Consider the following 113,213-nt stretch of genomic DNA (forward strand, 5'->3'; position numbering starts at 1 on the left):
CTTCGCCCAACACAGCGTCACCCCGGAACGCTACCGCCCGGCGCCTGAAAAAATCCTCGGCGGCGACCCCGAACAGACACTGTTCAACCACTACCAGAGCCCCTGCGGACAGATGAACGCGGGGGTCTGGGAAGGCCAGGTGGGGCAATGGACGGTCAACTACACCGAGCACGAATATTGCGAAATCGTGCAGGGCGTTTCCGTGCTGCGTGACGACCAGGGCAACGGCAAGACCTTACGCGCCGGCGACCGCTTCGTGATCCCTGCAGGTTTCACTGGCACCTGGGAGGTGCTGGAGGCGTGCCGCAAGATCTACGTGGTGTTCGAATCCAAATAAGCACCGCGCCCCATGCCTAGATCCAGGAGCTACAACCGTTGATGACACGACGTTATTTCGCTATCGGCTCCGCCCTGCTGGCTACCGGTGCGGCTTTCTATCGTTTCGCCCAGGCTGACGAAAAACGCCCCACGACCGGCGGCAACTACACGCCCCAGGTGCATTACGCACCGCCCACAGGCTTCATGAACGACCCCAATGGCCTGGTGTTTTTCGACGGCGAATATCACCTTTACTATCAACACAACCCGTCGGCGACGACGATGGGCAACGTGCACTGGGGACACGCCGTCAGCCCTGATCTTCTCAATTGGCAGACCTTGCCCACCGCCTTGTTCAACACCCCGGCCGGTCAGGCGTTCAGCGGCAGCGCGGTGGTTGACCAGCACAACCTGAGCGGACTGTTCCAGGCACAACCAGACGCTGGGGAACGAGCGGGCGGCATCGTCGCCATCTATACGCGCGCTTCGGCAACCCTGCAGACCCAGGAAATCGCCGCCAGCAGCGACCGCGGGCGCAGCTTTGTCGAGTACGCTCACAACCCGGTGCTGGACATCGGTTCCAGCCAGTTCCGCGACCCCAAGGTCTTCTGGCACGCGCCGGAACAGTGCTGGATCATGGTGGTGGTCGAGGCACGCTCGCATCGGGTGCTGTTCTACGGCTCGGTCGATCTGAAATCCTGGGACAAGCGCGGTGAATTCGCAGACAGCGGCCTGCTGGGCATCGACTACGAGTGCCCGGACCTGATCCGTGTACCCGTCGAAAACGGCGGCGAGCGTTGGGTGCTGATCCTTTCGATCAACCCCGGCGGCCCCCTGGGCGGCAGTACGGTGCAGTATTTCATCGGCGACTTCGACGGCCGGCAGTTCACCGCCGAGGACCGCGTCACGCGGCTGATGGACTTCGGCAAGGACTTCTACGCCTTTCAAAGCTTCTCCAACCACTCCGGGGCACCGGTGGGCCTGGCCTGGCTCAGCAACTGGCAGTACGCCAACGAGGTGCCTGCCTCACCATCCAGAGGCATGATGACACTGCCGCGGACCCTGGGATTGCGGCGCGTGGGCAAGGACTGGCGGCTGGTGCAGCAGTTCGTCGACCTCGCTCCCTTGGCGGGCAAGGTCCTGATCGACGACACCCGGCCATGGGGCAGCGCAACGCTGGCCAGTGCCGCATTGCCCGCTGGCGAGGCGATCGAGGTGCGTCTGGAAGTTGAATTGCAGCCAGGTGCCGTGGTGACGGTCCGTCTGTCCAATCAGGCTGGAGAAACCCTTGAGGCCGGATTCGACGCGGGCCCTTTCGGCGGCTTGTTCATCGACCGACACGGTGCGTCAGGCTTTGAGCAGCGCTATTTCGTCGACCGGTTTTCGTATGCCTTCCAACCTGATACCCGCACCATGGACATGCACCTGGTGATCGATCGTTCCTGCCTGGAACTGCTCGGTGCCGCAGGCAGCGCGGCAGGGACTGCGCTGTACTACACGAAATCGCCATTGGAGCGCATCAGCGTTGTTGCACAAGGAGGAAACGCGCGCCTGAGCAAGGTTTTCGTCACCACCCTGAACCCCATTACCAGCGCCCAAGCCCAGCATCGCTAGATCGAAAGCCTGGGCCTGCGCAAAACCGGGCACAAAAAAAGGCCCGCATCTTTCGATGCGGGCCTTTTTCTGGTCGCCAAAATCAATTACTTGATTTTGCCTTCCTTGTACATCACGTGCTTGCGAACAACCGGATCAAATTTCTTGATCTCGATCTTGTCCGGGGTAGTACGCTTGTTCTTGTCGGTAGTGTAGAAGTGACCAGTACCGGCGCTCGAGATCAAACGAATCAATTCACGCATGATAAAGCTCCCTTAGATCTTGCCAGCTTTGCGAATTTCGGCCAGCACGACAGTGATGCCGCGCTTGTCGATGATACGCATGCCCTTGGCGGATACGCGCAGGCGAACAAAACGTTTCTCTTCTTCAACCCAGAAGCGGTGATGCTGCAGGTTCGGCAGGAAACGACGACGGGTTTTGTTGTTTGCGTGGGAAATGTTATTCCCAGTCACCGGACCCTTACCGGTAACTTGACAGACTCTCGACATGCCTCAGCCCTCTAAAACCACATGCCCAACCCGGCATGGGTTGGCCGCTTATCTTTCAGTCATTTGGCGCACGGCGCCGCGTTTCTTCAGGGTCTTACCCGCCTCACCGTGAAGGCAGAGGAACAGGGCCCTAGAAAAGAGCGCTGCTTTATACCAGAAACCCTGCAGTGCAACAACTCCAGATGCACAATCGATGCGCCCAGCTGCGCCGGCATCGGCGCAGGCACAGCACCGGCGGGCGTGCTGCGACATGACCACTCGTCGCGCAAAAAAACGATTTAGGGATAGTCAACGCTGCTCGACATCTCTAGGGTAGGACTTTTCTCCAGACTGCATAGGCAGATGGGCCCTCGACACGCCAAGGAAACACACCATGCGTCTTGCGACTTTGCCGTTCTTGCTTGCTCCCCTGTTTGCCTCTGCGCTGGTGCATGCTGCGCCTTTGACGGTCTGTACCGAAGCCAGCCCCGAAGGCTTCGACGTGGTGCAGTACAACTCCCTGACCACCACCAACGCGTCGGCCGACGTGTTGATGAACCGCCTGGTGGAGTTCGACGCCAAGGCCGGCAAGGTCATCCCCAGCCTGGCGGACAGCTGGACCGTGTCGGCCGATGGCCTGACCTACACGTTCAAGCTGCACCCAGGGGTCAAGTTCCACGACACCGCCTACTTCAAGCCAGACCGCGAGCTGAACGCGCAGGACGTGCTGTTCAGTTTCCAACGCATGCTCGACCCGGCCAACCCTTGGCACAAGGTGGCGCAAAGCGGCTTTCCGCACGCCCAGTCGATGCAACTGCCTGGCCTGATCAAGAAAATCGAGGCGCCTGATCCACTGACCGTACGGTTCACCCTGGATCATCCCGATGCTACGTTCCTGGCGACCCTGAGCATGGGCTTCGCCTCGATCTATTCGGCGCAATACGCCGGCCAACTGATGCAAGCCGGCACTCCGGAAAAGCTCAACAGCCAGCCGATCGGCAGCGGGCCCTTCGTATTCGTGCGCTTCGAAAAGGACGCCGTGGTGCGCTACAAGGCCAACCCTGATTACTTTGCCGGCAAGCCTGCCGTCGACCCTTTGCTGTTCGCCATCACCCCGGACGCCAACGTGCGCCTGCAGAAGCTGCGCCGCAACGAATGCCAGCTGACCCTGTCGCCCAAGCCCCTGGACATCGCTGCGGCCGCCGACGACAAGAGCCTGAAGGTGATCAAGACCGAGGCTTTCATGACCGCGTTCGTGGCCATCAACAGCCAGCACCCGCCTTTGGACAAGCCTGAAGTGCGCCAGGCCATCAACCTGGCCTTCGACAAGGACAGCTACCTCAAGGCCGTCTTCGAAGGCACCGCCGAGGCTGCCAACGGCCCCTACCCGCCCAATACCTGGAGCTATGCACGGGACTTGCCCGGCTACAAGCAGGATGCGGCCAAGGCGCGCGAGTTGCTCGCCAAGGCGGGCTTGAAGGACGGCTTCAACACCACGATCTGGACCCGCCCTTCGGGCAGCCTGCTCAACCCCAACCCCAGCCTGGGCGCGCAGCTGTTGCAGGCCGATCTGGCCAAGGTCGGCATCAAGGCCGAGATCCGCGTAATCGAATGGGGCGAGTTGATTCGCCGTGCCAAGGCCGGCGAGCATGACCTGCTGTTCATGGGCTGGGCCGGCGACAACGGCGATCCGGACAACTTCCTCACCCCGCAGTTTTCCTGCGCAGCCGTGCAGTCGGGCACCAACTTCGCTCGCTATTGCGACAAGGGCCTGGACAAGCTGATCAGCGACGGCAAGGCAGTGACCGATCAGGCCCAGCGCAGCAAGCTGTACCAGCAGGCCCAGGCGCAGATCCAGAAGCAGGCGCTGTGGCTACCGCTGGCCCACCCCACCGCCGCCGTACTGGCTCGCGAAGGGGTCGAGGGCTACACCGTCAGCCCATTCGGTCGGCAGGATTTCTCCAGGGTTTCAGTGGAGAAATAGGCTGCCACTACCGGCCTCTTCGCGGGTAGAACCCGCTCCCACAGTGGATTTTCGTATCACCACGGATCCCTGCAGGAGCGGCCGGTGCATGTACAGCCGAATCTCGCCCCTTACATCCACCCGTGCTCGACCATCGACAACGGCTCGCCCTCGCCGATGATGATGTGGTCGAGCACCCGCACATCCACCAGCGCCAATGATTCCTTGAGGCGCTGGGTCAGCGAGCGATCGGCCTGGCTCGGGGTTGGATTCCCGGAAGGATGGTTGTGCGCCAGGATCAACGCCGCGGCGTTCAGGGCGATAGCCCGTTTGACCACTTCGCGCGGGTAAACCGCCGCGCTGTCGATGGTGCCGCGAAACAGTACTTCGAACCCCAACGGCTGATGCTTGGTGTCGAGGAACAGGCAACCGAACACTTCCTGGCGCTCGTGGCGCAGCTTGGCCTTGAGGTAGCGGCGCACCGACTCCGGATCTTCCATGGCCGGCCCGCGGTTCAACCGCTCGGCCATGTAGCGACGGTTCATCTCGATGGAGGCCTGCAACTGGGCGTACTTGGCAGGGCCCATGCCGAAGTGCTGGCTGAAGGTTTTCTGGTCGGCTTCGAGCAAGGCGCGCAGACCGCCGAAGCGGATCAGCAGGTTGCGCGCGACGTCGACGGCGCTGTGCCCGGCCACGCCGGTGCGCAGGAATATCGCCAGCAGCTCGCCATCGGAAAGACTGCCCGGACCATGCGCCAGCAGGCGCTCACGAGGGCGCTCGGCCTCGGGCCAATCGCGAATACTCATCCCCACTCCCTGTCTGTGTGCCTCGCTGTTCCATAGCGAGCGCTGTGCTATCTTAGCGCAACTTTTTGCACGGCGATCCGGCCCCGGAAGGCGGTTTCACCGTGGTGTTATTACCAGATATAAAGGCAGGCCTATGCAGCGGCTGTATCGAAAACGCATCATTCTGGGCGTCGGCGGCGGCATTGCCGCCTACAAAAGCGCCGAGCTGGTACGTAGGCTTCTGGAGCAGGGCGCCGAAGTGCGCGTGGTAATGACCAAGGGCGGCAGCGAGTTCATCACGCCCCTGACCCTGCAGGCGCTGTCCGGCCACCCGGTGCATCTGGACCTGCTCGACCCGGCGGCCGAAGCTGCCATGGGCCACATCGATCTGGCCAAATGGGCCGACCTGGTCCTCATCGCCCCGGCCACCGCCGACCTGATGGCACGCCTGGCCCAGGGCCTGGCCAACGACCTGCTGACCACCCTGGTACTGGCCACCGACGCCACCGTGGCCATCGCCCCGGCCATGAACCAGGCCATGTGGCGCGACCCGGCCACACAGGACAACCTGCACCTGCTGCGCAGCCGCGGCCTCAAGGTCTTCGGCCCGGCCGCTGGCAGCCAGGCCTGCGGCGACATCGGCCTGGGCCGCATGCTTGAAGCCACCGAACTGGCGCTGTGCGCGGCCGAATGTTTCGAGCACCTGGCACTGACCGGCAAGCACGTGTTGATCACTGCCGGGCCGACCCAGGAAAACATCGACCCGGTGCGCTACATCACCAACCACAGCTCCGGCAAGATGGGCTTTGCCCTGGCCGAAGCGGCCGTCGAAGCCGGCGCCCGCGTCACCTTGATCTGCGGCCCGGTACACTTGTCCACGCCCGACCGCGTCACCCGCATCGACGTGGTCAGCGCGCGCGACATGCTCGCCGCCTGCGAGGCGGGCATGCCCTGCGACGTGTTCATCGCGTCTGCTGCCGTGGCCGACTATCGTCCCGAAGTGGTGGCTGCGCAGAAGCTCAAGAAAGACCCCAGCAGCGGTGACGGCCTGCTGTTGCAGATGGTCCGCAACCCGGACATCCTGGCGACCATCGCCGGTCGCGCCGATCGTCCATTCAGCGTCGGCTTCGCCGCCGAGACCGAGCACCTGCTCGACTACGCCGCGCGCAAGCTCAAGGACAAGAACCTGGACTTGATCGTGGCCAACGACGTCGCCAACCCCAGCATCGGCTTCAACAGTGAAGAAAACGCCTGCAGCGTGATCGACCGCCAGTTGCAGACCACTGCTTTCGCCCAGACCAGCAAGGGCAAGATCGCCCGCCAGCTGGTTTCCTTCATCGCCAAGCGCCTCGATCAGGTTTAACGACATCCATGCACACCCTACAAGCCAAGATCCTTGACCCACGTCTGGCCCGGGACTTCCCGCTGCCACACTACGCCACACCCGGCTCCGCAGGCCTGGACCTGCGCGCCATGCTGCAGCAAGACACCCTGCTGGCGCCTGGACAGACCCTGCTGATCCCTACCGGCCTTTCGATCTATATCGGTGATCCGGGCCTGGCAGCGATGATCCTGCCGCGCTCGGGCCTGGGCCACAAGCACGGTATCGTGCTCGGCAACCTGGTCGGCCTGATCGACTCCGATTACCAGGGCGAACTGATGGTCTCGTGCTGGAACCGTGGCGACAGCGAGTTCACCCTGACGGTGGGCGAGCGCATCGCTCAACTGGTGCTGGTTCCTGTGGTGCAGGCTCACTTCGAACTGGTCGAAAGCTTCGACGAAAGCCAGCGCGGGACCGGCGGTTTCGGTCACTCCGGCACGCAGTAAACGGCCATGCAGACCCAGCGGCCGTGGCGATGCCCGTCCGCCTCAAAGCGTTCAATGCGGAGATGACAGGTGAAAGGATTTCCTCGCAATGCCAAGACGGCCGAGCACGGCCAGGCTTCGAACGCGCGGACCACCGCCGGTAACCAGGCACTGCTGATCGCCGTCGTCGGCGTGCTCGTCGCCTTGCTGCTGATCTGGTTTCTGGTCGTCGCGCCGCTCGCCGGCCGTGCCTTCCAGAACGCCGAGGCGACCGCCGCCGCGCCTTTCACCGCAGGTCTGGACACCGTGATCGCGCGCCAAGCCGGCGTAACCGCTACCTTGGCTCACTCACCGGCACTGACGGCTGCGCTGGCCAGCCAGGACCCTTCGCTCATCGCTCAGGCCGTTGACGCCGTGCCCTTGATCGATGGCCTGCAGGGCGTGCGCCTGAATCTGCCGAGGCAGACCAAGGTCGATCAGCAGGGTGCTGCGCCGATCAATTTTGCCGTACTGGACATGATCAGCCGCGCCGAACGCGGTACTGCCACTGCGCCCGAGGCCTACAAGGTCAACGGGCGCTGGTGGATCTACAACGTCGCCACCGTCCAGCAAAGCTCGACATCCCCAGTGCTGGGTACGCTGGTACTGGCCTTCGAGATGCAGCCCCTGACTCAGGCCCTGGCACTGCCCGACGCCGAATTCGGCCAACTGCGCCTGCAGCAGAGCGTGCTGGGCAGCCCGCCGCAAGTGCTGGTCGAACAAGGCAGCAATGCGTCGGCCATGCGCTACCCGTATCTGACCGCCAACCCCAACTGGCGCCTGGAATTCAGTCCCGGGCCACTGTTCAAGCCACCGTTTGCCTGGAGTGCACTGGGCCTGATGATGCTTGCCGCGGCGATCGCCATCGGCTGCGCCGCGCTGGCGGTACGTCTGGCCCAACGCCAACTGTATGCACGCATCGAGGCCGACGCGCGGCAGCTTGAGCAGTTGCTCGAGGAGTTGTCCGGCGGCAAGGCGGTCAAGGCGTTCGGCTTGAGCCTGGCGCCCCTCAACGGCCTGGCACAGGGTCTGGCGCGCCTGTCCCTGCGCGAGGGCGCCGCGCGTCCGGCCGACAGCAGCACAGCCGCGCCTGCGCCCGTGCCGGTCGTGGACGACTGGACCAATCCGATCTTCCAGGACATCGACATGCTCGAGCTCGACGCCACCGAGCCTGTCGTCGAAGCGAGCGACGTGCCGCCAGCGCTGCCCCACGGCATCTTTCGCGCCTATGACATTCGCGGCATCGTCGGCAGCACCTTGAATGCCGACACCGCCTATTGGGTGGGACGTGCCGTCGGCGCGCAAAGCCTGGCCATGGGCGAGGCCAACGTCAACGTCGGCCGCGACGGGCGCCTGTCCGGTCCCGAGCTGGTGCAGCCGTTGATCCAGGGCCTGGTTGACGCCGGTTGCCACGTCAGCGACGTGGGCCTGGTGCCGACACCTGCGCTGTACTATGCCAACCACGTGCTCAGCGGCCGCTCCGGTGTGATGCTGACCGGCAGCCACAACCCGCCGGACTACAACGGCTTCAAGGTAGTGATCGCCGGCGACACGCTGGCCAACGAACAGATCCTGGCCCTGCACCAGCGCCTGCTGCACAACGACCTCAGCCAAGGCCAGGGCAGCGTCGAGAAGGTCGAGATCCTGGAGCGCTATGTGGCGCAGATCCGCGATGACATCGTTCTCACCCGCCGACTCAAGGTCGTGGTCGACTGCGGCAACGGCGCCGGTGCCGTGGTAGCGCCGCAGCTGATAGCGACTCTGGGATGCGAAGTCATCCCGTTGTTCTGCGAGGTCGACGGGCATTTCCCCAACCATCATCCGGACCCGAGCAAGGCCGCCAATCTGCAGGCGTTGATCGCCAAGGTCAGCGAAACGGGCGCCGACCTGGGCCTGGCCTTCGATGGCGACGCGGACCGTGTGGGCGTAGTCACCAACACCGGCCGCATCATCCATCCCGATCGCCTGCTGATGCTGTTCGCGCGCGACGTGCTGTCGCGCAACCCCGGCGCCGACGTGATCTACGACGTCAAATGCACGCGTCGCCTGGGCCCGCTGATCAAGGAACACGGCGGCCGCCCGGTGATGTGGAAGACCGGGCATTCCCTGATCAAGAAAGAAATGAAGCGCACCGGCGCGCTGGTGGCCGGGGAAATGAGCGGGCACATCTTCTTCAAGGAACGCTGGTTCGGCTTCGACGACGGCATCTACAGCGCTGCGCGACTGCTGGAAATCCTCAGCCGTGAACACCTCAGTGCCGAAGACGTCTTCGCCGCATTCGCCGACGACGTGTCGACGCCCGAGCTCAACATTGCGGTGACCGAAGACAGCAAATTCGGCATCATCGACGCCCTGCACCACGGCGCTCAGTGGGGGGATGCCCAGCTCACCCTTATCGACGGCGTGCGCGTGGACTACCCTAGAGGCTGGGGCCTGGTCCGCGCCTCCAACACCACCCCCGTGCTGGTGACGCGTTTCGAGGCAGAAGACGCCGAGGAACTCGAACGAATCCAGGGCGTCTTCCGTACCCAGTTGTTGAAAGTCGCACCCGATCTGCACCTACCGTTCTGACCACTTGTTTCACTGGAGCCCCGCATGACCCTCGAACGTGATGCCGCCACCAACGTCGCCAAGGTATTGTCCGAAGCGCTGCCCTATATCCGCCGCTTCGTCGGCAAGACCCTGGTGATCAAGTACGGCGGCAACGCGATGGAGAGCGAGGAGCTCAAGACCGGTTTCGCCCGCGATATCGTGCTGATGAAGGCTGTCGGCATCAACCCGGTGGTAGTGCACGGCGGCGGGCCGCAGATCGGCGACCTGCTCAAGCGCCTGTCCATCGAGAGCCATTTCGTCGACGGCATGCGCGTCACTGACGCCCAGACCATGGACGTCGTGGAGATGGTGCTCGGTGGCCAGGTGAACAAGGACATCGTCAACCTGATCAATCGCCACGGCGGCAGCGCCATCGGCCTGACCGGCAAGGACGCCGAGCTGATCCGCGCACGCAAGCTGACGGTGACCCGTCAGACCCCTGAAATGACCAAGCCGGAGATCATCGACATCGGCCACGTCGGGGAAGTCAGCGGGGTCAATACCGATCTGTTGAACATGCTGGTCAATGGTGACTTCATCCCGGTGATCGCGCCCATCGGTGTCGGTCCGGATGGCGAGTCCTACAACATCAACGCCGACCTGGTGGCCGGCAAGGTGGCCGAGGCACTCAAGGCCGAGAAGCTGATGCTGCTGACCAACATCGCGGGTTTGATGGACAAGGAAGGCAACGTGCTGACCGGCCTGACCACCGAGCAGGTATCGGGCCTGATCGCCGACGGCACCATCTACGGCGGCATGCTGCCCAAGATCCGTTGCGCGCTGGAAGCGGTCCAGGGTGGCGTGACCACCTCGCACATCATCGACGGCCGCGTCCCCAATGCCGTGCTTCTGGAAATCTTCACCGACAGCGGTGTCGGGACCCTGATCAGCAACAAGAAGATCGGTTGACCTGACCGCGCGGGGTGCATCAGAAGCACCGCGACGACCGCCGAAGCGGTTACCGCGGGGATTCGAGGAGTTTGACCAACCGGGTTCGCTGCTGGGCGAACCCGGCGTCCGCTTCGCTGCGTGTCTGCTGCAGTTTGGCGATTCGCGCTTTGGCGTCAATGATCTGAGCCTGCACATCACGCAACTGGTCGAGCATCGATGTCGACACTTCCTGACCCGCCCGCTCCTGCGCCGCTGCCTGCCCCTGCAGCGCTGTCTGCTGACCCTGCAAGGTCTGCACGTTCGCCGTGGCCACGGCAATCAGGGCATCGATCTCCGCCCTGCGACGAGCACTGGCCTTGTCCAGCTCCTCCAGCGATGGATAGCGGTCGAGCAACTGCACATCGGCTTGCGACTGCACTTGGGCTTGTTGCTTGAGGCGTATTTCTTCGGCCGTCGGCGCAGGCGGCACGGTCTGTACCACCCGACCGCTCTGGTTGAGTACCTGATAACCCTTGCCCACGTACTCCGGCGGTACGCCCTGGCGATCCAGCACCGTCACGCCGCGGCTATCGACATAGCGATAGAGCAGCATGACCGGTGCCTGCGCGGCCACGGCCAAGACCGGCAGCAGGCCGAACGCTGCGACCACCACCGCACGCCATCGCACGTGACTAGATACCGTACTGCGCACGATAGGCTTCGACCGCCGGCAGATGCTGCTTGAGCTGCGCGTCGTCGGTGAGGAATTCCAGCACTTGATTCAGCGAAACGATGCTGACCACGGGCACGCCGAAGTCACGTTCCACTTCCTGAATGGCCGAAAGCTCGCCATTGCCACGCTCCTGGCGATTGAGGGCAATCATTACCCCTGCCGCGGTCGCGTTCTGCTGCTGGATGATCTGCATGACTTCACGGATGGCCGTACCGGCAGTGATCACGTCGTCGATGATCAGCACGTTGCCGGCCAGGGGCGAACCGACCAGGCTGCCACCTTCGCCATGCGCCTTGGCTTCCTTGCGGTTGAAGCACCAGGGCACGTCCAGCTGATGCCTTTCGGCCAGTTGCACCGAAGTGGCAGCGGCCAGGGGAATACCCTTGTAGGCGGGCCCGAACAGGACGTCGAAAGCGATGCCGCTGTCGACGATGGCTGCGGCATAATAGCGCGCCAGTTCGGCCAGCGCGGCACCGGTGTTGAACAGGCCGGCATTGAAGAAATAAGGACTGGTACGCCCTGATTTCAGGGTGAATTCGCCGAAACGCAGAACGCCTCGATCAATTGCAAAACGAATGAAGTCGCGCTGATAGGCCTGCATCGAAAAAGTCCCGGATACCACGGATTTAGCTAATTAGGTAGAGCTCGGGTATCATACACGCACAAGATTTTTGGGGCCATGTATGCGGATCATCAGTGTGAACGTCAATGGTATTCAGGCGGCAGTCGAGCGCGGGTTGCTCAGTTGGCTGCAGGCCCAGAATGCCGACGTCATCTGCTTGCAGGACACCCGTGCTTCCGCCTTTGAACTGGACGACGCCGCCTTCCAACTGGACGGCTACTTCCTTTATGCGTGCGATGCAGAAGTTCCAGCCCAGGGCGGTGTGGCGCTTTACTCGCGGTTGCAACCCAAGGCGGTCATCAGTGGGCTGGGCTTCGAGACAGCCGACCGCTACGGGCGTTATCTGCAGGCAGATTTCGATAAACTCAGTATTGCCACCTTGCTGCTGCCTTCGGGCATGAACGGCGATGAAGACCTGAACCAGAAGTTCAAGCTCATGGACGACTTCGGCAAGTACCTGGACAAGCAACGGCGCAAGCGTCGCGAATACATCTACTGTGGTTCGCTGTATGTTGCACAGCAGAAACTCGACATCAAGAACTGGCGCGACAGCCAGCAGTCGCCCGGCTTCCTGGCACCCGAGCGGGCCTGGATGGACGAAATCGTCGGCAACATGGGCTATGTCGATGCGCTGCGCGAAGTCAGTCGCGAAGGCGACCAGTACAGCTGGTGGCCCGACAACGAACAGGCCGAGATGCTCAACCTGGGCTGGCGCTTCGACTACCAGCTGCTGACCCCAGGCCTGCGACGCTTCGTGCGCAGCGCGCGCCTGCCACGCCAGCCCCGCTTTTCCCAGCACGCGCCACTCATCGTGGACTACGACTGGACCCTGACGATCTGATCGCCAGGCACAAAAAAGCCGACCTTGCGAGGTCGGCTTTTTTGTGGGCTTCTTGCAGAGTTTGGACACTGTGGGAGCGGGGCGGGCGGCGAGCCTCTGCCCGCGGAGGCCGCGCTGCGGTGAATCAGACAGACCACATGCGCCGCTACAAAGGCAGCGCAATCTCTGTGGGAGCGGGCTCTGCCCGCGAATGCAGGCCCTGCGGTCCGTCTGACGCACCGCAGTGCCTGCATTCGCGGGCAGAGCCCGCTCCCACACAGAGCCTGCCTTCACAGAAAGCCAACCCTATGGCCAGCCTTATAGGAGGCTAGCCCTAATAGGAGGCCAGCCTTATGTAGAGCCCGCATCCACAAAGGGCTTTCGTCACTCGGCCAAGGCAGCTTTCTGCAGGGCGAAGATCTCTTCCATGCCCTGCTGGGCCAGTGCCAGCATGGCGTTGAGGTCGGCCGGCTGGAACGGCGCGCCTTCGGCGGTGCCCTGCACTTCGATGAAGCCACCGGTACTGGTCATCACCACGTTGAGGTCGGTCTCGGCAGCGGAGTCCTCCAGATAGTCGAGGTCCAGGACCGGTTCGCCTTGGTACATGCCCACCGACACGGCAGCAATCATCTGCTTGAGCGGATCGCCGCCCTTCAGGCCGCCGCGCTTCTTGACCATCTTCAAGGCATCGACCAACGCCACCATGGCACCGGTGATGGACGCGGTCCGCGTGCCACCGTCGGCCTGGATGACATCGCAGTCGACGTACAGCGTGATGTCGCCCAGCTTGCTCATGTCCAGCGCCGCACGCAGCGAGCGGCCGATCAGGCGCTGGATTTCCAGGGTACGGCCGCCTTGTTTGCCACGGCTGGCTTCACGCTGGTTACGGTCGCCGGTGGCGCGCGGCAGCATGCCGTATTCGGCGGTCAACCAACCCTGGCCCTGCCCCTTGAGGAAGCGCGGCACGCCGTTTTCGACGCTGACGGTGCAGATCACCTTGGTGTCGCCGAACTCTACCAAGACAGACCCTTCGGCGTGCTTGGTGTAGTTGCGAGTGATGCGGATCGAGCGGAGCTGATCGGCGGCGCGACCACTTGGACGTTTCATCGGGATACCTGTACTGGACTCAAATCTGGCGGGCATTATAGGGCGTTCGACCATGAATTGCCCGTCCCGCCCCCGCAGATCGCGCCAGCATTGGGAGCCGGCGCCAGGTTGCGCTACAATCCCGCGCCTCGATTCATCGTCCATCGTCTGCGAGGTTTCTCCCCCATGGTGCACAGCATGACCGCCTTCGCGCGTTGCGAACGAGCCGCGGCCCAAGGCACCCTGAGCTGGGAGCTGCGCTCGGTCAACCATCGCTATCTGGAACCGCATCTGCGCCTGCCCGAGGCCCTGCGCGACCTCGAAGGTTCGGTGCGCGAAGCACTGCGCCAGGGCCTGTCGCGCGGCAAGGTCGAATGCACCCTGCGCTACACCGAGGACACCAGCGGCCAGCCCTTGCAGGTCGATCGCGAACGCGCCACGCAATTGATTGCCGCCGCCGAGACCGTTGCCGCTCTGATCAAGCAGCCTGCTGCGCTCAACCCACTGGAAGTACTGGCCTGGCCCGGCGTGCTGGTGGCCGACGCCAGCGATCCTCAAGCCCTGAGCACGGCGGCCAACGAATTGTTCGCACAGGCATTGGCCGAGCTCAAGGCCGGCCGCGTACGCGAAGGCGCCGAACTGGCCCGGCTGATCAATGACCGGCTCGATGCCATGAGCAGCGAGGTCGCCACCTTGCGCAGCCTGGTGCCGCAGATGCTCAGCGCGCAACGGCAGAAGATCCTCGACCGCTGCGCCGACCTGCAGGCCGAACTCGACCCGCAGCGCCTGGAGCAGGAAATGGTCCTGCTGGCACAGAAAAGCGATGTGGCCGAAGAACTCGACCGCCTGACCACCCACGTCACCGAAGTGCGGCGCGTGCTCAAGGCCGGCGGCGCCGCCGGCCGACGCCTGGATTTCCTCATGCAGGAACTCAACCGCGAAGCCAACACCCTGGGCTCCAAAGCCTTCGACCCACGCAGTACGCAGGCTGCCGTCAACCTCAAGGTGTTGATCGAGCAGATGCGTGAACAAGTGCAGAACATTGAGTAAGGCCACCCTTTCATGACCCACAGCACCGGCACCCTTTACATCGTTTCGGCTCCCTCGGGCGCGGGCAAGACCAGCCTGGTCAAGGCCCTGATCGACGCCCAGCCATCCATTCGCGTCTCGGTCTCGCACACCACCCGCGCCATGCGTCCGGGCGAGGTCTGTGGCGTGAACTATCATTTCGTCGACCGCGAAACCTTCATCGACATGATCGGCCACGGCGACTTCCTGGAGCAGGCCGAAGTGTTCGGCAACCTCTACGGCACGTCCCAGAGCCATCTGCAGCAGACCCTCGACGAAGGTCACGACCTGATCCTGGAAATCGACTGGCAGGGCGCCGAGCAAGTGCGTCGGCTGATGCCATCGGCACGCTCGATCTTCATTCTGCCGCCTTCGCAACTGGCGCTGCGCCAGCGTCTGACCAACCGCGGTACCGACAGCGACGAGATCATCGAGACGCGCATGCGCGAAGCGGTCAGCGAGATGAGCCACTATGTCGAATACGACTACCTGATCATCAACGACGACTTTGCCTCGGCCCTGGAAGACCTCAAAGCGGTGTTTCGCGCCAACCGCCTGCAGCAGCAGGCACAGCAGCAAAAGCACGGCGCTTTGCTGGCCGAACTGCTCGCCTGAAAACAAAGCTTCCCTAAACGCTGGTGATTTTTTAAACTATCGAGTCCGCTCGCCCATCCGGGCCGCGCGCATAATCGCATTTGCTACGAGGAAGACCATGGCCCGCGTAACCGTTGAAGACTGCCTAGAACACGTGGATAACCGTTTCGAGCTGGTCATGCTCTCCACCAAACGCGCTCGCCAGCTGGCGACCGGCGGCAAAGAGCCGAAAGTGGCGTGGGAAAATGACAAGCCTACCGTGGTAGCCCTGCGTGAAATCGCCGAAGGCCTGATCGACTATGCTGCTATCGCTGAAGCTGAAATCGTTGAAGACGAACCCCTCTTCGCAGCATTCGAAGACGAGGCCAACGAGGCCGTCTAAGTCCATGCCTGGTCGACGCTGTACGGCGCGAGGTTCTATCCCACATCGGCAGGAGGTCTCCCCTTGCCGAGCATAGACGCCCTCGCCGATCGCTTGTCGACCTACCTCGGCAAGGAACAGGTCAACCTGGTCCGCCGAGCGTACTTCTACGCCGAACAAGCCCACGACGGCCAACGCCGTCGCAGCGGCGAAGCCTACGTCACGCACCCGCTGGCGGTGGCAGGCATTCTCGCCGACATGCACATGGACCATCAGAGCCTGATGGCGGCCATGCTGCACGACGTGATCGAAGACACCGGTATCGCCAAGGAAGCACTCAGTGCCCAGTTCGGCGAAACCGTGGCCGATCTGGTCGACGGGGTCAGCAAGCTGACTCAGATGAACTTCGAGACCAAGGCCGAGGCTCAGGCGGAAAACTTCCAGAAGATGGCCATGGCCATGGCCCGGGACATCCGTGTGATCCTGGTCAAGCTGGCCGACCGCCTGCACAACATGCGCACCCTCGAAGTGCTGTCCGGCGAGAAGCGTCGGCGCATCGCCAAGGAAACCCTGGAAATCTACGCGCCCATCGCCAACCGGCTGGGCATGCACAACGTGCGCGTCGAATTCGAGGACCTGGGCTTCAAGGCCATGTACCCGATGCGCTCGGCGCGCATCTACCAGGCGGTCAAGCGCGCCCGCGGCAACCGCAAGGAACTGGTCAACAAGATCGAAAATTCCCTGGCCCATTGCCTCTCGGTGGATGGCATCGAAGGCGATGTCAGCGGTCGCCAGAAACACATCTATGGCATCTACAAGAAGATGCGCGGCAAGCGCCGTGCCTTCAACGAGATCATGGACGTGTACGCCTTCCGCATCGTGGTCGACAAGGTCGACACCTGCTACCGCGTGCTGGGCGCCGTGCACAACCTGTACAAGCCCCTGCCAGGCCGCTTCAAGGACTACATCGCGATTCCCAAGGCCAACGGCTACCAGTCGCTGCACACCACCTTGTTCGGCATGCACGGCGTACCGATCGAAATCCAGATCCGCACCCGTGAAATGGAAGAGATGGCCAACAACGGCATCGCCGCCCATTGGCTGTACAAGTCCAGCGACGACGAGCAACCCAAGGGCACCCACGCCCGTGCCCGTCAGTGGGTCAAGGGTGTGCTGGAAATGCAGCAACGTGCCGGCAACTCCCTGGAATTCATCGAGAGCGTGAAGATCGACCTGTTTCCGGACGAGGTCTACGTGTTCACGCCCAAGGGCCGCATCATGGAGCTGCCCAAGGGTTCCACGGCGGTGGACTTTGCCTATGCGGTGCATACCGACGTGGGCAACAGCTGCATCGCCTGCCGCATCAACCGACGCCTGGCGCCGCTGTCCGAGCCGCTGCAGAGCGGTTCGACGGTGGAAATCGTCAGTGCACCCGGCGCACGCCCCAACCCGGCCTGGCTCAACTTCGTGGTCACCGGCAAGGCCCGCACCCATATTCGCCATGCCCTGAAGCTGCAACGCCGCTCGGAATCGGTGAACCTGGGCGAACGTCTGCTGAACAAGGTGCTCAACGGTTTCGACAGTGCGCTGGACAAGATTCCTGCCGAGCGCGTTCAAGCCATGCTGGCCGAGTACCGCCTGGAGCTGATCGAAGACCTGCTCGAAGACATCGGCCTGGGCAACCGCATGGCCTATGTCGTGGCACGACGCCTGCTGGCGACCGATGGCGGCGAGCAGTTGCCCAGCCCCGAAGGGCCGCTGGCCATTCGCGGTACCGAGGGCCTGGTGCTCAGCTATGCCAAATGCTGCACGCCCATCCCCGGCGATCCGATCGTGGGTCACCTGTCGGCGGGCAAGGGCATGGTGGTTCACCTGGAAAACTGCCGCAACATCAGCGAAATCCGCCACAACCCGGAAAAATGCATCCAATTGGGCTGGGCCAAGGACGTCACCGGCGAGTTCAACGTCGAGTTGCGCGTGGAACTCGAGCACCAGCGCGGCCTGATCGCGTTGCTGGCCAGCAGCGTCAACGCCGCCGACGGCAACATCGAGAAGATCAGCATGGACGAACGCGATGGCCGCATCAGCGTGGTCCAGCTGGTGGTCAGCGTGCACGATCGCGTCCACTTGGCCCGCGTCATCAAGAAACTGCGCGCCCTGGCTGGCGTCACCCGCCTCACGCGCGTGCGTGCCTGAGGCGCGGAACCTTCATTTCAAGGAGCTGTTCATGACCAAGACCGTAATCACCAGCGACAAGGCACCTGCCGCCATCGGTACCTACTCCCAGGCCATCAAGGCTGGCAATACCGTCTACATGTCCGGCCAGATTCCACTGGACCCTGCCACCATGGAGCTGGTCGAAGGCTTCGAGGCTCAGACCGTGCAGGTGTTCGAGAACCTCAAGTCAGTGGCAGAGGCTGCTGGTGGTTCGTTCAAGGACATCGTCAAGCTCAACATCTTCCTGACCGATCTGAGCCATTTCGCCACCGTCAACGAAGTGATGGGCCGCTACTTCCAGCAGCCTTACCCTGCCCGCGCCGCCATTGGCGTTGCCGCCCTGCCCAAGGGCGCGCAGGTTGAAATGGACGCTATCCTGGTCATCGAATAAGCCGCCCCGCGCGCTGCGGCAATCGTCTGCAGCGCCATTCGCCAGCAAGGACTTCCTTCATGCGTCACGCGCTCGCCCTATCTCTGGCCGCCCTGCTTCTGGGCGGCTGCGCCAGCCACGAAAACGTCGACCCCAACGGCGTCTGGATCAATCAGAAAGCCATCGATGCCGCCGCCAAGGGCGCAAGCCTGCGCCAGGCGCTGTTGGCCAACGGCCCGACACTGGAATGGTCGATCGACACCGTGGCCGGTCAGGCTCGTTTCAGCAATGGCTTCGAAGAGGGCGAAGGCAAGCTGGTGCCCCAGGCCGATGGCCAATTCAAGGTGGACTTCTACGGCAACGGTGAAGACACCCTGAAAATCGACGGCGCTACCCTGCAACAAGCAGCGAGCGATAACACCCCGGTGCAAACGTTCAGCAAGTCGGCCACCCCGGCGCGTGCGGACACGCCGGTGGGCGCGACCTTCGAGCAGGCGCTGTACACCGCCTACATGGGCGGCGACTGGAAAGTCGTCGAGGGCCCAGGCCAGGGCGGCGTGGCTCATTTCCTGCCCGACGGACGCATCGATGGCCTGGCGGGCCTGGATCGATACGCGTTGTGCCTGGCGGGTGACTGCGCGGCCATGAGCGGCGAGTTCGACAGCATGTGGCTGGAACAGCAACAGCGCGGCAATGCCTTCATCTTCCGTCGCAACGGCAATCAGCTGGAAATCCTGCAGGCGCTCAACCAGGCCCAGGACGATGAAATGCCCAACCTGGTCCCCGGCACCCGGCGCTGGTTGCTCAGCAAGTAGCACCGGGACGAGGCGAGGCTACCGGCTCAGCAAGGCCGCATACCCTTCCCGATAGGTGGGGTACTGCGGCGTCCAGCCCAGGGCACGTGCACGCGCATTGCTGCAGCGCTTTGAACCGGTGCGGCGGATGCTCTGGGTCTGCGAGCGCTGGGTGACGTCCAGATACGTGCGCAGCCAATCCACCACCTCGTGCAACGGGGCCGGGGCATCGTCGACGCCTATGTAGCAGTCATCCAGCCCGACGCCCCGAGCATCCGCTTCCAGCAGAAACGTCAAAAGCCCAGCGGCATCGTCGGCATGAATGCGGTTGCCGTACAGCGGCGGCTGCGACGCGACCTGATAACCCTCGCGTACCTGCCCGGCCAGACGCTCGCGACCGGGCCCATAGATGCCGGTCAGGCGCACGACGGTCGCCGGTTCAGGCGCACTCAATGCCAGTTGCTCGGCTTCGAGCATCAGGCGCCCGGAAAACCCGCTGGGCGTTACCGGCGAGGTTTCATCAACCCATTCCCCTTCGCTCTGTCCATACACGCTACTGCTGGAGACGAAGAACAGGCGTCTGGGCGTCTGCCGGTGCTCTGCCAGCCAGCTCAATACATGGCGCAAGCCGTCGACATAGGCGGCTTGATAGCCCGGCTCGTCGTGTTGCGTGGCGGCCACGCAATACAGCAGGTAATCCACGGGCTCGCGTGGCCAGGCCTCAGGGCACTGCGCCTGGTGCAGGTCGGCAGCGACGCCGAGTACACCGTCAGGCAACTGCTCGATGTGCCGACGCAGACCGTGCACGCGCCAGTTCGATGCCAACAGGCGGCGGGCGACGCGACTGCCGATATCGCCGCAACCGGCGATCAATACAGTGGGTGAAGTCATGCGCAAGGTTCCTGAAAGTCAGGCTCCGAGCCTACCCTTACCCGAGGTTTTGCGGCCAGCGGTATTAAATAAGTTACATTATTACTTTTGCTAACAAGAATTACTTGCAATAATACCGCCCCAATCTGTTCTCGGTCTTTCGCGAGGCCTTGAAGAACATGCACCCCTTTTCTTTCTCTTCTCAGGTCCGGCCAGCATGATTCGCAAACACCCTTCCGCTTCGCCAAGCCAGCCACGCGCGTGGAGTGCCATTGCAGCGTTGCTGCTGGGCCTGGCCATCGCTCCGCTGACATTCGCCGACGCCACTGCGCCGAGCAATGCACCTGCCAGTAACGCGACTGCAGCGCCTGCGCAAGCCGCACCGGCATCGCAGCCCGCCGCCACACCTGCGGCGAGCGCCGAGCAACCCGCGCCGGCCGAGCAGGCGCTGGTCGAAGACACCACCCTGGGCATGGGTCACGACCTGTCGCCGTGGGGCATGTACCAGAACGCGGACATCGTGGTGAAGGCCGTGATGATCGGTCTGGCCATCGCCTCGATCATCACCTGGACCATCTGGATCGCCAAGGGCTTCGAGCTGCTGGGCGCCAAGCGTCGCCTCAAGGGTGAAATCGCCGCGCTGAAGAAAGCCGCCACCCTCAAGCAGGCGAGCGAAACCGCTTCGCGCAAAGGCACCCTGGCCAACCTGCTGGTCCACGATGCCCTCGAAGAGATGCACCTGTCGGCCAACGCGCGCGAACGTGAAGGCATCAAGGAGCGGGTCAGCTTCCGTCTCGAGCGTCTGGTCGCCGCCTGCGGTCGCAACATGAGCATGGGCACCGGCGTGCTGGCCACCATCGGTTCCACGGCGCCCTTCGTTGGCCTGTTCGGCACCGTGTGGGGCATCATGAACAGCTTCATCGGCATCGCCAAGACCCAGACCACCAACCTCGCCGTGGTCGCACCCGGCATCGCCGAAGCCCTGCTCGCCACCGCACTGGGCCTGGTCGCGGCCATCCCGGCAGTGGTCATCTACAACGTCTTCGCCCGCTCCATCGCCGGCTACAAGGCGCAGGTCTCGGACGCTTCGGCACAGGTGCTGCTGCTGGTCAGCCGTGACCTCGATCACCAGCCAGGCGAGCGCGCAGCTCAGCCGCAGATGGTCAAGGTGGGCTGACCTATGGGCCTGCACCTGAACGAAGGCGGCGATGATCTCGCCGAGAACCATGAAATCAACGTGACGCCGTTCATCGACGTCATGCTGGTGCTGCTGATCATCTTCATGGTCGCAGCCCCCCTGGCGACGGTGGACATCAAGGTCGACCTGCCCGCCTCGACCGCCAAGCCGGCGCCGCGGCCTGAAAAGCCGGTGTTCCTCAGCGTCAAGGCCGACCAGAACCTGTACGTGGGTGACGACAAGGTCGAGCGTACGCAGCTGGGCCAGATCCTCGATGCCAAGACTCACGGCAACAAGGACACGACCATCTTCTTCCAGGCCGACAAGGGCGTGGATTACGGCGACCTGATGGAAGTGATGAACACCCTGCGCGGCGCGGGCTACCTGAAGGTAGGCCTGGTCGGCCTCGAGACGGCAGCCAAGCAATGATCACCACGCGCCAGAAAACGACGCGTTATGTTGCCAGCCTGGCGGTCGTCCTCGGCGTGCACGCTGCGGCCATCGTGGTTGCCCTGAACTGGCCCGCGCCGCAGCCCATCGAGCTGCCGCCGCAGGCCATGATGGTGGAGATGGCGCCGCTGCCCGAACCTGCGCCCCCTCCGCCGCCGCAGGTCGTCACGCCGCCGCCACCGCCTGAGCCGGTGGTCGAGGATCCATTGCCCAAGCTGGCGGAAGCGCCCAAGCCGACGATCTCGGTGCCCAAGCCGACGCCGCCCAAGCCCAAGCCCAAACCGCAGCCGCCCAAGGTCGAGAAGAAGCCCGAGCCGCCCAAGGAGCAACCACCGGCCGAGCAGACCGTGGACAGCCGTCCGGCGCCGCCACAACCGGCCAAGCCGGCAGCGCCCGCCCCCAGCGTGCCGTCCAACAGCAACGCACTGCCCAGCTGGCAAGGCGATCTGCTGCGCCACTTGGCCAAGTACAAGAAGTACCCCGAAGACGCGCGCCGTCGTGGCATGACCGGGGTCAACCGCTTGCGCTTCGTGGTCGACGCCGAAGGCCGGGTACTGTCGTACTCCCTGGCTGGAGGTTCAGGCAGCGCGGCACTGGACCGCGCGACCATGGAGATGATCCGTCGAGCGCAACCGTTGCCCAAGCCACCGGCCGAGATTCTGGTCAATGGCAGTCTGGAAGTGGTCGCGCCCTTCGTTTACTCGCTGGACAAGCGCTGATTCGCATAATTTGATGCGTTTCAGCGCCGTTGATAACGTGCGTCTATCGGTTGCAGCCGCTATGCTGGGCTTGCAACTTCATGGACGCACGTTATGACCCTCACAGAATTACGCTACATCGTTACCCTGGCTCAGGAGCAACACTTCGGCCACGCGGCTGAGCGCTGCCATGTCAGCCAGCCCACTCTCTCGGTCGGCGTCAAGAAGCTCGAGGACGAGCTCGGCGTGCTGATCTTCGAGCGCAGCAAGAGCGCCGTGCGCCTGACCCCGGTCGGCGAAGGCATCGTGGCTCAGGCACAGAAGGTGCTCGAACAGGCCCAGGGTATCCGCGAACTGGCTCAGGCCGGCAAGAACCAGCTCACCGCCCCGCTCAAGGTCGGCGCCATCTATACCGTCGGCCCGTACCTGTTCCCACACCTCATCCCGCAACTGCACCGCGTGGCGCCGCAGATGCCGCTGTACATCGAGGAAAACTTCACTCACATCCTGCGCGACAAGCTGCGCAATGGTGAGCTGGACGCGGTGATCATCGCCCTGCCGTTCAACGAAGCCGATGTACTGACCCTGCCGCTCTATGACGAGCCGTTCTACGTGCTGATGCCGGCGGACCACCCCTGGACGCGCAAGGAAACCATCGACTCGGGCCTGCTCAACGACAAGAGCCTGCTGCTGCTGGGTGAAGGCCACTGTTTCCGAGATCAGGTTCTGGAAGCCTGCCCGACCCTGACCAAGGGCTCGGAAGGCGCCAAGCACACCACCGTCGAATCCAGCTCGCTGGAAACCATTCGGCACATGGTCGCGTCCGGCCTGGGTGTTTCGATCCTGCCGTTGTCGGCCGTCGACAGCCATCACTACGCGCCTGGCGTCATCGAAGTGCGGCCACTGACCCCACCGACGCCGTTCCGTACCGTAGCGATCGCCTGGCGCGCCAGCTTTCCTCGGCCCAAGGCCATCGAGATCCTCGCCGATTCGATCCGTCTGTGCTCGGTGGCCAAGCCGGTGGGCCGCGACGCGCCATGACCGAGCTGGCTCAGGTATCGGTCACTGCGCTCAAGGGCGTGGGCGAGGCGATGGCGGAAAAACTCGCCAAGGTGGGTCTCGAAAACCTCCAGGATGTGTTGTTCCACCTGCCCCTGCGCTATCAGGACCGCACCCGGGTAGTCCCGATCGGGGCGTTGCGCCCTGGCCAGGATGCGGTCATCGAGGGGGTGGTCAGCGGTGCCGACGTGTCCATGGGCAAGCGCCGCAGCCTGTTGGTGCGCCTGGGCGATGGCAGTGGCTCGCTGAGCCTGCGCTTCTATCATTTCAGCAATGCCCAGAAGGAAGCGCTCAAGCGCGGCACACATGTGCGCTGCTATGGCGAAGCACGGCCCGGCGCCTCGGGACTTGAGATCTACCACCCCGAATACCGCGTCCTGACCGGGGAGCAGGACATCCCGGTCGAGCAGAACCTGACGCCGATCTACCCGACCACCGAAGGCCTGACCCAACAGCGTTTGCGCCAGCTGTCGCAGCAGGCCCTCGACCTGCTAGGGCCGCGCAGCCTGCCCGACTGGTTGCCGCTGGAGCTGGCGCGCGAGCACCAACTGGCCCCTCTGGATGAAGCGATCCGCTACCTGCACCGCCCGCCGCCGGATGCCGACCTCGAAGAGCTTGCGGTGGGTCATCACTGGGCTCAGCACCGGCTGGCTTTCGAAGAGCTGCTGACCCATCAGCTGTCCCAGCAGCGCCTGCGTGAAAGCCTGCGCGCCCAACGCGCGCCTGCCCTGCCGCTGGCCCGGGACCTGCCGGTGCGCTACCTGGACAACCTGGGGTTTGCACCCACCGGAGCACAGCGTCGGGTGGGTGCGGAAATCGCCTACGACCTGAGCCAGCCCGAGCCGATGCTGCGCCTGGTGCAAGGCGACGTCGGTGCCGGCAAGACCGTGGTGGCGGCCCTGGCCGCCTTGCAGGCACTGGAGGCGGGTTATCAAGTGGCGCTGATGGCGCCGACCGAGATCCTCGCCGAGCAGCACTTCATCACCTTCCAGCGCTGGCTCGAACCGCTGGGTATCGAAGTGGCCTGGCTGGCCGGCAAGCTCAAGGGCAAGGCACGGGTCGGTGCACTCGAGCGTATCGCCGGTGGCGCGCCGATGGTGGTGGGTACCCACGCCCTGTTTCAGGCCGAGGTGCAGTTCGCCCGGTTGGCCCTGGTGATCATCGATGAGCAACACCGCTTCGGCGTCCAGCAACGCCTGGCGTTACGGCAGAAAGGTGTGGGCGGAACGATGTGTCCGCACCAGCTGATCATGACCGCTACGCCGATCCCGCGGACGTTGGCGATGAGTGCCTACGCCGACCTCGACACCTCCGTACTCGACGAACTACCGCCCGGGCGTACGCCGGTCAACACCGTGCTGGTGGCCGACAGCCGCCGCCCCGAGGTGGTGGAGCGGGTACGCGCCGCCTGCGCCGAAGGTCGCCAGGCCTATTGGGTCTGCACCTTGATCGAGGAGTCCGAAGAGCTCACCTGCCAGGCCGCGCAAAGTACTTTCGAAGAGCTTACCCTGGCCTTGGGTGAGCTGCGGGTCGGGTTGATCCACGGGCGCATGAAGCCTGCCGAAAAGGCCGAGGTCATGGCCTGGTTCAAGGCCGGCGATCTGCAACTGCTGGTGGCCACCACCGTGATCGAAGTCGGGGTGGATGTGCCCAATTCCAGCCTGATGATCATCGAGAACCCGGAACGCCTGGGGCTCGCCCAGCTCCATCAGCTGCGTGGACGCGTCGGTCGTGGCAGCGCCGCCAGCCACTGCGTATTGCTCTACCACCCGCCCCTGTCGCAGATCGGTCGGGAACGGCTGGGTATCATGCGCGAAACCAACGACGGCTTCGTGATTGCCGAAAAGGACCTGCAGCTGCGCGGTCCCGGCGAGATGCTGGGCACCCGGCAAACGGGCCTGCTGCAGTTCAAGGTCGCCGACCTGATGCGCGACGCCGACTTGCTGCCGGCGGTACGCGAAGCGGCCCAGGTGCTCATCGAACGCTGGCCCGGCCATGTCACGCCGCTGCTCGAGCGCTGGCTGCGGCATGGGCAGCAATACGGTCAGGTCTGAAGCGCCCCAGAAACTTGTGTGATACAGGTCTCGGTTTCCTGGGCAAGCTGAGTATACTGAGGCGAATGTAGGACAATGGATGCAGACCATGAATGAACTTGCGCTGGAAGCCGTCACTTCGCCCGTCCCCTCCGTGATCCAGAAGATGCTCAACGATTCGGGCATCGCCTGGACCGCGGTGGATGCGCGACGGGTGACCGCCGCCGATGCCGGCCGCACGATCCAGGCGGTTCTGCTGGCCGATGAGGTCGGGGCACTCATGGTGCTGTTTCCCCAGAGTCAGTTGCTGGACCTGAATCGCTTGACCGAGCTGACCGGGCGCAAGCTCACGGCCGTGTCCGAGGAACGCCTGACCGCTATGCTGGGCAAGCACCAGCTGGCCTTGCTGCCGGGCCTGCCGATCCTGACCAGTTCGCCGTGCCTGTACGACGAGCGCTTGATGCTCGAACCCACGTTGCTGGTCAGCTCCGGCGAACCCGGCGGGTGGTTCGAACTGAGCGGCGATGATTTCCGCAAGATGCTGACCAAAGCCAGTTCCGGCTCTTTTGGCCAACCCTTGGCCAATGTCCGTCCCAACCTGGATCGTCCCGATGACGACGGCAAGGAAATCACCCGCGCGGTGCAGAATTTCACCGCACGGCGTATCCAACAGCGTCTGGAATCGACCATCGAGATTCCTCCCCTGGCAACCACGGCACAGAAGATCATCAAGCTGCGCGTCGATCCCAATGCCACCATCGACGACATCACCGGCGTGGTCGAAACCGATCCGGCGCTGGCTGCGCAGGTGGTCAGCTGGGCCGCGTCACCTTATTACGCCTCACCGGGCAAGATCCGTTCGGTGGAGGACGCCATCGTTCGCGTGCTGGGTTTCGATCTGGTAATCAATCTGGCGCTGGGTCTGGCCTTGGGCAAGACCTTGAACATGCCCAAAGATCATCCGCGTCAGGCCACGCCACACTGGCATCAGTCCATTTATGTGGCTGCAGTGATCGAAGGCCTGACCCGTGCCATGCCTCGGGCCAGCCGCCCGGAAGCAGGCCTCACCTACCTGGCCGGCTTGCTGCACAACTTCGGCTATCTGCTACTCGCTCACCTGTTTCCGCCGCATTTCCAGCTGATCTGTCGTCATCTCGAGGTCAATCCGCACCTGCAGCATGATTTCATCGAACAGCATCTGCTGGGCGTGACGCGAGAGCAGATGGGCGCCTGGCTGATGCGCTACTGGGAAATGCCGGAAGAACTGAGCACCGCGCTACGGTTCCAGCACGACCCCAGCTACACCGGCGAGCACGCCGCCTACGCCAATCTGGTGTGCCTGGCCATTCGCCTGTTGCGCAGCCGCGGCATCGGCAGCGGCGATCAGCACATTCCGGATGCCTTGTTCGAGCGCCTGGAACTGAGCCGAGACAAGGCCGAAGCGGTAGTCAGTAAAGTGCTGGAAGCCGAAGCACTGCTGCGCGAGCTGGCCCACCAGTTCGACTGACAGGTGCGCGGTGACCTCAGCGCTTTCTGGGCTTGAGGTATTTCATCGCGCCCTGGAACCACACGACCAGCGCCGGATTGCCCTTGATCTGGATGTGCTTGTCCTGAATGCCCTGCATGAACGCCAGTTGCTTGTTGCTGGCCTGCAGGGTGTCGTAGCCGTACTTGGCGTCTTTGAAGGCAATCGCGAAGGCCGGCTGTTCCACGCTGCCGCTGCGGCTGCTCACCCGTTGATCGCGGACGATGAAGTGCCGCGCGATCTTGCCGTCCAGTGTCTGCAACTGAAATACCAGGTCCTTGTCCTTGAGCTGCTGGGCGAAGGCTGGGTTGTTGCGGCTGGCGCGGGCCATCATCAGGCCCATGGCCCAGAGCAGGAAGCGGAATTTCATGGCGAAGTCTCGGCGCGGGAAAGTGGCGGCGAGTGTACCGGCAATGGCCCGGTCAAGGCAGCCCGGCTAAGGCGGGGCAGGCTATCTGGCCGTTATGGCGGCAGGTATGTCGCAGGCACCCGGCGGACCGGGTGCCATGGCGGGCGGCGCTGAGCAGCGCGGTGCCAGGTGGATCAGTTCACACTGTCCTTGAGAAACTTCCCAGGCTTGAAGGCAACGGTATTGCTGGCCTTGATCTTCACCGGCTCGCCGGTCTGCGGATTCTTGCCGGTGCGGGCGCCGCGGTGGCGCTGAATGAAGGTGCCGAAACCTACCAGAGTGACACTGTCCTTGCGGTGCAATGCGCCAGTGATTTCTTCGAGTACGGCATTCAAGACGCGGTTGGCCTGTTCCTTGGTCAGGTCCGCTTTTTCAGCAATGGCATCTACGAGCTCTGGTTTACGCATGGTGAAGCCTCTTATGGCGGTTTTTGTTTTTATTGGCGACTGCCTGGTGGACGGCAACGCCCAACTCGCCGCAGGCTCTACGCTGCGGCAGACGGAGTGAGAATGGCACGCTGCACGAGGGCGCGCCAGTGTCTGCCACGGGTTTGTTACGGCAAAGTGCGGGTTATTCCGACAGAACGGCGCCTATCGGCAATGCGGCACCCGAATGCGGGTCACCATCAACCGATTTCGATCATTTCGAAATCCATCTTGCCCACGCCGCAGTCGGGGCACAGCCAGTCTTCGGGCACGTCTTGCCAAAGGGTGCCGGCAGCGATGCCATCCTCGGGCCAGCCGTCGGCTTCGTTATAGATCAAGCCACAGACGATACATTGCCACTTCTTCATCATTTCCCCTCGGTATTCAGGCGATCTGGCGGGCGCTCGATGGTTAAGACGTTGTCGCCCGGCTCTCGCGGTTTGTACTGATCAACGCCGCGCGATGCAAGCTTCATCAGGCGGGAACGGCCAATCGGCACCGGCAAACATGATAAAGTCGACGTCTTTCCAGCCGACCCGATTCACTACCGTGCCCCATTCAGGATTCCCCTCCCCCGATTGGCAATGCCTGGCCGACGCCGACCCGCTGGTACGCGACTGGCTGTTCGACCCAGGTTCCCTGACCCGCCGTTTGATTCAGCTCAGCGATGACCATTTCGGCGTCCACGTGCTGCTGCAGGACTGGCAACCGCTGCGTGATGAAGAATGCCTGGCGTTGGATGTGCCGTCAGGCAGCCAGGGTTGGGTACGCGAGGTCTGTCTGCTCGGCCATGGCGAGCCCTGGGTGTTCGCCCGCAGCGTGGCGGCGCGCAGCAGCCTGCAGGCCAGCGACCTGGACCTGCAGGCGTTGGGCAACCGTTCGCTGGGCGAGCTGCTGTTCTGCGACCCGGCCTTCGTTCGTGGTCCCATTCAGACCTGCCGCTACCCGGCCCGGTGGCTGCCCGCCCAGCAGGCCTGCGAGGGGCTGTGGGCCAGACGCTCGCGTTTCGACCGGGGGTCGCTGGCGGTGCTGGTCGCCGAAGTCTTCCTGCCGCCTGTGTGGCAAGCCGTTCGAAACCCAGTGGAGCACCGTTGATGTACCAGAGCATGCTCAAGTCGCTGAACAGGCTGAACCCGCGCGCCTGGGATTTCATTCAGCTCACGCGCATGGACAAGCCCATCGGCGTCTACCTGTTGCTGTGGCCGACCCTGTGGGCGCTGTGGATCGCCGGGGAAGGCAGGCCTTCGCTGGCCAATCTGGTCATCTTCGTCGCCGGTGTGGTGCTGATGCGCGCGGCTGGTTGCGTGATCAACGACTTCGCCGACCGCAAGGTCGATGGCCACGTCAAGCGGACCGAAGCGCGGCCCTTGGTCAGCGGCAAGATCAGCAGCAAGGAAGCGCTGGTGTTCTTCGCCGTGCTGGTCGGCATCAGTTTCGTGCTGGTGCTGTGTACCAATGCCCAGACCATCGGCCTGTCGGTAGGCGGCTTGATATTGGCGGCAAGCTATCCGTTCATGAAACGCTACACCTACTACCCGCAGGTGGTGCTGGGCATGGCGTTCTCGTGGGGCATGCCGATGGCATTCACCGCCGAAACCGGCGAGTTGCCAGCGGCCGCCTGGCTGCTGTGGATCGCCAATCTGCTGTGGACAGTGGCCTATGACACCTACTACGCCATGACCGACCGCGATGACGACCTGCGCATCGGGGTGAAGTCCACCGCCATCCTGTTCGGCGCCGCCGATCGCCTGATCATTGTCATCCTGCAGGGGCTGGCCCTGGCCTGCCTGCTGCTGGCCGGCGCACGGTTCGGCCTCGGCGGCTGGTTCCACGCGGGCCTGGCGGTGGCCGCGCTATGTTTCGCCTGGCAGTGGTGGCATACCCGCGAGCGCGAGCGCATGGCCTGCTTCAGGGCGTTCCTGCACAACCATTGGGTAGGGTTGGCGATCTTCCTGGGCATCGTGCTCGACTACGCCCTGCGCTGACGCCCTCCCTGGCCGTCGCGCCGGATCGAGGTGTGCAGTTCAGTCTTCGACGGGACGGGCGACCTGCCAGGCGTTGTCTTTCTTGCCGTCACCGCTGGTGTCGCCAGGCTTCTTGTCAGCCTTGTAGGTGTACAGCGGGCTGCCCATGTAGGCCCACTGCAGGCTGCCGTCGTCGCGGCTGATCACGGTCCAGTCGCCGTCGTCGGCGGCACCCTTGTCGGCCATCAGCGGCGGCCAGTTCTTCGCGCAGTCGGCGTTGCACGTCGACTTGCCGTCTTCGTCTTCGGCATAGGTGTAGAGCGTCATGCCGCGGCTGTCGACGAACGCCTTGCCCGGCTCCAGGCGCGGGTGGTCGGCGGCCATGGCCAAGCCGGACAGCGTCAGCGCCAGGGCGCCACACAGGGCCGTCCAGGCCGAAGTCGTACGAGTCTTCATGGGTGCCTCTCGTCATCAATGAACAGGGATTTACAGCTTAGTACAGTCTGAATAACTTGATACGCTCGAGCAGCTGTCACACGACTGCAATAATTGCGTTATCTAATGCGGCGCATGACAGGGTAATGACAAGAGGTTTGCACAATGGCTGGCAGGAGCATTCTCATCGTCGACGATGAGGCACCGATCCGCGAAATGATCGCCGTAGCCCTGGAAATGGCAGGCTACGACAGCTTCGAGGCGGAAAACGCGCAGCAGGCCCATGCGATCATCGTCGACCGCAAACCCGATCTCATCCTGCTCGATTGGATGCTGCCCGGCACCTCGGGCATCGAACTGGCGCGCCGGCTCAAGCGCGACGAGCTGACCGGCGATATCCCGATCATCATGCTCACCGCCAAGGGCGAGGAAGACAACAAGATCCAGGGGCTGGAAGTCGGTGCCGACGACTACATCACCAAGCCGTTCTCGCCACGCGAACTGGTGGCCCGGCTCAAGGCCGTACTGCGTCGCGCCGGCCCCAGCGATGGCGAATCGCCGATAGAGGTCGGTGGTCTGTTGCTGGATCCGATCAGCCATCGCGTCACCATCGACGGCAAGCCCGCCGAGATGGGGCCTACCGAATACCGTCTGTTGCAGTTCTTCATGACCCACCAGGAGCGTGCCTACACTCGCGGGCAGTTGCTCGACCAGGTCTGGGGCGGCAATGTCTACGTCGAGGAGCGCACCGTGGACGTTCACATCCGTCGGCTGCGCAAGGCCTTGGGCGACGCCTACGAAAATCTGGTACAAACCGTGCGCGGCACCGGTTACCGCTTTTCCACCAAGAGCTGAACCGGCAGGTTTTCACAGCATAGGATGCGCGATACGTGAAACAAGACTGGTATGCCACCCTCGTGCGTCACATGCTGTTGCTGGTCGCGGGATGCCTGCTGGTCGGGCTGATCACCGGCCATTACGGTTGGTGTCTGGCGCTGGGTCTGGCGGTGTACCTGGCCTGGACGCTCAAACAACTGCTGCGTCTGCACCGCTGGCTGCGCGAGCACCAGCCGGATCAACCGCCGCCCGACGGCTATGGCCTGTGGGGTGAGGTGTTCGACAGCATTTATCACATGCAGCGCCGCGATCAGCGCGCGCGCGGGCGTCTGCAGGCCGTGATCGATCGCGTGCAGGAATCCACTGCGGCTCTGCGCGATGCCGTGATCATGCTCGATGCCGACGGCAACCTGGAATGGTGGAACCGCGCGGCCGAGACCCTGCTGGGCCTCAAGACCCCACAGGACAGTGGTCAGCCGGTGACCAACCTGATCCGCCATCCGCGCTTCAAGGAATACTTCGCCCAGGAGCAGTACGCCGAGCCGCTGGAGATTCCCTCGCCGGTCAATGACCGTCTGCGTGTGCAATTTCTGATCACCCGCTATGGCAACAACGAACACCTGATGCTGGTGCGCGACGTGACCCGCATCCATCAGCTGGAACAGATGCGCAAGGATTTCGTGGCCAATGTGTCCCACGAGCTGCGCACGCCGCTGACCGTGATCACCGGCTACCTGGAGACCCTGCTGGACAACGTCGAGGACGTGAACCCGCGCTGGACCCGGGCCCTGCAACAGATGGAGCAGCAAGGCGTGCGCATGCAGACCCTGCTCAACGACCTGCTGTTGCTGGCCAAGCTGGAAGCCACCGATTACCCCTCGGACAACCTGCCGGTAGCGGTCACGGCTCTGCTGCACAGTATCGTCAGCGACGCCCGGGCACTGTCCGGGCCGCGCAACCAGACGATCAGCCTGGACATCGAAAACGAGGTGCTGCTCAAGGGCAGCGAGGCCGAACTGCGCAGCGCGTTTTCCAACCTGATTTTCAACGCGGTGAAATACACGCCGGAACAGGGGACCATCCGCGTACGCTCCTGGACCGACGCCCAGGGCGCCCATCTGCGGGTACAGGATTCGGGGATCGGCATCGATGCCAAGCACCTGCCCCGCCTGACCGAGCGCTTCTATCGCGTGGACTCCAGCCGGGCCTCCAACACCGGTGGCACCGGGCTGGGGCTGGCCATCGTCAAGCACGTGCTGCTTCGCCATCGGGCCACGCTGGAGATCAGCAGCGTGCCGGGCCATGGCAGTATCTTCACGTGTCACTTCTCGTTGGTACAGGTGGTGGTTCGGTAACCGCGCAGGGCGCGATCCTGTCGGGGGGGCGGTCATCGGCCGCGAAGCAGACGCTGCGGTGTGTTGGGAGAACGCTGCATATGGCTGCCTTATCAGCACACCCCCTAGGCAAGGGCCCGTCCAGCCGTTACATTGCCAAACACATTACCCACCCTGGGTATCGCCTCACTCCTCTCCAGCACACGGACACCGTAAAACGCCACCATGGACCCTTCCACAGGCATCTCCCTTTCGTCACTGTTCGCCGACTTCGGCATGATTCTTTTCGCTCTGTTCCTGGTCTTGCTCAACGGCTTCTTCGTAGCCGCCGAGTTCGCCATGGTCAAGCTGCGCTCGACCCGGGTAGAGGCCATCGCCAAGAAGCATGGATGGCGTGGCAGCATTCTGCGCACGGTCCACAGCCAGCTCGATGCCTACCTTTCCGCCTGCCAGCTGGGTATCACCCTGGCCTCGCTGGGCCTGGGCTGGGTCGGTGAACCGGCGTTCGCACACATCCTCGAACCGTTGCTGGGCGCCGTCGGCGTGCAGTCGCCGGAAGTCATCAAGGGCGTGTCGTTCTTCAGCGCCTTCTTCGTTATCTCGTACCTGCACATCGTGGTTGGCGAGCTGGCACCCAAGTCCTGGGCGATCCGCAAGCCAGAGCTGCTGTCGATGTGGACGGCGGTGCCGCTGTACCTGTTCTACTGGGCCATGTACCCGGCCATCTACCTGCTCAATGCCAGTGCCAACGGCATTCTGCGCATTGCCGGCCAGGGCGAACCCGGCCCGCACCACGAGCACCATTACAGCCGCGACGAGCTCAAGCTGATCCTGCACTCAAGCCGTGGCCAAGACCCCAGTGACCAAGGCATGCGTGTACTGGCCTCGGCAGTGGAGATGGGTGAACTGGAGGTGGTCGATTGGGCCAACTCGCGCGAAGACCTGGTGAGCCTGGAATTCAACGCGCCGCTCAAGGAAATCCTGGCGATGTTTCGTCGCCACAAGTTCAGCCGCTATCCGGTGTACGACACCGAGCGCGAAGAGTTCGTCGGCCTGCTGCACATCAAGGATCTGCTGCTGGAACTGGCAGCGCTCGACCACCTGCCCGAGTCGTTCAACCTGGCCGAGCTGACCCGTCCTCTGGAGCGGGTGTCGCGGCACATGCCGCTGTCGCGTCTGCTGGAGCAGTTCCGTAAGGGCGGCGCGCACTTTGCCCTGGTCGAGGAGGCCGATGGCAAGATCATCGGTTACCTGACCATGGAAGACGTGCTGGAAGTGCTGGTCGGCGACATCCAGGACGAACACCGCAAGGCCGAGCGCGGCATTCTGGCCTATCAACCCGGGAAGCTGCTGGTGCGGGGCGATACGCCGCTGTTCAAGGTCGAGCGGCTGCTGGGGGTGGACCTGGATCACATTGAGGCGGAAACCCTGGCGGGTTTGATCTACGAGACCCTCAAGCGGGTGCCCGAGGAAGAGGAGCTGCTGGAGGTGGAAGGCCTGCGCATCATCATCAAGAAGATGAAGGGGCCCAAGATCATCCTGGCCAAGGTGCTCAAGATCGAGTGAGGTGTGGCAGGTCAGTGCTGCCTGCGAGTGGGGCGTTGGGATGTGCAGTGGGTTTGATGGCCCCTTCGCGGGTAGAACCCGCTCCCACAGGGGGGCGTCGGGGATCAGGATGTGCAGTGGGCTCGATGGCCTCTTCGCGGGTAGAACCCGCTCCCACAGGGGGGGGTTGCTGCAAGGGGGTTATTGGCCGCCGACGGCGAAGTTGGGCAGTACGCCCAGTGGCCGGTCGAACTGGTAGGGAATCGACTCCAGCGCCAGACCGACGTTGCGTTGCACCACGAAGTGCAGGTGCGGGCCGGTGCTGTTGCCGGTGTTGCCCGAGCGCGCCAGCGCCGAGCCGACGCTGACCTGTTGCCCTTCCTTGACGCTCACCGAACCGCGCATCAGGTGCAGATAGACACCCATGGTGCCGTCCTCGTGGAGGATGCGCACGAAGTTGCCCGACGGGTTGTCGCCGCGGTTGTCCTGATTGTTTTCCACTTTGATCACCGTACCACCGCGCGCCGCGATGATCGGCGTGCCTTCGGGCATGGCGATGTCCATGGCGTAGCGCCCTTTGGCGCCGAAATGGCTGTAGGTGCCATTGGGCCCCTGGGTCAGGCGGAAGGGCCCGCCGCGCCAGGGGAAGGGGTAGCGGTAGCCGTGCGCCTCGCCCTGCGGGTCGCCGATGGAGGACACCAGAGTCTGGACATAGCCCAGCGGCTTGCCGACCTGCTGGGCCGTCAGTGTCACCAGGCTGACGCTGCTGCGCGCCGGCACGACGCGGCGGATGCTGCTGGGCGGCAGACCCTGCACGTTGCGCAACTTGCTCAGTTTCAGCTCGACCTCGACGGGTGCGTACAGATCGTTGCGCACCATGAAGTTGGCGCTGCCCTTGCCTTTCTTCACTTCCAGACGAACCTGCCGGTCGATCCGCTCGACGATGCGCTCACGCATCACGAAGACCCGTGCGCCGGGCACGGGCCGGTCGGTGTAGGAAGTGACGCCATCGGCATTGGTGAACTTGTAGACGGTCGCGGCCTGAGCCATGGGAGCGGCCGCGAGCAGGCCGCAGATCAGCAGGAGGCGATAGACCATGGGGACGATGTCTGAAGGGGAACGTGCGCCAAGATTAGCAGGTATCTGCAGAGCGGCAATGTGCCACCTGTCAGGCGCCTGGCACGAAATGTTTCTGCACCGAGCCCCGGGCGATCAGGCGCGAGACGTAGTCGAGTTTCTGCGCATCCTGGTCGAGAAAACGGAAGGTCAGCTGCAGCCAGTCGCTGTCGGGCTTGGGCTCGAACGCGGCCACGGCGTGCAGATAGCCGTTGAGACGCGCCACCTCGGCATTCTCGCCCTGCTCCAGATCGAGCACCGCCAGTTCCAGCACCTGAGGCAGCGTGTCGGTGCGCCGCACGACCAGCAAGGCCTCCTTGAGGCTCAAGGCCTTGATCACGCACTGTTGGCTGCCGCCGGGCAGGCGCAGCTGGCCTTGTCCACGCCCCATGGGCGCGGTGGGTCGCGCGCCTGGTGCTGGCGTACTGGCTGGTGTTGCAGCGGCGGCCGGCCGAGGCGCAGGGGCTACAGGTCGCGCAGGCTCGGCGCGGCCCGAGGTCAGCGCACTCAGCGAATCGTTGGCAAAGGCCGAGGCGGCCTGTTGGCGCGTCGGTGCGCCGGCTGCCAGCGCCTGCAGCTTGCCGACCTTGGCCAGGGCCTTCTTGACCTTGGTCATCAGCTGCTCATTGGTGAACGGCTTGCCGATATAGTCCGACACGCCAGCCTGGATCGCCTGCACGACGTTTTCCTTGTCGCCACGGCTGGTCACCATGATGAAGGGCAAGGTCTTGGTGTTTTCCTGCTCGCGGGTCCAGGTCAGCAGTTCAAGGCCGGACATTTCCGGCATTTCCCAGTCGCACAGCACCATGTCGTAGCTGTTGTGGATCATCAGCGACTGCGCCTTGCGGCCGTTCACTGCGTCCTCGACGACGATGCCGGGAAAGGCATTGCGCAGGCATTTCTTCACCAGGTCGCGAATGAACGGCGCATCATCCACTACCAGCACACTGATCTTGCTCATCGACCGCTCCTGAAAACCGCGCAGGCATCGCCACGCGCCGAAGGCCACGTGCCGTTCGGCGGGGCTGGCCACACGGCTGCCTCGCTTCGCCCCACAACGAAAAACGCCCGGCAAAGGCCGGGCGTTCGTGTCGGACCCTCTTACTTATCGTCAGGTTGGTCTAGAACATTAGCGCTGTCGAGGGTGCCTTCGACTTCCTGCTTCATGCGCTTGAGGCCCATGTGCCGTACATCGGTGCCGCGGACCAGGTAAATCACCAGTTCGGAGATGTTGCGCGCATGGTCGCCGATGCGCTCCAGCGAGCGCAGCACCCAGATCACGTTGAGCACGCGGGAGATGGAGCGCGGGTCTTCCATCATGTAGGTGACCAGCTCGCGCAGGGCGGTCTTGTACTCGCGATCGATGGTCTTGTCGTACTGGGCCACCGACAGGGCCAGGTCGGCGTCGAAGCGGGCGAAGGCGTCGAGCGCGTCGCGCACCATGATGCGCACCTGGTCGCCGATGTGGCGCACCTCGACGTAGCCACGCGGCGACTCGCCCTCCTCGCACAGCTGAATGGCCCGGCGGGCGATCTTGGTGGATTCGTCGCCGATGCGCTCCAGGTCGATCACCGATTTGGAAATGCTGATGATCAGCCGCAGGTCCGAGGCCGCCGGCTGTCGCCGCGCCAGGATGCGCAGGCATTCCTCGTCGATGTTGCGCTCCATCTGGTTGATCTGCTCGTCGACCTCGCGCACCTGCTGGGCCAGGCCCGAATCGGCCTCGATCAGCGCGGTGACCGCATCGTTGACTTGCTTCTCGACCAGCCCGCCCATGGCCAGCAGGTGGCTGCGCACCTCCTCCAGTTCGGCGTTGAACTGCTGCGAGATGTGATGGGTAAGGCCTTCTTTACTGATCATGGGTCGAATCCTTGGTGCGTCCGCTCGGGATGATGCCAGCAACGGCGGCGAAGCCCTAGCCGTAGCGACCGGTGATGTAGTCTTCGGTCTGCTTCTTGGCCGGGTTGGTGAACAGCGTGTCGGTGTCGCCGAACTCCACCAGCTTGCCCATGTACATGAACGCCGTGTAGTCGGACACCCGTGCTGCCTGCTGCATATTGTGGGTGACGATGACGATGGTGTACTTGGACTTGAGCTCGTAGATCAGCTCTTCGACCTTGAGCGTGGAGATCGGATCGAGTGCCGAGCAGGGCTCGTCGAGCAGCAAGACCTCGGGCTCCACGGCGATGGTACGGGCGATCACCAGACGCTGCTGCTGGCCGCCGGACAGGCCCAGGGCGGACTCGTGCAGGCGGTCCTTGACCTCGTCCCACAGCGCCGCGCCCCTGAGTGCCCATTCGACCGCTTCGTCGAGGATGCGCTTCTTGTTGATGCCCTGGATGCGCAGGCCGTAGACCACGTTTTCGTAGATGGTCTTGGGGAACGGATTGGGCTTCTGAAACACCATGCCGACGCGGCGGCGCAGTTCGGCGACGTCTTCGCCCTTGCGATAAATGTCGTTGCCATAGAGGTTGATCGCGCCCTGCACGCGGCAGCCGTCGACCAGGTCGTTCATGCGGTTGAAGGTGCGCAGCAGGGTCGACTTGCCGCAGCCCGAAGGACCGATGAACGCGGTCACGCGCTGCTTGGGGATGTTCATGGCGATGTCGAACAGCGCTTGCTTGTCGCCGTAGAACAGGCTCAGGCCGGGCACTTCGATGGCCACGGTCTCCTTGGCCAGGTTCAGGCTCTGCTTGTCGCGTCCCAGGGCCGACAGGTTGATGCCATGGGATGGGTTTTCATGCTGCATGGCAGACTCCAAAGGCTGTCAAATTCGGTGCAAAGTTGAAATATTCTGAAGGCTGTGAGGGTCTCTTCGCGGGCGTGTGGGAGCGGGCTCTGCCCGCGAAGAGGACCTGGCTGACACACCCCTCAACTGTCCAGCGCCTTGTACTTCTCGCGCAGATGGTTGCGAATCCAGACCGCCGACAGGTTCAGCGTAGCGATCACCAGCACCAGCAACAATGCGGTGGCATACACCAGCGGTCGCGCCGCCTCGACGTTGGGGCTCTGGAAGCCGACGTCGTAGATATGAAAGCCCAGGTGCATGATCTTCTGATCCAGGTGCAGGTACGGGTAGTTGGCGTCCAGCGGCAGCGACGGCGCCAGCTTGACCACGCCCACCAGCATCAGCGGAGCCACCTCGCCAGCGGCACGGGCCACCGCCAGGATCATACCGGTCATCATCGCCGGGCTGGCCATGGGCAGGACGATCTTCCATAGGGTTTCCGCCTTGGTCGCACCCAGGGCCAGGGAGCCTTCGCGCACGGTCCGCGGAATCCGCGCCAGGCCCTCTTCGGTGGCCACGATCACCACTGGCACCGCCAGCAACGCCAGGGTCAGCGACGCCCATAGCAGCCCCGGCGTGCCGAAGGTCGGCGCCGGCAGGGCTTCGGGAAAGAACAGCCGATCGAGCGAGCCGCCCAGCACATAGACGAAGAAGCCCAGGCCGAACACGCCATAGACGATGGCCGGCACACCGGCCAGGTTGTTCACGGCAATACGAATCAGCCGGGTGACGGTATTCTGTTTCGCGTATTCGCGCAGATAGACCGCCGCCAGCACGCCAAACGGCGTGACGATGACGGCCATGATCAGGGTCATCATCACCGTGCCGAAAATGGCCGGGAAGATCCCGCCTTCCGTGTTGGCTTCACGGGGATCGTCGCTGAGGAATTCCCACATCTTGTTGAAGTAGAAACCCAGCTTGGTCAGCGTGCTCATGGCATTAGGCTGATAGGCGTGGACGATCTGGCCCAGTTGGACCTCGATTTCCTTGCCGTTGGCGTCGCGCACCGTGATGCTGTCGCGGTTGACCTGGGCATGCAGCGCACCGAGGCGGGTTTCGATGTCCTTGTAGCGCGCATCGAGTTCGGCACGCTCGGCGTCCATGTCGGCCTGAGCGGCGGGGTTGAGCTGGCCTTCGAGCTCCAGGCGACGGCTTTGCAGGCGCAGCCTTTCGAGCCCGGCGTTGACCTTGCCGATGTCGGATTTTTCCAGTCGGCCGAGTGCGTCCGCCAGGTCGCTGACCCGCAAGATGCGGCTTTGCAGCTCCGGCCAGGCACCCTCGCCCTTGGCCACGACCTTGCCCTGCTCCTTGATGTTGACCAGGTAGCCGTAGAAATTGCCCCATTCGCGACGTTCCAGCGCCAGCAGTTCGGGTGGGGTGCTCTGTTCGGTCAGCCAGTCACCGACGATCCAGGTGAAATCGGCACCGTTGATGTCGCGGTTGCCCACCTTGACCAGCTCTCGGGTCATGAACTCGGGACCGTCGTCGGGCACCGGCAGGCCAGCGCTCTTCAGACGTTCGCGCGGCACCTCTTCCTTCTGCACGATCTCGCCAATGACCAGATGATTGGCCATCCCCGGCACGTTGTAGCTGGCGTGGACCAGGTCCGCCGGCCAGAAGTGCGCCAGACCGCGCACGGCGATCACGGCCAGCAGGCCCAGCGTCATGATGACCGCGATGGACACGGCGCCACCGCTGATCCAGACACCGGGCGAGCCGCTCTTGAACCAGCCTTTCAGGGAGTTCTGCTTCACAGCCGGCTACCTTTTCTCAAAGCGATGAATATTTCTTGCGCAGACGCTGACGAATCAGCTCGGCCGCGGTGTTCATGACGAAGGTGAACAACAGCAACACCAGCGCCGAGAGGAACAGCACCCGGTAATGGCTGCCGCCCACTTCCGACTCCGGCATTTCCACCGCGACGTTGGCGGCCAGGGTGCGCAGTCCTTCGAACAGGTTCATTTCCATGACCGGCGTGTTACCGGTGGCCATCAGCACGATCATGGTTTCGCCCACGGCCCGGCCCATGCCAATCATCAGTGCCGAGAAGATGCCCGGGCTGGCGGTCAGGATCACCACGCGGGTCAGCGTCTGCCACGGCGTGGCGCCCAGCGCCAGCGAGCCCAGGGTCAGCCCGCGCGGCACGCTGAACACGGCGTCCTCGGCAATCGAATAGATGTTGGGAATGACCGCGAAACCCATGGCCAGGCCCACCACCAGCGCGTTGCGCTGATCGTAGGTGATGCCCAGGTCATTGCTGATCCACAGGCGCATGTCGCCGCCGAACCACCAGTTTTCCAGGAACGGGCTCATGTACAGCGCGAACCAGCCCACCAGCAGGATCACCGGGATCAAGATCGCGCTTTCCCAACCGTCCGGAATACGCAGGCGAATCGATTCGGGCAGGCGGCTGACCAGAAAGCCTGCACTCAGGATGCCCAGCGGGGTGAGCAGAAGCAGGCTGAAGATACCCGGCAGATGGCCTTCCACATAGGGTGCCAGAAACAGGCCGGCGAAGAAGCCGAGGATCACCGTGGGCATGGCTTCCATCAGCTCGATGACCGGCTTGACCTTGCGCCGCATGCCCGGAGCCATGAAGTAGGCGGTGTAGATCGCGGCGGCGATGGCCAGTGGCGCGGCGAGCAGCATCGCGTAGAACGCGGCCTTCAAGGTACCGAAGGTCAACGGCGCCAGGCTCATCTTGGGCTCGAAATCGGTGTTGGCCGCTGTCGACTGCCAGACGTAGGCGGGCTTGTCGTAGTTCTCGTACCAGACCTTGCTCCACATCGAGCTCCACGACACTTCCGGATGCGGGTTGTGCAGGCTCAACGGCTGCAATGCGCCGTTGGCTTCTACCATGAGCCTGTTGGCCCGTGGCGACAAGGCGTAGATACCGGGACCGTCGACCACCTGCTCGACCAGCAACATACGGTGGGCGGTGCTGTGGAACACGCCCAGCTGGCCCGAAGCGTCCAGGGCGGTAAAGCCCTTGCGACGCTGTTCGGAGCTGATCTGCACGATCGGCGAGTGGCCCATCTGGAACGTACGGATCTGCTTGAGGCGCGGCTCGCCGTCCTCGTCGCGAGCCATGAACCATTGCGCCAGGCCGCCCTTGGAGTCGCCGATGATCAGCGAAATGCCGCCGACCAGTTGCGCGCTGGCGGTGATCTGGGTGTCGGCGTTCTCGCTGAGCTTGTAGCGGCCGTTCATGCTGCGGTCACGCAGGCTGAAGACATCGGCCTGGGCGCGTCCGTTGATCACGTACAGCCACTGCTGGCGCGGGTCGATGAAGATCGCCTTCACCGCCTGGTTCATCTGCGGCAGCTCGATGCGCTTCTGCTCGTTGGTGACCTCGCCGGTCATCATGCTTTCTTCGCGGGTGAGCTGCAGCACGTTGAGCTGGTCGCCGGTCGAGCCGGCCAGAATCAGGCTGGCGTCGCTGGCATTGAGACTGACCCGCTCCAGGGCGCGGCCCTGGGGGTCGAGCGCGATGGGGGCATCGCCATAGGGGTATTCGATCGCCGGCGTGATGGTCTTGTTGCCGCCCGGGTAGGTCACCCGGTAGGTGTGGCGAAACACCAGGGCCTGGCCGTTGGACAGGCCCAGTACCACCAACGGGGTACCGGGCTGGTCCTTGGCGCTGGCAGTCACGGTCACGCCGGCTGGAATGGGTAACGATGTGCGCGACAGCTCTTCGCCCGTGTGGGCGTTGAAGAACAGCGCGACCCCTTGTTCCGAAACGCGCATGCCCGCCTCGTTCTGCTCTTCGAGTGCGTACACCAGCGGTTTACCGGCGTCCTGCAGCCAGGCCGGATGCAGAGGCGGCTCCACGGTCAGGTCGGCGCCCTTGAACAGCGGCACGACTACATAGGCGAGGAAGAAGAAGATCAGCGTGATCGCCGCCAGCACGGCCAAGCCACCCACCAGGACGTACCAACGCGTGAAGCGATCCTTGAGCGCACGAATGCGCCGCTTGCGTTGCATCTCGGGGGTGTTGAAATCGATGCGCTTGGGTGGAGAAGTCGGGGTCATCGGGGAATTGGCCAGATCGTTCATGCGCACACCCTAGCGATCCTGTATGACAGAAACATGACAATGAGGTGACGCGCCAAAATCGCCGTCCGGCACAGGGCCGTCGGCGAATAGATGTAGGTTAATCCCGTAGGAGCGGTCCGTGGCCGCGAAACGGTCACCGCGGTACATCAGGTTTCACGGCGGCGCGCTTTTCGCGGCCACAGACCGCTCCTACGAAGTCAGGGTGTCGTTCACTGCTTGGCGACGTCGGCCCCTTCCTTCAGGCCCAGATCAGCCAGTGCCTTGGCAGCAACCTTGGCGGGCAGGGGAATGTAGCCATCCTTGACCACGACTTCCTGGCCCTGCTTGGACAGCATCAGCTTGACGAACTCGGCCTCCAGCGGTGCCAGCGGCTTGTTCGGCGCCTTGTTCACGTACACATAGAGGAAGCGCGACAACGGGTACTTGCCGTTCAGGGCGTTCTCTTCGGTGTCTTCGATGAACTCGCTGCTGCCCTTCTTGGCCAGTGGCACGGTCTTCACGCTGGCTGTCTTGTAGCCGATGCCCGAGTAACCGATGCCGTTCAGCGAGCTGCTGATCGACTGCACCACCGAAGCCGAGCCTGGCTGTTCGTTCACGTTGGGCTTGTAGTCACCCTTGCACAGGGCTTCTTCCTTGAAGTAGCCGTAGGTGCCGGACACCGAGTTGCGACCAAACAGCTGCACCGGCTTGTTGGCCAGGTCGCCGGTCACGCCCAGGTCGCCCCAGGTCTTCACATCGGCCTTGGCGCCGCACAGGCGGGTGGACGAGAACACGGCGTCGACCTGTTCCATGGTCAGGTGCTGGATCGGGTTGTCCTTGTGCACGAACACGGCCAGGGCGTCGACGGCCACGGGAATGGCGGTAGGCTTGTAGCCGTATTTCTGTTCGAAGGCCGCCATTTCGGTGTCCTTCATCTTGCGGCTCATCGGACCCAGGTTGGCGGTGCCCTCGATCAGCGCCGTGGGCGCAGTGGCCGAGCCTGCTGCCTGGATCTGGATGTTGACGTTGGGGTATTCCTTCTTGTAGTTCTCGGCCCACAAGGTCATCAGGTTGGCCAGGGTATCGGAGCCGACACTGGACAGGTTGCCCGACACGCCGGTGGTCTTGACGTAGGCAGGGATGGAAGGGTCGACGGCGGCTACCGCATTGGCCGTGGCAACACCAGCAGCGACAAAGGTCATGGCGGCCATCAAACGCGTGAGTTTCATGCCTTGCTCCTAGCAAATCCAGAAAAGGGTGTTGAATCGGCGCTCAGTATCGGTGGGCCGTGCGAACACTCTATGAAAGGATTGTGACAGTAGGATGAATGGCCATCATCCCCCCGGCGGGACCCCGTTCGCCGGTAGAACCGGCGAACGGGGCCGTCGGAATCAGCGCTTCTTGGCCATCAGGTAAAGCCCGCACACGAAGCCGATCACGCAGATCGCTGCCACATAGTAGGACGGACCCATGGGGTTGGATTTCATCAGCAGGGTGACCGCCATCGGCGTCAGGCCACCGAAGATGGCATAGGCCACGTTGTACGAGAACGACAGGCCGGAGAACCGCACCACGGCCGGGAAGGCCTTGACCATCACGTAGGGCACCGCGCCGATCACGCCCACGCACAGGCCCGTCACCGCATACAGCGGAAACAGCCAATCGGGGTGATCGTGCAGGCTGTGGAACAGGGTCCACGAGGTGGCCAGCAGGGCAAGGCTGCCGAACACGAACACCTTGCCGGCGCCGAAACGGTCGGCCAGCGCGCCCGAGCCGATGCAGCCCAGGCTGAGGAACACGATCGCCAGGCTGTTGGCCTGCAGCGACTGCTTGGGGGTGAACCCGTAGAGGGTCTGCAGGATGGTCGGGGTCATCAGGATGACCACGATGATCCCCGCCGACAGCAACCAGGTCAGCAGCATGGAGATGGCCACCGCCCCGCGATGGTCACGCAGCACCGTGCGCAGCGGCACTTCGGCCGCGAGAGCCTTGCGTTGCTGCAGCTCGGCGAAGACCGGAGTTTCATGCAGCCAGCGACGCAGGTACACCGACGCCAGACCGAATACACCGCCGATCAGGAACGGGATCCGCCAGGCGTAATCCGACACCTCGGCCGGGGTATAGAGGCTGTTGATGGCCGTGGCCATCAGCGACCCCAGCAGGATCCCGCTGGTCAGGCCGCAGGTCAGCGTGCCGCAGGCATAGCCGACGTTGCGCCCCGGCACGTGCTCGGAGACGAACACCCAGGCGCCGGGCACTTCACCGCCGATGGCCGCTCCCTGGATCACGCGCATCAGCAACAGCAGAATCGGCGCGAAGATGCCGATCTGCGCGTACGTCGGCAGCAGACCCATGATCAGGGTCGGCACGGCCATCATGAAGATGCTCAAGGTAAACATCTTCTTGCGCCCCAGCAGGTCGCCGAAGTGCGCCATGATGATGCCGCCCAGCGGGCGTGCCAGGTAACCGGCGGCGAAGATGCCGAAGGTCTGCATCAGCCGCAGCCATTCGGGCATGTCGGCGGGGAAGAACAACTTGCCCACCACGGCGGCGAAGAATACGAAGATAATGAAGTCATAGAACTCAAGTGCACCGCCCAGGGCGGACAACGAAAGTGTCTTGTAATCACTGCGGGTCAGCGGACGCGAAGGCGGAGCGATACTCGAAGGCGCGGCGGTCATTTGATGTTCTCTTATATACAAATCCACAGCTTTGTTGCTGTTTAGGGTTTGGCAGTGCAAGCACGATAGCAAATTGCTAGAAAAAGCACATGGCCTGTATTGGCAAACGCAGTAATTGAACAGCGAACGGTCGTTATAGCGGTTCTGCGCCTATATACTGGGCGTTATTGAAGGGTTTTGTGCGAAAACGCAGCTAGCGTTGTAGCCGATTTCGCAGAGGTACCCTGTGTGCGCCAGTTGAAAGAAAAGCCGTGTAGGCTTTTGTCATTGGCGACGATCGATGCGCCACTCCAATAAAGCGTCACGGGTCAGAGGCCCCCCGGCATGATTGAACTCGAACAAGAAGATCCCATTCCCCAAGGCGACCTGGCCTTGCAGATCACCGCGCTGCCGCGCGAAACCAACGGCTTCGGCGATATTTTCGGCGGCTGGCTGGTTGCCCAGATGGACCTGGCCGGCACGGCCATGGCCAGCAAGGTCGCCGGAGGGCGCGTGGCGACGGTGGCCATCGATCGCATGGCCTTCCTGGTCCCGGTTGCCGTCGGTGCGCAGTTGTCCTTCTACACCCAGACCCTGGAAATCGGCCGCAGCTCGATCCAGATGATGGTCGAGGTGTGGAGCGACGATCCGCTGTCCAGCGAATGGCGCAAGGTCACCGAGGCCGTGTTCGTGTTCGTCGCCATCGACGGCAGCGGTCGCACCCGCGCGGTGCCGCCGCGGCGCTGATTGTCCCCCAGCGCGTCACCCGACTTTTTGAACCCATAGCGAGAACTCTACATGTCTGAGCCGCAGGTCGAATCGGTCAAGCTCGATGAACTCAATTGCTGGCGCATCAGCACCGATCAGGCCGAGCTGCTGATCGCGCAGCAAGGCGCCCAGGTGATCAGCTACCAGCGCCACGGCCAGCAGCCGCTGATCTGGCCCAACCCCGCTGCCTTCTACAAATCGGGCAAGGCCGTTCGCACCGGCGTGCCGGTGTGCTGGCCGTGGTTCGGCAATCTGGCCCGCAACCCCGAGTCGGTGCAGGCCATGCGTACCGCCACCGACGAAGCGCCCGCTCACGGCCTGGTGCGGACGGTGGACTGGGAGCTGCTGGGCATCGACCGGCTCGAATCGGGCATCAAGGTCGAATTGAGCGTACCGCAGGCCGCTCGCGGCGAACTGCCGGGATGGCCGCACAAGGTCGAGGTCAAGCTGTGCGTGGTGCTCGGCGAGACCCTGGAGATCACCTTGCACAGCCGCAATCTGGACGACCATCCCGTGATCCTGAGTCAGGCGCTGCACAGTTACTTCGCCGTCAGCGACGTGCGCCAGGCCACGGTCGAGTGCCTGGGCGGCCTGACCTACATTGAAACCCTGGACGACTGGCAGCCTCGCCAGCAGGCCGGTGTGCTCGGGTTTGCCGGCGAGACCGACCGGATCTACCTGAACACTCCGGCGCAGCTGAGCTTCGTCGACCCGGGCTGGCAGCGTCGGGTAACCCTCGCCTCCACCGGCTCACGCAGCGCAGTGGTGTGGAATCCATGGACCGCGCGGGCCGCAGCCTTGCCGGACATGGCCGACGACGGCTGGCAGGGCATGCTGTGCATCGAGACGGCGAACGTCTGGGACGACGTGGCCACACTGGCGCCAGGCGCGGCCTGTGTCATGGGTGTGAGGTTTACTGCTTCACAGCTTTGATTTGTGCAGGCTTTGCGGGCCTCTTCGCGGGCAGAGGGCTCGCCGCCCGCCCCGCTCCCACAAGGACAACTTATGCACCCTTGTGGGAGCGGGGCGGGCGGCGAGCTCTCTGCCCGCGAAGAGGCCAAACCTGCAACCTCACAACCTCACAACCTCACAACCTCACAACCTCACAAATCCGACTCCTTCACCACCCTCACCTTCTGCGCATCCAGCGCATAGGCCGCATCGGCCAGGTCATTGCTGACCTTCTCTACCTTGACCTTGCCCGTCACCCACAACGGCGTGTAGATATCGGCCAGTTTCAAGCCCTTGGGGTAGCGCACCAGGATCAACTGGTTCGGCGGCGGTGGCGGCACGTGGATGCAGGCGCCCGGATACGGCACCAGGAAGAACAGCGTGCTGTTGCCCTTGGCATCGCTTTCCAGCGGTACGGGGTAGCCGCCGATGCGGATGTCCTTGCCGTTCATGGCCGCCACCGTCTTGGTGGAATACATCACCGCGGGCAGACCTTTGGCCTGCTTCATGCCGCCTTTTTCGGTGAAGGTGCCCTGCGCCTCGGGCGAGTCGTGGTCGATTTCGGGCATCCGCTCCAACGCCTCCTGATCGGCCTTGGGCATCAGTTGCAGCCAGTCGGTTTCCGGCAATTCAGCGTGCGCAGTGGCTGCAGCGAATACGAGGCAGAGCAGGAGAAATCGGCGCATGGCAGGGCCCAGAATGAAAGGTCGGCCATTCTACCCACAGCCCGGATACGACGCAGCCCCCATCGAGGCGAACTCGAGGGGGGCTGCAATACCCGCGGCGTGATACCCGTGGCGTCGCCACAGGCATCGAACGCAGTGGATCAGCGCTTCTTGCTGATCATGCCGTAGATCACCAGCAGGATGATCGCACCGACCAGAGCGCCGAGGAAACCGGCACCTTCGCCAGCCTGGTAGATACCCAGGGCCTGACCACCGTAGGTCGCGGCCAGGGAGCCGGCGATACCCAGCAGAATGGTCATGATCCAACCCATGCTGTCATCGCCAGGCTTCAGAAAACGAGCCAGCAGACCAACGATCAAGCCGATGAAGATAGTCCCAATGATTCCCATGATGTTCCCTCTGATATGAACAGGCTTGATGCCAGGGCTCGATAGCGGCCTTGGCGTACAGCCATCAGAGGGTTGCGGGTCGGCAATGGTTCCTCAACCCGCGATCAGGGCCTGCACTTCGGCGATCTGGCGCTGCAACGTGGCGCGATCGGCACTGCGCACGGTGGCATGACCCACCTTGCGGCCGACCTTGAACGCCTTGCCATAGTGGTGCAAATGGCAATCGTCGATGGCCGCCACCTGCGCTACCGCCGGGACCTCACCGATGAAGTTGAGCATGGCGCTCTCGCCGACCTTGGCGGTCGAGCCCAGCGGCAGACCGGCCACGGCCCGCAGGTGGTTCTCGAACTGGCTGCATTCGGCGCCTTCGATGGTCCAGTGCCCGGAGTTGTGCACCCGTGGCGCGATTTCGTTGGCCTTGAGGCCGCCATCCACTTCGAAGAATTCGAATGCCAGCACGCCGACGTAGTCGAGTTTCTCCAGCACCCGGCCGGCGTAGTCTTCGGCCAGACTCTGCAGCGGGTGCGCGGTGCTCGCCACCGACAGGCGCAGGATGCCGGTCTCGTGGGTGTTGTGTACCAGGGGGTAGAAGCGGGTCTCGCCATCGCGGGCGCGCACGGCGATCAGCGACACTTCGCCAGTGAAGGGCACGAAGCCTTCGAGCAGGCACGGCACGCTGCCCAGCTCGGCGAAGGTGCCGGCCACGTCGGCAGCGCTGCGCAGAACCTTCTGGCCCTTGCCGTCATAGCCCAGGGTGCGGGTCTTGAGGACGGCAGGCAGGCCGATGCTGGCTACCGCAGCGTCCAGATCAGCCTGGGACTGGATGTCAGCGAACGTCGGCGTAGGAACGCCCAGGTCCTTGAACATGCTCTTCTCGAACCAGCGATCGCGCGCGATGCGCAGCGCGTCGGCACTGGGGTACACCGGGACGAACTGCGACAGGAAGGCCACCGTCTCGGCGGGCACGCTTTCGAACTCGAAGGTGACCAGGTCAACCTCGTCCGCCAACTGGCGCAGATGATCCTGATCGCCGTAGTCGGCCCGCAGGTGCTCGCCCAGAGGCGCGGCACAGGCATCGGGCGCCGGGTCCAGAAAAGCGAAATTCATCCCCAGGGGGGTGCCGGCCAGGGCCAGCATGCGGCCCAGCTGGCCGCCACCGATTACACCGATCTTCATATCAAAGAACCTCAGGCCTGACGCGGGTCGGGATTGTCCAGAACGTTGTCTGTCTGCTCGGCGCGGAACGTCTTCAGCGCAGCGTGGAACTGCGGGTGCTTGGCGCCCAGGATACTGGCCGACAGCAGCGCGGCGTTGATCGCGCCGGCCTTGCCGATGGCCAGTGTCGCCACCGGAATGCCGGCTGGCATCTGCACAATGGACAGCAGCGAGTCGACGCCCGAGAGCATGGACGACTGCACCGGCACGCCCAGCACCGGCAGGTGCGTCTTGGCCGCGCACATGCCAGGCAGATGCGCCGCGCCACCGGCGCCGGCGATGATCACCTCGATACCGCGGCCTTCGGCCTCGTCGGCATACTGGAACAGCAGGTCCGGGGTGCGGTGGGCGGAAACCACTTTGACCTCGAAAGGAATACCGAGCTTTTCCAGCATATCGGCGGTGTGGCTAAGGGTGGACCAATCGGACTTGGAGCCCATGATCACGCCAACCAATGCACTCATCGTCGAGCCTCTTCTCTTGGGCGCCCGCGGGCGCGTCAAAAAACAACAAGCCACGCAGGAAGACCGGCGTGGCTTGTTATACGAATAATGGCCGGAGCAGACCGGCCGAAGGCCGCGCAGTATACCGTAAGAATGAAGATTTATTGCAGCCATCTTGACCGGTCGTCAAATGGCTGCGGAGCGCGGTTTTATTGACTTTGAGGTCAGCGAAATCGGCGGTGAATGCTTCGCGGCCACTGGCCGCTCCTACAGGAATCGCGATGGCTTTTCGTAGGAGCGGCCAGTGGCCGCGAAGGCAGCACCGCCAACTCGAGTCAGGCACTGCCTGCCGCCGCACCCTCCAGCCGTTTCCACAGCAGCCGGACATTGGCCTTGCGCACCAGCGCGCAGCGGTACGCGCGGATCTCCAGCGGCACGTGCCACTGTGGCCCGCCACACACCACCAGCTCGCCGCGAGCCAGCTCGGCGCGCACGCTCAGGCGTGGCACCCAGGCGATCCCCAGCCCCTCCAGGGCCATGCTTTTCAGGCTGTCGGCCATGGCGGTCTCGTACACCGTGGTGTAGCGCAGGCTGCGCTGGCGCAGCAGCAGATTCACCGAACGCCCAAGAAACGCCCCCGCGGTATAGGCCAGCAGCGGGATGCTGCCCTCGCCTTCCAGGTCGAACAACGGTTGGCCCTGGGCGTCGCTGGCGCAGATGGGCAGCATCTCGGTGGTGCCCAGGTGCAGCGACGGAAATATCTCCGGGTCCATCTGCATGGCCGAATCGGGATCGTAGAAGGCCAGCATCAGATCGCAGCCGCCCTCGCGCAGCGCATGCACCGCATCACCGACGTTGGTGGCAATCAGGCGTGTGGCGATGGGCAGACCTTCGTTGCGCAGCTTGGCGATCCAGCCGGGAAAGAAACCCAAGGCCAGCGAATGCGCTGCGGCCACCTGCATCACCTCGCCCTGCCCGCCTTCCAGATGATGCAGGTGACGCAGTACCTCACCCAGTTGATCGACCACCGTGCGCGCCGTGACCAGAAACAGCTGACCGGCCTCGGTCAACTCGATCGGCGTGCGCGAGCGGTTCACCAGGGTCAGGCCCAGCGCCGCCTCCAGGCTGCGGATGCGGCGGCTGAACGCTGGCTGGGTAACGAAGCGGCGCTCGGCCGCCTGCGAAAAGCTGCGGGTGGCCGCCAGGGCGCTGAAGTCCTCCAGCCATTTGCTTTCCAGGTTCATGTCGGTTCTCGTTTCATGGATTCACCCGCGTGCAACGGCCTGACGTGCCCACGCGATCCCTTGTAGCAGCGGCGCGAGTCGCGTCAGCGGACAACACCGGGAGCACTGGAATACGCCGGATCGCCCTGGCACGTCACATGCGTCATTATGCCGATTCTGCATACCCCAGCAAGCATCAGCATTAGCCGGAAATTCTCTGCAAGCCTAGGATTGCCAGCATTCCGGTGGTTGCCGGGCCCCTACAGAGACCTTCTCTATCATGTCCTCCGCTGCATCACTGCGCATTGAAAAAGACCTGCTCGGCGTTCTCGAAGTCCCGGCTGAAGCCTACTACGGCATTCAGACCCTGCGTGCCGTGCACAACTTCCGCCTCTCCGGCGTGCCGTTGTCGCACTACCCCAAGCTCGTCGTGGCCCTGGCCATGGTCAAGCAGGCGGCCGCCGATGCCAACCACCAGCTGGGTCATCTCAACAGCGCCAAGCATGCGGCAATCAGTGAAGCGTGCGCCCGTCTGGTGCGCGGTGATTTCCACGATCAGTTCGTGGTCGACATGATCCAGGGTGGCGCCGGTACGTCCACCAACATGAATGCCAACGAGGTGATCGCCAACATCGCCCTGGAAGCCATGGGCCATCAGAAAGGCGAGTACCAGTACCTGCACCCCAACAACGACGTGAACATGGCGCAGTCGACCAACGACGCCTACCCGACCGCCATCCGCCTGGGTCTGCTGCTGGGCCATGACGCCCTTCTGGCCAGCCTCGACAGCCTCATCCAGGCGTTCGCCGCCAAGGGCGTGGAGTTCGCCCACGTCCTGAAGATGGGCCGCACCCAGCTGCAGGATGCCGTGCCCATGACCCTGGGCCAGGAATTCAAGGCCTTCGCCACCACGCTGACCGAAGACCTCAATCGCCTGCGCAGCCTGGCGCCGGAACTGTTGACCGAAGTGAACCTGGGCGGCACCGCCATCGGTACCGGCATCAACGCCGACCCGGGCTATCAGGCCTTGGCCGTATCGCGCTTGGCCACCATCAGCGGCCAGCCGCTAGTGCCCGCCGCCGACCTGATCGAGGCGACCTCCGACATGGGCGCCTTCGTGCTGTTCTCCGGGATGCTCAAGCGCACTGCGGTGAAACTGTCGAAGATCTGCAACGACCTGCGCCTGCTGTCCAGCGGCCCACGCACCGGCATCAACGAAATCAATCTGCCGGCGCGCCAGCCGGGCAGCTCGATCATGCCGGGCAAGGTCAATCCGGTGATTCCCGAGGCCGTCAACATGTGCGCCTTCGAGATCATGGGCAACGACCTGGCCCTGACCATCGCCGCCGAGGGCGGTCAGTTGCAGCTCAACGTCATGGAGCCACTGATCGCCTACAAGATCTTCGACTCCATCCGCCTGCTGCAGCGGGCCATGGACATGCTGCGCGAACACTGCATCGTCGGCATCACCGCCAACGAACAGCGCTGCCGCGAGCTGGTGGAACACTCCATCGGCCTGGTCACGGCGCTGAACCCTTACATCGGTTACGAAAACGCCACCCGCATCGCCCGCGTCGCCCTGCAGACAGGCCGCGGTGTGCTGGAACTGGTACGTGAAGAGGGCCTGCTCGACGACACCATGCTGGCCGACATCCTGCGTCCGGAAAACATGATCGCGCCGCGCCTCGTGCCCCTGAAGGCCTGAGCCGGCCGTACGCTCACCAGGTCGAGGGACTAGACACCTCTCACCTTTTGAGGGCTCCGAGAGCAATTTCGGAGCCCTTTTTTTGTGCCGCTGTAACGCCCTGGGTCAGACATCCCACAAGATGAATATGCCCAGTCCTATGCACCAAAAAGCTGCGCGGGCTTACACCTATGGGTATAGTGCCGCCCTTTTGAACTTGACGAGGTAACCCCCATGCTTGAAGTCATCAACGACTTCCTCTCGGGAAAAGTCCTGATCGTGCTTATCGTCGGCCTCGGTGGCTATTTCACCGTGCGCTCGCGCTTCGTCCAATTGCGCCACTTCCTGCACATGTTCAGTGTGTTCCGCGACAGCCTGCGCAACAGTTCAGACCAGCTCAGCTCGTTCCAGGCGCTGATGCTCAGCCTGGCCGGTCGAGTCGGCGCCGGTAACATCGCAGGTGTCGGCATTGCCGTGACCCTGGGTGGCCCGGGTGCGGTGTTCTGGATGTGGGTCACCGCCTTGGTGGGCATGGCCAGCAGCTTCTTCGAATGTACCCTGGCGCAGGCCTACAAGCGCTGCGACCCCGACGGTCAATACCGTGGCGGGCCTTCGTTCTACATCCAGCATGGCCTGGGCAAGCGCTGGCTGGGCATGGTCATGGCGGTGTTGCTGCTGGTGACTTTCGGTTTTGCCTTCAACGGCCTGCAATCGCACGCCGTCACCAGCTCGCTGAACGATGCCTTCGGCCTGTCCACCACCTGGACCGGCGTCGGGCTGGCCGTGCTGCTGGGCCTGGTGTTCTTCGGCGGGATCAAGCGGATCGCGGCGGTCGCCGACCTGCTGGTACCGGTCAAGACCCTGGCTTACATCGCCGTCAGCCTGTACGTCATCGTCCTGCAGTTCGACCAGGTTCCGGAAATGCTCGCCACCATCGTGCGCAGCGCCTTCGGCCTGGACCCGGTGTTCGGCGGCCTGCTCGGCAGCGCCATCGTCATGGGCGTGAAACGCGGCGTGTTCGCCAACGAAGCGGGCCTGGGCAGTGCGCCCAACGTGGCCGCTGTGGCGCAGGTCGAGCACCCGGTCGCCCAAGGCGTGGTGCAGGCCTTCAGCGTCTTCCTCGACACCTTCGTGATCTGTACCTGTACCGCGCTGGTGATCCTGCTGTCGGGTTTCTACACGCCGGGCTTCGAAGGCGATGGCATTGCCCTGACCCAGAATTCGCTGGCCAACGTGGTGGGTGAATGGGGCCGTGTGTTCATCAGTGTCGCCCTGTCGCTGTTCGTGTTCACTTCGATCCTCTACAACTACTATCTGGGTGAGAACAGCCTGCGCTTCCTCATCGGCGACAATCGCAAGGCTGTGCTGGTGTACCGCGCGATCGTGCTGTTGCTGATCTTCTGGGGTGCCATCGAAAACCTGGAGACGGTGTTTGCCTTCGCCGACATCACCATGACCCTGCTGGCCTTCGTCAACCTGATTGCCCTGGCGATGCTGTTCAAGATCGGTCTGCGCCTGTTGCGCGACTACGATGCGCAGCGCAGTGCCGGGATCAAGGTACCGGTGTTCGATGCCCGGCAGTTCGCCGATCTCGACCTGGACCCCAAGGCCTGGCCGGTGCCGAACCCTTCGGCTGCCAGCGAGAAGGCCCAGGCCGCCCAGCCCGTCCAGCGTTAAGGAGCCATTGGCATGAGCATCGCATCCCCTGCCCGTCACGTACGGGTGCTGTACACCGGCGGGACCATCGGCATGCAGGCCAGCGCCAACGGCCTGGCTCCGGCTTCCGGCTTCGAAGCGCGCATGCGTGAACAGCTTGGCGCCCAGCCTGACCTGGTGATGCCGAAATGGAGCTTCGAAGAGCTGCTGCCGCTGATCGACAGTGCCAACATGACGCCGGCCTACTGGCAGCGTCTGCGCCAGGCCGTGGTGCAAGCGGTGGATGAACAGGGTTGCGATGCCGTACTGATTCTGCATGGCACCGACACATTGGCCTACAGCGCGGCAGCGATGAGTTTCCAGCTCTTGGGGCTCAAGGCACCGGTGCTGTTCACCGGGTCCATGCTGCCGGCCGGGGTGGCGGACAGCGACGCGTGGGAGAACGTCAACGGCGCCCTGGGTGACCTCGCCCGCGGCCTGGAGGCCGGTGTTCACCTGCATTTCCACGGCGCATTGCTGCCGCCGACGCGCTGCGCAAAGGTGCGCAGCTCGGGGCGCAATCCGTTTGCCGCTCTGCGCCGCACCGGTGGCGCCGTCAGGGCTGCGTCGTTGCCTGAGGCGCTGGATTACCGCCAGCCACGCCAGCCAGCCAACATCGGCGTGGTGCCGCTGTATCCCGGTCTGGGCGTGCCGCTGTTGCAGGCCGTTCTGGACAGTGGGGTCCAGGCCTTGCTGCTCGAATGCTATGGCAGCGGCACCGGGCCGTCCGACAATGCGTCGTTCCTGGACACGCTGCGAGCGGCCCACGAGCGCGGCATCGTGGTGGTGGCGCTGACCCAGTGCCAGGAAGGCGGGGTCGAACTGGACGTGTATGAAGCCGGTAGCCGTCTGCGCGATGCAGGCGTGCTCTCCGGCGGCGGCATGACCCGCGAGACGGCCCTGGGCAAGCTGCACGCATTGCTTGGTGCAGGCCTGCCGGTGGAAGAAGTCCGCCGCCTGGTAGAACTCGACCTGTGCGGCGAACTGGCCTGATCGAAACCACAGCGCGTCCTTCGCGCTTCTCCAAGGGTTGCGCACATCCCGTAGGAGCGGTCATCGGCCGCGAAACAGGCGCTGCGGTGCGTCAGACAAACTGCGGCGCGCCCTTCGCGGCCACGGACCGCTCCTACGAAGCTTGCACGATCCCGTAGGAGCGGTCATTGGCTGCGAAGGACGTGCTGCGGTGCTGCTGTCACTCAGCAGCCAGTCAGCCTTTCCACCCGCGCTTCGCCGGGGAAGAACCATGGCCGCAAGCGAACGCCAGCGCTGTTGCCGATGAACGCGGCGACCAGCCATAGCCAGCCGTGCAAGCTACCGGATGCGATACCGCTGAAGTACGCGCCGATGTTGCAGCCATAGGCCAGACGCGATCCATAGCCCAGCAGCAACCCACCGATCACGGCAGCCACCAGTGACCTGCGCGGGATCTTCAGGCTCGGTGCGAAATGACCTGCCAGACCTGCCGCCAGCAAAGCACCCAACACGATTCCGATGTCCATGACACTGGTGATGTCCTCCCACACCGGCGCGGCCAGCGCCTTGGCATTGGCCGCGGCCTGCCAGAACGCCCAGCTGCCCACGTCGCCCCCCAGCCCGCTGGCCACTTTTGCGCCCCACAAGGCGAACGCCGAGGTGATGCCCCATGGACGCCCGGCCAACGCCAGTGTCGCGAAGTTCAGCAACGCCAGCGCTACCGCACCCCACACCAGCGGCCACGGTCCGCGGATGAACCTGTTCGAACCGGGCTGTGCGCTAGCTTCGGGCGTTTCCAGATCCCCATGCCGACGCCGCTCCAGGCTCACCGTGGCCAGTGCGATCACCGCGAACAAAGCCAAGCTCAACACCAGCGCCGGGATCACGCCGAGACTCTTGACGATCGAAATCGCCGGCAGCGAGGGCAAGGCGAACCACCAGTCCACATGATGCGTGGCGATCAGCGAGCCGCAGATGAAGAACAGCAGCGTCACCAGCATGCGCGCGTTGCCACCACCGACAGTGAACAGAGTGCCCGACGCGCACCCGCCACCTAGCTGCATGCCGATACCAAAAATGAAGGCGCCGAAGACCACCGATAGTCCGGCAGGCGCCACCAGCCCCACCACCGTCTGGCCGAACAGGCTACCCTCGCCCAATGCCGGGAAGAACAGCAGCACGGCCACTGCAAGCATGACCATTTGCGCCCGCAACCCCGCCCCGCGGCGATCACGGATGAACACCCGCCAGGCCGAGGTGAACCCGAACGCCGCATGATAGAGCGTCAGGCCCAGGGCGGCTCCGACCACCCACAACAGTACTTGCCGAGTACCCACCACGGCCGCGAGAAACACCGCGCCGAGCACCAGCAGCGATACCGCCACCAACGGCGCGCCCAGGGCGCGTCGCGGGGCAACAGAAACAGTCGAGCTCATGGAAGCGTCCAGATAGGAAAAACAATCGGCCAGTATAAAAGTTAATACCCCGCCGTGCCGGCAAGCGCTGGCCGAAACCGACCGCTGCCACACTTACCCTTTTGTGAACAACTTCACTGCAACGTTCTTCATGGGTGCCGGTCAGAAACTAGCCAATGATCGTACCGCAAGCCATTTTACTGTATGTAAAACCAGATGACTGGATTCATCTGTGGATAAGGCTGTGCATAAACAGGGGTATAACCCTGTGGATACCTGTGTGGATAATTTCCGAACGGGCCGATGGATGCGTTCATCGAGACGAACTGCCAAGATGACAGTCATCCACCACCGGAGCCTGAGCATGTCCGACCTTGCAATTCGTCCTGTCACTGCTGCCGACTATTCCACCTGGCTGAGCCTCTGGCAGGCCTATCAGCGTTTCTACAAGACCGACATTCCCGAAGCCGTGACCCAGGTCACCTGGCAGCGCATGCTCGATGAGGCCGAACCCATCAATGCCGCGCTCGCCTGGCGCGACGGCGTGGCTGTCGGTATGGTCCACTACATCTATCACCGCTCGTGCTGGACCATTGAAAATTCCTGCTATCTACAGGACCTGCTGGTGGACGATGCGGCACGCGGTGCAGGCGTGGGTTGCCAGTTGATCGAATACGTCTACGCCACCGCCAAGGCCGCCGGATGCGTCAAGGTGCACTGGTTGACTCATGAAACCAACGGCACTGCCATCGGCTTGTACCAGCGTGTCGCCGAACAACCCGGCTTCATTCAATTTCGCAAGACACTCTAGGAGCTGCCATGCCTACCTCCGCAATCGACTGGAAGCCTGTCAAGGCACCCGTGGCGACCATCATGAATGGCCGCTACATCCGCCTGGAGAAACTCGACCCCAAGCGCCATGGCGAAGACCTCTGGGAAGCCCTGCAAGGGCCGCAGTCCGACGCGCAGCTGTGGGACTACCTGCCCTACGGCCCGTTCAACGACCTGGAACTGTTCTACATCTGGCTCGATGGCTATGCGATCAGCAATGACCCCCTCGGCTTCTGTGTGGTCGACCAGCACACCGGCAAGGCCGAGGGCATCCTCAGCCTGATGTCGATCGTACCGGCGCACGGGCGCCTGGAAGTCGGCCATGTGGCCTTCGCCGCCTCCATGCAGCGCACGCCCAAGGGCACCGAAGCCATCTACCTGGCGCTCAAGCTGGCCTTCAGCCAGGGCTATCGCCGGGTCGAATGGAAGTGCGACAACGCCAACAAACGCTCGCGCCGCGCAGCCGAACGGGTCGGTTTCACACTGGAGGGCGTGTTCCGTCAGCACATGATGGTCAAGGGTCGCAACCGTGACACGGCGTACTTCTCCATCACCGACAGCGAATGGCCCGCGATCGAGGACGCGTTCGAGGAGTGGCTGGCAGCGGACAACCAGCCGGCGTCAGGGCAAGTAAAGGCGCTGGAGCAGTTTCGCGCAAGTGCGTAAAGCGCCTGTGGATAACTGAAAAAAAGGGGGCCACCCGGCCCCCAGAGGAAAACCTTGCAGCCGGAGATCAGCCCTCGATCTCGATCAATATCTCGCCGGGGTTCACGCGGTCGCCTTTGGCCACATGGATGGCCACGACCTTGCCGGCCACACCGGCCTGAACCTCGGTCTCCATCTTCATCGCCTCGGTGATCAACACCGCCTGCCCGGCCTTGACCGCATCGCCCTGCTTGACCAGCACGTCGACGATGTTGCCGGGCATCGCAGTGCTGACATGGCCCGGTTCGCTGGCCTGCTTGCGCTTGCCGATACCACCGCCGACGAACTCGTTCAGGGGTTCGAACACGACCTCTTCAGGCATGCCGTCGATGGACAGGTAGAAATGCCGCTTGCCTTCGGCCTTGACCCCGACGCCGGTGATGTCGACCCGATAGCTTTCGCCGTGCACATCGATGACGAACTCGGTCGGGACCCCTTCACCGCTGCGCGCAACCTGGGCACCTGCCTCGGGGATCGGCAGCAACACCTCGGGCACCAGCGTGCCGGCGGCACGCTCTTCGAGGAACTTGCGCCCGATGTCGGGGAACATCGCAAACGTCAGTACATCCTCCTCCGACTGGGCCAGCTCGCCGATGTCCTTGCGCAGCTTGTCCATCTCCGGCTTGAGCAGGTCGGCGGGACGTACGTCGATGACCTCCTCGCTGCCGATCGCCTGGCGTCGCAGTTGTTCGTTGACCTTGCCCGGCGCCTGGCCATAACCGCCTTGCAGGTACAGCTTCACTTCGTTGGTGATGGTCTTGTAGCGCTCGCCGGCCAACACGTTGAAAAACGCCTGGGTACCGACGATCTGCGAGGTAGGCGTGACCAGCGGCGGGAAGCCCAGGTCTTCACGCACCTTGGGAATCTCGGCCAGCACCTCGTTCATACGGTTCAGCGCGCCCTGCTCTTTCAGCTGGTTGGCCAGGTTGGAAATCATGCCGCCGGGCACCTGGTTGACCTGCACGCGGGTATCGACCGCCGTGAATTCGCTCTCGAACTGGTGGTATTTCTTGCGCACGGCATAGAAATACAGGCCGATCTCCTGCAGCAGTTCCAGGCTCAGGCCGGTGTCGAATTCGCTGCCCTTGAGCGCGGCGACCATGGACTCGGTGCCCGGATGACTGGTGCCCCAGGCAAAGCTGGAGATAGCCGTGTCGATATGATCGGCGCCATTTTCCACCGCCTTGAGCTGACACATCGCGGCCAGGCCGGCCGTGTCGTGGCTGTGGATGAACACCGGCAGCGACTGCTCAGCCTTCAGGGCCCTGACCAGCTCGCCGGTGGCATAGGGCGTCAACAGGCCCGCCATGTCCTTGATCGCCACCGAGTCGCAACCCATGGCTTCCATCTGCTTGGCCTGAGCCACGAAGGCGGCGACGGTATGCACCGGGCTGGTGGTGTAGGCGATGGTGCCCTGGGCGTGCTTGCCAGCCGCCTTCACCGCCTCGATCGCCACACGCAGGTTACGCACGTCGTTCATTGCATCGAAGATGCGGAACACATCGATACCGTTGTCGGCCGCCTTGGCCACGAAGGCGCGGACCACATCGTCGCTGTAGTGCCGGTAGCCAAGCAGGTTCTGCCCGCGCAGGAGCATCTGTAGGCGGGTGTTGGGCAGCGCCTGGCGCAGTTTGCGCAGGCGTTCCCACGGGTCTTCCTTGAGGAAGCGCACACAGGCATCGAAGGTGGCGCCGCCCCACACTTCCAGCGACCAGTAGCCGACCCGGTCGAGCTTGTCGCAGATGGGCAGCATGTCTTCGGTGCGCATGCGGGTCGCCAGCAACGACTGATGGGCGTCGCGCAGGATGGTGTCGGTCACGAATATGCGCTTGGAAACAGGAGTATTGGACATTGTTGTGTTCCTCACAGGCCGGCGTGGGCGGCGATGGCGGCAGCGATGGCCAGGGCCAGCTCTTCGGGTTTGCGCTTGATCGAGTACTGGGTCAGCTCCGGATGGCTGTCGACGAAGCTGGTATTGAACTGGCCGCTGCGAAACTCGGGGTTGCGCAGGATTTCCTGATAGTAGGCCGCCGTGGTCTTGATGCCTTGCAGGCGCATGTCATCGAGCGCCCGCAGACCGCGGTCCATGGCTTCCTCCCAGGTCAGGGCCCAGACCACCAGTTTGAGGCACATGGAATCGTAGAACGGCGGAATGGTGTAGCCGGTGTAGATCGCCGTGTCGGTGCGCACGCCCGGCCCGCCGGGGGCGTAGTAGCGGGTGATCTTGCCGAAGCTGGGCAGGAAGTTGTTCTTCGGATCCTCGGCATTGATGCGGAACTGCAGGGCAAAGCCGCGGTGCACGATGTCTTCCTGCTTCACCGACAGCGCAAGGCCCGAAGCAATGCGGATCTGCTCGCGGACGATGTCGATACCGGTGATTTCCTCGGTGATGGTGTGCTCCACCTGCACCCGGGTATTCATCTCCATGAAATACACCTCGCCCTCGGCGAGCAGGAACTCCACGGTACCGGCGTTCTCGTAGCCGACCGCCTTGGCCGCGCGCACCGACAGGTCGCCGATGTAGGCGCGCTGCTCGGGGGTCAGTTGCGGGCTGGGGGCGATCTCGATGAGCTTCTGGTTGCGTCGCTGGATCGAACAGTCGCGTTCGAACAGGTGCACCACATTGCCGAAGCGGTCACCCAGGATCTGCGCCTCGATGTGCTTGGGGTTGACGATGCACTTTTCCAGGAACACCTCGGCCGAGCCGAAGGCCTTGGTCGCTTCGGAAATCACCCGTGGAAAGGCCTGCTCCAGTTCCTCGCGGCTGTTGCAACGGCGAATGCCTCGCCCACCGCCGCCCGAGGTAGCCTTGAGCATGACCGGGTAGCCAATGCGCTCACCCTCGGCCAACGCCTCGTGGATGTCGGCGACGTTGCCCTCGGTGCCGGGCGTGACGGGTACGCCCGCCTTGATCATGCTGCGCCGGGCTTCGGTCTTGTCGCCCATGCGGCGGATGACCTCGGCCGACGGCCCGATGAACTTCACCCCGCGCTCGGCGCAGATATCGGCCAACTCGGCATTCTCGGAGAGAAAACCATAGCCCGGGTGCAAGGCATCGCAGCCGGTTTCAACCGCCAGGTTCACCAGCTTGCGGGGGTTCAAATAGCCGGCCAGGGGCTCGGCGCCGATGCTGTGGGCTTCGTCTGCGCGCTTGACGTGCAGCGCGTGACGATCGGCTTCGGAATAGATCGCGACCGAACGAATGCCCATTTCGGCGCAGGCTCGTACGATGCGTACGGCAATCTCACCTCGGTTGGCGATCAGGATCTTTTTTATCACTTGGAATTTCCTCGACCGATGAATCCATTCGGGTCGGTGCGTGGCCGACCCTTTGGGTAACCAGTTGTTTCCTGGTCGCCTCTGCAAGCTAGCGCGGTACGAGGATTAATAAAAATCAATCTTTGTTAGGTTACATATTAGCTAAAGCTTATAGTTGGCTGATCATCGCTCGAACATGGGAACGGGACATGCGTAAGTCACTGATGCGCCTGACATTGCGTCAGCTTCAGGTGTTCAACGAGGTCTGCGATCTGCGCTCGTACAGCCGTGCGGCCGAGGAAATGTCACTCACCCAGCCAGCGGTGAGCCTGCAGATTCGCCAATTGGAAGAGCTGGTCGGCCAGCCGCTGTTCGATTACGTGGGCAAGAAGCTCTACCTGACCGAAGCAGCCCAGGCGCTGCAGGCGGCCAGCCGTGACATCTTCGGCCGCCTGGAAAACCTCGACATGCAGCTCTCCGACATGCAGGGCTCATTGCAGGGGCAGCTCAAGCTGGCAGTTGAATCCAGTGCCAAGTACTTCACCCCCCATCTGTTCGCCGCCTTCCGCACCCTGCATCCGGAGGTCAACCTGCAGCTCACGGTGGTCAACCGCGCCCAGGTGATCCGCCGCCTGAGCGACAACCGCGACGACGTGACCATCATGTCGATGGTGCCGCAGGACATGGGCCTGGACTTCATGCCTTTCCTCAACAATCCGATCGTCGCCGTCGCCCCGCCCGAGCATCCGCTGTGCCAGTTCGAACAGCTGAGCCTGCAGGACCTACAAGCCTATACGTTGCTGGTACGCGAACAAGGTTCGGGCACGCGCCGGGCCTGCGAGGAATACTTCAAGGAGAAACGCGTGCACTTCACGCAGACCCTGGAAGTGGCGTCTGCCGAAGCCCAGCGCGAATGCGTGATCGCAGGTCTGGGGCTGGCGCTGCTGACGCGCCACGCCGTGGCCCGGGAGTTATCCACAGGCACGCTGCGCGAGTTGCCTGTGACGGAACTGCCGTTGCAGCGCAGCTGGTGCGTGGTGCAGGCCAAGGCGCGGCGTCAGTCGCCGGTGGCGCTGGCCTTCGCCGCGTTCATCCGTGCCGAACGGACGCAGATCACGACGCTGGTCGAGCGCTTTGCCGGACATCCGCCGACACCGTCTGCCAGACACTGAGCTGGGCGTCGTCGCCAATTTCCTGAAGCAGGCGACGCTGCTCGGCATAGCTTTCGATCGCGCGGCGAAACTCCATGCGGCGCTGATCTTCCTGCTGACGTTTGGTGCGGGCGGCACTGTTGCCTTGCGCTTGCGAGCCATCGACGTAACGAGCCATTGCCTGTCTCCCAGTTCGAGTTCGGGAGTACAGGGTGGCGTGGGTGTATGAAGGTTTAGCGACGGGGCGGTGAACATCGGGTTAAACCGATCACGCCTCGCTCAGTCCTCGTGGGCCTCGTGGGCCTTCAACGACTTGGGCGACAGGCGCAGGCTGCGCAGACTGCGCTTGACGCTCTTCAAGTGATTGACCAGGTCCGGACCGCGGGCCATCGCCACGCCCATGGCCAGCACGTCGATCACCACCAGGTGGGCGATACGCGAGGCCAAGGGCGTATAGATTTCGGTGTCTTCATGAACATCGACCGCCAGGTTGACCGTCGCCAGCTCCGCCAGCGGCGTCTGCCCCGGACACAGGGAGATCAACGTGGCGCCACTTTCGCGCACCAGGTTGGCAGTGATCAGCAGGTCCTTGGAGCGCCCCGATTGCGAGATGCACACGGCCACGTCGGTCGGCTTGAGGGTCACCGCCGACATGGCCTGCATGTGCGGGTCCGAATAGGCCGCCGCCGTGAGCAGCAGGCGGAAGAACTTGTGCTGGGCATCGGCCGCCACTGCGCCAGAGGCGCCGAAACCATAGAACTCGACCCGCTGCGCCGTGACCATGGCGCTGATCGCCCGCTGCAAGGCCTCGGGGTCGAGCTTCTCGCGCACTTCCATCAAGGTATGCAGGGTGGTGTCGAAGATCTTCAGGCTGTAGTCGGCCACCGAGTCGTCTTCGTGAATAGCGAACTGGCCGAAGCTCGCCCCCGCCGCCAGACTCTGCGCCAGCTTGAGCTTGAGGTCCTGGAAGCCGGTGCAGCCGATCGCGCGGCAGAAGCGCACGATGGTCGGCTCGCTGATGCCCACGCTGTGCGCCAGATCGGCCATGGAGCTGTGCATCACCGCCGCAGGGTCCAGCAGCACATGCTCGGCAACCTTGAGTTCGGATTTGCGCAGCAGGTGGCGAGACTGGTCGATGTGTTGCAGCAGGTTCAAGGGACAGCTTCCGCTAGAGGAGTCGAGGGGCCAGGATGTAGCTGGCCTGTAGTTATACTACAGGCCTCGGTGATCGCCCAGTTAAACGTCTCAGCACCCGCCGCGCAGGCAAAAACGGCCGGACATTGCTCGGCGCACACGTCGAATCTGCACCTTATGTCCGACACTCGCAGGATTTGTCTCACAACCGACAACTCTTGTTTGCCCCAACTCCATCGCGCACCCTAAAATGCCGGAATGCGCGATGACCTCTCCCTTCTGCTGAATTCCCTCAACGATGCCCAACGCCAGGCCGTAGCCGCCTCCGTCGGCCGTCAGTTGGTCCTGGCCGGTGCTGGTTCCGGTAAAACCCGAGTGCTGGTGCACCGTATCGCCTGGTTGATCCAGGTCGAAAACGCCTCGCCCCACTCCATCCTGTCGGTGACGTTCACCAACAAGGCCGCTGCCGAGATGCGCCAGCGCATCGAGCAACTGATGGGTATCAACCCGGCCGGCATGTGGGTAGGCACCTTCCACGGCCTGGCCCACCGCCTGCTGCGCGCGCACTGGCAGGAAGCCAACCTGAACCAGAATTTCCAGATTCTCGACAGCGACGACCAGCAACGCCTGGTCAAGCGGGTCATGCGCGAGCTGGGCCTGGACGAGCAGAAATGGCCGGCGCGCCAGGCGCAGTGGTTCATCAATGGGCAGAAGGACGAGGGCCTGCGCCCGCAGCACATCCAGCCTGGCGGCGATCTGTTCCTGGCGACCATGCGCTCGGTCTACGAAGCGTACGAGGCGGCCTGCGCGCGGGCCGGCGTGATCGACTTCTCCGAACTGCTGCTGCGCGCCCTCGACCTGTGGCGCGACAACCCCAGCCTGCTGGCGCACTACCAGCGTCGTTTCCGCCATGTGCTGGTCGACGAATTCCAGGACACCAACGCCGTGCAGTACGCCTGGCTGCGGCTACTGGCACAAGGTGGCGACAGCCTGATGGTGGTGGGCGACGACGATCAGTCGATCTACGGCTGGCGCGGTGCCAAGATCGAGAACATCCACCAGTATTCCGCCGACTTCCCGGACTCCCAGCTGATTCGCCTGGAGCAGAACTACCGTTCCACGGCCGGTATCCTCAAGGCCGCCAACGCGCTGATCGCCAACAACAGCGGGCGACTGGGCAAAGAACTGTGGACCGACGGCGACGATGGCGAGCCGCTGAGCCTGTATGCCGCGTTCAATGAACACGACGAGGCACGCTACGTAGTCGAAACCATCGAGAGCGCCCTCAAGACCGGCCTGGCGCGCAGCGACGTCGCCATTCTGTACCGCTCCAATGCCCAATCGCGGGTGCTGGAAGAGGCGCTGCTGCGCGAGCGCATCCCCTACCGCATCTACGGCGGCCAGCGTTTCTTCGAACGCGCCGAAATCAAGAACGCCATGGCCTACCTGCGCCTGCTCGAAGGGCGCGGTAACGACGCAGCCCTGGAGCGCGTGATCAACGTCCCGCCCCGTGGCCTGGGCGAGAAGACCGTCGAAGCCATCCGCCAGCATGCACGTCACGCCGAACTGTCGATGTGGGAAGCCGGGCGGCAACTGGTGGCCAACAAGGGCCTGACCGGTCGCGCCGCCAACGCCCTGGGCGCGTTCATGGAGCTGATCGAGAACCTGGCCGCCAAGGTCATGCAGATGCCGCTGCACCTGATGACCCAGACCGTCATCGAGCAGTCCGGCCTGATCGTCTATCACCAGGAAGAAAAGGGTGAAAAAGGCCAGGCACGGGTGGAAAACCTCGAGGAACTGGTCAGCGCCGCACGCAACTTCGAAAACAGCGAAGAAGACGCCGACCTCACGCCCCTGGCCGCATTTCTTGGCCATGCGTCCCTCGAAGCCGGCGACACCCAGGCCGAGGAGCACGAAGACAGCGTTCAGTTGATGACCCTGCACAGTGCCAAGGGCCTGGAGTTTCCCTACGTGTTCCTGGTGGGCATGGAAGAGGGCCTGTTCCCGCACAAGATGAGCCTGGAAGAGCCTGGTCGCCTCGAAGAAGAACGCCGCCTGGCCTATGTCGGCATCACCCGGGCCATGCAGCACCTGGTGATGACCTACGCCGAAACACGCCGTCTGTATGGTAGCGAGACGTACAACAAGGTCTCGCGCTTCGTGCGTGAAGTGCCCGCCGGGCTGATTCAGGAAGTGCGCCTGTCCAACAGCGTGAGCCGCCCTTTCGGCGGCGGTCAGGCGCAGAACTCGAGCAGCCTGTTCGGCGCCGCCGCCATCCCGGAAACCCAGTTCAATCTCGGCCAGCGGGTACAGCATTCGGTTTTCGGCGAGGGTGTGATCCTCAACTTCGAAGGCTCCGGCGCCCAGGCGCGGGTGCAGGTCAACTTCGCCGAAGGCAGCAAGTGGCTGATGCTGGGGTACGCGAAACTGGAGGCGGTGTAACGGTTGGCTTCTCGGCCTTTTCGCGGTGCTCGGCGGCCGCAAAAGGCCGACACTGCATCTTCCACAGGCAGTGAAATTTCCTACGCCGCTTTTCGCAATTACGCAAAAGCTCGAAACATGTTGTCACTAGCTATGTACAGCACACCTGTGCAACATGACTCGCGTGCAATCCACCTAACGGAATGAACCTATGCAACGATTTCTCAGCATGGCTCTGGCCCTTTGCATTGGCCTGACCATGAGCCTGGATGCCAGTGCCAAACGCTTCGGCGGCGGCAAGAGCATGGGCGCAGCCCCGACTCACCAGACGCGCCAGGCCGCGCCTGCAACCCCAGGTGCCACAGCCGCCGTACCGGGCCGTGCCGCCCCTGCCGCGAGCGGTGCTTCGCGCTGGTTGGGCCCTCTGGCCGGCCTCGCCGCCGGTGGCCTGCTGGCCTCCATGTTCATGGGCGACGGCTTCCAGGGCATGCAGATCTTCGACTTCCTGATCATGGCAGTCATCGCCTTCCTGATCTTCCGCTTCATCGCCGCTCGCCGTCGCAAGCAGCAAGGCCCGCAAATGGCTGGCGCCGGTGCACCTTACCAGCGTGAAACCGTCAACCAGGCCCCTGCCCAGCCTTCGATCTTCGGTGGTGCAAGTAGTGCCTCCGCAGCCCGTCCGGTGATCAACGCGCCGGCCTGGTTCAACGAAGAGAACTTCCTGAACGCCGCACGCAACCACTTCCAGTCGTTGCAGCAGCACTGGGACGCGAACGAGATGGACAAGATCGCCGAGTTCGTTACCCCGCAGATGCTGCAATCGCTGAAGCAGGAACGCGCCGAGCTGGGTGATGGCTTCCAGTCCACCTACATCGACGACCTGCATGTACAGCTGGAAGGCGTGGATGATCGTGCCGAGAAGACTATCGCTACCCTGACATTCGTTGGTGTATCGAAGACTTCGCGCTTCGACAAGGGCGAACCCTTCAGCGAAAGCTGGAACATGGAACGCGCCCAGGGCGAGAACCAGCCTTGGCTGGTGGCCGGTATCCGCCAGAACTGATACGCGTCACGCTTTGCAAAGCCCCGGCCCTGGTCGGGGCTTTTGCATTTTGAACGTTGCATCCATTTCCAGCTAAGGTATAAACCGCAGCGCGTATTCTGGTCAGAGGAAAACATCGTGGAAGAAGTGATCGAGCAGCTCCGAGAAGCCAACGAACCGGTGCCGGTTCCCCTGGAACTGCCAGACGAAGACCTGCTGGTCGAGATCGAAGAGCAGTTGTTCATCAACATTCCGTTCGTCTTCAAGGAATATCTGCTCACCGTCAGCGACGTGGTGTACGGCAGCCTGGAGCCGGTTACCGTGACCGATCCGCAATCGCACACCTACCTGCCGGACGTTGCGGCGACGGCATGGGACCTCGGCGTCCCGCGCGAGCTGATTCCGATTTGTCAGGATGGCGACGATTACTACTGTGTCGAAGAAGACGGCACCGTCGTGTTGTGGTCGGGCGAAGAAGAGCTGGTGACCGAGGAAAGCTGGGAATCGGTCTGGCATTGGGCGCGGGACGTCTGGCTGGAAAGCTGATTGATATTGGCAGGTCTGGCCTTTTCACAGCTCGATGGCGCACCGCCAACGCTGTGGGAGCGGGTTCTACCCGCGAAGAGGCCAAACCTGCCTACCCAACTTCAATGCTCGACGTTGTTGTCCAGGGTCTCCAGCAAAGCCACCTGCATCCGCGTATGCACGCGAATGAACCAGCGCCACAACACGGCCACCACTGCGGCTGCCACCACGGCAATCAGCAGCAGCAATTCCAGGGTCGGCAGGATGCTCGCCGACAGCGCGGCCAGCAGCACGAAAATCATCAGCAGCGACAATAGCGGAATGACTTCGGCAATGATGCGTCGAACCCGCTGGGTGTGCCTGCCCGCCATTTCCGGTTTCACGCCCATTTCCGCCAGGAGCATCGACAGCGCCTTGAGCTTGCGATAGGCGGCGATCAGGAACGGCAACGACAGCAGCAAAGCTGCGCCCCAGATCAAAGCTTTCTGCCCACCGGGCTCGGCCACCCATGTGGTCAGGTAGCCACCGATCCGCTCGGCGAAATAGGCCCCGGCAAAGAAGATACCGATCACCAGCGCCAGGTTGACCCCTACCTGCAGGAGAATCTTGCGGATCATCGACGCCAGCATCGCGCTCTGCCCGCGCGGCTGAATGCTGCGCAGCCATTCCCCGTACATTCCCAGCACCCGCGCCATCCGCTGCGGCACCAAAGCGCCCAGACGATGGGAAAGCGGGTCTGCCGCCCGGATCAGGTACGGCGTGGACAAGGTCGTCAGCACCGACACCGCCACGGCAACGGGATAGAGGAAGTCGCTGGTGACCTGCAGGGTCATGCCCAGCGCTGCGATGATGAACGAGAACTCGCCGATCTGGGACAGCCCCATCCCCACTCGCAGGGACGTCTTGCCATCGTTGCCGGCGATGAATGCCCCCATCCCGCAGGAGACGATCTTGCCCAGCACCACCGCCACGGTGATGACCGCGATCGGCCAGGCGTAGGCGAGCAGGATGGCAGGGTCGAGCATCAGGCCGATGGCGACGAAGAAGATCGCGCTGAACATGTCGCGGATGGGTTCGATCAGCCGCTCGATTTTCAGCAGTTGCCGAGATTCGGCCATGATCGCCCCGATCAGGAAGGCGCCCAGTACCATGCTGTATTCAAGCTTGACCACCAGCAGGCAGAAGCCGAAGCACAGGCCCAGCACGGTCACCAGCAGCATCTCGTTGCTTTCGAAGGTGGCCACGTAGGCCAGCAGACGCGGCACCACCAGGATCCCCACGACCAACGCGATCACCATGAACAGCGAGAGCTTGCCGACCGTGGAGAACACCTCACCGGAACTCACCGCACCGCTGACGGCGATACCTGACAGCAGGGCAATGATACCGATACCCAGAATATCCTCGACGATCAGCACACCAAAGATCAGTTGCGCAAACCGCTCGTTCTTCATCTTCAGGTCGTTGAGCGCCTTGACGATGATGGTGGTCGAGGAGATGGCCAGGATCGCACCCAGGAACAGCGAATCCATGGTGCCCCAATCGAACCAGCGGCCGATCTCGTAGCCGATCCAGATCATCAGCACGATTTCCAGGAACGCGGCGATGAAGGCCGTGGCGCCGACCTTGAACAACTTGCGCAGGCTGAATTCGAGCCCGAGGCTGAACATCAGGAAGATCACCCCCAGTTCGGCAAGGGTCTTGATGGTGTCTTCGTCATGGATCAAGCCGAAAGGCGGGGTGTGCGGGCCAATGATGAAACCCGCGACGATGTAGCCGAGCACCACCGGTTGCCGCAACCGGTGAAACAGAATGGTCACCACGCCGGCCACCAGCATGATCACTGCCAGGTCCTGGATGAAACTGATGGCATGCACGGTGATAGCCTCCTTTGCTATTCAGAATTACGGTACCAATTGTTTCAAGAGGCAGGTTAACACTGCCCATTGCAGGCAAACGTCGGTGCAATATGCGGAAACAGATCGCCGCTATGCCCTACGTAATGGCACGATAGACGTGACGGAATAGCCTCGTTCAGCGTCCGCCTGTGGACGAGACCCGTCGTAAGTGGCCAACGCCAGAATAGGTGATGCCCCTGTACTTCTGCCAACCAACCGTGAGTTCACTATGGAACCTGGAAACGCCCAGCTGTCGATGACGGTGCTGATGACCCCTGACATGGCCAATTTTTCCGGCAATGTGCATGGAGGAACGCTGCTCAAATACCTCGACGAAGTGGCCTACGCCTGCGCCAGCCGCTATGCCGGCCGGTATGTGGTGACCTTGTCGGTGGATCAGGTGATTTTCCGCGAGCCGGTGCACGTGGGCGAACTGGTGACCTTCCTGGCATCGGTCAACTACACCGGCAACACGTCGATGGAAGTGGGGATCAAGGTGGTCACCGAGAACATCCGCGAGCGTTCGGTGCGCCACACCAACAGCTGCTTCTTCACCATGGTGGCGGTGGACGACCAGCGCAAGCCCGCCCACGTACCGCCTTTGAAGCCACAGGATGCCGAGGGCACGCGGCGCTTCATCCAGGCGCAGCAGCGCCGGCAGATCCGCCAGGAGCTGGAAAAGCGCTACCGCGATCTCAAGGAAGAACCGATTTAAAGCGCCACGGCTTCGAAACGCAGGCGCGGATGCACGATCCGATCCTGGGCGCGCACCAACTCCAGTTCGTAGCTGGCGCACGCCTGGGTCTCCAGCAGCACTTCGTGCACTGCCGCGGCCGTGAACTCGAAAGCGGCCAGCCAATCATCGCCCAGCAGTAGCCTGGCCAGAAACAAGCCACTGGTCAGATCACCCACGCCGACCGGCTGACGCGGAAACGCCAGCAGCGGACGCCGCAGGTGCCAGCTGCCTGTGGCGGTGACCAGCAGCATCTCGAAGTCTTCGGGTGATTTGCCGGGGTAGGCCAGATGTTTTACCAGCACCGCTTTCGGGCCCCGGGCCAGCAAGGCGCGCGCCATGGCCACGCAATCCTGCAGGGAGTCGGCCTTGCGGCCACTGAAGCTGTCGAGCTCCAATTGGTTGGGACACAGCACGTCGGCTGCCGCCACGGCTTCATCGAGCAGAAAGGCGCTGACCTCGGCCGGCACCACGCAGCCTTTCTCCGCATGCCCCATCACCGGGTCGCACAGGTACAGGGCCTTGGGATTGGCTGCCTTGACCCGCCGTACCACGCCCAGGATTGCCCGCCCCTGCGCAGCGCTGCCCAGGTAGCCGCTGAGCACCGCATCGCAGTTGCCCAACTCGCCAATCGTCGCAATCCCTTCGACCAGTGCGGGAATGTGTTGCGGCGCCAACACTTCTCCCGTCCACTGACCATACTGTGTGTGATTGGAAAACTGCACCGTATTCAATGGCCAGACCTTGACACCCACCCGCTGCATCGGGAAAACCGCCGCGCTGTTGCCGGCGTGGCCGAACACGACGTGGGACTGGATGGCGAGCAGGTGTGGTGTACGTTTCATGCAAGGATTCCGGACCGGTGACAGGACTTCATGGCGCGCAGTATCGCGCGAAATGCAGCCTGTACGACAGACCGGAGACACAGTTAAGCTGCGAGCAACCGGTTGGAGCGCACGTTGATGTTGACCCTTGGCAATATGTTCATCCTGATGTTACTGGCCGCAGGTGCGGCCTGGTTGTGGCACAACCATGGCCTGCGCGAGAAGGCGTTGGAGCGGGTCAAGCAGCATTGCGGCAAGCTCGATCTGGAACTGCTCGACGACAACGTCGCCTTCAAGCGCTTTGCCTGGCTGGCCGATGCCAACGGCCGCAAGCGCCTGGCGCGAGTGTACAACTTCGAGTTCACCGTCACCGGCGAGCAGCGCCATGCAGGCATCGCCACGCAGTTCGGGCCGCACGCGGTGCAGATCGAGCTGGCACCCTACCCGTTCGAAGTGAAGACGCCGACCAGTGCCGAGGTCATCGAAATGAGCCAGTGGCGCCAGGAACACAAGCGCTGGCGCCCCTGAGGGTGTCAGTCCTGTGACGGATCCGGCACCTGTGCTCGCAACAACCCTTGCTGCAAGCGCGTTGCGTCCTGGGATGTGTCGAATATCAGCTCCACCCGTGAATCCCGACGCCACTCACTCGGTCTCCATTGGGCGGTTTGTCCTGCCAGCAAATTACTCGATCGCCACCCCTGCGTGCTGTGGATAACCAGCTTGGCGCGATGCCAACTTTCATTCACCAGCCAACGCCCCAAGGTCTGCAGATCGAGCTGAACCTGTGGGTGCAAACGCCAGCCGATGCTCCAGCCATCAGGGTGATCCTGCACTTGGCATCGGACACGAGACTTATCCACCCATAGATCACCCAGCGCATTGGGGCTGTCTATCGGCTTGTCCACAAAAAGCGCGACAGGCTTATCCACAATCGGCAGTTGATCGAAGCGGATTTCATCGACGTCCCGCCATAGCATTTGAGCTGTGGGTAAATTTTTACTTATACACAGCTCATGAATATCGGATGCTTTGTTCATGATCAGCAATCCCGCAGTGCGCGCGGCTTCCAGCTGTACCGCAGGCAGCGCATTCCCCGCCCTGAGTGCCAGAGCATCAAGCACCATCACCAGCGGTTGCACGGCCAGGACCCCGCGCCAAGGCGCTTCACCCAGTTGTGCAAGGATCTGCAACGGATGGCCCAGGCCCGACGGTTCGATGAACAATCGATCCGGATGGGTACTGCGCAGCAAGCGGGCAAGACCGATCTGAAACGGCGCACCATTCACGCAGCACAGGCACCCTCCGGCGATTTCACCGATTGCGATACCATCGTCGGCTGTAGCCAACAACGCGGCGTCTATGCCCACCAGACCGAATTCGTTGATCAAGACGGCCCAGCGTTCGTTCGCTGGCTTGCACGTCAGCAGATGACGAATCAGGCTGGTCTTGCCGGCGCCCAAGGGGCCTGCGATGACATGGGTGGGAATGTTCTGCAGCATGGTCGGATGTCTATGGAGGTTGAACGATGCGTGTGTGGGTTTTGCTGGGCCTGCTGGCCAGCACTCAGGTATGGGCCGAGGCCTGCGTGGTGCACAGTCAGGCCGAACGGGTGAGCGTGGAAGTGTGCCAGCAGAATCGCACTATACCGCCGAAGCTGTTTCATGATGGATTCTGCCAGCCGAATCTGCCGGGCCAGAAGGTCGAGGTGCAACACCTGGAGCAATGCCCGCAGGGCGCCTACGGTGTGTGTCGCGGCGCGCGCGTGGAGCGCATGCCCTATGAACAGGACATCCACTACTACGGTGTGGCCAGCGATGCCGCGTACCTCAAGCCATTCTGCGAACAGAACAGTGGGGGCCACTGGGAGACCCCCTGATCAGCCGAAGCTACACGACCGGTGTCTGCTCGTGCCAGTCACCGAAGGGATCCGGCCAATGAGTCCAGGCGCGTGCGCCCAAGGCCAGCTCATCGTCGTCGAGCAGGCAACTGTCCAAGTCTCGACTCAAAGCAGCGAAGTCGATGTTCTGGCCAATGAACACCAGTTCCTGGCGGCAGTCGCCGGTGTCGGCGTTCCAGTTGAGCTGAATGGCAGCGATGCTTTCAGCATCCTGCGGCCATTGCGCTTCAGGCACGAAGCGCCACCAGCGCCCGGCAAAACCATAGCGCATCAGTCCTCCCGCCTGTGACCAGCTCCCGGCTTCCTGGGGCTTGCTGGCCAACCAGAAAAAGCCCTTGGAGCGCAGCAACTTGCCGTTGGTCCAGGGTTGGTCGATGAAGGCATGGAAGCGCTGTGGATGAAACGGGCGTCGGGCGCGATAGGCCGTCGAGGCGATGCCATACGCGTCGGTTTCAGGCACGTGTTCGCCCTGCAGTTCCTTCAGCCAACCTGGCGCCTGCGCCGCGCGCTCGAAATCGAACAGCCCGGTGTCCAGGATGCGCGCCAGAGGTACCTGACCCATGACCATCGGCAGCACCTGTGCGACCGGGTTGAGCTTTTGCAGCACCGCGGTCAGTTCGGTGCGTTCGGCCTGGCTGATGAGATCGATCTTGCTGATCAGGATCACATCGGCGAACTCCACCTGCTCGATCAACAGCTCGGTGATCGCCCGCTCGTCTTCCTCACCCAACGTCTCGCCTCGGCTCGCCAGACTTTCAGCTGCCTGGTAGTCGAGCAGGAAATTGACCCCATCGACGACGGTGACCATGGTATCGAGCCGCGCCAGATCTGCCAGGCTCTGACCTTGCTCATCGCGAAAGGTGAAAGTTTCCGCCACCGGTAGCGGTTCGGAGATGCCGGTGGATTCGATCAACAGGTAATCGAAACGCCCGTCGGCGGCCAGTTTTGCCACTTCCTGAAGCAGGTCCTCGCGCAGCGTGCAGCAGATGCAGCCATTGCTCATTTCGACCAGCTTTTCTTCGGCGCGGTTGAGGCTGACGTCGCGCTGCACTTCGCTGCCGTCGATGTTGATCTCGCTCATGTCATTGACGATCACCGCGACGCGCAAGTCGTCACGGTTACGCAGGATGTGATTGAGCAGGGTGCTTTTTCCGGCTCCCAGAAAACCTGAGAGCACGGTGACGGGTAAACGGTTGGGCATGACGGACCTCATCAGGAACGGTTACAACGGGCTATATGTTTTGTTTATTGTTATAACATAACATAAAGAGCTTTGGTTTGTTGTTACCTGAACAGAGGGGATCATGAGGAAAAAAACACGTGTTCCACGTGGAACACGTGCTCGATGTTTCACGTACGAGGCTTTACCGCACCGCAGTCGTTACCCAACCATACAGCACGGGTATTCATGCTGCCCTTCTGTGCGGTACCGGAGGCATTGAAGGTGCCGCTGACCGTAGTCAGGAATTCCCGGTCGCTCAGGAATTGCGCCTGTCCCGCGCCTTGAGCCTTTGGACAGCTGAATTGGAATTTCCAAACATTGCCGTTGCGCTCGGTGATCTTCTGCGTGCAACCCGACTTGGGGTCCTGCAGCGGTATGTCGTTGGTCTTGACCTGTTCTGGGGTCAGGCACGATCGAATGCCATTACCGCCCAATGTAATGCCCTGGTTGGCCAATACGCCTTCCATCATCGCCCTTTGCTCGGGCGGGAGCATCTTCAGCTGGCCCAGCATGACCTGCATGTCCGGCAATGGCTTGCCATCGACCTGCATATTGCTGGTGGTCATTTCCCACAGACCAGGCTGCAACATCTGCGCCTGCGCACCTGTCGCCGAAAGGCTCACTATCAATGCTGCCATCGGCCATTTGAATCTCATCTGATGTCACTCCTGAAGGTCGTTGGGAAAAGCGCGGGCGCCTCGGCTTTTGACGCCGAAACCGGACCCGAGTTGCGCGGCAATAAAAACGCGACAACCGCTCCTGAACGTGGTCTGTTACCACAGCGCATCAAGGAGCCACCGTGCAATGGATTATCACAGTCCGATTTTTTTTGGGTATCTATTTGGCCTGCTGCACGTACTGGGCATCGGGGCGGCCGTCCATGCCGTGCTTACCGTACGCACCGCGCAAGGGTCGATCGCCTGGGCCTTGTCGTTGATGTTCATTCCCTACCTCACATTGATCCCCTATCTGGTGTTCGGGCGCAGCACGTTCGATGGCTACATCGAGGCGCGTCGGCATGCCAACAAGGAAATGCACACGGCCATTGCCGACCTGGATTGGCGGCCGTGGATCGAGGAAGCGCTGGCTGCACGAAAGTCGACGTCCTACGCATCGCTCAGAGCCATGCCCAAGCTTGGTCGCATGCCCTGCCTGGCCAACAACCGGGTCGGCCTGCTGGTCAATGGCCACGCCACATTCGATGCCATCTTTGCAGCCATCCGCGAGGCCAAACAAGCAGTACTGGTGCAGTTCTTCATCATCCATGACGACCATATCGGGCGTCAGCTGCAAGGCCTGTTGTTGCAGAAAGCCTCCGAAGGTGTGCAGGTCTACGTGCTGTATGACCAGGTAGGAAGCCATGCCCTGCCCCGTGAATACGTCGAGCGCTTGCGTGACGGTGGAGTGAACGTGAAGGCGTTCGCCACGCAGAGCGGCTGGTTGAACAGGTTCCAGGTGAATTTCCGCAACCATCGCAAGATCGTGGTGGTGGACGGTATCAAAGGCTTCATCGGTGGTCATAACGTGGGTGACGAATACCTGGGAGGCAACCCCAAGCTGTCGCCTTGGCGCGATACCCATGTGAGCATCAGTGGTCCCGTGATCGCCTGCCTGCAGGAGTCTTTCGCGGAGGACTGGTTCTGGGCGGCACGCGAGCTGCCACCGTTGATTCTGCCGGATGCGTACGAAGAGGACGGTGTGCTGTGCCAGGTCCTGGCGACCGGTCCGGCGGATTCCTATGAAACCTGCTCACTGTTTTTCGTCGAGTCGATTCACGCCGCCAACGAACGGGTCTGGATCACGACGCCCTATTTCATCCCCGATGAGGCGGTGTTTGCCGCTCTGAGGCTGGCCGTGCTGCGCGGTGTGGACGTCAGGATCCTGCTGCCCTCTCGTCCCGATCACAAAGTGGTGTATGCCGCCTCCAGCCTGTTCGCCTTCGAGGCCGTCCGTGCGGGTGTCCGGATGTTCCGCTATGAACCTGGATTTCTGCACCAGAAAGTGGTGCTGATCGATGACGAAATCACCGCGATCGGCAGCGCCAACATGGACAACCGCTCCTTCCGCCTGAACTTCGAAATCATGCTGTTGACCGTGGATAAAGCCTTCACCAGCGAAGTCGAACAGATGCTGCTGGACGACTTCGCCCAATCGCGCGAGATCGATGTACGCGACAGCAAGGAAACCCATCGCCTGCAAAAGTTGGGCATGCGCGTTGCGCGGCTGATCTCACCCATCCTCTAGCCTGCTCAGCTGCTGTAGATATCATCGCGGGTCCAGGGCAGTCCGGTATGGCCGTCGGTGTAGGGTTTGACGGCAAGGATCTGGTGGATGTTGATCCAGCCCCGACTGAACCCATAGGCGCAACCGGCCAGGTACAGACGCCAGATCCGCAGAGACTGTTCGGATACCATGCCGGCGGCGGCCTCCAACTGGTTTTCCAGGCGCGCGCTCCAGTGCTGCAAAGTGCGCGCGTAGTGCAGCCGCAGGCTTTCGACGTCCACGACCTCAAGTCCTGCTTCGCTGACCTGCGCATCGACCATGGACAGATGAGGCAATTCGCCGTGGGGGAAAACGTACTTGCCGATGAACTCCCCCGCGCCCCTGCCTACCGGACGGCCGTCCGTATGCCGGGCCGTGATGCCGTGGTTCATCACCAGGCCACCCTCGCGAACAGCGCCGCAAAGGCGTTGGCAATAGAGCCCCAGGTTGGCGTGGCCAACATGCTCGAACATGCCCACACTGACGATCTTGTCGAAGCGTCCGTCTTGGGGCAGGTCACGATAATCAAGCAGCTGTAGTTCGACCTGATGTTGCAGGCCTTCGGCCACTACTCGCGCCCGAGCCAGCTTAAGCTGCTCCTTGCTCAGGGTGATGCCGAGCACCCTGGCACCGAACTCCCGCGCTGCGAATCGCGCCAGGCCACCCCATCCACAACCGACATCCAGCAGGTAGTCACCCTGGCGCAGACGCAATTTGCGGCACAGGTGTCTGAACTTGTCCTGTTGCGCCTGTTCCAAGGTCTCCTGACCGGTATGGAAGTAAGCACAGGAGTAAGCCATGTCGCGGTCAAGCCAGAGCTGATAGAACTCGTTGGACAAGTCGTAGTGATAGGCGATCGAGCGTTCATCGGTGTCTTTGTCGTGTGCCGAGCGCACGGGCACGGGCCCCTCATCGTCGTGCAGAATCGCCTGGCTGAGTTCATCGCACAGGCGGATGACGTCACCGATCTCGCCTTCCACATCCACCTTGCCTTCGATGAAGGCACTACCAAGCTGATCCAGGCTGGGGTGGGAAAACTGGCTGATGACCTGCGGCTCTTTCAGCACGAGTGTGACGCTTGGTGAAGGACCCAGGTCCAGTTCGTGTCCATCCCAGAGACGCAGCCGTAAGGGAAGCTGCAGGTTTTGCAACACAGGCGGTAGGTGCGCGAGCATGGAAGTTCTCCCCTGTCTGAACGATTCAGCACAAAAGACTAGCTCAGAAGTCGGTACCCGGATGACCAGTCGATCATCGAGTCAGGTGCCGTGGGTCGGTAATCCTTCGATCTGTAATTAAATTTTCACGTCATCAGCTACGCTGGCAGCTACAGGACACATCCGGAAACATCGGAAATGCTTGCTGTACCATGCCCGGGCTTCGACATCATCAAGGAAATGGACCTGCATGAGCGCAGACAACGAAAGATTCATAGGTTTGGAATGGCTGCGCTTTTTCCTCGGCGTGTACCTTGTGATGTTTCACACACTCCCCTTCTACAGCGAGTACACACACCTGAGCGGATTGGTGGAGTTCACCGAACTGGGATTTTTCGCCACCAGTAGCTTCTTTGCGTTATCCGGCTTTCTCCTTACCCACGTCTACCTGGACGGCAACAAACTTCGAGAGCCACCGCTCTCCTTCATGACCAAGCGCTTTGCCAATCTCTACCCCATTCACCTGTTCGGCCTTGCCAGTTGCGTGATCCTGATCGCGCTCACGGGCCTGTTCGACAGCAACACCGACCTGGGTGTCGCCTATCGATCCGATGACCTGCTCAAGCGCACCGCTCCCGAGCTGCTGAAATACCACCTCAGTGACTTCCAGATAGCCGTCAACGCGGTGCTGCAGGTCACCCTGCTGCAAGCCTGGAACCCGGTCTACCTGGCCTACAACGGGCCGCTGTGGTCGATCTCGGCACTGTTCTTCTTCTATCTCGTGTTCCCCTGGTTCGCGCCGCGCCTGGCGGCCGCCAAACACAAGGTGCGGTTGCTGCTGATCATCTGGGCGGCGTGTCTGGTCCCGCCGCTGCTGGTGGTCCTCAACAATGACTACAGCTCGATCTGGATCGGTTTCCTTCACCACTTTCCGTTGCTGCGGCTACCAGTCTTCCTCGCCGGCATCGTCGCCTATCTATTGTTTCGCGAGCATCGGTTGATGGGCGTCGGGTTGCGGGGCCCTGGCAAACTGCTGGCGGTGGTTGCCCTGGGCTTTGGTGTAGCGATCGCCGCCGAGGTCAACTGGCGCGGTGCCAGTCACTGGTACGTGCTGCTGCACAATGGCCTGCTGCTGCCGCTGGTGCTCAGCGGGATCACGCTGTGCGCCATGGCCTCGAGTCCGCGCAGCGAGCGCTACATCAAATGGGCGCGCCGACTGGGCGCGGCATCGCTGCCGATGTTCGCCTTGCACACACCGATCTTCATCATCTTCCGTCGTCTGGAAATGCTGGCGAACATCAATGTGCCGTTGTGCTTCAGCAATGCCTCGGCCTGCGTTGCGCAGGCCAAGGGCCACCCTCTGTCGCTGGCGTACTACCCTATCCTGCTGCTGCTGTGCATCATCATCTGCGTGATATTCCAGGAGCAGATCGGCAACCGCACGCGGCAATGGCTGCTGCAGGGCCCGCTGAGTCGGTGGGTGGTCAAGAGCAAACGTGCAGATACAGGCAAGGCCAAGGCCATGCGCACGAGCATGAGCCGCGGCTGAGGGGCCAAGCGCCATGCCCTGAGACCGTTGGGTTCTCAGGGCATGGCGCTGGCACCCGGTCAGTACTTCCAGCTGACCGATGCGGTGATGTTGCGCGGCGCGCCATAGCTGCTGGCGGTCTGGCTGTACAGCGAGCGCAGGTACTTGCGATCGGTGACATTGTTAAAGTTCAGCGACGTGCTCCAATGGTCGTCGATGTCATAGCGGGTCATCAGGTCGACGATGGCATAGGCATTCTGGCGAATGGCGCTGTTGGTGTCGTTCTCCACCCCGCTCTGCCAGCTCAGGCGCGTGCCCACGTGAGCCTTCGGCAGCATCGGCAGGCGGTAGCTGACCAGACCGTGGAAGCTGTGTGTAGGCACATAGTTGCGCGCATCACTGCCGTCCTCGTCTTCGATGGCGACATAGGTGTAGCCTGCCAGCACGTCCAGGCCGGGGTACGCTTCGCCTGAAGCCTCCAGTTCCACCCCATGGCTCTTGTAGTCCTCGGTCTCGTACAGGTATTGCGAACCCACTTGGGTGAAGGCCCCGGCCACATTGCTCTGCTGCGTCTTGAACACAGCCGCCGTCAGGTCCAGACGGTTGTCGAGCAAGCGACCCTTGACGCCGGCCTCCAGGCTTTTGCCTTCGAGCGGGTCAAGCAACTTGCCATCCAGCCCGTAGGTGGCGTATTGCGGATTGAAGATCCGTGTCCAGCTGGTGTACAGCGCCCACTGCTCGCTCAGGTCGTAGACCAGGCCAGTGTACGGCGTCACTCGGCCATGCTCGCGCAGGGAATGATCCGAGCCGTAGCTCTCACCCGAGCCATCGGCGCTCAGCATGCGTGCACCCGCGATCCAGTGCAGATCGTCCGTCAGGTTGAAGCGCGCGCCGGCGAACAGGCTCTTTTGCCTGTCCACGAAGTTCTGGGTATTGGTGTCGCTGGTCACGGTGAAGGACGGACGGGCGGTGGTGCCGTTCAGGATGCTGGCAAAGGAAGTGTAGTAATACCCTCCGTCAACGGAATCATATTCACGCGCAGTCTGGTGCGTCCGTCCGTAGGTGGCCCCAAAGGTGAGTTCATGCTGGCGACCGAACAGGCTGAAAGGGCCTGACAGCTTCGCTTCACCAATGGCCTGGTTGGCCGTGGCGGAGGTGTCTGCCGCAAAGACCGAGGCCCGATCAGCGTTCAACCCAGCCACGTAGAACATGTTGGTGTCCTGGTATTCATGAATACCGGTCACCGTCAGCGTGGCATTCCAGCCATTGTCGAAGGCATGCTGCAGTTCGGCGAAGGTGCGCTGCGTGTGCATGTTCCAGTAGGTCCAGGGCTGGCCCACGTTGGAACTGCGGCTGCTGTAGTGCAACCGGTTGCCTGCGTCGTCCACCAGCGGCAGGTTGCCCCAAGTGCTGGCATTGGAGTCGCTGTTGTGCTGGGAAAAGCCGACCGTGAGCGTATCCCGCTCGCTCAGATCGAACGCCAGCAAACCCGCGGCCACGTTGCGTTCGTGGCTGTAGCGGTCCATCCAGGAGTTGCCCTTGTCGTGGGCGTAGATGAAACGGCCACGCACGTTGCCGGTGTCGGTCAACGGGCCTGAGACGTCGGCGGCGATACGGCGGCCGTCCCAGGAGCCCACGCTGCTATCGATCTGCGCCTGGAAGGTCTCGGTTGGGCGTTTGCGCACGAAATTCACCGTCGCCGATGGATTGCCGGTCCCGCTCATCAATCCGTTGGCCCCGTGCAGCACGTCGATCTGCTCGTACTCAGCCATGTCGACGTCGCCGATCAAGGTGGCCTGGGAAAACGGCATGCTCATCCCATCGTATTCGAACGACGTGATTTCAAAGCCGCGGGATGTGAATTCGGTCCGATCGCTCTCGCTCTGCTCCACCGTCACCGAAGGTGCGGAGCGCAAGGCGTCCTTGATGCCACGGATCTTGAAGTCTTCCATCTGCGCCTGGGTGACGGTGGTGATGCCCTGTGGTGTTTCCTGCTTGCTCAGCCCCAGCTTGGTAGTGCTCGAGGAAGGCTTGGCCGTGTAGCTGACGGTGGGATCTCTGTATTGATCCTCGGAGGCCGATTCCTGCACCTGAATGGACGGCAGCGTGAGGGAATCATCGGCGTGCGCCAGCGGAAAGGTACCGCAGGCGCCGGCCAGCAACAGGGTGGCGGAAATACGAGGCTTCAAGATCGGCGTCCCAAGACGAAGAAAAGGACGGTGATAATGTAGGAAATTTCAAACAAGAACTAGAATCGTTTACCTGTTTTTTACTTTTTTTTCACATTTGTGCCGGTAAGTCAGTCCTGCCAGTAAGCGGACGATGCTGAGCATCAGGCTCGCAGGGCGATCAGTCCACCCTGTCCAACTCCACCACACAGACCTGGGCCATTGCGCCCTCCAGGCTATAGCGCTGCAACTGACCGCCGACGTTGGTGCACCGCAGGGTGGCTCGCGGGGCCAGCTCATGGCGCTGTCCACTGCTCGCGTGGGTGACGTTGACAATGCCCACTGACGCATTGAAGAAAACGACCTGAGTCGCCTTGGAACCCAACACCACGGCCGGATGACAATCCACCCAGCGCAACGAAGCGTTGATCCGATCCGGGCGGTAGATCAGGTTGAAATCCTCGATCGGCGAGCCCAGCAAGCGACACTGCACGGTCGCTCCACCGTCGAAACTCAGCGGCTGCAGGGGACCCAGCGCCTCACTGTCCACCCCATTGATTTGCAACACCATCCCATCGCCATGCAGCACGGTGATGACCCGGCTATAGCCGGGGAACACGGAAAAGGGTCCATCGACATCGATCTGGGCGATCGACAGGCGCCAGTCATAGCCGCTGTCATCGACGCAGCGCTGCTGGGCAATCTCCAAGGTGCTGCCACCCCCGTTTTTCCAGGGCATGGCCGTGTACGCTTCGGGTTGGTATAGGTGCGAATCAGTCATCGGAATCCGGCTACCAAAGAAATGTCAGGCAGGCTTGAACGCCATGAAGCGCTCGATCAGCGCAAGCAGTACCGGCCGCAAGGTGTCGACCTTGGCCTGCTGCAACCCATAGGGCGGCGTTTCCTGCATGTAGGCACGCTGCGCCAGCTCCAGTTGAACCGCGTAAACCCCTTGGGCCGGGCTGCCGTACTGGCGGGTGATGTAGCCGCCCTTGAACCGACCATTGAGCACCGCTGGCAACTGCGGAGCCAACTGCTCGGCCAAGGTGTGCAACTGCTCGCCAACGCCAGGCGCGCAGGCGCTGCCGCTTGCCGTACCGAAGTTGAACACCGGCAACTCGCCTTCGAACAGGTGGGGGATAACCGAGCGGATCGAGTGGGCATCCCATAGCAGGGCATACCCGTGGATGGCTTTGATTCGCTGCAATTGCTGGTGCAAGGCCCGATGGTACGGCTGCCAATAGTGCTCCAGGCGCCTGGCGATTTCAGTATCGTCAGGTTCGTGCCCCGGCTGATACAGGGGCACATCGTCGAAGGTGGCCAGCGGGCAGAGTCCGGTGGTGTTCTGGCCAGGGTAGAGGCTGGCGCCATCGGCCGGCCGATTCAGGTCGATCACGTAGCGCGAAAAACGTGGCCGCAGTGTCGACGCCCCCAGCGCGGTCGCGAAGTCGTACAGCTCATGGATATGCCAATCGGTGTCATCCACCGCCTGGCCGACCGGGCTGTAATGCGCCTTCAGATCGTCCGGCAGTTCAGTGCCGACATGGGGCATGGAGATCAGCAAAGGGCCGATGCCCTCATGCAGCTCAAACGTGTGTTCCTGAGTCATATCGTTTGCTCCAGGAGGTCGGCCAGGGTGGCGCGGTAGCCGTGCAGCGCTTCCACCTGCAGGGCGTGCTGGCCGTCGTCGATGACGTGCCTGCCGCCGACGAAGACATCGCGTACGGGGTGGCTGCCGTGCTCGCAGAACACCATCGAGGACAACAGCTGTGCCGGATTGCCCGGGGCGATAGTGGCGGCGTCCGAATCGATCACGACCAGATCGGCACGCTGGCCGACCACCAGGCCGCCCACCGAGCGGCCCGTGGCCTGCGCCCCACCACTCACCGCCTGAGCGAACAGTCGGTCCGCCACTGCCGGCGCTTCGGCGCTGGCCAGCACGTTGCGGCGGCGATGCAACAGACGTTGGCCGTATTCCAGCAAGCGCAGTTCGGCCCAGGGATTGACCGCCACGTTGCTGTCCGAACCGATACCCCAATTTCCCTTGTCGGCCAGGAAACGCTGCGCATCGAACAGACCATCGCCAAGGTTGGCTTCGGTGGTCGGACACAGACCGACCACGGCACCACTGCGTGCCAACGCGGCGTATTCAGCGTCGTCCATGTGGGTGGCGTGCACCAGGCACCATCGCGGGTTTAGGGGTTGCCGGTCCAACAGCCATTGCACCGGTCGCTGGCCGAGGATGGCTACGCAGTCATCGACCTCACGGGTTTGTTCGGCAATATGAATATGCACGGGCGCCCGCGGGTCTTCACTGTCCAAGCCCTGGATCAGCCTCGACAAGGAGGCTTCGCTCACGGCGCGCAACGAGTGCGGCGCTACGCCGTAGCGCCGGTTGCCGTTCTGCGGCATGGCTTTTTGCAGGTGCTGACGCAGCTCGAGGATCCACTCGGGTGAATTGATGAAGCGACGCTGGTGCGGTAACGGTTCTGCCTGACCCAGGCCGCCGTACTGGTACAGCACTGGCAGCAGGGTCATGCCGATGCCCACCTCCTCGGCTGCACGAACCACGCGCAGGGACAGTTCGGCGGGGTTGGCGTAGGGCTGGCCGTCAGCGCCATGGTGCACGTAGTGAAACTCGCAGACCGAGGTGTACCCGGCCTTGAGCATCTCGATGTACAAATGCCGACCGATGGCCTGCAGGTGCCGCGGTTGCAGGCGCTGGGCGAAGCGATACATCAGGGTGCGCCAGCTCCAGAAGGAGTCTTTCGGGTCGCCCAGGGTTTCGGTCAACCCGGCCATGGCGCGCTGAAAGGTATGGGAATGCAGGTTCGGCATGCCACTGATCACCGGGCCCCGCGCCACCGGCGTGCCGGCCGCAGGCACGGCATCGATGCTCACGGTGGTCAGATCGCCGAGCGCGTTCCAGCTCAGCAGCACATTGCGCTGCCAGCCATCGGGCAGTAGGGCGCTGTGGGCAAACAGGCTGCTCTGGGCGTGACTGGTAGGTGAATCCAAGGGTGTATCCACATGAACCTCTAGGCAGTGAGTCAGGCGCGGGCAATCAGAGAACAGGCGCCGCGTCTCGCGACAGCACGCTTTGCAGGAAGCTGCGCGTACGGGCTTCGCGAGGCGCGGTGAACAGCTGGGCTGGCGGCGCGGCTTCGACGATGGCGCCTTGGTCCATGACCACCACCACATCGGCCACTTCCCGGGCAAAACCCATTTCGTGGGTGACGATGATCATGGTCATGCCTTCGTTCGCCAGGGTCTTCATGACCTGCAACACCTCGCCCACCAGTTCCGGGTCCAGTGCCGAGGTCGGCTCGTCGAACAGCATGACCTTGGGTTCCATGGCCAATGCACGGGCGATCGCCACGCGCTGCTTCTGCCCGCCCGACAGGGTGCCGGGATAGACCTGGGCCTTGTGTTCGAGGCCGACCTTGTTCAACAGGCGCAGGCCCTGCTCTTGCGCAGCCTGGCGCGACTTGCCGCGCAGGGCCATGGGCGCCAGGGTGATGTTGTCCAATACGCTGAGGTGCGGGAACAGGTTGAAGGACTGGAACACCATGCCGACTTCGCTACGCAGGGCGTCGAGTTTGCTTTCGGACATCATCCGGCCCTGCTCCACCACCGTGTGGCCGCAAGCCCGCAGCGTTCCGCCTTCGGCGGTCTCCAGACCGTTCATGCAACGCAGGAAGGTGCTCTTGCCCGAACCGCTCGGGCCGATCACCACCACGACCTGGCTGGGCTGCACGCTGAAGTCGATGTTGTGCAGCACCTGATGGGTACCGAAGGATTTGCTCAGGTTCCGAATGTCGATGATGGCGGTGCTCATCACACTCTCCCGTCGGCGCGCAGCACTTTCTCGGTGCGGCGCAGGATCAAGGTGGTGATGCTGGTCAGCATCAGATAGATGAAGGCGATGGCCAGGTACACTTCGAGCGAGCGATAGGACACGCTGATGATTTTCTCGCCCTCGTGCATCACATCGGCAATGGTCAGCAACGACACCAGCGCCGAGTTCTTGATCAAGGCAATGAATTCGTTGCCCAGGGCGGGAATCATGCGCACGAAGGCCTGGGGCAGGATCACCTTGCGCATCGCCAGCTTGTGCGGCAGCCCCAGGGATCGAGCGGCTTCCATCTGGCCCTTTTCCACGGACTGGATCGACCCGCGGACGATCTCCGAGACATAGGCCGCGCTGTAGATGCCCAGGCCAAAGATCCCACATACATAGGCCGGCAATTGGATGCCGAAATGCGGCAGACCGAAGAACAGAATGAACAACTGAACCAGCAGCGGCGTGCCACGGACCAGCGTCAGGTAGGTGGTGCACAGCCCATAGATGATCTTGCGATTGGGATTGAGCCTGCCCAGCCCGATCAACAGGCCCAGCACACAGCCCAGCACCAATGCCGCAGCCGTGATTTCGATGGTGATCAGGGTGCCGGAGGCGAGCGCGCGCCAGCCGTCCCAGACCGGGGAAAAGTCGAGATCCATGAAGTACTCCGCACAGGCTACGGTTGAAGGCGTGATGTGCAGGTCCGTGCAAGCGTCGCGCGGACCTGCAGTGGCGGCTTATTCTTTGGTGGTGCCGAACCATTTCTGGGTCAGGGCGGCATATTCGCCGTTGCTGCGCAGGGTCTGCAGCGCCTGGTTCATCTGCTGTTGCAGCTCGGTGTCATTCTTGCGAATGGCGAAACCGTACAGTTCGGTGGTCAGGCCTTCGTCCAGCACCCGGACCTTGGGCTGACGCTTGGCGTATTCCACTGCCGCCGGACGCCCAGTGACCGCAGCGTTGACCCGGCCAATGGCCAACAGGTCGAACATGGCCTGGTTCTTCTCCACTTCCACCACAGTCACTGCGGGGTAGTTGGTTTTCAGAAAGTCGATGGACTTGGTGCCCACCTGGGCCGAAACCTTCTTGCCCGCCACCAGATCGGCAGGCTTGTCGATGCTGGCGTCCTCCTTCAGGACCAATACAGCCAGGCCCCCGCGATAGTAGGAGTCAGTGAAGTTGACCACCTTCTGACGCTCTTCGGTCATGTAGATAGCCGATGCTGCGACATCGAAGCGGTTCGAAATCAAGCCAGGAATCAGCCCCTTGAAGCCGATGTCGACCCATTCGACCTTCTTGTTCAGTTGCTTCCCGATGGCTTCGATCAATTCGATATCGAAGCCGGTGCGCTTGCCATCCTGCACGAATTCCATGGGTGGGAAGGTGGCATCGGTGCCGACACGCATCACATCGTCGGCTGCCTGGGCCGAGGTGCAGAGCGAGGCCATCAGCGTCAGCGCGGCAGCCAGGGGGGTGAACAACTTCAACGCTTTCATCACAAATTCCTTTGGCAAGGGTGAGTCCATCAGGACCCGAAACATGGATTGAGCGGCAGTTAGAAGCGATTGCAGATGCGGCTGGCTGCTTTTCTGGTGAGGCTGATCAGCTCAGCCTCCCGTGGGCCAACGCGCAATGACGGCGCCATCAACGTAATGGTGCCTTCCAGGCCACCGTCCGCTGAAACCAATGGGACACTCACGCCCCAGACACCCAGATCGACTTCACTGTCACTGGTGGCATAGCCATTCTTGCGAATTCGGGCGATCTCCTTTTCCAGCGCCGCGACGTCCACGGCGCCCTGTTGCGCTTGCTCCGCGAGCAACTGGCGCTGCACCGGCTCGGGCAGAAACGCCAGCAGGCTCTTGGCCGATGCACCCTGCATCATGGAATGCGCGCGGCCCTTGGTGAACGAGCAACGCAGCGAGCTGCTGCTCTCCTCCATGGCGATGCACACCATCTGGCCATTGCTGTACACCAGCAGGCCAACACTTTCGCCCGTGCGTTCAGCCAGGGCACCGATCTCGTCGCGGCTCTGGCTGATCAGGTGGGACGTCTGATCGAAGCCCCAGGCCAGTTGCACCCCGGTCGCACCGGGTTCGTACAACCCGGTGGTCATGTGCTCTTGCAGCAAGCCCCACTTCTTCAGCGACGCCAGATGCCGATAGACCGTGCTCAGCGGCAGCTCAACCTGCGCGGCAATGCGCTTGGCCGCTATGGGTTGTCCGGCCTTGGCCACACAGGTCAGCACCTGCAGCACACGGTCGACGATGCCTGTGGTTCGTGGGTCATTCATGACTGCACTATAAGAACAAATTCTCGATTCTGAAGGACGATTCTCACTGAGCGGGAAAAAAACTCCATACAGCCGACTGCACTCTTCACCCAGGCAGCCATGGGATGCCCCTCGACCGCTCTAGATCCGAACTCTCATGATTTCCTGCAGGTCACAACTCCATGCCCTGCCCACGGACTTTCAGGAGACAGCCCATGCCCTACTCGACCCCTACGCTGCTGACACCTTTGCGCCGCGCGTGCTTGGCCGGGCTGTTGCTCGGCGCCCTGCCGATGGCCCATGCGGCCGACGTCCTGCTGGTGGGCAACAAGGCCGGCGCCAGTGTGTCGGCACTGGACATGGTCAACGGCAAGGAACTGTTGAAGCTGCCAGTCGGCACCGGCCCCCATGAGGTCATCGTCGCCGGCGACGGTCGGCTGGCGGTGGTGGGCAACTACGGCGCCCAGGGCAAGGCCAACAACAGCCTGAGCGTGATCGACTGGCCGACCCGCAAGGTGGTGCGCACCATCGACCTGGGCCAGGATTCGCGCCCCCACGGCATACGCTTCTTTCCCGACAACCAACGCGTCGTGGTGACCACCGAAGACAGCGAACGCCTGCTGGTGGTCGACCTGGCCCAGGGCAAGGTGCTCGAGCGCATCGACGTTGGCGGTGGTCAGCCCCATATGGTGGTGCTGTCGGCAGACGCCAGCCGCGCCTACGTGACCCACGTCAAAGGCGGCAGTCTGTCGGTGGTCGACCTTGTACAGCACCGCAAGCTCGCCTCGGTGCCCACCGGCAACAGCACCGAGGGCATTGCCATCGAGCCGTCGGGCAAGCATGTGTGGGTGAGCAACCGTGAAGACGACGAGGTGGCGCTGGTCGATACCCAGACGCTGAAGGTGGTGGATCGGATCAAGACCGGCCGCTTCCCGATCCGCATCGTCATGACACCCGATGGCAACCATGCGTTGGTCAGCTGCGCCAAATCTGCCGAGCTGTCGGTGATCGACGTGGCGAACAAGCGCGAGATCAAGCGCATCGATCTGGCCCGAAAAGGCGCGGTGTATCGCAAAACCTTGCTGGGCGCCGCAGCCCTGCCCATCGGCGCGGTGGTGGCGCCGGACGGCAAGCGTGCATTCGTGGCCATCAGCGGCGGCGACGAGATTGCCGTGATCGACACTGCCACCTGGTCCGTGCAGGCCCGCTGGCCGGCAGGCCCGGAGCCGGATGCGCTGGCTATTGTCCCGCAGGGTTGAGTGTCCACAGCTTCGAGCATTCAACAGCGTCGAATTCCATGGGATAGTGCCTGTCTTCCTCACCACCTGAAGACCCTGCCCCATGGCCACCAAGCACCCACTTGAACCGCTGGCTCGACGCTTCCTCGGCAAACACCCCCATCAGCTCGAACCCGAAGAAATCCATGTGCTGGAGCAGATGAGAAAACGACTGCCCGTCAGCCGCGATGCCGGTGACGCCTCCGATGAGGTAGCTACCTTCGGTGAACGGCTGTCCGATCGCGTAGCGGCAATCGGTGGTTCATGGGCCTTCATCATCGCTTTCACCATCATCCTGCTGGGCTGGATGCTGCTCAACACCGATGTGCTCGATCACTTCGGCCTGGCTTTCGACCCCTACCCGTACATCTTCCTCAACCTGATGCTGTCCACCGTCGCAGCCATTCAGGCGCCGGTGATCATGATGAGCCAGAACCGCCAGTCAGCCAAAGACCGCCTGGCCGCGAGCCTGGACTTCGAGGTGAACCTGCGCGCGGAGTTGGAGATCATGCGACTGCATGAAAAGATCGACAAGGAGATCGTCGAGCGGCTGAATCGGATATTGGCCAAGGTGGAGCCTGAGGGGACGGTGTGAGCGTGCGCTTGGGCCTGGCGGGCAGGGGTTCAGGGGGGATTGGCGGTCATATAGCTGTGATGAAACAATAAAGATTGTCACAGTGCCCCCCGTATTCCGGGGTCCGTAGGTCATTACAAAGCTAGTTCCATGAAAATAAAGTTTGTCACAAAACTCAGAATCTCCAAAAAAACGGCTAACTTGCAAACAATAAAGATTGTCAAGAGGCCTTTAGGGTTACGAAATTCGTAAAGAGATGCACTGGAACCGTTGGCAACGCACATCACACAGCTCGCCGATTCAGTACGGCATGTCGAGGTAGGCGGGCTGTGAGTATGTCCCCCACCCAACGAAAGGTACGATTCCCTCTAGTTTTTCTCAGCAGATCGAGTTGCATCTTGAGTCCAGATGGCATTACCTGCTGCGGCGCACAATCTGGATTTTAGCGGAGATGGCCAGGTTGAACCTTCCTCCGGCAGCTACCGACTACTATCTGCTTGCCACCACACCCTGGCCAGCCTGGCAAGCGGTCGTGATTTTTTTCGAATGGGATGTGGAAAAACTCAAAAGCGCGGATGTTGATCTGGAAGAACTACTCAAATCCATAGGCGTAACACAACAGTGGCTCGGCCCCCCAGGATACGACATACCCATGGGCGGTCACGTCTATCTGGTAAAATCACAGGCCCAACTTGAAGAGCTTCCGTGACTAGATCAGTTCAGGGAGCGGCCTGATTCAGCGTATCAGTTCAGTCCTGCACGGAGTGAACTGTCATAAATTGCAGTTTCGAAATAACTAAAATTCGACTATAACGCTTGCTTTCACCAAATTGGGCACACAATGATGAAATGGAAGGAAAAATGGATGTGGGGCGCTATAGTTTTCTACATTGTTTCAGTGGCTGGAGTTTATATATTTAATTTGCACGATTATCCATTCTCTAAGTCTCCAGGTGACTGGGGCACCATTGGCGATTACTTTGGCGGCTTAATCAACCCGCCAACTTCGCTTATCGCATTGTATTTTTTAATAAAAGCATATTTTAGCCAAAAAGAAGAACTATCAGCAACGAAGATCGCTCTGGAAGACAGTGCCAAACATCAAGAGGCGCTAGCAAAAGCTCAGATCCTGAGCATACGTGCTGCAGCAAAGTTTGAAGAAATAAAATTCTGGTCGAGCGAGGTAGAGAGATGCACGATAGCAACAAATAATAACCGGAAAACCTGGAATCTGAACGGTAAACAGCTATTCTCAGACGAAGAAATACATGGCTACAGACTGAGTTGCTTCGCCATGATGGATAAGCTACTTAAAGAATCCAAACTGCTGCAGATCGAAGTGGACGATCTCTGAAAGAGACCATAGACTCTCGATGGCTGCAACTTTCTAAGAAATGACAGCGTTTTTGCAAGGCCGGATACGAATCTAATTCGCTTCAGCCCGAGCCACGCGCCGTTGACTGCCCTGCTTGGAATCAAGCCTCCCAGTCAACGGACTCACAGCGAGGGTATTTGTATCCACGGTTGACGATCCATGTGACAATCTCGTCTTTAAACATAAGAAGAGCGATACCACCAGTAATGATCGCAGTCACCATCGTGAGAGCAAATCCGGTACCGGCGAAGAGATAGTATCTCCATGCTTGGAACCCACCCATCGGCAGTGCCCCGCCGAGAATCTTAATGAACAGCTCTAGATTAGTTTCTTCCGTATGCCCACAGCCTGGGGTGTTGTATCTAATCTTCATATTGGTTTTCTGATTCGATTGAAGGAGCATAATTTCAATATTGAGGGTGAGAGCTACTAGTAGCTCAACCAGTCGCTTGGACCGCCAGTGTTCTATCTCTGGCAGATTTTGGTCCAGCTCTCTAGCTTTTCAGTTTAAGCCAAAATTTGCCAATTTCTTCTGGTGTAGAAGTTTTGTAGTCTAGCTTAATCTTTTTTTGAGAGGATTCGTTATAACTCTTAAACACTGCCTCACCTTCAGAACTATCCATCAGCACCCCTTCACCCATAGGGTCAAACTGGAAATAGTCTGTATGGAGTGTTTTGAAGCGGTCTTTATATGAGACAAGCAAATATTTCTGAATGCCGCCTATAATGTGTTTTTCCTCACTACTATATTTCTTGGAAAAGATATTTAATCTATCTTCCAAGAGCCCTGTATTCCCTATGTCTTGGTACAGCACAAAATCCTTTTCGCTACCATCCACCCATGTCACGTTAGGAAAATACCCTTCAAGGGGTATAATAGATTTATTAAGATGAGTATTTTTTGTATAGGGTCCATTAATCGGAGCAACCTGCAGCTCTCGTAGTTCCAAAAACGCTATAGGAACAGCGCGCAGTTCGTACATCGAATCCCCAGAGTTAGTAACTTCCAGCTTCTCTTCTCGAACTCCATCTTCCGAAGATAAAAAATTAAAACGAGCCTTAACATTTGGTAAATAAGGAAGCGTAGCAATCCTTTGGGCATCGTTCGCCAAGGATAGCTGAGCTTTGGCTATGGAGTTAGCGTTAATCGAAACAATGATAGCCATGATTGCTAGCAGTACAGAGACGCAAGTTTCAAAATAAACTTTATTACTTGTAAGGAAGACTTTCAAATTAACTCTCTATTTATCAATACTAGACCGTTATGCATAATTATGAGGGCCTCATTTAACTCAGTTGCTATCGCCAGATACCAACCAGCCTATCAGAGGCTGATATCCATTTCTACGAATGACTTCTTCTTAGCGTTTGGCTAAAGCTCTCTCCAAAATGAGCTTCAGATCTGGAGCGACCGTAAACCCCTCTGGGATGGTGAAGGTGTTCAAAAGCTTATCGCTGTAACCGTTTTGGGTGGCTACAACTTTTATTTGAGCCAATAGCTTCTTACCTTTGACGGTTCTTGGACTAGGCCCCGCCCCAGAGCCCATAAATCCTCGGTCGCAGGTGAACCACCATCAGGCCAAGTTAGCCTATTGATGAGGTCTAAGAGAACGAGAGCGTTTTAACTGATAGGGCTATGGAGAGCACCGCTCTTAGCGTAAAGGAATACACCTCCTCCGCCGGGGTTAATGAGTCAAATGCTCGCATATCCAGAAGCCAGCCTTAGCCGTGCATAAAACCGCAAACTTCTAACTTTGCAGCCGCCAACACAGCTTCTGGGTCTTCTGCCAGAACATCCTTCGGCTGTCGGCCTCCTAGGCAGCCGTTCTTCCGCTGAGTCATCAGTCTGGAGGCAGCAAGTTTTCTTGGTGCAATGGGCGCAGATGTCATTTCACGAGTCGCTCATTGTGAGGCGACCCACTCGATCAGAACGGCACTGGGCATGTGGCGTGGGGAACTCATGAGCCGGTTTACCCAGGACAGAAGTGACAGTGGCGAGGTAGATAATGAGCCGTTATTCCTGAACCCGCCACTACCCCGGCAAAAGCGCCGGGATAGAGCCTTGTGAAACACTTTAACGACTTGCGACAACTTTATTATTGTGTGACAACCTTTATGATTTGGAAACATCAGCTCGCAACCCTACCCCCCTCACTCCACCGTCACCGACTTCGCCAAATTACGCGGCTGATCCACATCCGTTCCCTTCAGCACCGCCACGTAGTACGAAAGCAGCTGCAACGGAATGGTGTAGAGGATCGGCGCCAACGCATCGATGATATGCGGCATGGCCACCACATGAGTGCCGGGGCCGTTGCTCAGCTGCGCCTGCTCATCGGCGAATACCACCAGCTCGCCGCCGCGCGCGCGCACTTCCTGCAGGTTGGATTTGAGTTTTTCCAGTAGCTCGTTGTTCGGTGCCACGGTGACCACCGGCATGTCCTTGTCCACCAGCGCCAGCGGCCCGTGCTTCAATTCGCCGGCAGGATAGGCTTCGGCGTGGATGTAGGAGATCTCCTTGAGCTTCAGCGCACCTTCCATTGCCACCGGGAACTGCGCGCCGCGGCCCAGGAACAGCGTGTGGTGCTTCTCGGCGAACAGCTCGGCGATGCGCTCGATGGTGGTGTCCATGGCCAGGGCTTCGCCCAGGCGGGTGGGCAGGCGGCGGAGCTCGGCCACCAGCTGCGCCTCGACACCCTCCTCCAATGATCCGTGTACCTGGCCAAGGGAAAGCGTCAGCAACATCAGCGCGACCAGCTGCGTGGTGAACGCCTTGGTCGAAGCCACACCGATCTCCGGGCCTGCCTGAGTCAGCAGGGTCAGGTCGGACTCGCGCACCAGGGAGCTGATGCCGACGTTGCAGATGGCCAGACTGCCGAGAAACCCGAGTTGCTTGCCGTTGCGCAATGCGGCCAGGGTGTCAGCCGTTTCGCCGGACTGGGAGATGGAGACGAACAAGGTGTCGGGCTGCACCACGACCTTGCGATAGCGGAACTCGCTGGCCACTTCGACCTGGCAAGGGATGCCGGCCAGGCCTTCGAGCCAGTAGCGCGCAACCATACCCGCGTGATAGCTGGTGCCGCATGCGACGATCTGCACGTTGCGCACCTTGGCGAACAGTTCGGCCGCCTGTGGGCCGAAGGCCTGCACCAGCACCTGGTTCTGCCCAAGACGGCCTTCCAGGGTGCGCTGTACCACGGTAGGTTGCTCGTGGATCTCCTTCATCATGAAGTGGCGATATTCGCCCTTGTCGGCGGCCTCTGCGCCTTCGTGGTACTGCACGCTTTCGCGTTCCACAAGTGCGCCCGCGGCGTCCCAGATCTGCACGCTTTCACGACGGATCTCGGCAATGTCACCTTCCTCCAGGTACATGAAGCGGTCGGTCACCTGGCGCAGGGCCAACTGGTCGGAGGCCAGGAAGTTCTCGCCCATGCCCAGGCCGATCACCAGCGGACTGCCGCTGCGGGCGGCGACCAGACGATCGGGCTGGTGCACGCTGATGGCAGCCAGGCCGTAGGCGCCGTGCAGTTGCTTGACCGTCGCCTTGAGCGCATCGGCCAGGTCCGGCAGGGCCTTGAGGGTGTGGTGCAGCAAGTGGGCGATGACTTCGGTATCGGTCTGCGAGGTGAACACGTAGCCCAGCTCCTTGAGCTGGGTGCGCAACACTTCGTGGTTTTCGATGATGCCGTTGTGCACCACGGCCACTTCGTCTGTGGAAAAGTGCGGGTGAGCGTTCTGTTCGGTGGGCGCACCGTGGGTAGCCCAGCGGGTGTGGGCGATCCCCAGCTTACCGAGCAGAGGCTCCTCCGCCAGCGCCGTTTGCAGTTCGGCGACCTTGCCCACACGACGTCGGCGCTGCACGCTGCCAGCCTCGTCCATCACCGCGACACCGGCGCTGTCGTAGCCGCGATATTCCAAGCGCTTGAGGCCCTCGACCAGAATGGCAGTGATGTTGCGCTCCGCAATGGCGCCGACGATTCCACACATGTTCGCTTCTCCTAGCTGGTAGCGGCGAGCACGAGATCGATCCCGCGCGCCTGAATCTGATCGCGCGCTTCGAGCGGCAGACGATCATCGGTGATGAGGGTACTGATGCGGCCCCAGGGCAGCTCCAGATTGGGAATCTTGCGTCCGACCTTGTCGGACTCGACCATGACGATCACTTCGCGAGCGACTTCGGCCATTACCCTGCTCAGGCCCAGCAACTCGTTGAAGGTCGTCGTGCCGCGCTCCAGATCGATGCCGTCGGCACCGATGAAGAGCTGATCGAAGTCATAAGAGCGCAGGACCTGTTCGGCCACTTGGCCCTGGAACGATTCGGAGTGCGGATCCCAGGTGCCACCGGTCATCAGCAGTACGGGCTCGTGCTCCAGCGCACCCAGAGCGTTGGCCACGTGCAGCGAGTTGGTCATGACGACCAGACCCGGCTGCTTGCCCAACTCCGGAATCATCGCCGCCGTGGTGCTGCCACTGTCGATGATGATCCGCGCGTGTTCCTTGATACGTAGAACGGCTGCACGGGCGATGGATTGCTTGATGGCCGAGACGCGCGGGCCCGGTTCGCCAATCAGCTCTTGAGGCATGGTCACCGCACCGCCGTAGCGACGCAGGAGCAGTCCATGACTTTCAAGGGCGGCAAGGTCCTTGCGAATGGTCACTTCGGACGTGGCGAAGTGCTTGGCCAAGTTATCCACACTCACTTCGCCCTGCTCGTTGAGCAAGGCGAGGATGCTGTGACGGCGTTGAGGCGTATTGCGCTTCGACATGACGACCTAAGTTTCGTTTCGAAAGATAACGAAGGCAATAGAAACCTAAAATGAAAGATCCGTCAATGGTGAAGCAAGGCTTTTCTGTAATCTCTTCGTGGGGCGGAGGGCTCACCGCCCGCCTCGCTCTCACGAATTGGGACACAGGACACTGTGGGAGCAGGATCTGCCCGCGAAGAGGCCAGTGATAAAATCATCGTGCTGTGGATAACTAGGGCTTTTTGATCTTCACCGGCCGTTTCCACCCTTCAACATTGCGCTGCCGGGTCCGCGCCACTGCCAACTGCCCTTCCGGCACCTCTTGGGTAATGGTCGAACCCGCAGCAGTGGTCGACCCCGCCAAGATATCCACAGGCGCTACCAGCGAATTGTTCGAACCAATGAACACGTCCTCACCAATAGTGGTTTTCCATTTGTTCGCCCCGTCGTAGTTGCAGGTGATGGTCCCCGCGCCGATGTTGCTGCCGGCACCGATGTCCGCATCACCCAGGTAGGTCAAGTGACCGGCCTTGGCGCCCTCGCCCATGCGCGCGTTCTTCAGCTCGACAAAGTTACCCACATGGGCGCGAGCTTCCAGCACCGTACCCGGTCGCAGCCGCGCGAATGGGCCGGCATCACTGCCTTCGTGCAACACCGCCCCGTCCAGATGACTGTTGGCCTTGACCACCACGCCGCGGCCCAGGGTGCTGTCCTTGATGTAGCAGTTGGGACCGATGACCACGTCGTCCTCGATCACCACGCGGCCTTCGAGCACCACGTTGACGTCGATCAGGACATCGCGGCCCACGGTGACGTCTCCGCGCACATCGAAGCGTGCCGGGTCGCGCAAGGTCACGCCTTGGGCCATCAGGCGACGACCTTCACGCAGTTGGTAATGGCGCTCCAGTTCCGAGAGCTGACGCCGGTCGTTGGCGCCCTGCACTTCCATCGGATCCTGGGCGGTTTCCGTGGCAACCACCAAGCCGTCGCTGACCGCCATGGCGATCACGTCGGTCAGGTAATACTCGCCTTGGGCGTTGTCGTTGGACAGGCGCGCCAGCCAGTCGGCCAGGCGCTTTCCAGGGACCGCAAGAATACCGGTGTTGCCTTCCTTGATGGCTTTCTGTTCGTCGCCGGCGTCCTTGTGCTCGACGATGGCCTGCACCTGGCCATCGGCATCACGTACGATGCGCCCGTAGCCCGTGGGATCGGCCAGGTTGACGGTGAGCAGACCCAACTGATCGGCACTGACCTTCTGCAGCAGCCGCTGCAAAGTGGCCACCTCGATCAGCGGTACGTCACCGTAGAGAATCAACACATTATCGGCGCTCAGGCCCGGAACCGCCTGTGCGACCGCATGGCCCGTACCCAGCTGCTTGTCCTGCAACACGAAATTCAGATCATCGGCAGCGAGGCGTTCGCGTACCGCGTCGGCGCCATGGCCGATCACTACATGAATGCCCTGCGGTTGGAGTTGGCGCGCGCTGTGGATAACATGGCCGAGCATGGAATTGCCGGCGACAGGGTGCAATACCTTGGGCAGGGCCGAGCGCATGCGCGTGCCCTGGCCAGCGGCGAGAATGACGATATCGAGAGACATGGACGGCTACCAATCCGGAGAATGGCCAGCAGGCTGACCGGGGAGGAAATGCTGAAAAAGAAAAAGGGTAGCCGAGGCTACCCTTTTACTCAATCGCAAGTGAATCGACGCATCAGCCGCCGAATTTCTTGCGGATCTGCTGGACGGTGCGCAGCTGGGCTGCAGCCTCGGCCAGACGTGCGGCGGCAGATCCGTAATCGAAGTCTGCGCCTTTTTCGTTCAGGGCCTTCTCGGCAGCCTTGACGGCTTCCTGAGCGGAAGCTTCATCCAGGTCGGCAGCGCGCTGCACGGTGTCGGCAAGAACCTTGACCATGTTCGGCTGAACCTCGAGGAAACCACCAGAGATGTAGAACACCTCGGCTTCGCCACCCTGCTTGATCAGGCGGATCGGGCCCGGCTTGAGATCGGTGATCAGCGGGGCGTGGCCTGGAGCGATACCGATATCACCCAGGTTACCGTGCGCAATCACCATCTCGACCAGACCGGAAAAGATTTCTCCTTCCGCGCTGACGATATCGCAATGGACTGTCATAGCCATACTTGCCTCAACCTGATTAGCGCCCGTTGCCGGGCGCCAGGATTACAGTTTCTTGGCTTTCTCGATCGCTTCTTCGATGCCGCCGACCATGTAGAACGCTTGTTCCGGCAGGTGGTCGTAGTCGCCGTTGAGGATGCCTTTGAAGCCTGCGATGGTGTCTTTCAGGGAAACGTATTTACCCGAGGCACCGGTGAAGACTTCAGCCACGAAGAACGGCTGCGACAGGAAGCGCTGGATCTTACGAGCGCGGGATACCAACTGCTTGTCGGTTTCCGACAGCTCGTCCATACCCAGGATCGCAATGATGTCCTTCAGCTCTTTGTAGCGCTGCAGCACGTACTGAACGCCGCGAGCGGTGTCGTAGTGCTCCTGGCCGATCACGTTCGGGTCCAGCTGGCGCGAAGTCGAGTCCAGTGGATCGACCGCTGGGTAGATACCCAGGGAAGCGATGTCACGGGACAGTACGACGGTGGCGTCCAAGTGGGCGAAGGTGGTCGCCGGCGACGGGTCGGTCAAGTCGTCCGCAGGTACGTATACCGCCTGGATCGAGGTGATCGAACCTTCCTTGGTCGAAGTGATGCGTTCCTGCAGAACGCCCATCTCTTCGGCCAGGGTCGGCTGGTAACCTACTGCCGAAGGCATACGGCCCAGCAGTGCGGATACTTCGGTACCGGCCAGGGTGTAACGATAGATGTTGTCGACGAACAGCAGAACGTCGTTACCTTCGTCACGGAATTTCTCGGCCATGGTCAGACCGGTCAGGGCGACGCGCAGACGGTTACCCGGCGGCTCGTTCATCTGGCCGTAGACAAGGGCTACCTTGTCCAGAACGTTGGAGTCCTTCATCTCGTGGTAGAAGTCGTTACCCTCACGGGTACGCTCACCCACACCGGCGAACACGGAATAACCGCTGTGCTCGATGGCGATGTTACGGATCAGCTCCATCATGTTCACGGTCTTGCCGACACCGGCACCACCGAACAGACCGACTTTACCGCCCTTGGCGAACGGGCAGACCAGGTCGATAACCTTGATGCCGGTTTCCAGCAGGTCGTTGCCGCCTGCCTGTTCCGCGAAGGAAGGTGCTGGACGGTGAATGCCCCAGCGCTCTTCGGTATCGATCGGGCCCGCTTCGTCGATCGGGTTGCCCAGAACGTCCATGATGCGGCCCAGGGTGGCCTTGCCGACAGGGACGGAAATGGCTGCGCCGCTGTCGAGCACGTTCAGGCCGCGTTTCAGGCCTTCGGTGGAACCCATGGCGATGGTACGAACCACGCCGTCGCCCAGCTGCTGCTGGACTTCGAGAGTGGTTTCAGCGCCTTGTACCTTCAGCGCGTTGTAGATGCTCGGTACGCTGTCGCGTGGAAATTCCACGTCGATAACGGCGCCGATGATTTGAACGATACGTCCGCTACTCATAGCTGGATCCTCTGAATATTTGAACCGTTAAACCGCGGCAGCGCCGCCGACGATTTCCGAGATCTCTTGGGTGATCGCAGCCTGACGCGCCTTGTTGTAGATCAGCTGCAAATCGCTGATCAGGTCGCCGGCGTTGTCGGTTGCATTCTTCATTGCGATCATCCGCGCCGCTTGTTCAGCAGCGTTGTTCTCGACCACCGCCTGGTACACCTGCGACTCCACGTAACGCACCATCAGGCCTTCAAGCAGCTCTTTGGCGTCGGGTTCGTACAGGTAATCCCAGTGGTGCTTGAGTTCTTGATCCGGGGTTGCCTCCAACGGGATCAACTGCTCCACCGTTGGTTGTTGCGTCATGGTATTGATGAACTTGTTGGACACCACGGACAGGCGATCGATACGGCCTTCCAGGTACGCGTCCAGCATCACCTTGACGCTGCCGATCAGATCATTGATCGACGGCTCTTCGCCCAGATGGCTGATCGCTGCCACGACGTTGCCGCCGAAGTTGCGAAAGAACGCTGCACCCTTGCTGCCGATCACGCACAGGTCGATCTCGACGCCGCGTTCGCGATTGGCCGCCATGTCCTTGACCAGGGCCTTGAACAGGTTGGTGTTCAAGCCGCCGCACAGACCACGGTCGCTGCTCACCACGATATAGCCGACGCGCTTGACGGCGCGTTCGATCATGAACGGGTGGCGGTATTCCGGGTTGGCGTTGGCCAGATGTCCAATCACCTGGCGGATACGCTCCGCGTAGGGACGGCTGGCTGCCATGCGCATTTGTGCCTTGCGCATTTTGCTGACCGCCACTTTTTCCATGGCGCTGGTAATTTTTTGCGTGCTTTTGATGCTCGCAATCTTACTGCGAATCTCTTTTGCGCCTGCCATGTAACACCTATCAGGTTAGCAAGCAGGGGCCTTGCGGCCCCTGCTGCGGCTTACCAGGTTTGGGTGGCCTTGAACTTCTCGATACCGGCCTTGAGGCCAGCGTCGATTTCGTCATTGAAGTCACCCTTCACGTTGATCTTCGCCAACAGGTCGGCGTGATCGCGGTTGAAGTAAGCAATCAGGGCCTGCTCGAAGCTACCAACCTTGGCGATCTCGACGTCGGTCAGGAAACCACGCTCGGCTGCATACAGCGACAGCGCCATGTCGGCGATCGACATCGGCGAGTACTGCTTCTGCTTCATCAGCTCGGTCACGCGCTGGCCGTGCTCGAGCTGCTTGCGGGTGGCTTCGTCCAGGTCAGAAGCGAACTGGGCGAATGCCGCCAGTTCACGGTACTGAGCCAGGGCGGTACGGATACCACCGGACAGCTTCTTGATGATCTTGGTCTGAGCGGCACCACCTACGCGCGATACCGAAACACCGGCGTTCACTGCAGGGCGGATGCCCGAGTTGAACATGGCCGATTCCAAGAAGATCTGACCGTCGGTGATCGAGATCACGTTGGTCGGAACGAACGCGGAAACGTCGCCAGCCTGGGTTTCGATGATCGGCAACGCGGTCAGGGAACCGGTCTTGCCAGTCACTGCACCGTTGGTGAACTTCTCGACGTATTCTTCGGAAACGCGCGATGCACGCTCCAGCAAGCGGGAGTGGAGATAGAACACGTCGCCTGGGTAGGCTTCACGACCTGGTGGACGACGCAGCAGCAGGGAAATCTGGCGGTAGGCCACTGCTTGCTTGGACAGGTCGTCGTAGACGATCAGTGCGTCTTCGCCACGGTCACGGAAGAACTCGCCCATGGTGCAACCGGCATAAGGTGCCAGGAATTGCAGCGCAGGAGATTCCGAAGCACTGGCAGCCACCACGATGGTGTTGGCCAGGGCGCCGTTTTCTTCGAGCTTGCGAACCACGTTGGCGATGGTCGATTGCTTCTGACCGATGGCAACATAGACGCAGAAGATACCGGAGTTCTTCTGGTTGATGATCGCGTCGATCGCCAGAGCGGTCTTGCCGATCTGACGGTCGCCGATGATCAGCTCGCGCTGGCCACGGCCGACAGGGATCATGGCGTCGACAGCCTTGTAGCCAGTCTGTACAGGCTGGTCTACCGACTTACGCCAGATAACGCCCGGTGCAACCTTTTCGACCGCGTCGGTCTCGGTGTTGCCCAGCGGACCCTTGCCATCGACAGGGTTGCCCAGTGCGTCGACGACGCGACCCAGCAGTTCCTTGCCAACCGGAACTTCCAGGATGCGGCCGGTGCACTTGGCGCTCATGCCTTCGGCCAGGCTGGTGTAGGCGCCCAGTACCACGGCACCTACGGAGTCCTGCTCCAGGTTGAGTGCCATGCCGAAGACGCCGCCAGGAAACTCGATCATTTCGCCGTACATGACGTCGGCCAGACCGTGGATCCGTACGATACCGTCGGAAACGCTGACGACGGTGCCTTCGTTACGGGCTTGGGAGGTCACATCGAGCTTGTCGATGCGACCCTTGATGATTTCACTTATTTCGGAAGGATTGAGTTGCTGCATTGCTCTGCTGCCCCTTCAAACTCAAGATTTCAATGCTTCGGCCAGTTTCGCGAGTTTGCCGCGAATCGAGCCATCGATAACCAGGTCGCCGGCGCGGATGACGACGCCACCTATCAGGCTGGCATCCTCCGCAACTTGCAGGCGCACTTCCCGGTCGAGTCGTGCACTGAGAACCTTGGCGAGTTTGTCTTGCTGTTCTTGGTTCAATGCGAAGGCACTGGTGACTTCCACATCGACCGATTTTTCCTGCTCGGCCTTGTACAGGTCGAACAGTTCGGCGATCTCCGGCAGAAGCAGGAGACGGTCGTTTTCGGCAACGACGTGGATGAAATTCTGTGCCTTGGCATCGAACTTGTCGCCGCACACGTCAATGAACGTGGCGGCCTTGTCTGCGCTCGTCAGTCGCGGGGCCTTGAGCAGGCTCTGCATGGTGGCGTCTTGCGCCACCGCTGCAGCCAGGCCGAGCATGGCTGACCAATTGGCCAGCTGCTGGTGGGCCTGAGCGTGCTCGAAGGCCGCCTTAGCGTAAGGTCGGGCCAACGTGGTCAGTTCTGCCATGATCGCCCTCGCTTAGATTTCAGCAGCCAGTTTGTTAACCAGCTCCGCGTGCGCGTTTTGATCGATTGTGGCGCCCAGGATCTTCTCGGCACCGCCTACGGCCAGCACGCCCAGTTGGGCACGCAGCGCGTCTTTGACGCCGTTCAGTTCCTGCTCGATCTCGGCTTGAGCCTGCACTTTCACGCGGTCAGCGTCGATACGGGCCTTTTCAACGGCCTCTTCGACGATCTGGTTGCCGCGTTTCTTTGCCTGCTCAATGATTTCGGCTGCCTGAGCTTTCGCTTCGCGCAGTTGCTGACCCACTTTCTCTTGGGCCAACTCCAGGTCGCGAGCTGCTCGGCTGGCAGCGTCCAAACCATCAGCGATCTTCTTCTGACGTTCGTGCAAAGCCGCGATGACCGGAGGCCACACGAACTTCATGCAGAACAGCACAAAAATGAAGAACGCAACGGTCTGGCCAATCAGGGTTGCATTAATGTTCACGCCAACACCTCGCTCGTTCTTTGTCCATCACACCAATCCACTCGAAGGTTCGAGAGATCAGCCAGCGAGTTGACCAACGAAGGGGTTCGCGAAGGTGAAGAACAGAGCGATACCAACACCGATCATGGTCACGGCGTCGAGCAGACCGGCGACGATGAACATTTTAACTTGCAGCATTGGGACCATTTCTGGCTGGCGAGCAGCGCCTTCCAGGAACTTGCCGCCCAGCAGGCCGAAGCCGATAGCAGTACCCAGTGCGCCCAGGCCGATCAGCAGAGCAACAGCGATAGCGGTTAGACCAACTACAGTTTCCATCTTTCCTCCCGACTTTTTACGTCGTCTTTTGCTTGGTTTTTAGGTTTTAAAGCGGTGTTACAAACCGGTGTTTCGGCCCGTGTGGACCTCCCTCGCGCCAGGACGCGAGGGGCATCAGACTCGCCAGGCGGGCCTTAATGATTTTCTTCGTGAGCCATCGAAAGGTAGACGATGGTCAGCATCATGAAGATGAATGCCTGCAGCGTGATGATCAGGATGTGGAACACAGCCCACGCCCACTGCAGCACGACACCCAGGCCGCTGAGCCACAACAGGCCGCTGCCGAACATCACGGCGATCAGGATGAACACCAGCTCGCCGGCATACATGTTGCCGAACAGTCGCAGGGCCAGCGAGATCGGCTTGGCGATCAGGGTGACGAATTCGAGCAGGAAGTTCACCGGAATCAGCAGGATCTGAACGAAGATGTTCTTGCTGCCGAACGGGTGCAGGGTCAGTTCGCCGATGAAGCCGCCGATGCCCTTGACCTTGATGCTGTAGAAGATGATCAGCGCGAATACCGACAGGGCCATGCCCAGTGTCGCGTTCGGGTCGGTGGTCGACACGGCGCGGAACGGGATGTGCGAATCGCCGGAGATCCAGGCCGCGGCCATCGGGATCCAGTCGACCGGAATCAGGTCGATGGCGTTCATCAGGAACACCCAGACGAAGATGGTCAGCGCCAACGGTGCGATCACCGCGCTGCGGCCGTGGAAGCTGTCACGCACGCTGCCGTCGACGAACTCGACCAGAACCTCGACGAAGTTCTGCAGAGCGCCCGGCTGGCCGGACGTCGCCTTCTTGGCTGCCATGCGGAAGATCAGGATGAAGATCAGGCCCAGGGCAACCGACCAGCCGAGTGTATCGACGTGGAACGCCCAAAAACCCATTTCCTTGGCTTCTGCAGCGGTGTGGGCAAAGCCCCAGCCGCCTTCTGGTAGCTGACCGAAGGTCAAGTTCTGCAAGTGGTGCTGGATATAGCCCGAAGCGGTTGTTTCTGCCATGGTTGCCTCAAACGCCCTAAGGTCTCGAAAGTCTTGTTTTCATGAGCAGGGGTGCGAACCAGCTGACCAGCTGGGTCAGCCCGAAGACGCCGAATACAGCCAGCGGCGCCAGTGGTTTCACTCCTGCGAACGTCAGTGCGAACAGCACTGCCGTCAAAATCAGCTTGCCTGCCTCGCCGGCGTAGAACGACCGGACGATGGCTTGTGCGGCCCGGGCTCCGGTGAACCGGAAAGCCTTCCAGGCGAAATACAGATTGGGCAACCAGGCGATCAGGCCTCCGCAGAGTCCTGAATAACCGCTGACCCCCCCGAGCCATTGCCACAGCACCAGAGCTGCCAGCAACACGACGACACCTTGCGCCAACAACATCGGGAAAACGACCCACTGATGGAACGGCAGGCGGTTTGGCGTGCGGGTTTCCATCGTGACGACTCCTCAATGGTCGACGTGCCATAAGCCGTAACTTGGCATAAATTGTGCCGACAAAATGCGCGCAGAGTATAGGGGCGGTTCCTCCCCTATTCAACTGCCGGGTAGTGATTTCCGACTGCGCGCTACACAAGGAATTGTTTCAGCGGATGTGTGCAAGCACACCTTGCAACTCATCCAGAGAGTTGTAGCGGATGACCAACTGGCCTTTTCCTTTCTGCCCATGGCGGATCTGCACCGCAGAGCCTAGGCGTTCAGCCAGTCTTTGCTCCAGCCGGGTGATGTCAGGGTCGGCCTTGGCTGGTTCCACCGGCTCGGGTTTACCGCTCAACCACTGGCGAACCAGGGCCTCGGTCTGCCGAACGGTGAGGCCTCGTGCGACAACGTGTCGCGCGCCTTCGACCTGCTGCTCATCCGGCAGACCGAGCAATGCGCGCGCATGGCCCATTTCCAGATCGCCATGGGACAGCATGGTCTTGATCACTTCAGGCAGCGCGATCAGGCGCAACAGGTTGGCCACGGTGACCCGCGACTTGCCCACCGCATCGGCGACCTGCTGCTGCGTCAGCTGGAACTCGTGCTGCAGACGCTGCAGGGCAATGGCCTCTTCCACCGGGTTGAGGTCTTCGCGCTGGATGTTCTCGATCAGCGCCATGGCGATCGCCGCTTCGTCAGGCACATCGCGGACCATGGCCGGGATGGTTTCCAGGCCAGCCTGTTGCGCGGCACGCCAGCGACGTTCGCCGGCGATGATCTCGAAGCGTGCGTTGGCCACCGGCCTTACCACGATCGGTTGCATCACGCCCTGGGTCTTGATCGAGTGCGCCAGCTCTTCGAGCGCCTGCGGGTCCATGTCCCGGCGCGGCTGATACTTGCCCCGCTGAATGACGTCCAGCGGCAGGTGCTGCAACTCGTTCTGGTCGACCTTGACAGCCTGCTCCTCGAGCGAGCTGACGGTCGGACCGCTGAGCAGCGCATCCAGTCCACGTCCGAGACCACGTTTCTTGACGGCCATTGGAATCCTTAAATGACTGCAGCGGTGCGAGATTGGCGACGTTGCCGACGAACCATCTCGCCGGCCAGTGCCAGATAGGCCAGCGCGCCGCGTGATGATTTATCGTACGACAGCGCCGGCATCCCGTAGCTGGGCGCTTCGGCCAGACGAATGTTGCGCGGGATCACCGTATCGTACAGCTGATCGCCGAAATGCTCCTTGAGCTGTGCCGAGACATCGTTCATCAGGCTCAGGCGCGGGTCGTACATGGTGCGCAACAGACCCTCGACCTTCAGGTCCGGATTGAGCAACTCGGCAATGCGCTTGATGTTATCCACAAGGTCGCTCAATCCTTCCAGGGCGAAATATTCGCACTGCATCGGGATGATCACGCCATCGGAGGCCACCAGCGCATTGAGGGTCAGCATCGACAGCGACGGCGGGCAGTCGATGAGGATGTAATCGTAGTTGTTACGCACCGGCGCCAGCGCGCTGCGCAGACGGCTTTCCTTCATCTGCATTTCCAGCAGGACCACCTCGGCCGCGGTCAGGTCGCGGTTGGCAGGCAGCAACTGGTATCCGCCGTGTTCGGAAAAATGCATGGCCTGAGCCAGGTCGCACTCGCCGATCAACACGTCGTAGATCGAATTTTCCAGCGCATGCTTGTCCACACCGCTGCCCATGGTGGCGTTGCCCTGCGGATCGAGATCGATCAGCAGCACGCGGCGCTTGGTCGCGACCAGCGATGCTGCGAGGTTGATGCAGGTGGTGGTCTTGCCCACACCACCTTTCTGGTTCGCTATCGCGAATACCTTAGCCATTAGTGCTCGTGTTCCCAATCATGCCGTGCGGCGCAGTATCAGCAGATGGCGTTGGCCTTGGCAACCGGGTACGGCCAGGGCGTGTTCGCTATCGAGGTGGAAGTCCGCTGGCAATGCTACCAGTTCGTCGGCCGGATGCAGCCCTTTCATCGCCAACCAGCGCGTATCGCTGTCGCCCAGGTGGCGTGTCCAGTGAGCGAAGTCGTGCAGGCTGCTGAAGGCGCGGGAAACGATGCCGTCGAAGGGCTGCTCGGGTACGAACGTTTCGGCGCGGCTGTGGATAACCTGAAGATTGGCGAGTCCCAGTTCCAGCTTCACCTGAGTCTGGAAACGGGTCTTCTTGCCATTGCTGTCGAGGGTGGCGATGTGTTTCTCGGGAAACATGATCGCCAGGGGAATACCCGGCATGCCGCCGCCGCTGCCGACATCGAGCCAACGCTGGGCATTACCCAGGTGCGCAAGAATGCTCAGGCTGTCGAGCAGGTGCCGTGACACCATCTCGTCAGGATTGCGCACTGCCGTCAGGTTGTAAGCCTTGTTCCATTTGATCAACAGGGCCAGATAGGCCAGCAGCTGTTCGCGCTGGCCCTCGGACAATTCGACACCCAATTGCCGGGCGCCTGTGGACAACTCTTCGCGGTGTTGTTCGGTGACCATGGAACTCAAGCGCTTTGCTCCAACTCGCGGCCTGCGCCGCGTTTTTTCAGGTGAATCATCAACAGCGAAATGGCTGCAGGCGTGACGCCCGGGATGCGCGATGCCTGACCGAGGGTTTCGGGGCGGGTCGCGCCCAGCTTGCCCTGAATCTCCTTGGACAGCCCGGAGATCCCGGCATAGTCGATATCCACAGGCAGGCGGGTGTCCTCGCTGGCGCGCAGCCGAGCGATCTCGTCCTGCTGACGATCGATGTAACCCGCGTACTTGGTCTTGATCTCGACCTGTTCGGCCACCTGTGGATCATGCGCTCCGCCGCCGGTGACTTCGACCAGACCGACATAGTCGATCTCGGGGCGGCTGAGCAGGTTAAGCAGGTTGTATTCATGGGTCAACGGCGTACCGAACTTCTCGGCGACGGCATTCCCCTGAGCGGTGTTGGGGCGTACCCAGGTGCTCTTGAGCCGTTGTTCCTCGATTTCGATCGCTTCGCGCTTGGCACTGAAGGCCGCCCAGCGAGCGTCATCGACCAGACCCAGTTCACGGCCCTTTTCGGTCAGGCGCAGGTCGGCGTTGTCTTCGCGCAGGATCAGTCGATACTCGGCTCGCGAGGTGAACATCCGGTACGGTTCCTGGGTTCCCAGGGTAATCAGGTCGTCGACCAGGACGCCGATGTACGCCTCGTCGCGGCGTGGACACCAGGCCTCTTTGCCCTGGGCGCGAAGTGCGGCGTTCGCGCCAGCCAGCAGACCTTGGGCGCCGGCCTCTTCGTAACCCGTGGTGCCGTTGATCTGCCCGGCGAAGAACAATCCGGCGATCACCTTGGTTTCCAGGCTGTACTTGAGATCACGCGGATCGAAGTAATCGTATTCGATGGCATAGCCGGGTCGCATGATGTGCGCGTTTTCCATGCCGCGAATCGAACGCACGATCTGCAACTGCACGTCGAACGGCAAGGACGTGGAAATACCGTTGGGGTACAGCTCGTGGGTGGTCAGCCCTTCGGGCTCGATGAACACCTGATGGCTCTGCTTGTCGGCGAAGCGGTGGATCTTGTCTTCGATCGACGGGCAGTACCGTGGACCCACCCCTTCGATTTCCCCGGCAGCCGAGTACATCGGCGAGCGATCGAGGTTGGCGGCGATGATTTCATGGGTGCGCGCGTTGGTGTGGGTGATCCAGCAACTGACCTGACGCGGGTGCAGCGCCTTGGACCCCATGAACGACATCACCGGAATGGGTGTATCGCCCGGCTGTTCGGTCATGACCGAGAAATCGACCGACTTGCCGTCGATACGCGGTGGTGTACCGGTCTTCAAACGACCTACCCGCAGCGGCAGCTCACGCAGACGATGGGCTAACGCGATCGATGGCGGGTCGCCGGCACGGCCACCCGAATAATTCTGCAAACCGATGTGGATAAGTCCGCCCAGGAAGGTTCCGGTGGTGAGCACCACGGAATCGGCCATGAAACGAAGGCCCATCTGGGTGACTACTCCCTTGACCTCGTCCTGCTCGACGATCAGGTCGTCGGCCGGCTGCTGGAATATCCACAGGTTGGGCTGATTCTCGAGAATCTCGCGAATGGCAGCCTTGTACAGAACGCGGTCGGCCTGCGCACGGGTAGCCCGCACCGCCGGGCCTTTGCGGTTGTTGAGCACGCGAAACTGAATGCCACCCTTGTCGGTGGCCAGCGCCATGGCACCGCCGAGCGCATCGATCTCCTTGACCAGATGGCTCTTGCCGATGCCGCCGATGGCCGGGTTGCAACTCATGGCACCGAGGGTTTCCACGTTGTGCGTCAACAGCAGGGTCTTTGCACCCATGCGTGCTGAGGCCAGTGCTGCCTCGGTACCGGCATGACCGCCGCCGATGACGATCACTTCAAAACGGGAAGGGAAATCCACCACGCACCTCGTGCCTGTTCTATGTGGGTAATTGGGATAGCTGCGCAGTATAGGGAATTTGCCTTGGCTAAAGAACCCTTCTGCACAAAAAATAACCAGCTGTGGATAGCGTCGGTAATAGAAATTAAAAGAGAGAGATTTATTAAAGCTTTGTTTTTATGTTTATTACTAGGCAACACCGTATCTGTGGATAAAGCTCTGTAAGCCTGTATCGACAACGTGTACAGGGAAATTAAAGGTTGTGATCAGGTGCCTGTCAGCTCGGTGTATAACCCAAATTAACCTGTGGGTAACAGCTGCGCTTACCCACAGCGGCATTTATCATCAGCTTTCGGACCTGCTTATCAACCTAGCTCAGCTGGGGTTGTCCACAGGGCTCCTGAAGCGTGTATAAAAAAAAGCCACCTCGTAAGGTGGCTCTTGATGAGTCCATGCAGCGCTGCATGGATATCGGGAGATCTACTTACCGATGCAGAAGCTCGAGAAAATGCGCCCCAGCAGGTCGTCCGAACTGAATGCACCGGTGATTTCCCCCAGCGCATGTTGGGCCAGGCGCAAGTCTTCAGCCAGGAGCTCGCCCGCGCCCACCAGCGTCAGCTGATCACGCCCATGGTCAAGATGATCACCCGCATGCCGCAAGGCTTCCAGATGACGTCGACGGGCGCTGAAACTGCTCTCGGCTGTCTGCTCGTAACCCATGCAGGCTTTGAGATGGTCACGCAGCAGTTCAAGGCCTTGGCCAGTTCCCTTGGCTGTGAGACTCAAGGTCACGTGACCGTCGTCGTCATGCTGGATACCGATCGCTTCACCACTCAGATCCGCCTTGTTGCGAATCACCGTGACCTTGCCGATGTCGGGCGTGAGCTCCAGAAACTCCGGCCAGACCGCGAAGGGATCGGCCGCCTCGGCAGACGTCGCGTCCACCACCAGCAGGATACGGTCGGCTTCGGCAATGGCCTTCAGCGCGCGCTGGACGCCGATCTGCTCGACTTCATCGAGGGTGGTACGCAATCCGGCAGTATCGATCACATGCAGCGGCATGCCGTCGATGTGGATATGTTCGCGCAACACGTCACGAGTGGTACCGGCGATGTCAGTGACAATGGCCGCTTCACGCCCGGCCAGCAGATTGAGCAGGCTGGACTTGCCGGCATTCGGCCGGCCAGCGATTACCACGTTCATCCCGTCACGCAGCAAGGCACCCTGCCCGGCTTCGCGCAGTACGGTGGATAACTCGCTGCGAACCTTGTCGAGCATGCTCAACACATGGCCATCGGCAAGGAAGTCGATTTCCTCCTCGGGAAAGTCGATGGCAGCTTCCACATAGATCCGCAGCGCGATGAGCTGCTCGGTCAAGTTATCCACACGCCGGGAGAAAGCCCCCTGCAACGAACGTACTGCGTTGCGTGCCGCCTGGGCAGAGCTTGCTTCGATGAGATCGGCAATGGCCTCGGCCTGAGCCAGGTCCAGCTTGTCGTTGAGAAAGGCCCGCTCGCTGAACTCGCCGGGACGTGCCAGGCGGCAGCCCAGTTCCAGGCAGCGCTGCAGCAGCATGTCCATCACCACGGGTCCACCATGACCCTGCAGCTCCAGTACATCTTCGCCGGTGAACGAGTTGGGCCCTGGAAAGTAAAGGCCCAGCCCTTCATCGATGACCTGGGACTGCGCATCGAGCATCGGGCCATAGTGCGCATGACGAGGGGTCGGCACGCGGCCGATGATAGCCTGAGCGGCCTGGCTGGCCAGCGGCCCGGAGATGCGTACGATCCCTACTCCGCCTCGACCCTGGGCCGTGGCAATGGCAGCGATGGTTTCGCGAACGACGTTCATGCAGGTACTCCGGTCGAATTTCAGATAGCAAAACGCCCCACGAGGGGGCGCTTTGTTCACAGGTTAGTCGAGCAACCCGTCAGACGGCAGGTTTGTTTGCCGCGGCTTTCTCGATGCTGCGCGTGATGTACCACTGCTGGGCAATCGACAGGGTGTTGTTGGTCACCCAGTACAGCACCAGACCTGCTGGGAACCACAGGAAGAAGAAGGTGAACACGATCGGCATCATCTTCATCACCTTGGCCTGCATCGGATCCGGAGGCGTCGGGTTCAAGCGCTGCTGGATGAACATGGTCGCACCCATGATGATCGGCAGGATGAAGTACGGATCCTTGATCGACAGGTCGGTTATCCACAGCAACCAAGGTGCCTGACGCATCTCGACGCTTTCCAGCAATACCCAGTACAGGGAAAGGAAGACCGGCATCTGCACCAGGATCGGCAGGCAGCCGCCCAGTGGATTGATCTTCTCTTTCTTGTACAGCTCCATCATGGCCTGGGACATTTTCTGCCGGTCATCGCCATGCTGTTCCTTGAGGGCAGCCAGTTTCGGCGCTACGGCACGCATGCGCGCCATCGACTTGTAGCTGGCGGCCGACAGCGGGAAGAACAGCAGCTTGATCAGGATGGTCAGGCAGATGATCGAGAAGCCCCAGTTCCCCAGGATCGCGTGGATATGTTTGAGCAACCAGAAGATCGGTTGAGCGATGAACCACAGGATGCCGTAGTCGACGGTCAGCTCCAGACCTGGGGACAACTCCTTGAGCTTGTCCTGAACCTTGGGACCGGCGTACAGCGTGGCTGTGGTTTCAACCTTGCCACCTGGCGCTGCCGACAGCGTAGGGCCGGTGTAGCCAATGATGTAGTTGCCCTGGTTGTCCTTGCGCGTCATGACATTGTTGCTGTCACCGGCAGCAGGGATCCAGGCAGTCACGAAGTAATGCTGCAGCCAGGCGACCCAGCCGCCCTGTACGGTTTCCTTGAGGCCGGCCTTGTCCATGTCTTTCATCGACACTTTCTTGTACGGCTCGCCACTTGTCCACAGGGCTGCGCCCAGATAGGTCGCGGTACCGGTGGCCGTGGTCGACGAAGGATCGGAGCTGTTGTCGCGCTTGAGCTGGGCGAACATGTTGCCGCTCCAGTTCTGCGCGCTCTGGTTATCCACAAGGTAGCTGACTTTCAGGTCGTACTCACCGCGATCGACGGTGAAGCGCTTGAGGTAGTTCACACCATTGTCGCTGTAGGTCAGGTCGACCACGAGCTGGTTCTGGCCGTCAGCCAGTTGATAACTTTTCTGCGAAGCACTGTACACAGGACGTCCGCTTGGACGCGCGTCCGGGCCGTTCGTACCGGTCAGGCCACTCTGGGCCAGGTAGGTCAGCTCACCACCGTTGTCGAACAATTGGAACGGAATGTTCGGCATGTCCTGGCGACGAGGGTACTCGGGCAGGTTCAGCTGGACGATATCACCACCGGTAGGGTCGATAGCGAAGTTGAGCACGTCGGTCTTGACCCAGATCAGGTCCTTGCTGACCACAACAGGGGTCGGCACAGGCAGATTGGCATCAGGATTGGCGCTGGGTACATCGGCACTGGCTTGAGTGTTGGTGCCCGGTACCGTTTCCGGCAACGCCGGCGTCGGGTTCTGGGTAGCCACATTCTGAGTCGGCAAGGCGGCTTGACCGTAATCCTGGTTCCATTTCAGGACCATGACGTAGGCCACGACTGCCAGGGCGACGATCAGGATCGTGCGTTTAATATCCATGATTACTCGGCTATCGAAGAAGAACGGGGTGATGGGGCGTCTGGAACCGGGTCGAAACCACCGGCATTCCATGGGTGACAGCGGCCAAGGCGACGAACGGTCAGCCAGCTTCCACGCAAGAGGCCGTGGATTTCGATGGCTTCGAGCGCGTAGCAAGAGCAACTGGGGTAAAAACGACAGTGATTCGCCATGAGAGGGCTGATGGCGTAGCGGTAGAACTGGATCGGAACGATTGCCAGTTTACGCATCTTGACTGTCCACTCCTGCAGGTTCGGTCTTCACCACTGGAGCGGGCCGGTTACGTGCGAGGCGCTTCCAGAGCTTGCCAAAATGCTCATGCAATTCAGGGTTTTCCACGTCGCCCAAACCTTTACGCGCGACGATGACGATGTCCCAGCCCGCCAGGATGCCCTGGTGCAGACGGAACGAGTCACGCATCAAGCGTTTCAAGCGATTGCGCTGAACGGCGAGCTTGACGCTCTTTTTACCGATGACCAGCCCCAGACGGGGATGTTCGAGGCCGTTCTCACGCGCAAGGAGCAGCAGGTTCTTGCCGGGTACCTTGCCAGATGGCGAGTCGAAGACTGCTTTGAAATGCCGGGCTGTCAGCAGACGCTTTTCCCGACCGTAGTCCTGACTCACCACCCGTGCCGAAGGATCAAACTGCCAGACGCTTGCGGCCCTTGGCGCGACGACGCGACAGGACGGTACGGCCGTTCTTGGTAGCCATGCGAGCACGGAAACCGTGGGTGCGAGCGCGCTTGATGGTGCTGGGTTGGAAAGTACGTTTCATGGTTGTTACCTGGTTCGTCCACAACGGGCCGGAATGGACCCCGTTTTAAGAGACCGGCGATTCTAGTGAAAGCGCGGCAGAAGGTCAATTTCCAACCAACTATTACTTTTTGGCCCCTTTGCTCAGATAGAGGGGGACTGAAGAACGCAGGTCGGGGATTGGGAGCCTTCATTGCCGGTGCCTTCTCAGGAGGATGGGTTGGACGATTCAGGCGATCAAATATAAAAATAGAGAAGGGACTTATTTAAAGCTTTTCTGTAATGCTTATAGATCTTAGAGCGGCCAATATCTGTGGATAACCATCTGGAGGCCTTAGTCACAGGGCGTTCTGGAGATCCGCAACCCTGTCCAGAAGATGGGCTGCGCCTGTGTCATTGCTCCGCACAACCTGTGGATTAAATCGATGGATATCCACAGGTGAGTTATACACAGAGCTCAACCCCTACTTGTGCATAGATCTCAAGACGGGTTATCCACAGAGCTCACAGATAGGTTTTCAAGGCATTGACGTTGTGTTTTTACGTGCGGCAGAGGCAGCGGACCCGACCTACATGTGGATAAGTGTGCGGAGCGCCGGTACAATGGCCGTTGTTTTTGCCTTGCCGGCTTTCAATTCAGGGGATACCTGTGTCAGTGGAACTTTGGCAGCAGTGCGTGGAACTCCTGCGCGATGAACTGCCTGCCCAGCAATTCAACACCTGGATCCGTCCGCTACAGGTCGAAGCCGAAGGCGACGAGTTGCGCGTCTATGCGCCTAACCGATTCGTGCTGGACTGGGTCAACGAGAAATACCTGACGCGTCTCCTCGAACTTTTGGGTGAACACGGCAATGGCCTGGCGCCGGCACTTTCGTTGCTGATCG

112 protein-coding genes (2 of these 112 running past the window's edge) are annotated in these 113,213 nt (G+C 61.7%); 46 read left to right on the plus strand and 66 right to left on the minus strand.

Going from position 1 to position 113,213, the window contains the following annotated elements:
• Positions 1-337: the 3' portion of a cupin domain-containing protein gene (locus ASF66_RS17670; protein WP_049860357.1), read on the plus strand. It extends 23 nt beyond the left edge of the window; only the last 337 of its 360 coding nucleotides appear in the window; its start codon lies off the left edge, out of view; its stop codon occupies positions 335-337.
• Positions 338-378: 41 nt separating this feature from the next.
• Positions 379-1,932, plus strand: a complete 1,554-nt coding sequence (locus tag ASF66_RS17675; protein ID WP_201782776.1) for a glycoside hydrolase family 32 protein — start codon at positions 379-381, stop codon at positions 1,930-1,932.
• An 86-nt stretch (positions 1,933-2,018) separates the two neighbouring features.
• Here ASF66_RS17675 and rpmG read toward each other — a convergent pair whose 3' ends face one another.
• Together rpmG and rpmB are read right to left on the minus strand one after the other, a co-directional pair.
• On the minus strand, positions 2,019-2,174 hold the full coding sequence (gene rpmG / locus ASF66_RS17680; RefSeq protein ID WP_022960960.1) for a 50S ribosomal protein L33: 156 nt from the start codon (positions 2,172-2,174) through the stop codon (positions 2,019-2,021).
• Positions 2,175-2,186: 12 nt separating this feature from the next.
• Positions 2,187-2,420, minus strand: a complete 234-nt coding sequence (rpmB, locus tag ASF66_RS17685) for a 50S ribosomal protein L28 (RefSeq protein ID WP_007894701.1) — start codon at positions 2,418-2,420, stop codon at positions 2,187-2,189.
• A gap of 373 nt (positions 2,421-2,793) precedes the next feature.
• On the opposite strand from rpmB, the gene ASF66_RS17690 reads away from it, so the two are divergent.
• Positions 2,794-4,383 (plus strand): ABC transporter substrate-binding protein, encoded by a 1,590-nt coding sequence (locus tag ASF66_RS17690; protein ID WP_056844790.1) that lies wholly within the window; start codon positions 2,794-2,796, stop codon positions 4,381-4,383.
• 110 nt (positions 4,384-4,493) lie between these two features.
• Here ASF66_RS17690 and radC read toward each other — a convergent pair whose 3' ends face one another.
• On the minus strand, positions 4,494-5,168 hold the full coding sequence (gene radC, locus ASF66_RS17695; protein WP_043192194.1) for a RadC family protein: 675 nt from the start codon (positions 5,166-5,168) through the stop codon (positions 4,494-4,496).
• A 133-nt stretch (positions 5,169-5,301) separates the two neighbouring features.
• Between radC and coaBC the strand changes: the two genes are divergently transcribed.
• The 4 genes from coaBC (at position 5,302) to argB (ending at position 10,493) form a co-directional block, all read left to right on the plus strand.
• The gene (gene coaBC / locus ASF66_RS17700) at positions 5,302-6,510 is read left to right on the plus strand and encodes a bifunctional phosphopantothenoylcysteine decarboxylase/phosphopantothenate--cysteine ligase CoaBC (RefSeq protein ID WP_056844791.1); all 1,209 of its coding nucleotides are present in this window, start codon (positions 5,302-5,304) and stop codon (positions 6,508-6,510) included.
• 8 nt (positions 6,511-6,518) lie between these two features.
• Entirely contained in the window at positions 6,519-6,974 is a 456-nt protein-coding gene (dut, locus tag ASF66_RS17705) for a dUTP diphosphatase (protein ID WP_056844792.1), read from the plus strand.
• A 1,164-nt stretch (positions 6,975-8,138) separates the two neighbouring features.
• Positions 8,139-9,563, plus strand: a complete 1,425-nt coding sequence (locus tag ASF66_RS17710) for a phosphomannomutase/phosphoglucomutase (protein WP_236707125.1) — start codon at positions 8,139-8,141, stop codon at positions 9,561-9,563.
• A 24-nt stretch (positions 9,564-9,587) separates the two neighbouring features.
• A complete protein-coding gene (gene argB / locus ASF66_RS17715) occupies positions 9,588-10,493 on the plus strand; it encodes an acetylglutamate kinase (protein ID WP_049860364.1) in 906 nt (301 codons plus the stop codon).
• Between the two features lie 49 nt (positions 10,494-10,542).
• Here argB and ASF66_RS17720 read toward each other — a convergent pair whose 3' ends face one another.
• On the minus strand, positions 10,543-11,067 hold the full coding sequence (locus tag ASF66_RS17720; protein WP_442962786.1) for a DUF4124 domain-containing protein: 525 nt from the start codon (positions 11,065-11,067) through the stop codon (positions 10,543-10,545).
• 79 nt (positions 11,068-11,146) lie between these two features.
• On the minus strand, positions 11,147-11,788 hold the full coding sequence (gene pyrE / locus ASF66_RS17725; protein WP_056844795.1) for an orotate phosphoribosyltransferase: 642 nt from the start codon (positions 11,786-11,788) through the stop codon (positions 11,147-11,149).
• Between the two features lie 82 nt (positions 11,789-11,870).
• Here pyrE and ASF66_RS17730 point away from each other — a divergent pair, with 82 nt between their 5' ends.
• Entirely contained in the window at positions 11,871-12,650 is a 780-nt protein-coding gene (locus tag ASF66_RS17730) for an exodeoxyribonuclease III (RefSeq protein ID WP_043192186.1), read from the plus strand.
• A gap of 363 nt (positions 12,651-13,013) precedes the next feature.
• Here ASF66_RS17730 and rph read toward each other — a convergent pair whose 3' ends face one another.
• The gene (gene rph, locus ASF66_RS17735; protein WP_049860367.1) at positions 13,014-13,736 is read right to left on the minus strand and encodes a ribonuclease PH; all 723 of its coding nucleotides are present in this window, start codon (positions 13,734-13,736) and stop codon (positions 13,014-13,016) included.
• A 165-nt stretch (positions 13,737-13,901) separates the two neighbouring features.
• Here rph and ASF66_RS17740 point away from each other — a divergent pair, with 165 nt between their 5' ends.
• The 6 genes from ASF66_RS17740 (at position 13,902) to ASF66_RS17765 (ending at position 19,140) form a co-directional block, all read left to right on the plus strand.
• Positions 13,902-14,765, plus strand: coding sequence for a YicC/YloC family endoribonuclease (locus ASF66_RS17740; protein ID WP_049860368.1), 864 nt, complete (start codon positions 13,902-13,904; stop codon positions 14,763-14,765).
• A gap of 12 nt (positions 14,766-14,777) precedes the next feature.
• Positions 14,778-15,398, plus strand: a complete 621-nt coding sequence (gene gmk / locus ASF66_RS17745) for a guanylate kinase (RefSeq protein WP_049860369.1) — start codon at positions 14,778-14,780, stop codon at positions 15,396-15,398.
• 97 nt (positions 15,399-15,495) lie between these two features.
• The gene (gene rpoZ / locus ASF66_RS17750; protein WP_043192179.1) at positions 15,496-15,759 is read left to right on the plus strand and encodes a DNA-directed RNA polymerase subunit omega; all 264 of its coding nucleotides are present in this window, start codon (positions 15,496-15,498) and stop codon (positions 15,757-15,759) included.
• Positions 15,760-15,822: 63 nt separating this feature from the next.
• Entirely contained in the window at positions 15,823-17,934 is a 2,112-nt protein-coding gene (gene spoT, locus ASF66_RS17755) for a bifunctional GTP diphosphokinase/guanosine-3',5'-bis pyrophosphate 3'-pyrophosphohydrolase (RefSeq protein WP_049860370.1), read from the plus strand.
• Between the two features lie 31 nt (positions 17,935-17,965).
• Positions 17,966-18,346 carry a RidA family protein gene (locus ASF66_RS17760; RefSeq protein WP_049860371.1) on the plus strand — a complete coding sequence of 127 codons (381 nt, stop codon included), beginning with the start codon at positions 17,966-17,968 and terminating at the stop codon, positions 18,344-18,346.
• 59 nt (positions 18,347-18,405) lie between these two features.
• Entirely contained in the window at positions 18,406-19,140 is a 735-nt protein-coding gene (locus ASF66_RS17765) for a hypothetical protein (RefSeq protein ID WP_056844796.1), read from the plus strand.
• 18 nt (positions 19,141-19,158) lie between these two features.
• Here the strand turns inward: ASF66_RS17765 and ASF66_RS17770 are convergent, their stop codons facing one another.
• Entirely contained in the window at positions 19,159-20,010 is an 852-nt protein-coding gene (locus ASF66_RS17770; RefSeq protein ID WP_056844797.1) for an SDR family oxidoreductase, read from the minus strand.
• 196 nt (positions 20,011-20,206) lie between these two features.
• On the opposite strand from ASF66_RS17770, the gene exbB reads away from it, so the two are divergent.
• The 6 genes from exbB (at position 20,207) to ASF66_RS17800 (ending at position 26,913) form a co-directional block, all read left to right on the plus strand.
• Positions 20,207-21,166, plus strand: a complete 960-nt coding sequence (gene exbB / locus ASF66_RS17775; protein WP_056844798.1) for a tonB-system energizer ExbB — start codon at positions 20,207-20,209, stop codon at positions 21,164-21,166.
• 3 nt (positions 21,167-21,169) lie between these two features.
• Positions 21,170-21,595 (plus strand): TonB system transport protein ExbD, encoded by a 426-nt coding sequence (exbD, locus tag ASF66_RS17780; RefSeq protein ID WP_043192170.1) that lies wholly within the window; start codon positions 21,170-21,172, stop codon positions 21,593-21,595.
• Positions 21,592-22,335, plus strand: coding sequence for an energy transducer TonB (locus ASF66_RS17785; RefSeq protein ID WP_049860376.1), 744 nt, complete (start codon positions 21,592-21,594; stop codon positions 22,333-22,335). Before exbD ends, ASF66_RS17785 begins: the two co-directional genes overlap by 4 nt.
• 93 nt (positions 22,336-22,428) lie before the next feature.
• On the plus strand, positions 22,429-23,355 hold the full coding sequence (locus tag ASF66_RS17790; RefSeq protein ID WP_049860377.1) for a hydrogen peroxide-inducible genes activator: 927 nt from the start codon (positions 22,429-22,431) through the stop codon (positions 23,353-23,355).
• On the plus strand, positions 23,352-25,427 hold the full coding sequence (gene recG / locus ASF66_RS17795) for an ATP-dependent DNA helicase RecG (protein ID WP_056844912.1): 2,076 nt from the start codon (positions 23,352-23,354) through the stop codon (positions 25,425-25,427). The genes ASF66_RS17790 and recG overlap by 4 nt, the downstream gene beginning before the upstream one ends.
• 88 nt (positions 25,428-25,515) lie before the next feature.
• Entirely contained in the window at positions 25,516-26,913 is a 1,398-nt protein-coding gene (locus ASF66_RS17800; RefSeq protein WP_056844799.1) for an aminoacyl-tRNA deacylase and HDOD domain-containing protein, read from the plus strand.
• A gap of 16 nt (positions 26,914-26,929) precedes the next feature.
• Here the strand turns inward: ASF66_RS17800 and ASF66_RS17805 are convergent, their stop codons facing one another.
• The 3 genes from ASF66_RS17805 to ASF66_RS17815 all read right to left on the minus strand — a co-directional run bounded on the left by ASF66_RS17805 (position 26,930) and on the right by ASF66_RS17815 (position 28,133).
• Positions 26,930-27,301 carry a hypothetical protein gene (locus ASF66_RS17805; RefSeq protein ID WP_049860379.1) on the minus strand — a complete coding sequence of 124 codons (372 nt, stop codon included), beginning with the start codon at positions 27,299-27,301 and terminating at the stop codon, positions 26,930-26,932.
• Between the two features lie 173 nt (positions 27,302-27,474).
• Positions 27,475-27,747: an HU family DNA-binding protein gene (locus tag ASF66_RS17810; protein ID WP_049860380.1), complete on the minus strand. Its 273-nt coding sequence runs from the start codon at positions 27,745-27,747 to the stop codon at positions 27,475-27,477.
• 218 nt (positions 27,748-27,965) lie between these two features.
• Positions 27,966-28,133, minus strand: coding sequence for a rubredoxin (locus ASF66_RS17815; RefSeq protein ID WP_049860547.1), 168 nt, complete (start codon positions 28,131-28,133; stop codon positions 27,966-27,968).
• 181 nt (positions 28,134-28,314) lie between these two features.
• Here ASF66_RS17815 and ASF66_RS17820 point away from each other — a divergent pair, with 181 nt between their 5' ends.
• Entirely contained in the window at positions 28,315-28,860 is a 546-nt protein-coding gene (locus tag ASF66_RS17820) for a chorismate--pyruvate lyase family protein (RefSeq protein WP_056844800.1), read from the plus strand.
• The gene (gene ubiA / locus ASF66_RS17825) at positions 28,860-29,750 is read left to right on the plus strand and encodes a 4-hydroxybenzoate octaprenyltransferase (protein WP_056844801.1); all 891 of its coding nucleotides are present in this window, start codon (positions 28,860-28,862) and stop codon (positions 29,748-29,750) included. The genes ASF66_RS17820 and ubiA overlap by 1 nt, the downstream gene beginning before the upstream one ends.
• 39 nt (positions 29,751-29,789) lie before the next feature.
• On the opposite strand, the gene ASF66_RS17830 is transcribed toward ubiA, so the two are convergent.
• On the minus strand, positions 29,790-30,185 hold the full coding sequence (locus tag ASF66_RS17830; RefSeq protein WP_056844802.1) for a COG4315 family predicted lipoprotein: 396 nt from the start codon (positions 30,183-30,185) through the stop codon (positions 29,790-29,792).
• Positions 30,186-30,329: 144 nt separating this feature from the next.
• On the opposite strand from ASF66_RS17830, the gene phoB reads away from it, so the two are divergent.
• The 3 genes from phoB to ASF66_RS17845 all read left to right on the plus strand — a co-directional run bounded on the left by phoB (position 30,330) and on the right by ASF66_RS17845 (position 33,901).
• A complete protein-coding gene (gene phoB, locus ASF66_RS17835) occupies positions 30,330-31,019 on the plus strand; it encodes a phosphate regulon transcriptional regulator PhoB (RefSeq protein ID WP_043192154.1) in 690 nt (229 codons plus the stop codon).
• A gap of 71 nt (positions 31,020-31,090) precedes the next feature.
• The gene (phoR, locus tag ASF66_RS17840) at positions 31,091-32,356 is read left to right on the plus strand and encodes a phosphate regulon sensor histidine kinase PhoR (RefSeq protein ID WP_236707127.1); all 1,266 of its coding nucleotides are present in this window, start codon (positions 31,091-31,093) and stop codon (positions 32,354-32,356) included.
• 204 nt (positions 32,357-32,560) lie between these two features.
• Positions 32,561-33,901, plus strand: a complete 1,341-nt coding sequence (locus ASF66_RS17845; protein ID WP_043192150.1) for a hemolysin family protein — start codon at positions 32,561-32,563, stop codon at positions 33,899-33,901.
• Positions 33,902-34,081: 180 nt separating this feature from the next.
• On the opposite strand, the gene ASF66_RS17850 is transcribed toward ASF66_RS17845, so the two are convergent.
• From ASF66_RS17850 to ASF66_RS17885, 8 genes are all read right to left on the minus strand, one after another.
• Entirely contained in the window at positions 34,082-34,978 is an 897-nt protein-coding gene (locus ASF66_RS17850) for a peptidoglycan DD-metalloendopeptidase family protein (RefSeq protein ID WP_056844804.1), read from the minus strand.
• Between the two features lie 70 nt (positions 34,979-35,048).
• Positions 35,049-35,957, minus strand: coding sequence for a response regulator (locus ASF66_RS17855; protein WP_056844805.1), 909 nt, complete (start codon positions 35,955-35,957; stop codon positions 35,049-35,051).
• Positions 35,958-36,097: 140 nt separating this feature from the next.
• Positions 36,098-36,856 (minus strand): phosphate signaling complex protein PhoU, encoded by a 759-nt coding sequence (gene phoU, locus ASF66_RS17860; RefSeq protein WP_043192144.1) that lies wholly within the window; start codon positions 36,854-36,856, stop codon positions 36,098-36,100.
• Between the two features lie 55 nt (positions 36,857-36,911).
• Positions 36,912-37,745, minus strand: coding sequence for a phosphate ABC transporter ATP-binding protein PstB (gene pstB / locus ASF66_RS17865; RefSeq protein ID WP_049860387.1), 834 nt, complete (start codon positions 37,743-37,745; stop codon positions 36,912-36,914).
• Positions 37,746-37,867: 122 nt separating this feature from the next.
• Complete coding sequence (gene pstA / locus ASF66_RS17870; RefSeq protein WP_056844806.1) at positions 37,868-39,538, minus strand: phosphate ABC transporter permease PstA; 1,671 nt, start codon at positions 39,536-39,538, stop codon at positions 37,868-37,870.
• Positions 39,539-39,554: 16 nt separating this feature from the next.
• Positions 39,555-41,588, minus strand: coding sequence for an ABC transporter permease subunit (locus ASF66_RS17875; protein WP_177331309.1), 2,034 nt, complete (start codon positions 41,586-41,588; stop codon positions 39,555-39,557).
• Positions 41,589-42,049: 461 nt separating this feature from the next.
• A complete protein-coding gene (locus ASF66_RS17880; RefSeq protein WP_049860390.1) occupies positions 42,050-43,048 on the minus strand; it encodes a phosphate ABC transporter substrate-binding protein PstS family protein in 999 nt (332 codons plus the stop codon).
• 162 nt (positions 43,049-43,210) lie between these two features.
• A complete protein-coding gene (locus tag ASF66_RS17885) occupies positions 43,211-44,500 on the minus strand; it encodes an MFS transporter (RefSeq protein ID WP_056844808.1) in 1,290 nt (429 codons plus the stop codon).
• Positions 44,501-44,824: 324 nt separating this feature from the next.
• On the opposite strand from ASF66_RS17885, the gene ASF66_RS17890 reads away from it, so the two are divergent.
• Positions 44,825-45,226 (plus strand): acyl-CoA thioesterase, encoded by a 402-nt coding sequence (locus ASF66_RS17890; RefSeq protein ID WP_043192132.1) that lies wholly within the window; start codon positions 44,825-44,827, stop codon positions 45,224-45,226.
• 51 nt (positions 45,227-45,277) lie between these two features.
• Positions 45,278-46,180, plus strand: a complete 903-nt coding sequence (locus ASF66_RS17895) for a D-hexose-6-phosphate mutarotase (protein WP_056844809.1) — start codon at positions 45,278-45,280, stop codon at positions 46,178-46,180.
• Between the two features lie 170 nt (positions 46,181-46,350).
• Here ASF66_RS17895 and ASF66_RS17900 read toward each other — a convergent pair whose 3' ends face one another.
• The 5 genes from ASF66_RS17900 to ASF66_RS17920 all read right to left on the minus strand — a co-directional run bounded on the left by ASF66_RS17900 (position 46,351) and on the right by ASF66_RS17920 (position 50,175).
• Positions 46,351-46,884 carry a DUF3299 domain-containing protein gene (locus ASF66_RS17900; RefSeq protein ID WP_049860393.1) on the minus strand — a complete coding sequence of 178 codons (534 nt, stop codon included), beginning with the start codon at positions 46,882-46,884 and terminating at the stop codon, positions 46,351-46,353.
• 140 nt (positions 46,885-47,024) lie between these two features.
• Complete coding sequence (locus tag ASF66_RS17905) at positions 47,025-47,273, minus strand: GlsB/YeaQ/YmgE family stress response membrane protein (protein WP_049860394.1); 249 nt, start codon at positions 47,271-47,273, stop codon at positions 47,025-47,027.
• Positions 47,274-47,366: 93 nt separating this feature from the next.
• The gene (locus ASF66_RS17910) at positions 47,367-48,449 is read right to left on the minus strand and encodes a 5-(carboxyamino)imidazole ribonucleotide synthase (RefSeq protein WP_056844810.1); all 1,083 of its coding nucleotides are present in this window, start codon (positions 48,447-48,449) and stop codon (positions 47,367-47,369) included.
• Positions 48,450-48,460: 11 nt separating this feature from the next.
• Entirely contained in the window at positions 48,461-48,952 is a 492-nt protein-coding gene (gene purE / locus ASF66_RS17915; RefSeq protein WP_056844811.1) for a 5-(carboxyamino)imidazole ribonucleotide mutase, read from the minus strand.
• A gap of 314 nt (positions 48,953-49,266) precedes the next feature.
• Complete coding sequence (locus ASF66_RS17920; RefSeq protein ID WP_056844812.1) at positions 49,267-50,175, minus strand: LysR substrate-binding domain-containing protein; 909 nt, start codon at positions 50,173-50,175, stop codon at positions 49,267-49,269.
• 259 nt (positions 50,176-50,434) lie between these two features.
• Here ASF66_RS17920 and ASF66_RS17925 point away from each other — a divergent pair, with 259 nt between their 5' ends.
• The 3 genes from ASF66_RS17925 (at position 50,435) to ASF66_RS17935 (ending at position 54,526) form a co-directional block, all read left to right on the plus strand.
• Positions 50,435-51,859: an aspartate ammonia-lyase gene (locus ASF66_RS17925; protein ID WP_056844813.1), complete on the plus strand. Its 1,425-nt coding sequence runs from the start codon at positions 50,435-50,437 to the stop codon at positions 51,857-51,859.
• A gap of 213 nt (positions 51,860-52,072) precedes the next feature.
• Positions 52,073-53,515, plus strand: coding sequence for an alanine/glycine:cation symporter family protein (locus ASF66_RS17930; protein WP_049860399.1), 1,443 nt, complete (start codon positions 52,073-52,075; stop codon positions 53,513-53,515).
• 12 nt (positions 53,516-53,527) lie between these two features.
• The gene (locus ASF66_RS17935; RefSeq protein WP_056844814.1) at positions 53,528-54,526 is read left to right on the plus strand and encodes an asparaginase; all 999 of its coding nucleotides are present in this window, start codon (positions 53,528-53,530) and stop codon (positions 54,524-54,526) included.
• Positions 54,527-54,729: 203 nt separating this feature from the next.
• Here the strand turns inward: ASF66_RS17935 and ASF66_RS17940 are convergent, their stop codons facing one another.
• On the minus strand, positions 54,730-55,941 hold the full coding sequence (locus ASF66_RS17940) for a YeeE/YedE family protein (RefSeq protein ID WP_056844815.1): 1,212 nt from the start codon (positions 55,939-55,941) through the stop codon (positions 54,730-54,732).
• A gap of 343 nt (positions 55,942-56,284) precedes the next feature.
• Between ASF66_RS17940 and ASF66_RS17945 the strand changes: the two genes are divergently transcribed.
• Positions 56,285-56,731: a GNAT family N-acetyltransferase gene (locus ASF66_RS17945; RefSeq protein WP_056844816.1), complete on the plus strand. Its 447-nt coding sequence runs from the start codon at positions 56,285-56,287 to the stop codon at positions 56,729-56,731.
• An 8-nt stretch (positions 56,732-56,739) separates the two neighbouring features.
• Entirely contained in the window at positions 56,740-57,417 is a 678-nt protein-coding gene (locus ASF66_RS17950) for a GNAT family N-acetyltransferase (RefSeq protein WP_056844817.1), read from the plus strand.
• A 67-nt stretch (positions 57,418-57,484) separates the two neighbouring features.
• Here the strand turns inward: ASF66_RS17950 and oadA are convergent, their stop codons facing one another.
• The gene (oadA, locus tag ASF66_RS17955; RefSeq protein ID WP_056844818.1) at positions 57,485-59,308 is read right to left on the minus strand and encodes a sodium-extruding oxaloacetate decarboxylase subunit alpha; all 1,824 of its coding nucleotides are present in this window, start codon (positions 59,306-59,308) and stop codon (positions 57,485-57,487) included.
• Between the two features lie 11 nt (positions 59,309-59,319).
• Positions 59,320-60,735: an acetyl-CoA carboxylase biotin carboxylase subunit gene (locus tag ASF66_RS17960; protein ID WP_043192108.1), complete on the minus strand. Its 1,416-nt coding sequence runs from the start codon at positions 60,733-60,735 to the stop codon at positions 59,320-59,322.
• Between the two features lie 188 nt (positions 60,736-60,923).
• On the opposite strand from ASF66_RS17960, the gene ASF66_RS17965 reads away from it, so the two are divergent.
• A complete protein-coding gene (locus ASF66_RS17965; protein ID WP_056844819.1) occupies positions 60,924-61,886 on the plus strand; it encodes a LysR family transcriptional regulator in 963 nt (320 codons plus the stop codon).
• Here the strand turns inward: ASF66_RS17965 and ASF66_RS17970 are convergent.
• Both ASF66_RS17970 and hexR read right to left on the minus strand, forming a co-directional pair.
• Complete coding sequence (locus tag ASF66_RS17970; RefSeq protein ID WP_056844820.1) at positions 61,828-62,043, minus strand: PA3496 family putative envelope integrity protein; 216 nt, start codon at positions 62,041-62,043, stop codon at positions 61,828-61,830. The genes ASF66_RS17965 and ASF66_RS17970 overlap by 59 nt on opposite strands.
• A gap of 101 nt (positions 62,044-62,144) precedes the next feature.
• Complete coding sequence (gene hexR / locus ASF66_RS17975; RefSeq protein ID WP_049860406.1) at positions 62,145-63,020, minus strand: transcriptional regulator HexR; 876 nt, start codon at positions 63,018-63,020, stop codon at positions 62,145-62,147.
• Positions 63,021-63,257: 237 nt separating this feature from the next.
• Between hexR and uvrD the strand changes: the two genes are divergently transcribed.
• The 3 genes from uvrD (at position 63,258) to ASF66_RS17990 (ending at position 67,008) form a co-directional block, all read left to right on the plus strand.
• Positions 63,258-65,441 carry a DNA helicase II gene (uvrD, locus tag ASF66_RS17980; protein WP_056844821.1) on the plus strand — a complete coding sequence of 728 codons (2,184 nt, stop codon included), beginning with the start codon at positions 63,258-63,260 and terminating at the stop codon, positions 65,439-65,441.
• Between the two features lie 190 nt (positions 65,442-65,631).
• Positions 65,632-66,483, plus strand: coding sequence for a Tim44 domain-containing protein (locus ASF66_RS17985; RefSeq protein ID WP_056844822.1), 852 nt, complete (start codon positions 65,632-65,634; stop codon positions 66,481-66,483).
• A 117-nt stretch (positions 66,484-66,600) separates the two neighbouring features.
• A complete protein-coding gene (locus ASF66_RS17990; protein ID WP_049860409.1) occupies positions 66,601-67,008 on the plus strand; it encodes an SMI1/KNR4 family protein in 408 nt (135 codons plus the stop codon).
• A gap of 101 nt (positions 67,009-67,109) precedes the next feature.
• Here ASF66_RS17990 and ASF66_RS17995 read toward each other — a convergent pair whose 3' ends face one another.
• On the minus strand, positions 67,110-68,864 hold the full coding sequence (locus ASF66_RS17995) for a cation:proton antiporter (RefSeq protein WP_056844823.1): 1,755 nt from the start codon (positions 68,862-68,864) through the stop codon (positions 67,110-67,112).
• Between the two features lie 250 nt (positions 68,865-69,114).
• Between ASF66_RS17995 and ASF66_RS18000 the strand changes: the two genes are divergently transcribed.
• The gene (locus ASF66_RS18000) at positions 69,115-69,600 is read left to right on the plus strand and encodes an acyl-CoA thioesterase (RefSeq protein ID WP_049860411.1); all 486 of its coding nucleotides are present in this window, start codon (positions 69,115-69,117) and stop codon (positions 69,598-69,600) included.
• Here ASF66_RS18000 and pdxY read toward each other — a convergent pair.
• The gene (pdxY, locus tag ASF66_RS18005; RefSeq protein ID WP_056844824.1) at positions 69,597-70,463 is read right to left on the minus strand and encodes a pyridoxal kinase PdxY; all 867 of its coding nucleotides are present in this window, start codon (positions 70,461-70,463) and stop codon (positions 69,597-69,599) included. The two genes, ASF66_RS18000 and pdxY, sit on opposite strands and share 4 nt — an antisense overlap.
• Before the next feature lie 117 nt (positions 70,464-70,580).
• On the opposite strand from pdxY, the gene ASF66_RS18010 reads away from it, so the two are divergent.
• On the plus strand, positions 70,581-70,970 hold the full coding sequence (locus tag ASF66_RS18010) for a DUF3301 domain-containing protein (RefSeq protein WP_049860413.1): 390 nt from the start codon (positions 70,581-70,583) through the stop codon (positions 70,968-70,970).
• Between the two features lie 5 nt (positions 70,971-70,975).
• Here ASF66_RS18010 and ASF66_RS18015 read toward each other — a convergent pair whose 3' ends face one another.
• On the minus strand, positions 70,976-71,941 hold the full coding sequence (locus ASF66_RS18015; RefSeq protein WP_056844825.1) for a CobW family GTP-binding protein: 966 nt from the start codon (positions 71,939-71,941) through the stop codon (positions 70,976-70,978).
• 26 nt (positions 71,942-71,967) lie between these two features.
• Here ASF66_RS18015 and ASF66_RS18020 point away from each other — a divergent pair, with 26 nt between their 5' ends.
• Positions 71,968-72,318, plus strand: a complete 351-nt coding sequence (locus tag ASF66_RS18020) for a hypothetical protein (protein WP_049860415.1) — start codon at positions 71,968-71,970, stop codon at positions 72,316-72,318.
• Positions 72,319-72,328: 10 nt separating this feature from the next.
• Here ASF66_RS18020 and zigA read toward each other — a convergent pair whose 3' ends face one another.
• Both zigA and ASF66_RS18030 read right to left on the minus strand, forming a co-directional pair.
• The gene (gene zigA / locus ASF66_RS18025; protein ID WP_056844826.1) at positions 72,329-73,540 is read right to left on the minus strand and encodes a zinc metallochaperone GTPase ZigA; all 1,212 of its coding nucleotides are present in this window, start codon (positions 73,538-73,540) and stop codon (positions 72,329-72,331) included.
• Between the two features lie 149 nt (positions 73,541-73,689).
• Positions 73,690-74,217, minus strand: coding sequence for a DUF3617 domain-containing protein (locus ASF66_RS18030; RefSeq protein WP_049860417.1), 528 nt, complete (start codon positions 74,215-74,217; stop codon positions 73,690-73,692).
• A 148-nt stretch (positions 74,218-74,365) separates the two neighbouring features.
• On the opposite strand from ASF66_RS18030, the gene cls reads away from it, so the two are divergent.
• Positions 74,366-75,805, plus strand: coding sequence for a cardiolipin synthase (cls, locus tag ASF66_RS18035; protein WP_056844827.1), 1,440 nt, complete (start codon positions 74,366-74,368; stop codon positions 75,803-75,805).
• A 5-nt stretch (positions 75,806-75,810) separates the two neighbouring features.
• Here the strand turns inward: cls and cfaB are convergent, their stop codons facing one another.
• Positions 75,811-76,998, minus strand: a complete 1,188-nt coding sequence (cfaB, locus tag ASF66_RS18040; protein ID WP_056844828.1) for a C17 cyclopropane fatty acid synthase CfaB — start codon at positions 76,996-76,998, stop codon at positions 75,811-75,813.
• Positions 76,999-77,227: 229 nt separating this feature from the next.
• On the opposite strand from cfaB, the gene ASF66_RS18045 reads away from it, so the two are divergent.
• Positions 77,228-78,526: an acyltransferase family protein gene (locus tag ASF66_RS18045; protein WP_082484709.1), complete on the plus strand. Its 1,299-nt coding sequence runs from the start codon at positions 77,228-77,230 to the stop codon at positions 78,524-78,526.
• A 59-nt stretch (positions 78,527-78,585) separates the two neighbouring features.
• Here the strand turns inward: ASF66_RS18045 and ASF66_RS18050 are convergent, their stop codons facing one another.
• From ASF66_RS18050 to ASF66_RS18085, 8 genes are all read right to left on the minus strand, one after another.
• Positions 78,586-80,694: a TonB-dependent siderophore receptor gene (locus tag ASF66_RS18050; RefSeq protein WP_236707122.1), complete on the minus strand. Its 2,109-nt coding sequence runs from the start codon at positions 80,692-80,694 to the stop codon at positions 78,586-78,588.
• 160 nt (positions 80,695-80,854) lie between these two features.
• A complete protein-coding gene (locus ASF66_RS18055; protein ID WP_056844829.1) occupies positions 80,855-81,454 on the minus strand; it encodes a HutD/Ves family protein in 600 nt (199 codons plus the stop codon).
• A gap of 24 nt (positions 81,455-81,478) precedes the next feature.
• The gene (gene hutG / locus ASF66_RS18060) at positions 81,479-82,282 is read right to left on the minus strand and encodes an N-formylglutamate deformylase (RefSeq protein ID WP_056844830.1); all 804 of its coding nucleotides are present in this window, start codon (positions 82,280-82,282) and stop codon (positions 81,479-81,481) included.
• Positions 82,279-83,691, minus strand: a complete 1,413-nt coding sequence (locus tag ASF66_RS18065) for a formimidoylglutamate deiminase (RefSeq protein ID WP_056844831.1) — start codon at positions 83,689-83,691, stop codon at positions 82,279-82,281. Before ASF66_RS18065 ends, hutG begins: the two co-directional genes overlap by 4 nt.
• A gap of 46 nt (positions 83,692-83,737) precedes the next feature.
• Positions 83,738-84,499, minus strand: a complete 762-nt coding sequence (locus ASF66_RS18070) for an amino acid ABC transporter ATP-binding protein (protein WP_201777941.1) — start codon at positions 84,497-84,499, stop codon at positions 83,738-83,740.
• An 11-nt stretch (positions 84,500-84,510) separates the two neighbouring features.
• Positions 84,511-85,176 carry an amino acid ABC transporter permease gene (locus ASF66_RS18075; protein ID WP_049860425.1) on the minus strand — a complete coding sequence of 222 codons (666 nt, stop codon included), beginning with the start codon at positions 85,174-85,176 and terminating at the stop codon, positions 84,511-84,513.
• Between the two features lie 78 nt (positions 85,177-85,254).
• Positions 85,255-86,010, minus strand: a complete 756-nt coding sequence (locus ASF66_RS18080; protein ID WP_043192067.1) for a transporter substrate-binding domain-containing protein — start codon at positions 86,008-86,010, stop codon at positions 85,255-85,257.
• 59 nt (positions 86,011-86,069) lie between these two features.
• Positions 86,070-86,807, minus strand: a complete 738-nt coding sequence (locus ASF66_RS18085) for an IclR family transcriptional regulator (protein ID WP_056844832.1) — start codon at positions 86,805-86,807, stop codon at positions 86,070-86,072.
• A gap of 194 nt (positions 86,808-87,001) precedes the next feature.
• On the opposite strand from ASF66_RS18085, the gene ASF66_RS18090 reads away from it, so the two are divergent.
• From ASF66_RS18090 to ASF66_RS18105, 4 genes are all read left to right on the plus strand, one after another.
• A complete protein-coding gene (locus ASF66_RS18090) occupies positions 87,002-88,045 on the plus strand; it encodes a YVTN family beta-propeller repeat protein (RefSeq protein ID WP_056844833.1) in 1,044 nt (347 codons plus the stop codon).
• An 82-nt stretch (positions 88,046-88,127) separates the two neighbouring features.
• Positions 88,128-88,658, plus strand: coding sequence for a DUF1003 domain-containing protein (locus ASF66_RS18095; RefSeq protein WP_056844834.1), 531 nt, complete (start codon positions 88,128-88,130; stop codon positions 88,656-88,658).
• A gap of 430 nt (positions 88,659-89,088) precedes the next feature.
• Positions 89,089-89,346 carry a hypothetical protein gene (locus ASF66_RS18100; protein ID WP_056844835.1) on the plus strand — a complete coding sequence of 86 codons (258 nt, stop codon included), beginning with the start codon at positions 89,089-89,091 and terminating at the stop codon, positions 89,344-89,346.
• 135 nt (positions 89,347-89,481) lie between these two features.
• Complete coding sequence (locus ASF66_RS18105) at positions 89,482-89,991, plus strand: hypothetical protein (RefSeq protein WP_156463220.1); 510 nt, start codon at positions 89,482-89,484, stop codon at positions 89,989-89,991.
• A 121-nt stretch (positions 89,992-90,112) separates the two neighbouring features.
• On the opposite strand, the gene ASF66_RS18110 is transcribed toward ASF66_RS18105, so the two are convergent.
• The 23 genes from ASF66_RS18110 to rpmH form a co-directional block, all read right to left on the minus strand.
• Positions 90,113-90,385 (minus strand): hypothetical protein, encoded by a 273-nt coding sequence (locus tag ASF66_RS18110; RefSeq protein WP_056844914.1) that lies wholly within the window; start codon positions 90,383-90,385, stop codon positions 90,113-90,115.
• Between the two features lie 121 nt (positions 90,386-90,506).
• A complete protein-coding gene (locus tag ASF66_RS18115; protein WP_156463221.1) occupies positions 90,507-91,244 on the minus strand; it encodes a hypothetical protein in 738 nt (245 codons plus the stop codon).
• A 919-nt stretch (positions 91,245-92,163) separates the two neighbouring features.
• Positions 92,164-93,999 (minus strand): glutamine--fructose-6-phosphate transaminase (isomerizing), encoded by a 1,836-nt coding sequence (gene glmS / locus ASF66_RS18120; RefSeq protein ID WP_056844838.1) that lies wholly within the window; start codon positions 93,997-93,999, stop codon positions 92,164-92,166.
• Positions 94,000-94,010: 11 nt separating this feature from the next.
• Entirely contained in the window at positions 94,011-94,778 is a 768-nt protein-coding gene (locus ASF66_RS18125; protein ID WP_043192059.1) for a DeoR family transcriptional regulator, read from the minus strand.
• A 211-nt stretch (positions 94,779-94,989) separates the two neighbouring features.
• Positions 94,990-96,357: a bifunctional UDP-N-acetylglucosamine diphosphorylase/glucosamine-1-phosphate N-acetyltransferase GlmU gene (gene glmU, locus ASF66_RS18130; RefSeq protein ID WP_056844839.1), complete on the minus strand. Its 1,368-nt coding sequence runs from the start codon at positions 96,355-96,357 to the stop codon at positions 94,990-94,992.
• Positions 96,358-96,469: 112 nt separating this feature from the next.
• Positions 96,470-96,895, minus strand: coding sequence for a F0F1 ATP synthase subunit epsilon (locus ASF66_RS18135; RefSeq protein ID WP_043192055.1), 426 nt, complete (start codon positions 96,893-96,895; stop codon positions 96,470-96,472).
• A gap of 42 nt (positions 96,896-96,937) precedes the next feature.
• The gene (gene atpD / locus ASF66_RS18140; RefSeq protein WP_049860449.1) at positions 96,938-98,314 is read right to left on the minus strand and encodes a F0F1 ATP synthase subunit beta; all 1,377 of its coding nucleotides are present in this window, start codon (positions 98,312-98,314) and stop codon (positions 96,938-96,940) included.
• Positions 98,315-98,341: 27 nt separating this feature from the next.
• A complete protein-coding gene (gene atpG / locus ASF66_RS18145) occupies positions 98,342-99,202 on the minus strand; it encodes a F0F1 ATP synthase subunit gamma (RefSeq protein ID WP_043192052.1) in 861 nt (286 codons plus the stop codon).
• A gap of 50 nt (positions 99,203-99,252) precedes the next feature.
• Positions 99,253-100,797 (minus strand): F0F1 ATP synthase subunit alpha, encoded by a 1,545-nt coding sequence (gene atpA / locus ASF66_RS18150; protein WP_049860450.1) that lies wholly within the window; start codon positions 100,795-100,797, stop codon positions 99,253-99,255.
• Between the two features lie 21 nt (positions 100,798-100,818).
• Complete coding sequence (locus ASF66_RS18155) at positions 100,819-101,355, minus strand: F0F1 ATP synthase subunit delta (protein WP_043192047.1); 537 nt, start codon at positions 101,353-101,355, stop codon at positions 100,819-100,821.
• 12 nt (positions 101,356-101,367) lie between these two features.
• A complete protein-coding gene (locus tag ASF66_RS18160; RefSeq protein ID WP_043192045.1) occupies positions 101,368-101,838 on the minus strand; it encodes a F0F1 ATP synthase subunit B in 471 nt (156 codons plus the stop codon).
• A gap of 57 nt (positions 101,839-101,895) precedes the next feature.
• Positions 101,896-102,153 carry a F0F1 ATP synthase subunit C gene (gene atpE / locus ASF66_RS22200; protein WP_002555987.1) on the minus strand — a complete coding sequence of 86 codons (258 nt, stop codon included), beginning with the start codon at positions 102,151-102,153 and terminating at the stop codon, positions 101,896-101,898.
• Positions 102,154-102,287: 134 nt separating this feature from the next.
• Entirely contained in the window at positions 102,288-103,157 is an 870-nt protein-coding gene (atpB, locus tag ASF66_RS18170; protein WP_049860451.1) for a F0F1 ATP synthase subunit A, read from the minus strand.
• A 16-nt stretch (positions 103,158-103,173) separates the two neighbouring features.
• Positions 103,174-103,581, minus strand: coding sequence for a F0F1 ATP synthase subunit I (locus ASF66_RS18175; protein ID WP_056844841.1), 408 nt, complete (start codon positions 103,579-103,581; stop codon positions 103,174-103,176).
• 148 nt (positions 103,582-103,729) lie between these two features.
• The gene (locus ASF66_RS18180; protein ID WP_056844842.1) at positions 103,730-104,602 is read right to left on the minus strand and encodes a ParB/RepB/Spo0J family partition protein; all 873 of its coding nucleotides are present in this window, start codon (positions 104,600-104,602) and stop codon (positions 103,730-103,732) included.
• Between the two features lie 8 nt (positions 104,603-104,610).
• Positions 104,611-105,402 (minus strand): ParA family protein, encoded by a 792-nt coding sequence (locus tag ASF66_RS18185; protein WP_049860453.1) that lies wholly within the window; start codon positions 105,400-105,402, stop codon positions 104,611-104,613.
• Between the two features lie 18 nt (positions 105,403-105,420).
• The gene (rsmG, locus tag ASF66_RS18190; protein WP_049860454.1) at positions 105,421-106,068 is read right to left on the minus strand and encodes a 16S rRNA (guanine(527)-N(7))-methyltransferase RsmG; all 648 of its coding nucleotides are present in this window, start codon (positions 106,066-106,068) and stop codon (positions 105,421-105,423) included.
• Complete coding sequence (gene mnmG / locus ASF66_RS18195; protein ID WP_056844843.1) at positions 106,065-107,963, minus strand: tRNA uridine-5-carboxymethylaminomethyl(34) synthesis enzyme MnmG; 1,899 nt, start codon at positions 107,961-107,963, stop codon at positions 106,065-106,067. The genes rsmG and mnmG overlap by 4 nt, the downstream gene beginning before the upstream one ends.
• A 459-nt stretch (positions 107,964-108,422) precedes the next feature.
• Positions 108,423-109,793, minus strand: coding sequence for a tRNA uridine-5-carboxymethylaminomethyl(34) synthesis GTPase MnmE (mnmE, locus tag ASF66_RS18200; RefSeq protein ID WP_056844844.1), 1,371 nt, complete (start codon positions 109,791-109,793; stop codon positions 108,423-108,425).
• 79 nt (positions 109,794-109,872) lie between these two features.
• The gene (gene yidC / locus ASF66_RS18205) at positions 109,873-111,558 is read right to left on the minus strand and encodes a membrane protein insertase YidC (RefSeq protein ID WP_056844845.1); all 1,686 of its coding nucleotides are present in this window, start codon (positions 111,556-111,558) and stop codon (positions 109,873-109,875) included.
• Between the two features lie 2 nt (positions 111,559-111,560).
• Positions 111,561-111,806 (minus strand): membrane protein insertion efficiency factor YidD, encoded by a 246-nt coding sequence (gene yidD, locus ASF66_RS22205; RefSeq protein ID WP_082223633.1) that lies wholly within the window; start codon positions 111,804-111,806, stop codon positions 111,561-111,563.
• Positions 111,799-112,203 (minus strand): ribonuclease P protein component, encoded by a 405-nt coding sequence (gene rnpA / locus ASF66_RS18210; RefSeq protein WP_043192022.1) that lies wholly within the window; start codon positions 112,201-112,203, stop codon positions 111,799-111,801. Before rnpA ends, yidD begins: the two co-directional genes overlap by 8 nt.
• 13 nt (positions 112,204-112,216) lie before the next feature.
• A complete protein-coding gene (gene rpmH / locus ASF66_RS18215; protein ID WP_043192020.1) occupies positions 112,217-112,351 on the minus strand; it encodes a 50S ribosomal protein L34 in 135 nt (44 codons plus the stop codon).
• Positions 112,352-112,978: 627 nt separating this feature from the next.
• On the opposite strand from rpmH, the gene dnaA reads away from it, so the two are divergent.
• A protein-coding gene (gene dnaA, locus ASF66_RS18220; protein WP_056844846.1) for a chromosomal replication initiator protein DnaA crosses the window boundary here: on the plus strand, positions 112,979-113,213 show its 5' portion. Its footprint extends 1,274 nt past the window's final position; the window shows 235 of its 1,509 coding nt (coding positions 1-235); it begins with the start codon at positions 112,979-112,981; the stop codon falls past the right edge of the window.

Origin of the sequence: Pseudomonas sp. Leaf129 (assembly GCF_001423465.1) — a bacterium.
GTDB classification, from domain to species: domain Bacteria; phylum Pseudomonadota; class Gammaproteobacteria; order Pseudomonadales; family Pseudomonadaceae; genus Aquipseudomonas; species Aquipseudomonas coleopterorum.

Coding starts and splice junctions, on each gene's coding strand:
- rph (WP_049860367.1), bottom strand. CDS start 13,736: ATGAAACGTCCAAGTGGTCGCGCCGCCGATCAGCTCCGCTCGATCCGC.
- ASF66_RS17965 (WP_056844819.1), top strand. CDS start 60,924: ATGCGTAAGTCACTGATGCGCCTGACATTGCGTCAGCTTCAGGTGTTC.
- hutG (WP_056844830.1), bottom strand. CDS start 82,282: ATGACTCAGGAACACACGTTTGAGCTGCATGAGGGCATCGGCCCTTTG.
- gmk (WP_049860369.1), top strand. CDS start 14,778: ATGACCCACAGCACCGGCACCCTTTACATCGTTTCGGCTCCCTCGGGC.
- ASF66_RS18085 (WP_056844832.1), bottom strand. CDS start 86,807: ATGAATGACCCACGAACCACAGGCATCGTCGACCGTGTGCTGCAGGTG.
- ASF66_RS17810 (WP_049860380.1), bottom strand. CDS start 27,747: ATGCGTAAACCAGAGCTCGTAGATGCCATTGCTGAAAAAGCGGACCTG.
- ASF66_RS18135 (WP_043192055.1), bottom strand. CDS start 96,895: ATGGCTATGACAGTCCATTGCGATATCGTCAGCGCGGAAGGAGAAATC.
- ASF66_RS17885 (WP_056844808.1), bottom strand. CDS start 44,500: ATGACCGCCGCGCCTTCGAGTATCGCTCCGCCTTCGCGTCCGCTGACC.
- ASF66_RS17895 (WP_056844809.1), top strand. CDS start 45,278: ATGTCTGAGCCGCAGGTCGAATCGGTCAAGCTCGATGAACTCAATTGC.
- rpmH (WP_043192020.1), bottom strand. CDS start 112,351: ATGAAACGTACTTTCCAACCCAGCACCATCAAGCGCGCTCGCACCCAC.
- ASF66_RS17765 (WP_056844796.1), top strand. CDS start 18,406: ATGCGTCACGCGCTCGCCCTATCTCTGGCCGCCCTGCTTCTGGGCGGC.
- yidC (WP_056844845.1), bottom strand. CDS start 111,558: ATGGATATTAAACGCACGATCCTGATCGTCGCCCTGGCAGTCGTGGCC.
- pyrE (WP_056844795.1), bottom strand. CDS start 11,788: ATGCAGGCCTATCAGCGCGACTTCATTCGTTTTGCAATTGATCGAGGC.
- ASF66_RS18155 (WP_043192047.1), bottom strand. CDS start 101,355: ATGGCAGAACTGACCACGTTGGCCCGACCTTACGCTAAGGCGGCCTTC.
- ASF66_RS17940 (WP_056844815.1), bottom strand. CDS start 55,941: ATGAGCTCGACTGTTTCTGTTGCCCCGCGACGCGCCCTGGGCGCGCCG.
- ASF66_RS17855 (WP_056844805.1), bottom strand. CDS start 35,957: ATGAGCAAGATCAGTGTGCTGGTAGTGGATGATGCGCCGTTCATTCGC.
- mnmE (WP_056844844.1), bottom strand. CDS start 109,793: ATGAACGTCGTTCGCGAAACCATCGCTGCCATTGCCACGGCCCAGGGT.
- ASF66_RS18045 (WP_082484709.1), top strand. CDS start 77,228: ATGAGCGCAGACAACGAAAGATTCATAGGTTTGGAATGGCTGCGCTTT.
- argB (WP_049860364.1), top strand. CDS start 9,588: ATGACCCTCGAACGTGATGCCGCCACCAACGTCGCCAAGGTATTGTCC.
- rpmB (WP_007894701.1), bottom strand. CDS start 2,420: ATGTCGAGAGTCTGTCAAGTTACCGGTAAGGGTCCGGTGACTGGGAAT.
- atpG (WP_043192052.1), bottom strand. CDS start 99,202: ATGGCAGGCGCAAAAGAGATTCGCAGTAAGATTGCGAGCATCAAAAGC.
- ASF66_RS18175 (WP_056844841.1), bottom strand. CDS start 103,581: ATGGAAACCCGCACGCCAAACCGCCTGCCGTTCCATCAGTGGGTCGTT.
- ASF66_RS17985 (WP_056844822.1), top strand. CDS start 65,632: ATGCAACGATTTCTCAGCATGGCTCTGGCCCTTTGCATTGGCCTGACC.
- oadA (WP_056844818.1), bottom strand. CDS start 59,308: ATGTCCAATACTCCTGTTTCCAAGCGCATATTCGTGACCGACACCATC.
- ASF66_RS17925 (WP_056844813.1), top strand. CDS start 50,435: ATGTCCTCCGCTGCATCACTGCGCATTGAAAAAGACCTGCTCGGCGTT.
- ASF66_RS17830 (WP_056844802.1), bottom strand. CDS start 30,185: ATGAAGACTCGTACGACTTCGGCCTGGACGGCCCTGTGTGGCGCCCTG.
- ASF66_RS17790 (WP_049860377.1), top strand. CDS start 22,429: ATGACCCTCACAGAATTACGCTACATCGTTACCCTGGCTCAGGAGCAA.
- ASF66_RS17920 (WP_056844812.1), bottom strand. CDS start 50,175: ATGAACCTGGAAAGCAAATGGCTGGAGGACTTCAGCGCCCTGGCGGCC.
- cfaB (WP_056844828.1), bottom strand. CDS start 76,998: ATGCTCGCGCACCTACCGCCTGTGTTGCAAAACCTGCAGCTTCCCTTA.
- ASF66_RS17945 (WP_056844816.1), top strand. CDS start 56,285: ATGTCCGACCTTGCAATTCGTCCTGTCACTGCTGCCGACTATTCCACC.
- ASF66_RS17800 (WP_056844799.1), top strand. CDS start 25,516: ATGAATGAACTTGCGCTGGAAGCCGTCACTTCGCCCGTCCCCTCCGTG.
- yidD (WP_082223633.1), bottom strand. CDS start 111,806: ATGCGTAAACTGGCAATCGTTCCGATCCAGTTCTACCGCTACGCCATC.
- ASF66_RS18000 (WP_049860411.1), top strand. CDS start 69,115: ATGGAACCTGGAAACGCCCAGCTGTCGATGACGGTGCTGATGACCCCT.
- ASF66_RS18080 (WP_043192067.1), bottom strand. CDS start 86,010: ATGAAAGCGTTGAAGTTGTTCACCCCCCTGGCTGCCGCGCTGACGCTG.
- ASF66_RS17905 (WP_049860394.1), bottom strand. CDS start 47,273: ATGGGAATCATTGGGACTATCTTCATCGGCTTGATCGTTGGTCTGCTG.
- ASF66_RS17850 (WP_056844804.1), bottom strand. CDS start 34,978: ATGGTCTATCGCCTCCTGCTGATCTGCGGCCTGCTCGCGGCCGCTCCC.
- ASF66_RS17770 (WP_056844797.1), bottom strand. CDS start 20,010: ATGACTTCACCCACTGTATTGATCGCCGGTTGCGGCGATATCGGCAGT.
- ASF66_RS17930 (WP_049860399.1), top strand. CDS start 52,073: ATGCTTGAAGTCATCAACGACTTCCTCTCGGGAAAAGTCCTGATCGTG.
- pdxY (WP_056844824.1), bottom strand. CDS start 70,463: ATGAAACGTACACCACACCTGCTCGCCATCCAGTCCCACGTCGTGTTC.
- ASF66_RS17910 (WP_056844810.1), bottom strand. CDS start 48,449: ATGAAGATCGGTGTAATCGGTGGCGGCCAGCTGGGCCGCATGCTGGCC.
- ASF66_RS17970 (WP_056844820.1), bottom strand. CDS start 62,043: ATGGCTCGTTACGTCGATGGCTCGCAAGCGCAAGGCAACAGTGCCGCC.
- ASF66_RS17740 (WP_049860368.1), top strand. CDS start 13,902: ATGGTGCACAGCATGACCGCCTTCGCGCGTTGCGAACGAGCCGCGGCC.
- ASF66_RS17720 (WP_442962786.1), bottom strand. CDS start 11,067: ATGCTGCTCTATCGCTATGTCGATAGCCGCGGCGTGACGGTGCTGGAT.
- glmU (WP_056844839.1), bottom strand. CDS start 96,357: ATGTCTCTCGATATCGTCATTCTCGCCGCTGGCCAGGGCACGCGCATG.
- ASF66_RS18110 (WP_056844914.1), bottom strand. CDS start 90,385: ATGAAGATTAGATACAACACCCCAGGCTGTGGGCATACGGAAGAAACT.
- ASF66_RS17730 (WP_043192186.1), top strand. CDS start 11,871: ATGCGGATCATCAGTGTGAACGTCAATGGTATTCAGGCGGCAGTCGAG.
- ASF66_RS18185 (WP_049860453.1), bottom strand. CDS start 105,402: ATGGCTAAGGTATTCGCGATAGCGAACCAGAAAGGTGGTGTGGGCAAG.
- glmS (WP_056844838.1), bottom strand. CDS start 93,999: ATGTGTGGAATCGTCGGCGCCATTGCGGAGCGCAACATCACTGCCATT.
- coaBC (WP_056844791.1), top strand. CDS start 5,302: ATGCAGCGGCTGTATCGAAAACGCATCATTCTGGGCGTCGGCGGCGGC.
- ASF66_RS18075 (WP_049860425.1), bottom strand. CDS start 85,176: ATGGATCTCGACTTTTCCCCGGTCTGGGACGGCTGGCGCGCGCTCGCC.
- ASF66_RS18125 (WP_043192059.1), bottom strand. CDS start 94,778: ATGTCGAAGCGCAATACGCCTCAACGCCGTCACAGCATCCTCGCCTTG.
- atpA (WP_049860450.1), bottom strand. CDS start 100,797: ATGCAGCAACTCAATCCTTCCGAAATAAGTGAAATCATCAAGGGTCGC.
- ASF66_RS18100 (WP_056844835.1), top strand. CDS start 89,089: ATGGCCAGGTTGAACCTTCCTCCGGCAGCTACCGACTACTATCTGCTT.
- ASF66_RS17690 (WP_056844790.1), top strand. CDS start 2,794: ATGCGTCTTGCGACTTTGCCGTTCTTGCTTGCTCCCCTGTTTGCCTCT.
- phoU (WP_043192144.1), bottom strand. CDS start 36,856: ATGATCAGTAAAGAAGGCCTTACCCATCACATCTCGCAGCAGTTCAAC.
- atpE (WP_002555987.1), bottom strand. CDS start 102,153: ATGGAAACTGTAGTTGGTCTAACCGCTATCGCTGTTGCTCTGCTGATC.
- cls (WP_056844827.1), top strand. CDS start 74,366: ATGGATTATCACAGTCCGATTTTTTTTGGGTATCTATTTGGCCTGCTG.
- ASF66_RS17710 (WP_236707125.1), top strand. CDS start 8,139: ATGCTCGAGCTCGACGCCACCGAGCCTGTCGTCGAAGCGAGCGACGTG.
- phoB (WP_043192154.1), top strand. CDS start 30,330: ATGGCTGGCAGGAGCATTCTCATCGTCGACGATGAGGCACCGATCCGC.
- ASF66_RS17785 (WP_049860376.1), top strand. CDS start 21,592: ATGATCACCACGCGCCAGAAAACGACGCGTTATGTTGCCAGCCTGGCG.
- radC (WP_043192194.1), bottom strand. CDS start 5,168: ATGAGTATTCGCGATTGGCCCGAGGCCGAGCGCCCTCGTGAGCGCCTG.
- exbB (WP_056844798.1), top strand. CDS start 20,207: ATGATTCGCAAACACCCTTCCGCTTCGCCAAGCCAGCCACGCGCGTGG.
- ASF66_RS17950 (WP_056844817.1), top strand. CDS start 56,740: ATGCCTACCTCCGCAATCGACTGGAAGCCTGTCAAGGCACCCGTGGCG.
- rpmG (WP_022960960.1), bottom strand. CDS start 2,174: ATGCGTGAATTGATTCGTTTGATCTCGAGCGCCGGTACTGGTCACTTC.
- ASF66_RS18030 (WP_049860417.1), bottom strand. CDS start 74,217: ATGAGATTCAAATGGCCGATGGCAGCATTGATAGTGAGCCTTTCGGCG.
- exbD (WP_043192170.1), top strand. CDS start 21,170: ATGGGCCTGCACCTGAACGAAGGCGGCGATGATCTCGCCGAGAACCAT.
- ASF66_RS17815 (WP_049860547.1), bottom strand. CDS start 28,133: ATGAAGAAGTGGCAATGTATCGTCTGTGGCTTGATCTATAACGAAGCC.
- ASF66_RS17880 (WP_049860390.1), bottom strand. CDS start 43,048: ATGAAACTCACGCGTTTGATGGCCGCCATGACCTTTGTCGCTGCTGGT.
- ASF66_RS18105 (WP_156463220.1), top strand. CDS start 89,482: ATGAAATGGAAGGAAAAATGGATGTGGGGCGCTATAGTTTTCTACATT.
- atpB (WP_049860451.1), bottom strand. CDS start 103,157: ATGGCAGAAACAACCGCTTCGGGCTATATCCAGCACCACTTGCAGAAC.
- ASF66_RS18020 (WP_049860415.1), top strand. CDS start 71,968: ATGCGTGTGTGGGTTTTGCTGGGCCTGCTGGCCAGCACTCAGGTATGG.
- ASF66_RS17890 (WP_043192132.1), top strand. CDS start 44,825: ATGATTGAACTCGAACAAGAAGATCCCATTCCCCAAGGCGACCTGGCC.
- ASF66_RS18180 (WP_056844842.1), bottom strand. CDS start 104,602: ATGGCCGTCAAGAAACGTGGTCTCGGACGTGGACTGGATGCGCTGCTC.
- ASF66_RS17845 (WP_043192150.1), top strand. CDS start 32,561: ATGGACCCTTCCACAGGCATCTCCCTTTCGTCACTGTTCGCCGACTTC.
- ASF66_RS17805 (WP_049860379.1), bottom strand. CDS start 27,301: ATGAAATTCCGCTTCCTGCTCTGGGCCATGGGCCTGATGATGGCCCGC.
- ASF66_RS18055 (WP_056844829.1), bottom strand. CDS start 81,454: ATGACTGATTCGCACCTATACCAACCCGAAGCGTACACGGCCATGCCC.
- ASF66_RS17900 (WP_049860393.1), bottom strand. CDS start 46,884: ATGCGCCGATTTCTCCTGCTCTGCCTCGTATTCGCTGCAGCCACTGCG.
- ASF66_RS17760 (WP_049860371.1), top strand. CDS start 17,966: ATGACCAAGACCGTAATCACCAGCGACAAGGCACCTGCCGCCATCGGT.
- ASF66_RS18015 (WP_056844825.1), bottom strand. CDS start 71,941: ATGCTGCAGAACATTCCCACCCATGTCATCGCAGGCCCCTTGGGCGCC.
- ASF66_RS18095 (WP_056844834.1), top strand. CDS start 88,128: ATGGCCACCAAGCACCCACTTGAACCGCTGGCTCGACGCTTCCTCGGC.
- purE (WP_056844811.1), bottom strand. CDS start 48,952: ATGAGTGCATTGGTTGGCGTGATCATGGGCTCCAAGTCCGATTGGTCC.
- dut (WP_056844792.1), top strand. CDS start 6,519: ATGCACACCCTACAAGCCAAGATCCTTGACCCACGTCTGGCCCGGGAC.
- ASF66_RS17675 (WP_201782776.1), top strand. CDS start 379: ATGACACGACGTTATTTCGCTATCGGCTCCGCCCTGCTGGCTACCGGT.
- atpD (WP_049860449.1), bottom strand. CDS start 98,314: ATGAGTAGCGGACGTATCGTTCAAATCATCGGCGCCGTTATCGACGTG.
- ubiA (WP_056844801.1), top strand. CDS start 28,860: ATGTACCAGAGCATGCTCAAGTCGCTGAACAGGCTGAACCCGCGCGCC.
- ASF66_RS17935 (WP_056844814.1), top strand. CDS start 53,528: ATGAGCATCGCATCCCCTGCCCGTCACGTACGGGTGCTGTACACCGGC.
- recG (WP_056844912.1), top strand. CDS start 23,352: ATGACCGAGCTGGCTCAGGTATCGGTCACTGCGCTCAAGGGCGTGGGC.
- pstB (WP_049860387.1), bottom strand. CDS start 37,745: ATGCAGCATGAAAACCCATCCCATGGCATCAACCTGTCGGCCCTGGGA.
- uvrD (WP_056844821.1), top strand. CDS start 63,258: ATGCGCGATGACCTCTCCCTTCTGCTGAATTCCCTCAACGATGCCCAA.
- phoR (WP_236707127.1), top strand. CDS start 31,091: ATGCTGTTGCTGGTCGCGGGATGCCTGCTGGTCGGGCTGATCACCGGC.
- rpoZ (WP_043192179.1), top strand. CDS start 15,496: ATGGCCCGCGTAACCGTTGAAGACTGCCTAGAACACGTGGATAACCGT.
- zigA (WP_056844826.1), bottom strand. CDS start 73,540: ATGCCCAACCGTTTACCCGTCACCGTGCTCTCAGGTTTTCTGGGAGCC.
- ASF66_RS18090 (WP_056844833.1), top strand. CDS start 87,002: ATGCCCTACTCGACCCCTACGCTGCTGACACCTTTGCGCCGCGCGTGC.
- ASF66_RS18010 (WP_049860413.1), top strand. CDS start 70,581: ATGTTGACCCTTGGCAATATGTTCATCCTGATGTTACTGGCCGCAGGT.